The 113,184-nt window shown below is 71.3% G+C and carries 105 protein-coding genes, 1 rRNA gene and 1 pseudogene (1 of these 107 only partly in view); 44 read left to right on the top strand and 63 right to left on the bottom strand.

Annotated elements, in window-relative coordinates; genetic code table 11:
* Positions 1-232, top strand: partial view of a LysR family transcriptional regulator gene (locus tag ACIRVH_RS35170; RefSeq protein WP_403962058.1) — the end only. 650 nt of this gene lie to the left of the window's left edge; only the last 232 of its 882 coding nucleotides appear in the window; its start codon lies off the left edge, out of view; it ends in the stop codon at positions 230-232.
* Here ACIRVH_RS35170 and ACIRVH_RS35165 read toward each other — a convergent pair.
* The 5 genes from ACIRVH_RS35165 to ACIRVH_RS35145 all read right to left on the bottom strand — a co-directional run bounded on the left by ACIRVH_RS35165 (position 129) and on the right by ACIRVH_RS35145 (position 5,250).
* Positions 129-1,076, bottom strand: coding sequence for a DMT family transporter (locus ACIRVH_RS35165; RefSeq protein ID WP_403962055.1), 948 nt, complete (start codon positions 1,074-1,076; stop codon positions 129-131). The genes ACIRVH_RS35170 and ACIRVH_RS35165 overlap by 104 nt on opposite strands.
* 102 nt (positions 1,077-1,178) lie before the next feature.
* A complete protein-coding gene (locus tag ACIRVH_RS35160; RefSeq protein ID WP_403962052.1) occupies positions 1,179-1,934 on the bottom strand; it encodes a hypothetical protein in 756 nt (251 codons plus the stop codon).
* A complete protein-coding gene (locus tag ACIRVH_RS35155; RefSeq protein WP_403962049.1) occupies positions 1,921-3,522 on the bottom strand; it encodes a substrate-binding domain-containing protein in 1,602 nt (533 codons plus the stop codon). Before ACIRVH_RS35155 ends, ACIRVH_RS35160 begins: the two co-directional genes overlap by 14 nt.
* Positions 3,519-4,793, bottom strand: a complete 1,275-nt coding sequence (locus ACIRVH_RS35150; protein ID WP_403962046.1) for a hypothetical protein — start codon at positions 4,791-4,793, stop codon at positions 3,519-3,521. Before ACIRVH_RS35150 ends, ACIRVH_RS35155 begins: the two co-directional genes overlap by 4 nt.
* Positions 4,794-4,905: 112 nt before the next feature.
* Entirely contained in the window at positions 4,906-5,250 is a 345-nt protein-coding gene (locus tag ACIRVH_RS35145) for an ArsR/SmtB family transcription factor (RefSeq protein ID WP_403962043.1), read from the bottom strand.
* Between the two features lie 129 nt (positions 5,251-5,379).
* Here ACIRVH_RS35145 and ACIRVH_RS35140 point away from each other — a divergent pair, with 129 nt between their 5' ends.
* Complete coding sequence (locus tag ACIRVH_RS35140; protein WP_403962040.1) at positions 5,380-6,354, top strand: zinc-binding alcohol dehydrogenase family protein; 975 nt, start codon at positions 5,380-5,382, stop codon at positions 6,352-6,354.
* Positions 6,355-6,364: 10 nt separating this feature from the next.
* Here ACIRVH_RS35140 and ACIRVH_RS35135 read toward each other — a convergent pair whose 3' ends face one another.
* Complete coding sequence (locus ACIRVH_RS35135; protein WP_403962038.1) at positions 6,365-8,257, bottom strand: protein kinase; 1,893 nt, start codon at positions 8,255-8,257, stop codon at positions 6,365-6,367.
* A gap of 104 nt (positions 8,258-8,361) precedes the next feature.
* Between ACIRVH_RS35135 and ACIRVH_RS35130 the strand changes: the two genes are divergently transcribed.
* Entirely contained in the window at positions 8,362-8,964 is a 603-nt protein-coding gene (locus ACIRVH_RS35130) for a TetR/AcrR family transcriptional regulator (RefSeq protein ID WP_403962035.1), read from the top strand.
* A gap of 95 nt (positions 8,965-9,059) precedes the next feature.
* Here ACIRVH_RS35130 and ACIRVH_RS35125 read toward each other — a convergent pair whose 3' ends face one another.
* Entirely contained in the window at positions 9,060-9,506 is a 447-nt protein-coding gene (locus ACIRVH_RS35125; RefSeq protein ID WP_403962032.1) for an RICIN domain-containing protein, read from the bottom strand.
* Positions 9,507-9,689: 183 nt separating this feature from the next.
* Positions 9,690-10,457 (bottom strand): CDP-alcohol phosphatidyltransferase family protein, encoded by a 768-nt coding sequence (locus ACIRVH_RS35120; RefSeq protein ID WP_403962030.1) that lies wholly within the window; start codon positions 10,455-10,457, stop codon positions 9,690-9,692.
* Positions 10,458-10,569: 112 nt separating this feature from the next.
* Between ACIRVH_RS35120 and ACIRVH_RS35115 the strand changes: the two genes are divergently transcribed.
* From ACIRVH_RS35115 to ACIRVH_RS35095, 5 genes are all read left to right on the top strand, one after another.
* Entirely contained in the window at positions 10,570-11,019 is a 450-nt protein-coding gene (locus ACIRVH_RS35115; protein WP_403962027.1) for a nucleoside deaminase, read from the top strand.
* Positions 11,012-11,977 (top strand): isopenicillin N synthase family dioxygenase, encoded by a 966-nt coding sequence (locus ACIRVH_RS35110; protein ID WP_403962024.1) that lies wholly within the window; start codon positions 11,012-11,014, stop codon positions 11,975-11,977. Before ACIRVH_RS35115 ends, ACIRVH_RS35110 begins: the two co-directional genes overlap by 8 nt.
* 153 nt (positions 11,978-12,130) lie before the next feature.
* Complete coding sequence (locus ACIRVH_RS35105) at positions 12,131-13,534, top strand: condensation domain-containing protein (RefSeq protein WP_403962021.1); 1,404 nt, start codon at positions 12,131-12,133, stop codon at positions 13,532-13,534.
* A 71-nt stretch (positions 13,535-13,605) separates the two neighbouring features.
* Positions 13,606-15,702, top strand: coding sequence for a hypothetical protein (locus ACIRVH_RS35100; protein WP_403962018.1), 2,097 nt, complete (start codon positions 13,606-13,608; stop codon positions 15,700-15,702).
* Positions 15,702-17,249 (top strand): hypothetical protein, encoded by a 1,548-nt coding sequence (locus tag ACIRVH_RS35095; RefSeq protein WP_403962015.1) that lies wholly within the window; start codon positions 15,702-15,704, stop codon positions 17,247-17,249. The genes ACIRVH_RS35100 and ACIRVH_RS35095 overlap by 1 nt, the downstream gene beginning before the upstream one ends.
* Here ACIRVH_RS35095 and ACIRVH_RS35090 read toward each other — a convergent pair.
* From ACIRVH_RS35090 to hemL, 8 genes are all read right to left on the bottom strand, one after another.
* On the bottom strand, positions 17,246-17,653 hold the full coding sequence (locus tag ACIRVH_RS35090; RefSeq protein ID WP_403962013.1) for a hypothetical protein: 408 nt from the start codon (positions 17,651-17,653) through the stop codon (positions 17,246-17,248). The genes ACIRVH_RS35095 and ACIRVH_RS35090 overlap by 4 nt on opposite strands.
* A gap of 25 nt (positions 17,654-17,678) precedes the next feature.
* Positions 17,679-18,761, bottom strand: coding sequence for a c-type cytochrome biogenesis protein CcsB (gene ccsB / locus ACIRVH_RS35085; protein WP_403962011.1), 1,083 nt, complete (start codon positions 18,759-18,761; stop codon positions 17,679-17,681).
* Positions 18,758-20,446: a cytochrome c biogenesis protein ResB gene (locus ACIRVH_RS35080; protein WP_403962008.1), complete on the bottom strand. Its 1,689-nt coding sequence runs from the start codon at positions 20,444-20,446 to the stop codon at positions 18,758-18,760. The genes ccsB and ACIRVH_RS35080 overlap by 4 nt, the downstream gene beginning before the upstream one ends.
* Positions 20,447-20,449: 3 nt before the next feature.
* The gene (locus tag ACIRVH_RS35075) at positions 20,450-21,214 is read right to left on the bottom strand and encodes a cytochrome c biogenesis CcdA family protein (protein ID WP_403962005.1); all 765 of its coding nucleotides are present in this window, start codon (positions 21,212-21,214) and stop codon (positions 20,450-20,452) included.
* A gap of 1 nt (position 21,215) precedes the next feature.
* A complete protein-coding gene (locus ACIRVH_RS35070; protein ID WP_403962002.1) occupies positions 21,216-21,806 on the bottom strand; it encodes a TlpA family protein disulfide reductase in 591 nt (196 codons plus the stop codon).
* Positions 21,807-21,920: 114 nt separating this feature from the next.
* Positions 21,921-23,222 carry a hypothetical protein gene (locus ACIRVH_RS35065; protein WP_403962000.1) on the bottom strand — a complete coding sequence of 434 codons (1,302 nt, stop codon included), beginning with the start codon at positions 23,220-23,222 and terminating at the stop codon, positions 21,921-21,923.
* 171 nt (positions 23,223-23,393) lie between these two features.
* Positions 23,394-24,086 carry a histidine phosphatase family protein gene (locus tag ACIRVH_RS35060; protein WP_403961997.1) on the bottom strand — a complete coding sequence of 231 codons (693 nt, stop codon included), beginning with the start codon at positions 24,084-24,086 and terminating at the stop codon, positions 23,394-23,396.
* The gene (gene hemL / locus ACIRVH_RS35055) at positions 24,083-25,402 is read right to left on the bottom strand and encodes a glutamate-1-semialdehyde 2,1-aminomutase (protein WP_403962241.1); all 1,320 of its coding nucleotides are present in this window, start codon (positions 25,400-25,402) and stop codon (positions 24,083-24,085) included. The genes ACIRVH_RS35060 and hemL overlap by 4 nt, the downstream gene beginning before the upstream one ends.
* Before the next feature lie 540 nt (positions 25,403-25,942).
* Here hemL and ACIRVH_RS35050 point away from each other — a divergent pair.
* The gene (locus ACIRVH_RS35050; protein WP_003974483.1) at positions 25,943-26,380 is read left to right on the top strand and encodes a hypothetical protein; all 438 of its coding nucleotides are present in this window, start codon (positions 25,943-25,945) and stop codon (positions 26,378-26,380) included.
* Positions 26,381-26,441: 61 nt separating this feature from the next.
* Here ACIRVH_RS35050 and ACIRVH_RS35045 read toward each other — a convergent pair whose 3' ends face one another.
* Positions 26,442-30,521, bottom strand: coding sequence for a molybdopterin-dependent oxidoreductase (locus tag ACIRVH_RS35045; RefSeq protein ID WP_403962238.1), 4,080 nt, complete (start codon positions 30,519-30,521; stop codon positions 26,442-26,444).
* 304 nt (positions 30,522-30,825) lie between these two features.
* Between ACIRVH_RS35045 and ACIRVH_RS35040 the strand changes: the two genes are divergently transcribed.
* Entirely contained in the window at positions 30,826-31,263 is a 438-nt protein-coding gene (locus ACIRVH_RS35040; protein ID WP_403961995.1) for a copper-binding protein, read from the top strand.
* Positions 31,264-31,314: 51 nt separating this feature from the next.
* Here ACIRVH_RS35040 and ACIRVH_RS35035 read toward each other — a convergent pair whose 3' ends face one another.
* Both ACIRVH_RS35035 and ACIRVH_RS35030 read right to left on the bottom strand, forming a co-directional pair.
* Positions 31,315-32,352, bottom strand: coding sequence for a zinc-binding dehydrogenase (locus ACIRVH_RS35035; protein WP_403961992.1), 1,038 nt, complete (start codon positions 32,350-32,352; stop codon positions 31,315-31,317).
* Entirely contained in the window at positions 32,345-32,776 is a 432-nt protein-coding gene (locus ACIRVH_RS35030; protein WP_403961990.1) for a 4-oxalocrotonate tautomerase family protein, read from the bottom strand. Before ACIRVH_RS35030 ends, ACIRVH_RS35035 begins: the two co-directional genes overlap by 8 nt.
* 82 nt (positions 32,777-32,858) lie before the next feature.
* Between ACIRVH_RS35030 and ACIRVH_RS35025 the strand changes: the two genes are divergently transcribed.
* Positions 32,859-33,452, top strand: a complete 594-nt coding sequence (locus ACIRVH_RS35025; RefSeq protein ID WP_403961987.1) for a TetR/AcrR family transcriptional regulator — start codon at positions 32,859-32,861, stop codon at positions 33,450-33,452.
* An 18-nt stretch (positions 33,453-33,470) separates the two neighbouring features.
* On the opposite strand, the gene ACIRVH_RS35020 is transcribed toward ACIRVH_RS35025, so the two are convergent.
* Both ACIRVH_RS35020 and ACIRVH_RS35015 read right to left on the bottom strand, forming a co-directional pair.
* Entirely contained in the window at positions 33,471-33,947 is a 477-nt protein-coding gene (locus ACIRVH_RS35020; RefSeq protein ID WP_403961984.1) for a 4-oxalocrotonate tautomerase family protein, read from the bottom strand.
* A 97-nt stretch (positions 33,948-34,044) separates the two neighbouring features.
* Positions 34,045-34,380 (bottom strand): hypothetical protein, encoded by a 336-nt coding sequence (locus tag ACIRVH_RS35015; RefSeq protein WP_403961982.1) that lies wholly within the window; start codon positions 34,378-34,380, stop codon positions 34,045-34,047.
* Between the two features lie 246 nt (positions 34,381-34,626).
* Here ACIRVH_RS35015 and ACIRVH_RS35010 point away from each other — a divergent pair, with 246 nt between their 5' ends.
* Complete coding sequence (locus ACIRVH_RS35010) at positions 34,627-35,133, top strand: hypothetical protein (protein ID WP_403961979.1); 507 nt, start codon at positions 34,627-34,629, stop codon at positions 35,131-35,133.
* Here ACIRVH_RS35010 and ACIRVH_RS35005 read toward each other — a convergent pair.
* From ACIRVH_RS35005 to ACIRVH_RS34985, 5 genes are all read right to left on the bottom strand, one after another.
* Entirely contained in the window at positions 35,127-35,801 is a 675-nt protein-coding gene (locus tag ACIRVH_RS35005) for a response regulator (RefSeq protein ID WP_403961976.1), read from the bottom strand. The two genes, ACIRVH_RS35010 and ACIRVH_RS35005, sit on opposite strands and share 7 nt — an antisense overlap.
* Entirely contained in the window at positions 35,798-37,051 is a 1,254-nt protein-coding gene (locus ACIRVH_RS35000) for a sensor histidine kinase (protein WP_403962235.1), read from the bottom strand. The genes ACIRVH_RS35005 and ACIRVH_RS35000 overlap by 4 nt, the downstream gene beginning before the upstream one ends.
* A gap of 173 nt (positions 37,052-37,224) precedes the next feature.
* Positions 37,225-38,064 carry an ABC transporter permease gene (locus ACIRVH_RS34995; RefSeq protein ID WP_403961973.1) on the bottom strand — a complete coding sequence of 280 codons (840 nt, stop codon included), beginning with the start codon at positions 38,062-38,064 and terminating at the stop codon, positions 37,225-37,227.
* A complete protein-coding gene (locus tag ACIRVH_RS34990; protein WP_403961970.1) occupies positions 38,061-39,008 on the bottom strand; it encodes an ATP-binding cassette domain-containing protein in 948 nt (315 codons plus the stop codon). The genes ACIRVH_RS34995 and ACIRVH_RS34990 overlap by 4 nt, the downstream gene beginning before the upstream one ends.
* 156 nt (positions 39,009-39,164) lie before the next feature.
* Positions 39,165-39,947, bottom strand: a complete 783-nt coding sequence (locus ACIRVH_RS34985) for an MBL fold metallo-hydrolase (RefSeq protein ID WP_403961968.1) — start codon at positions 39,945-39,947, stop codon at positions 39,165-39,167.
* Between the two features lie 107 nt (positions 39,948-40,054).
* Between ACIRVH_RS34985 and ACIRVH_RS34980 the strand changes: the two genes are divergently transcribed.
* The 8 genes from ACIRVH_RS34980 (at position 40,055) to pstB (ending at position 51,567) form a co-directional block, all read left to right on the top strand.
* On the top strand, positions 40,055-40,666 hold the full coding sequence (locus tag ACIRVH_RS34980) for a CGNR zinc finger domain-containing protein (protein ID WP_403961965.1): 612 nt from the start codon (positions 40,055-40,057) through the stop codon (positions 40,664-40,666).
* 150 nt (positions 40,667-40,816) lie between these two features.
* Positions 40,817-41,884: a phosphate ABC transporter permease subunit PstC gene (gene pstC, locus ACIRVH_RS34975; RefSeq protein WP_403961962.1), complete on the top strand. Its 1,068-nt coding sequence runs from the start codon at positions 40,817-40,819 to the stop codon at positions 41,882-41,884.
* Position 41,885: 1 nt separating this feature from the next.
* A complete protein-coding gene (gene pstA / locus ACIRVH_RS34970) occupies positions 41,886-43,271 on the top strand; it encodes a phosphate ABC transporter permease PstA (protein ID WP_403961959.1) in 1,386 nt (461 codons plus the stop codon).
* Complete coding sequence (locus ACIRVH_RS34965) at positions 43,271-44,938, top strand: phosphate ABC transporter substrate-binding protein PstS (RefSeq protein ID WP_403961957.1); 1,668 nt, start codon at positions 43,271-43,273, stop codon at positions 44,936-44,938. Before pstA ends, ACIRVH_RS34965 begins: the two co-directional genes overlap by 1 nt.
* Positions 44,935-47,568 (top strand): hypothetical protein, encoded by a 2,634-nt coding sequence (locus tag ACIRVH_RS34960; RefSeq protein ID WP_403961955.1) that lies wholly within the window; start codon positions 44,935-44,937, stop codon positions 47,566-47,568. The genes ACIRVH_RS34965 and ACIRVH_RS34960 overlap by 4 nt, the downstream gene beginning before the upstream one ends.
* 139 nt (positions 47,569-47,707) lie before the next feature.
* Positions 47,708-49,705, top strand: a complete 1,998-nt coding sequence (locus ACIRVH_RS34955; protein WP_403961952.1) for an Ig-like domain repeat protein — start codon at positions 47,708-47,710, stop codon at positions 49,703-49,705.
* A gap of 73 nt (positions 49,706-49,778) precedes the next feature.
* The gene (locus tag ACIRVH_RS34950) at positions 49,779-50,687 is read left to right on the top strand and encodes a sortase (RefSeq protein WP_403961949.1); all 909 of its coding nucleotides are present in this window, start codon (positions 49,779-49,781) and stop codon (positions 50,685-50,687) included.
* A gap of 25 nt (positions 50,688-50,712) precedes the next feature.
* Complete coding sequence (pstB, locus tag ACIRVH_RS34945; RefSeq protein WP_403961947.1) at positions 50,713-51,567, top strand: phosphate ABC transporter ATP-binding protein PstB; 855 nt, start codon at positions 50,713-50,715, stop codon at positions 51,565-51,567.
* 198 nt (positions 51,568-51,765) lie between these two features.
* Here the strand turns inward: pstB and ACIRVH_RS34940 are convergent.
* Positions 51,766-52,208, bottom strand: a pseudogene (locus ACIRVH_RS34940) (M55 family metallopeptidase); the annotation flags it as partial.
* 76 nt (positions 52,209-52,284) lie between these two features.
* Between ACIRVH_RS34940 and ACIRVH_RS34935 the strand changes: the two are divergent.
* Together ACIRVH_RS34935 and ACIRVH_RS34930 are read left to right on the top strand one after the other, a co-directional pair.
* Positions 52,285-52,521 (top strand): hypothetical protein, encoded by a 237-nt coding sequence (locus ACIRVH_RS34935; RefSeq protein ID WP_403961944.1) that lies wholly within the window; start codon positions 52,285-52,287, stop codon positions 52,519-52,521.
* Between the two features lie 102 nt (positions 52,522-52,623).
* Positions 52,624-54,444 (top strand): phosphatidylglycerol lysyltransferase domain-containing protein, encoded by a 1,821-nt coding sequence (locus ACIRVH_RS34930; protein ID WP_403961941.1) that lies wholly within the window; start codon positions 52,624-52,626, stop codon positions 54,442-54,444.
* On the opposite strand, the gene ACIRVH_RS34925 is transcribed toward ACIRVH_RS34930, so the two are convergent.
* From ACIRVH_RS34925 to ACIRVH_RS34895, 7 genes are all read right to left on the bottom strand, one after another.
* Entirely contained in the window at positions 54,428-55,696 is a 1,269-nt protein-coding gene (locus ACIRVH_RS34925; protein WP_403961938.1) for an ArgE/DapE family deacylase, read from the bottom strand. The genes ACIRVH_RS34930 and ACIRVH_RS34925 overlap by 17 nt on opposite strands.
* Positions 55,697-56,098: 402 nt before the next feature.
* Positions 56,099-57,532, bottom strand: a complete 1,434-nt coding sequence (locus ACIRVH_RS34920; RefSeq protein ID WP_403961935.1) for an ATP-binding protein — start codon at positions 57,530-57,532, stop codon at positions 56,099-56,101.
* Positions 57,532-58,269: a response regulator transcription factor gene (locus ACIRVH_RS34915; protein WP_403961932.1), complete on the bottom strand. Its 738-nt coding sequence runs from the start codon at positions 58,267-58,269 to the stop codon at positions 57,532-57,534. Before ACIRVH_RS34915 ends, ACIRVH_RS34920 begins: the two co-directional genes overlap by 1 nt.
* Positions 58,270-58,392: 123 nt before the next feature.
* Entirely contained in the window at positions 58,393-59,013 is a 621-nt protein-coding gene (locus ACIRVH_RS34910) for an FMN reductase (RefSeq protein WP_403961929.1), read from the bottom strand.
* Entirely contained in the window at positions 59,010-60,125 is a 1,116-nt protein-coding gene (locus ACIRVH_RS34905) for an LLM class flavin-dependent oxidoreductase (protein ID WP_403961926.1), read from the bottom strand. The genes ACIRVH_RS34910 and ACIRVH_RS34905 overlap by 4 nt, the downstream gene beginning before the upstream one ends.
* Positions 60,126-60,206: 81 nt before the next feature.
* Positions 60,207-60,635 (bottom strand): GNAT family N-acetyltransferase, encoded by a 429-nt coding sequence (locus tag ACIRVH_RS34900; RefSeq protein WP_403961923.1) that lies wholly within the window; start codon positions 60,633-60,635, stop codon positions 60,207-60,209.
* Positions 60,636-60,668: 33 nt separating this feature from the next.
* The gene (locus tag ACIRVH_RS34895; protein ID WP_403961920.1) at positions 60,669-61,559 is read right to left on the bottom strand and encodes an NADP-dependent oxidoreductase; all 891 of its coding nucleotides are present in this window, start codon (positions 61,557-61,559) and stop codon (positions 60,669-60,671) included.
* Between the two features lie 133 nt (positions 61,560-61,692).
* Here ACIRVH_RS34895 and ACIRVH_RS34890 point away from each other — a divergent pair, with 133 nt between their 5' ends.
* Positions 61,693-62,097, top strand: coding sequence for a winged helix-turn-helix transcriptional regulator (locus ACIRVH_RS34890; protein ID WP_393467149.1), 405 nt, complete (start codon positions 61,693-61,695; stop codon positions 62,095-62,097).
* A 103-nt stretch (positions 62,098-62,200) separates the two neighbouring features.
* Positions 62,201-63,607 (top strand): MFS transporter, encoded by a 1,407-nt coding sequence (locus tag ACIRVH_RS34885; protein ID WP_403961917.1) that lies wholly within the window; start codon positions 62,201-62,203, stop codon positions 63,605-63,607.
* On the opposite strand, the gene ACIRVH_RS34880 is transcribed toward ACIRVH_RS34885, so the two are convergent.
* Positions 63,604-64,083 carry a MarR family winged helix-turn-helix transcriptional regulator gene (locus ACIRVH_RS34880; RefSeq protein ID WP_403961914.1) on the bottom strand — a complete coding sequence of 160 codons (480 nt, stop codon included), beginning with the start codon at positions 64,081-64,083 and terminating at the stop codon, positions 63,604-63,606. The genes ACIRVH_RS34885 and ACIRVH_RS34880 overlap by 4 nt on opposite strands.
* Before the next feature lie 54 nt (positions 64,084-64,137).
* Positions 64,138-64,602: a hypothetical protein gene (locus tag ACIRVH_RS34875; protein ID WP_403961911.1), complete on the bottom strand. Its 465-nt coding sequence runs from the start codon at positions 64,600-64,602 to the stop codon at positions 64,138-64,140.
* 117 nt (positions 64,603-64,719) lie between these two features.
* Here ACIRVH_RS34875 and ACIRVH_RS34870 point away from each other — a divergent pair, with 117 nt between their 5' ends.
* From ACIRVH_RS34870 to ACIRVH_RS34860, 3 genes are read left to right on the top strand one after another with little or no spacing between them, the layout of a single operon-like run.
* On the top strand, positions 64,720-65,058 hold the full coding sequence (locus tag ACIRVH_RS34870; protein ID WP_390771789.1) for a YnfA family protein: 339 nt from the start codon (positions 64,720-64,722) through the stop codon (positions 65,056-65,058).
* Between the two features lie 53 nt (positions 65,059-65,111).
* Entirely contained in the window at positions 65,112-65,885 is a 774-nt protein-coding gene (locus ACIRVH_RS34865) for an SDR family NAD(P)-dependent oxidoreductase (protein ID WP_403961906.1), read from the top strand.
* Entirely contained in the window at positions 65,885-66,031 is a 147-nt protein-coding gene (locus ACIRVH_RS34860) for a hypothetical protein (RefSeq protein WP_403961904.1), read from the top strand. Before ACIRVH_RS34865 ends, ACIRVH_RS34860 begins: the two co-directional genes overlap by 1 nt.
* 16 nt (positions 66,032-66,047) lie before the next feature.
* On the opposite strand, the gene ACIRVH_RS34855 is transcribed toward ACIRVH_RS34860, so the two are convergent.
* Positions 66,048-67,241 (bottom strand): RtcB family protein, encoded by a 1,194-nt coding sequence (locus ACIRVH_RS34855; RefSeq protein WP_403961901.1) that lies wholly within the window; start codon positions 67,239-67,241, stop codon positions 66,048-66,050.
* Positions 67,242-67,457: 216 nt separating this feature from the next.
* On the opposite strand from ACIRVH_RS34855, the gene ACIRVH_RS34850 reads away from it, so the two are divergent.
* From ACIRVH_RS34850 to ACIRVH_RS34840, 3 genes are all read left to right on the top strand, one after another.
* Positions 67,458-68,297, top strand: a complete 840-nt coding sequence (locus ACIRVH_RS34850; protein ID WP_403961898.1) for a DUF3558 domain-containing protein — start codon at positions 67,458-67,460, stop codon at positions 68,295-68,297.
* A 126-nt stretch (positions 68,298-68,423) separates the two neighbouring features.
* Positions 68,424-69,305, top strand: a complete 882-nt coding sequence (locus ACIRVH_RS34845; protein WP_403961895.1) for a DUF3558 family protein — start codon at positions 68,424-68,426, stop codon at positions 69,303-69,305.
* A gap of 99 nt (positions 69,306-69,404) precedes the next feature.
* Positions 69,405-70,700 carry a DUF2637 domain-containing protein gene (locus tag ACIRVH_RS34840; RefSeq protein ID WP_403961892.1) on the top strand — a complete coding sequence of 432 codons (1,296 nt, stop codon included), beginning with the start codon at positions 69,405-69,407 and terminating at the stop codon, positions 70,698-70,700.
* Between the two features lie 49 nt (positions 70,701-70,749).
* Here ACIRVH_RS34840 and ACIRVH_RS34835 read toward each other — a convergent pair whose 3' ends face one another.
* Positions 70,750-71,760: a trypsin-like serine peptidase gene (locus tag ACIRVH_RS34835; protein ID WP_403961889.1), complete on the bottom strand. Its 1,011-nt coding sequence runs from the start codon at positions 71,758-71,760 to the stop codon at positions 70,750-70,752.
* A 429-nt stretch (positions 71,761-72,189) separates the two neighbouring features.
* Here ACIRVH_RS34835 and ACIRVH_RS34830 point away from each other — a divergent pair, with 429 nt between their 5' ends.
* The 4 genes from ACIRVH_RS34830 to ACIRVH_RS34815 all read left to right on the top strand — a co-directional run bounded on the left by ACIRVH_RS34830 (position 72,190) and on the right by ACIRVH_RS34815 (position 75,514).
* Positions 72,190-73,467: a hypothetical protein gene (locus ACIRVH_RS34830; RefSeq protein WP_403961886.1), complete on the top strand. Its 1,278-nt coding sequence runs from the start codon at positions 72,190-72,192 to the stop codon at positions 73,465-73,467.
* A gap of 179 nt (positions 73,468-73,646) precedes the next feature.
* Positions 73,647-74,168, top strand: coding sequence for a SigE family RNA polymerase sigma factor (locus ACIRVH_RS34825; protein ID WP_403961883.1), 522 nt, complete (start codon positions 73,647-73,649; stop codon positions 74,166-74,168).
* On the top strand, positions 74,165-74,857 hold the full coding sequence (locus ACIRVH_RS34820; protein ID WP_403961880.1) for a hypothetical protein: 693 nt from the start codon (positions 74,165-74,167) through the stop codon (positions 74,855-74,857). Before ACIRVH_RS34825 ends, ACIRVH_RS34820 begins: the two co-directional genes overlap by 4 nt.
* 30 nt (positions 74,858-74,887) lie before the next feature.
* On the top strand, positions 74,888-75,514 hold the full coding sequence (locus ACIRVH_RS34815) for a hypothetical protein (protein ID WP_403961877.1): 627 nt from the start codon (positions 74,888-74,890) through the stop codon (positions 75,512-75,514).
* A 56-nt stretch (positions 75,515-75,570) separates the two neighbouring features.
* Here the strand turns inward: ACIRVH_RS34815 and lysS are convergent, their stop codons facing one another.
* Positions 75,571-77,313, bottom strand: a complete 1,743-nt coding sequence (gene lysS / locus ACIRVH_RS34810) for a lysine--tRNA ligase (RefSeq protein WP_403961874.1) — start codon at positions 77,311-77,313, stop codon at positions 75,571-75,573.
* A gap of 128 nt (positions 77,314-77,441) precedes the next feature.
* On the opposite strand from lysS, the gene argS reads away from it, so the two are divergent.
* Positions 77,442-79,205: an arginine--tRNA ligase gene (gene argS / locus ACIRVH_RS34805; RefSeq protein WP_403961871.1), complete on the top strand. Its 1,764-nt coding sequence runs from the start codon at positions 77,442-77,444 to the stop codon at positions 79,203-79,205.
* A 69-nt stretch (positions 79,206-79,274) separates the two neighbouring features.
* On the opposite strand, the gene ACIRVH_RS34800 is transcribed toward argS, so the two are convergent.
* From ACIRVH_RS34800 to ACIRVH_RS34790, 3 genes are all read right to left on the bottom strand, one after another.
* Complete coding sequence (locus tag ACIRVH_RS34800) at positions 79,275-81,212, bottom strand: protein kinase (protein WP_403961868.1); 1,938 nt, start codon at positions 81,210-81,212, stop codon at positions 79,275-79,277.
* Positions 81,213-81,268: 56 nt separating this feature from the next.
* Positions 81,269-83,191 carry a P-loop ATPase, Sll1717 family gene (locus ACIRVH_RS34795; protein ID WP_403961865.1) on the bottom strand — a complete coding sequence of 641 codons (1,923 nt, stop codon included), beginning with the start codon at positions 83,189-83,191 and terminating at the stop codon, positions 81,269-81,271.
* Between the two features lie 103 nt (positions 83,192-83,294).
* On the bottom strand, positions 83,295-84,614 hold the full coding sequence (locus ACIRVH_RS34790) for a helix-turn-helix domain-containing protein (RefSeq protein ID WP_403961862.1): 1,320 nt from the start codon (positions 84,612-84,614) through the stop codon (positions 83,295-83,297).
* Positions 84,615-84,808: 194 nt separating this feature from the next.
* Between ACIRVH_RS34790 and ACIRVH_RS34785 the strand changes: the two genes are divergently transcribed.
* Entirely contained in the window at positions 84,809-85,492 is a 684-nt protein-coding gene (locus ACIRVH_RS34785; protein WP_403961859.1) for a hypothetical protein, read from the top strand.
* Here the strand turns inward: ACIRVH_RS34785 and ACIRVH_RS34780 are convergent.
* Positions 85,432-85,941, bottom strand: a complete 510-nt coding sequence (locus ACIRVH_RS34780) for an ATP-binding protein (protein ID WP_403961856.1) — start codon at positions 85,939-85,941, stop codon at positions 85,432-85,434. The two genes, ACIRVH_RS34785 and ACIRVH_RS34780, sit on opposite strands and share 61 nt — an antisense overlap.
* Positions 85,942-86,083: 142 nt before the next feature.
* On the opposite strand from ACIRVH_RS34780, the gene ACIRVH_RS34775 reads away from it, so the two are divergent.
* From ACIRVH_RS34775 to ACIRVH_RS34765, 3 genes are read left to right on the top strand one after another with little or no spacing between them, the layout of a single operon-like run.
* The gene (locus ACIRVH_RS34775; protein ID WP_403962232.1) at positions 86,084-86,869 is read left to right on the top strand and encodes a Scr1 family TA system antitoxin-like transcriptional regulator; all 786 of its coding nucleotides are present in this window, start codon (positions 86,084-86,086) and stop codon (positions 86,867-86,869) included.
* Entirely contained in the window at positions 86,866-87,048 is a 183-nt protein-coding gene (locus ACIRVH_RS34770; protein WP_403961853.1) for a DUF397 domain-containing protein, read from the top strand. Before ACIRVH_RS34775 ends, ACIRVH_RS34770 begins: the two co-directional genes overlap by 4 nt.
* Before the next feature lie 33 nt (positions 87,049-87,081).
* The gene (locus tag ACIRVH_RS34765) at positions 87,082-87,897 is read left to right on the top strand and encodes a DUF4253 domain-containing protein (RefSeq protein WP_403961850.1); all 816 of its coding nucleotides are present in this window, start codon (positions 87,082-87,084) and stop codon (positions 87,895-87,897) included.
* Positions 87,898-87,913: 16 nt separating this feature from the next.
* On the opposite strand, the gene ACIRVH_RS34760 is transcribed toward ACIRVH_RS34765, so the two are convergent.
* Positions 87,914-89,116 (bottom strand): PLP-dependent aminotransferase family protein, encoded by a 1,203-nt coding sequence (locus tag ACIRVH_RS34760; RefSeq protein WP_403961847.1) that lies wholly within the window; start codon positions 89,114-89,116, stop codon positions 87,914-87,916.
* A gap of 175 nt (positions 89,117-89,291) precedes the next feature.
* On the bottom strand, positions 89,292-90,656 hold the full coding sequence (locus ACIRVH_RS34755; protein WP_403961844.1) for a helix-turn-helix domain-containing protein: 1,365 nt from the start codon (positions 90,654-90,656) through the stop codon (positions 89,292-89,294).
* A gap of 183 nt (positions 90,657-90,839) precedes the next feature.
* Between ACIRVH_RS34755 and ACIRVH_RS34750 the strand changes: the two genes are divergently transcribed.
* Positions 90,840-91,595 carry a DUF4232 domain-containing protein gene (locus ACIRVH_RS34750; RefSeq protein ID WP_403961841.1) on the top strand — a complete coding sequence of 252 codons (756 nt, stop codon included), beginning with the start codon at positions 90,840-90,842 and terminating at the stop codon, positions 91,593-91,595.
* A 79-nt stretch (positions 91,596-91,674) separates the two neighbouring features.
* On the opposite strand, the gene ACIRVH_RS34745 is transcribed toward ACIRVH_RS34750, so the two are convergent.
* The 3 genes from ACIRVH_RS34745 to ACIRVH_RS34735 all read right to left on the bottom strand — a co-directional run bounded on the left by ACIRVH_RS34745 (position 91,675) and on the right by ACIRVH_RS34735 (position 94,472).
* Positions 91,675-92,028 (bottom strand): DUF805 domain-containing protein, encoded by a 354-nt coding sequence (locus ACIRVH_RS34745; protein ID WP_403961838.1) that lies wholly within the window; start codon positions 92,026-92,028, stop codon positions 91,675-91,677.
* A gap of 264 nt (positions 92,029-92,292) precedes the next feature.
* Positions 92,293-93,285, bottom strand: a complete 993-nt coding sequence (gene hemB, locus ACIRVH_RS34740) for a porphobilinogen synthase (protein ID WP_403961835.1) — start codon at positions 93,283-93,285, stop codon at positions 92,293-92,295.
* Positions 93,286-93,350: 65 nt separating this feature from the next.
* Positions 93,351-94,472: an endonuclease/exonuclease/phosphatase family protein gene (locus ACIRVH_RS34735; protein ID WP_403961830.1), complete on the bottom strand. Its 1,122-nt coding sequence runs from the start codon at positions 94,470-94,472 to the stop codon at positions 93,351-93,353.
* A gap of 291 nt (positions 94,473-94,763) precedes the next feature.
* On the opposite strand from ACIRVH_RS34735, the gene ACIRVH_RS34730 reads away from it, so the two are divergent.
* Positions 94,764-95,753 (top strand): phospholipase D-like domain-containing protein, encoded by a 990-nt coding sequence (locus ACIRVH_RS34730; protein ID WP_403961827.1) that lies wholly within the window; start codon positions 94,764-94,766, stop codon positions 95,751-95,753.
* 49 nt (positions 95,754-95,802) lie between these two features.
* On the opposite strand, the gene ACIRVH_RS34725 is transcribed toward ACIRVH_RS34730, so the two are convergent.
* The 5 genes from ACIRVH_RS34725 to ACIRVH_RS34705 all read right to left on the bottom strand — a co-directional run bounded on the left by ACIRVH_RS34725 (position 95,803) and on the right by ACIRVH_RS34705 (position 101,493).
* The gene (locus ACIRVH_RS34725; protein ID WP_403961823.1) at positions 95,803-97,512 is read right to left on the bottom strand and encodes a uroporphyrinogen-III synthase; all 1,710 of its coding nucleotides are present in this window, start codon (positions 97,510-97,512) and stop codon (positions 95,803-95,805) included.
* Complete coding sequence (hemC, locus tag ACIRVH_RS34720; RefSeq protein ID WP_403961820.1) at positions 97,509-98,504, bottom strand: hydroxymethylbilane synthase; 996 nt, start codon at positions 98,502-98,504, stop codon at positions 97,509-97,511. Before hemC ends, ACIRVH_RS34725 begins: the two co-directional genes overlap by 4 nt.
* A complete protein-coding gene (locus tag ACIRVH_RS34715) occupies positions 98,501-100,201 on the bottom strand; it encodes a glutamyl-tRNA reductase (RefSeq protein WP_403961815.1) in 1,701 nt (566 codons plus the stop codon). The genes hemC and ACIRVH_RS34715 overlap by 4 nt, the downstream gene beginning before the upstream one ends.
* A complete protein-coding gene (locus ACIRVH_RS34710; RefSeq protein ID WP_403961812.1) occupies positions 100,198-100,965 on the bottom strand; it encodes a redox-sensing transcriptional repressor Rex in 768 nt (255 codons plus the stop codon). The genes ACIRVH_RS34715 and ACIRVH_RS34710 overlap by 4 nt, the downstream gene beginning before the upstream one ends.
* Before the next feature lie 246 nt (positions 100,966-101,211).
* A complete protein-coding gene (locus tag ACIRVH_RS34705; RefSeq protein WP_336113976.1) occupies positions 101,212-101,493 on the bottom strand; it encodes a glutaredoxin family protein in 282 nt (93 codons plus the stop codon).
* A 94-nt stretch (positions 101,494-101,587) separates the two neighbouring features.
* On the opposite strand from ACIRVH_RS34705, the gene ACIRVH_RS34700 reads away from it, so the two are divergent.
* The 3 genes from ACIRVH_RS34700 (at position 101,588) to ACIRVH_RS34690 (ending at position 105,200) form a co-directional block, all read left to right on the top strand.
* Positions 101,588-102,526, top strand: coding sequence for an HAD family hydrolase (locus ACIRVH_RS34700; RefSeq protein ID WP_403961808.1), 939 nt, complete (start codon positions 101,588-101,590; stop codon positions 102,524-102,526).
* 415 nt (positions 102,527-102,941) lie between these two features.
* Entirely contained in the window at positions 102,942-103,724 is a 783-nt protein-coding gene (locus ACIRVH_RS34695) for an ECF subfamily RNA polymerase sigma factor, BldN family (RefSeq protein ID WP_403961803.1), read from the top strand.
* 246 nt (positions 103,725-103,970) lie between these two features.
* Positions 103,971-105,200: a DUF5667 domain-containing protein gene (locus tag ACIRVH_RS34690; RefSeq protein ID WP_403961800.1), complete on the top strand. Its 1,230-nt coding sequence runs from the start codon at positions 103,971-103,973 to the stop codon at positions 105,198-105,200.
* 67 nt (positions 105,201-105,267) lie between these two features.
* On the opposite strand, the gene ACIRVH_RS34685 is transcribed toward ACIRVH_RS34690, so the two are convergent.
* The 10 genes from ACIRVH_RS34685 to rrf form a co-directional block, all read right to left on the bottom strand.
* Complete coding sequence (locus ACIRVH_RS34685; protein WP_403961797.1) at positions 105,268-106,323, bottom strand: lysophospholipid acyltransferase family protein; 1,056 nt, start codon at positions 106,321-106,323, stop codon at positions 105,268-105,270.
* 14 nt (positions 106,324-106,337) lie between these two features.
* On the bottom strand, positions 106,338-107,399 hold the full coding sequence (locus ACIRVH_RS34680; RefSeq protein ID WP_403961794.1) for an NAD-dependent epimerase/dehydratase family protein: 1,062 nt from the start codon (positions 107,397-107,399) through the stop codon (positions 106,338-106,340).
* Between the two features lie 209 nt (positions 107,400-107,608).
* Positions 107,609-107,707, bottom strand: coding sequence for a 30S ribosomal protein bS22 (locus ACIRVH_RS34675; RefSeq protein WP_003948845.1), 99 nt, complete (start codon positions 107,705-107,707; stop codon positions 107,609-107,611).
* Positions 107,708-107,840: 133 nt separating this feature from the next.
* Positions 107,841-108,053 (bottom strand): helix-turn-helix domain-containing protein, encoded by a 213-nt coding sequence (locus ACIRVH_RS34670; protein ID WP_004984898.1) that lies wholly within the window; start codon positions 108,051-108,053, stop codon positions 107,841-107,843.
* Positions 108,054-108,182: 129 nt separating this feature from the next.
* On the bottom strand, positions 108,183-108,998 hold the full coding sequence (locus tag ACIRVH_RS34665) for a phosphatase (protein WP_403961789.1): 816 nt from the start codon (positions 108,996-108,998) through the stop codon (positions 108,183-108,185).
* A 155-nt stretch (positions 108,999-109,153) separates the two neighbouring features.
* The gene (locus tag ACIRVH_RS34660; protein ID WP_403962229.1) at positions 109,154-110,326 is read right to left on the bottom strand and encodes an acetoin utilization protein AcuC; all 1,173 of its coding nucleotides are present in this window, start codon (positions 110,324-110,326) and stop codon (positions 109,154-109,156) included.
* Complete coding sequence (locus ACIRVH_RS34655; protein ID WP_403961785.1) at positions 110,277-111,485, bottom strand: MFS transporter; 1,209 nt, start codon at positions 111,483-111,485, stop codon at positions 110,277-110,279. The genes ACIRVH_RS34660 and ACIRVH_RS34655 overlap by 50 nt, the downstream gene beginning before the upstream one ends.
* A gap of 80 nt (positions 111,486-111,565) precedes the next feature.
* Positions 111,566-112,291 carry a VC0807 family protein gene (locus ACIRVH_RS34650; RefSeq protein WP_403961782.1) on the bottom strand — a complete coding sequence of 242 codons (726 nt, stop codon included), beginning with the start codon at positions 112,289-112,291 and terminating at the stop codon, positions 111,566-111,568.
* Between the two features lie 93 nt (positions 112,292-112,384).
* Positions 112,385-113,029 (bottom strand): HAD family hydrolase, encoded by a 645-nt coding sequence (locus tag ACIRVH_RS34645; protein ID WP_403961779.1) that lies wholly within the window; start codon positions 113,027-113,029, stop codon positions 112,385-112,387.
* Between the two features lie 71 nt (positions 113,030-113,100).
* Positions 113,101-113,184, bottom strand: a 5S ribosomal RNA gene (gene rrf / locus ACIRVH_RS34640); the annotation flags it as partial.

The following is a 113,184-nucleotide window of genomic DNA, read 5'->3' as shown; positions in this document are numbered from 1 at the left end:
GTTCGGCACGATCGAGGCCACCAAACGCGCGGCGGCGGCCGGCCTCGGGACGGCACTGCTGCCCGAGGTGACGGTCGCCGCCGAACTCGCGGAGGGCTCCCTGGTACGGCTCGACTGGAAGCCGCCGTTCACGCTTCGCACGCAGCTGGCGTGGCGGTCCGGGAAGCGGCTTCCCGCTCATGCGCGGCTGTTCCTGGAGCAGGCGCGGCGGCTCGTGGCCGAGCAAGGCTGACCTTCAGGCTCGCCGTCACGATCAGCGGGACGCCCAGCGCCTGGACGAGGCCGATGTGGTGGCCGTACACCGCCCAGTCCATCACCATCGCCACGGCCGGGTAGACGAAGGCGAGTACGGCGATCTTCGCGGTGGGCAGCTGGGCGTAGGCGGCGTACATGAGGACGTACATCACGCCGGTGTGGATGAAGCCGAGCCCGAGCAGCCAGCCCCAGTCCCAGCCCGTCCCGCCCATCGCGCCGAAGTCGGCGAACGGGAGCAGCAGCGGGATGCCGACCAGGACCTGGACGAGGGCGATCAGATGCGGGCGTACGCCGGTGATCCGCTTGGTGACCAGGGTGGACAGACCGTAGAGGAGAGCGGCGAGCAACGCCTGGCCGATGCCGGTGAGATAGGCGCCGCCGCCGGTGAAGTCGGCGGGGGTCACCCCGGAGACCAGGATCAGGCCCGCGAAGGCGACGGCGATCCAGCCGACGCGCGCGGCGGTGAGCCGTTCCCGGAAGAGGAGGGCGCCGAGGAGGACCACGTAGAAGGGCTGCGTGTGGTAGACCACGGTGGCCACGGAGATGGACGTGTTCTCGTACGACTGGAACAGCAGCACCCAGTTGAAGACGATGAACACCCCGCCCAGGACGGCGAGTCCGAGGGTGCGCGGGGTGAAGCCGTGGTCGCGCAGCCAGCCGCGTGCGACGACGTAGCCGCCGAGGGCGAGGGCGCCGAACAGGACGCGGCAGAAGACGACGTTGAAGGGCGAGGCGCCCGATTCGACGACGAAGACGCCGAGGGTGCCGGACAGCATCATCGCGGTGGTCAGCTGGGCCGTGCCCTTGTGCTCTGAGGTCATGCCGTCGAAGCTACGAGCGGCCGCCGGTGCCGGTCCACGCGCTGGTGGGGCGTCCTGCCGATGGGGGCATCGGGGGTGCCGATGGGCGCAGGTCGGACGCCCTCACTGGAAGACGGCCACCGGGTACTGGAGCACGACCTCGCGCGTGCCGGAGCGCCAGCTCGTCACCTTCCCCAGGCAGTGGGCCTGGAACTCGCCCTCGGGCAGCTGCCGGTCCGGGGTGCGCAGCCCCTCGACGCGCAGGACGACCCGCAGATGCGCGGCCTGCTCGCCGTCTCCGTAGGGAGCCCGCATCACCAGCGTCTCTCCCTGGGTGCCCTGCGCCTCGAACCGGCCGGTGATCATGACGAACTCGCCGATCTCGCTGAGCACCACCTCGTCGGCGGCCCCCTCCGCGAGCAGGGCCCGGTTCGGCGTGACCGTTCCGGAGTCCCGCCGCAGCCGCACCCGGACGAGCGCGTCCCCCCGCTGCAGGACGGACAGCAGCAGGCCGATCACCGAGATCGGCTCGCTGTTCTCGACGTACTTGGCGACGACCTCGGTGGTTCTGCCCCCGGTCAGCTGGAACAGCAGGGACACCAGCGGAATCACCGCCAGACAGCCGGTGTTGCGGACCCGCCGCTCCTCGACCTCCCGGCGCAGCGCCGATCGGTAGTTGCCCATCTTGAACAGGCCCATGACGGCGTCGTTGTCCAGGTACAGCGGAAGGTAGTTGGGGTCCTCGGGTGCCTTCCTGGCCCGCCTGAGGGCCTGCCGCACGACGAGCACGGCCAGCACGAGCAGGCCGGCGAAGGCCGCCAGCCACCATGTCATCGCGCCCCACCAGGCGCTCCACCAGGTGCCGTCAAGAACAGCCACGGATCTCCTCGAACGCGGTGGACAGGGACGAGCCGTCGGCGTCGACCATGCGGCCGCCGGTCACCGAGGCGACCTGCCGCAGTTCCGCCGCGTCGGCGTCCCCGAAGTGGACGGGATAGGTGTGCACCGCGCGGGCCTCGGCGGGGCGGGCCCTGTAGCGGCTGACGAACGTGCTGCGGTCGATGCCCGCGTTGTTCTCGCCGTCGGTCATCAGCACGATGGACACCGCCCGCCCGGGGTCCTCGCGCACGGCCCGTTCGGCGGTGGCGTAGCCGTGGTCCAGGGCGGACCAGATCGCCGTGGAACCGTCGTAGCCGCCGTCGGCGACGAAGTCCTCCAGCCGGGTGAGATCGGCCGCGCCGTGGACGGTGACCGTGCGCTCGTCCAGGGGCCGGCCGCCGAAGCGGACCGCGGTCAGCCGCTCGCCCTGGTAGAAGCGGACGAACTTGGCCACGGCCGAGGAGTCCGCCCCGCTCAGACCCGCGAACGCGGCGCGCAGCGCGGTCGTACGGGCACCGCGCATGGAGTCGGAGAAGTCGAGCAGGAAGATCACCTGGTCGGCGACGCGCCGCCGGGGGTCTCCGTAGTCGTCCAGGAGCCGGTCGAGGACGGCCGGGTCGTCGGGGAAGTACAGCGCGTTGTCCAGGGGCGCCCGGAGCCGTTCGTCGCGGTGGACGGCGGTGTTGACCGGGCGGCGCAGCGTGCGTCGCATGATGTCCCGCTGGTGGCCGGCGTCCGTCAGCCACTCCACCACCCGGTCGTAGGCGTCCCGGCGGGCGGGGTCGAGCAGGAGCAGCGGGTAGTCGGACAGGACCATGCCGTCGGCGGGCTGCACGATGTCGAGCGGCTGCCCCAGCCGCCCGGAGGCGTTCAGGGTCAGCAGCTCGGACTCGTAGGTGATCAGGGCGTTGGTGCGGCCGGGACGGCCGGCGAAGGCGTCGAGCAGGTCGTGGGAGGTCTCCGCGGTGAGGGTCTGACCGGAGCGGAAGCCGCGCAGCCGGTCGCAGCTGACGTCCTCGGGGCGCAGCGCGCCGCCGGTGCCGGCCGCGGCGGTGGCGACGCCGACGAGGGCGGCGAGACCGCTGTTGCTGTGCCGGGGGTCGGCCATGCCGAAGCGGACGGTGCCGGTGGCGGCGGCGTCGGCGATGTCCGCCCAGGACACGCGTCCGCCGGGCGCCTTGGGGCGCAGTCGCCGTGCCACGTCCCGGGTGAGGCCGACGACGACCGGCGAGCGCATGATCGAGGTGCGCTGCACGCCGGTGGCCGGGGTGGCCCCGGCGGGGGCCTGCTTCGCCCGGAGCCGGAGGTAGCGGTCGGAGGAGAGCCAGGCCAGGTCGTAGGAGTGGCGGCCGGTCAGCAGCGTGTCGCCGGCGTCGTTGGTCGGCTTGTAGTCCATGTCGAGGCGGACCCCGGTGTCCTCGCGCAACTGGTCCAACAAGGGTTTCATGTCGGCGAGTTCGTCGCTGGCCAGCACGCGCAGGGTGGTGTCGGGGCCGCTGCCGCCGCCGGAGCAGGAGACCAGGGCCGCGAGGAGGATCAGACAGAGGGCGAGGGTGAGGGGCCGGGCGCCCGCGGCGCGTGTGGTCACGGCGCCTCCCCGCCGGCCGCCGACTGCGCGATCGGGGCGCAGTCCCCGACCACCTCGATCATCCGCTCCAGCAGTTCGAGGCGGGGCAGTACGGCCTTGGTGTCGTCGGCCGAGAGGACGGGTGCCTGGATGTGGCGGGCACGCAGGAACCGGCTCAGCGCGTCGCTGGTGGAGGCGGCACCGGCGGCGTCGCGGACCCGGAAGCCCAGTTCCATCGCGCGCTTCTGCAGGGCCGGGTCCGTGGTGATCAGGTCGCCGAGCCGACTGCCCTCGGGGGTCAGCGCGATGAGCTGCGGTTCGGTGACGGTCTGCGCCGACGGGTAGAGCAGGACACGCTCGCTGTCGACGTGGCCGGAGTCCGCCCGGGCGGCGAGCTGGTGGGCCAGGAACTGGTGCTCGTAGATGACCGCGATCGGGGAGATGCTCTTGCCCTCGGCGGAGACGTAGGTCTCGTTCTTCTCCGAGGACGGCATGCCCTGGTCGTTGAGCAGCAGCCGGATCCGCTCGGCGAAGCGGGTCGCCTCGGTCGCGTTCTGCGGGATGTTGTCGTGGTTCCACACGTAGGAGACCAACCCCAGGTAGGTGCCTGCGGAGTTGGCCTCGCAGATGTCGGAGGTCTGGGCGAGCACCTTGTTGCCGTTGTGGATGCCGTGCCGCTCGACGCCGAGGCTGTCCCAGCGCCGTCCGTCGGCGGTCGTCCGCAGGAACTTCTCCATGTCGAGGGAGTAGTAGAGCGGCTTCGCCCCGGCGGGCACGCCCGGCAGCGGGGTGGCGATCCCGGCCTCCTGCAGCGTCTCGGCGTACTCGCGGTAGGTGCCGAGCACGATCGGGCTGACGAACGGGCGGTACGTCGTCGCCGGGCGGCCCTCGGTCGCGCGGCGCTTGGTGATCAGGTCGGCGGCGGGCTGCCCGGAGGGGAAGACCACGTCGTAGCTGTCGTAGTTCTGGACGGCGATGCCGCGCGAGCCCATGCGAGTGATGTGCACCCGGAAGCCGTGCCGCACGAGCAGCCGCTGGACCTCGGGATCCTCGAAGTAGTCCGCCTTCGAGGCCATCTTGGCCTCGATCGTGACGATGCGCGTGAACGGCAGGGTGACATGCTCCTGGACGAACACCACGAGTGCGCAGAGCGCCGTGGCGGCCGCGACGGCGCGGGGAGCCAGCCGGCGCACCCGGGAGCGCCGGCTGGGCAGGACCGTGGGAGCGCCGACCTTCAGGCGGGGCTCACCGGTCTGACGAGGTCTGTCGGTCTCTGTTCTCTGAGTGGCCACCCGGTACTCCTGCGTGAGCGGGGGCAGGATCGTCCGCAGCCGGGGAGGCTCCGGCCCGAACGCTCAACGAACGGGCGCCAAAGGGAATGTGAAGGTCTGTCAGGTACTCGGATCAGCCCTGTCGGGAGCTCGGGTCAGGGGTGTGCAGGACGAGGTCGAGCAGCCCCGGGAAGCGTGCGTCGAACTCCGCCCGGCGCAGCCGGTTGACCCGCTTGGGCCCCTCGTCCCGCTGCTCGACGAGACCCGCCCCGCGCAGCACCGCGAAGTGGTGACTGAGGGCCGCCTTGCCGACCGGCACGTCGAAGCTGCCGCAGCTGCGGGACCACTCGGCGGAGCCGGCCAACTCCCTGACCAGGGTGAGGCGTACGGGGTCCGCGAGGGCGGCGAGCGCGGCGAGGACGGGCACGTCGTCCGGGTGGATGTGCTCCGGGGCGGCCCGGTGACTGCTCGCGGCCATGCCGTCCTCCCCGCTGCCGTGTCCCGCTCGCACACCTGTCGGGTGTGCACTTGCCGAGTGTTCGATGAAAATCATACACTCGCGAGTGTTCGCTTTTCATTGAACACTCTCCCGAGCCGGAGGTACGGCATGCGCGCGGTCGAGTTCCAGGAGTACGGCGGTCCCGAGGTGCTGAGGGCGGTGACGGCCGAGGTACCCGAGCCCGGCCCCGGCCAGGTGAGCATCGACGTGGCCTACACGGGCGTGAACTTCGCCGACCTGAAGGCCCGCGCGGAGGGCTACCGGGTGCCGCGGCTGCCGTACGTCCCCGGCCTCGAGGTATCCGGCCGGATCCGCGCACTCGGCGCGGGCGTCACCGCACTGGCCGTCGGCCAGGAGGTGGCGGCGCTGACCGAGGGCGGGGCGTATGCGGAGGTGGCCGTGGCCGACACGACCACCGTCTTCCCGCTCCCCGCGGGCATGGACCTGCGCACGGCGGCCACGCTCCCGACGGTCCTGCCGACGGCCTACGCCCTGATCCACACGGTCGGCCGGCTCCAGCCCGGCGAGACGGTCCTCGTCCAGGGAGCGGCGGGCGGAGTCGGCACGGTGGCCGGCCGGCTGGCCCGGGCGGCGGGCGCCGGGACGGTGTACGGCGTGGTGTCCTCGGCCGCGAAGGCGGCCTACGCCAAGGAGCACGGCTACGACGAGGTGTTCGTCGGCGCCTTCCAGGACCCGGTCCGGCAGGCCACCGACGGCCGGGGCGTCGACCTGGTCCTGGACCCCGTCGGCGGCGACACCCTGCGCGCGGGCCTCGCCTCCCTCGCCCCCTTCGGCCGCCTGGTCTCCTTCGGCAACGCCGGCTCCGCCGAGCCGTGGACCGTGGGCCAGCCCGAGCTGTACCCGCTCGGCATCTCGGTCTCCGGCTTCTCCATCCTGACCCTCGCGAGGACGGCCCCGGCCGAGCTGCGCCGTCTGTGCGAACAGGCCTTCGCCAAGGCGGTCGACGGCACGGTGTCCCTGCCGGTCACGGCCGAGTTCCCGCTGGCGGACGCGGCCGAGGCACACCGGCTGATGGGCGCCCGGACGAGCACGGGGAAGCTGCTGCTCCACGTGCAGGCCTAGGCGCCCCGCCTCACGTCCTTGCCCAGCTCTGGGAGGCGGCCCCCGACTGGCAGGTCGCCTCGGCCACCCCGCCGCCGAAGGCGAGGTCGAGGCAGCCGCCGTCGTAGACGGTGCGCAGGGAGTTGCCGGAGCCCGTCTTCCACAGACGGAGGCTGCTGCTCTGGGAGCAGTCGCCGACGAAGACGGCCTGGCCGTTGCCGTTCGCGCTCAGGCACGCGCCGGTCGACACGTTGATGACCTTGACGCTGCCGCCGGAGGCGCTGCGGAAGGTCCACCTGGCGGACGAGTCAGAGCAGTCACCGAGGCCCGTGGAGCCGTAGACCTGGATCAGGCACTTGCCGTTCTCGCCGTTCTTGAGCCGGAAGGAGCCCGTGCCGGGGCTGGTCGTGGAGGTCCCTCCGGAGGAGGAGCCGCCGGACGAGGAGCCGCCCGAAGAACCACCCGAAGAACCGCCGGAGGAGCCGCCGGAGCTGCTGGAACCGCCGGACGAGCCACCCGAGCCGGATCCCGAGGTACCGCCGGTGGTGCCGCTGCCGCCGCCCGCCGAACCCGAGCCACCGGAATCGCCCGAGGCACCTGAGGCACCCGAGCCCTCCTTGCCGCCGCCCGAACCTCCCTTGTCCCGCTTCTTCTTGCCCGCGGGAGAGGCCGACCCCTTCCCGCCCGGCGTCCCGCTGCCCGACGGGCTCGCGGAGGACCGGCCGGGCGCCGGATCGGCCGACGCGGAGACGGACGCCTCGGGGGTGCCCGCCGTGTCCTTCCGGCCGGAGCCGGTGGCGTACGGCAGGAGCTGGAAGGCGAGGGTCGCCGTACCCACGACGACCACGGCCGGTACGACGGCCAACAGGATGCGCGTGCGCCGCCGTTCGCGGGACCGCTCGGCCGGCCGCTGTTTCTCGCCGGGCCGTACGACCACCTCGGGCTCCGACTCGGCCTCCGGTGCCGACTCGGGTTCCGGTTCCGGTTCCGGTTCCGCCACCGTCACCTCCGGCACCTGCGCCGCGAACGCCGCCCGGGCGGTCAGTCGTTCGGTGATGGACCCGGGCCACAGCGGGGGCTCCGACGCCCCCCGGCCGGCGGCCAGTTCGACGAGTTCGGCGGCGGTGGGCCGGCCCTCGGGATCCTTGTCCAGGCAGGATGCGACGACGGCGGCCAACTCCGTGTCGGCCTCCCGCAGTTCCGCCAGGTCGGGCTGCTCGTGCACGATCCGGTACAGCACGCCGTGCCCGGACTCGTCGCCGAAGGGCGGCCGGCCGCTGCCCGCGAACGCGATCACCGAACCCAGCGCGAACACGTCCACCGCGCCGGTCAACCGCCGTGCCCCCGAAGCCTGTTCGGGAGACATGTAGGCGGGAGTGCCCACCACCATGCCGGTCCGGGTCAGCTGGCTCTGCTCGGCGGCCCGGGCCACACCGAAGTCGATGAGGGTGACACCCTCCAGGGTCAGCATGACGTTCGACGGCTTGACGTCCCGGTGCACCATGTCCAGCTCGTGCACCGCCGTCAGCCCCGCCGCGGCCTTCCGCAGCAGCAGCCACAGCGCCCCGGGCGGCAGCGCTCCGCCGTGCACCTCGACGGCCTCGCGCAGGGTCAGCCCGGGCACGTACGCGGTGGCGAACCACGGCGGCCGGGCGGCCCGGTCACCCGCGAGCAGCGGCGCGGTGGCCCCGGCGGGCAGCCGGGCGAGGTTGTCCAGCTCGTGCCCGAAGCGCCGTACGAAGTCCTGGTCCTCGCCCACCACCGAGGGCAGCACCTGTTTGACGGCCGCGTACCGGCCCTCGTGCACGCCCAGGTAGACCCGCCCCATGCCGCCGGCCCCGAGCCGGCCGAGCAGCGGGATCGGTCCGATCCGCCGAGGATCGTCGTCCTCCAGCGGCTCGACCCCGTTCTGTTCCCCGTTCACGTCTCTCCCCCTGAGTCCAGCGTGCCTGCGAGCCGAGGCCTACCAGGCATTACCTACCGGGCAGTACACTGTTCTGAAATAAGTTTCTAGAAAAGTATTCCAGAATGAGCCGCAAACAACAGCGCGGGGAAGCCACCGCCGAGCAACTCCTCGACGCCGCGCTGCGCGTATACGCCGAGGCGGGCGACCAGGGCCTGACGGTCGGTGCCGTCACCAAGGCGAGCGGGGTCAGCCTGGGCAGCCTGTACCACCACTTCGGCAGCATCGACGGCCTGATGAACGCGCTGCTGCTGCGCTGGCTGGGGCGGCTGCTGGGCGAGCTGGTCAAGGCCCTGGAGGGCACCCGCACCGCCCACACCGGCATCCGGGCGCTGGTCACGGCCTACCTGGGGTTCGTCCAGGAGCACCGGGAGGCCGCCCTGCTCCTGCACTCCTCCTACGCCGACCGTGCGGGCATGGCCGACGGCCGGCGCCTGCGCGACGCCCAGGAGGCCCGTCTCTCCCCCCTCGCCGCCTGGGCCCAGACGTACATCGAATCCGGCGAACTCGCCCCGCTGCCACCGGCGTTGCTCGAATCGCTGATCCTCGGCCCGGTGATCGGCGTCTCCCGCCGCTGGCTCTCCGGCATCGACGACGTCGACCTCGACGAGGCGGCGGTGATCCTGCCCGACAGGATCTGGCGGTCGGTCGGCGCGGAGCCGAAGTGAGCGCCGTCCAGGCGCACATGAAAAGCCGGGCTGGTCCGCACCCGCCTCGAACGGATGCGAACCGGCCCGGCCTGCTCGACCGATCTACCCTTCGATCAGCTCCAGCGCTGGCGCGAGGAGCCCGTGTCGGAAGACGTGACGATGGTCCCCCTGGACGACAGCCCGAGCGTGCGCCCGGTGGCCTTGTTCTTCAGCCGCCAGCCCGAGGAGTCCTTGCTCTCGTACCACTTCTGGTAGTTGCCGCCGTTGCACGCACCCACGTAGACGGCGCCGTTGCGGTTGCTGTCGAGGCACTTCCCGGTGAGGTGGTGCTTCATGGTGTAGGAGCCGTCGGACTGCTTGTTCTCGTCCCACTTCATGCTCGCCCCGGTGGCAGAGGTCGTACGGACCCTGCCGTTGAAGTAGGCCAGGTACTCGCCGTTGTTCTTGTTCTTCCAGGTGACGGCGTGGCTGGCCGCGAACGCCTCCCCCGTACCTGCAAAGGCCAACGCCGGGGCGAGGAATGCCGCCGCGACGAACTTGGCCACCAAACGCTTCTTCATGGAGTTCCCCGTTCACAGGTCGAATGTCGTGTCCGGCGACAACGGCGGCCTCACCTGCGGGCATACGATCATTGAGCGGCGGGTGCGCAGCGTCCACCCGAGGGTGACGGCGGCCTTGACGTGCCGAATCGATCATTGCGGTCGGTGTCACGCTACTCCGGCACGATCATCCCGGGCAACGCGTTAGCGCAGCCGCGACGACGCCAGGATCGACAGCAGGTGGGCCGGGACCATCAGCCAGGTGATCGCGGCCAGCGCGACCAGCGCCCAACGAGTCACCTCGACGCCGCCCGTGGCCAGATCCCCGAGTGCCGCCGCCAGCAGCACCAGGGACGCCTCGATGCCGTTCGTCACTCGGTGGATCTTGAAGGCCGCCGCCAGCCGCCGCACCGTGGCCACGCCCTGCGACCGCGGCCGGGTCGACTCGTCGTCGGCCACCCCGAGCCCGCGCCGGGCCCGGGCCACGTCCACCAGGTCGGTCGAGGCCTTCAGCAGGACCACCCCGAGCGCGGTGGCGATGCCGAGCGAGAGCCAGCCACCGAGGCCGTTCTCCGCCGCCCGGAACCCGATCCCCACCATCAGCGCCGCGTCCGCGAGGTAGGCCCCGAGCCGGTCCACATAGATACCGGTCGCGCTGTTCTGCCCCTTCCAGCGGGCGACCTCGCCGTCCACGCAGTCGAAGAGGAGGAACAGTTGCATGAGGACGACGGCCAGGACCGCACCGGTCGGGCCGGGGATCAGGAGGGCCGCACCGGAGGCGATGCCGCAGACCACCATGGTCCAGGTCAGCTGGTCCGGGGTGACCGGGGTGCGCACCAGCTGCCGGGTGAACCGCAGCGAGATCCTGCGCATGTACAGGCGGCCCGCCCAGTGCTCCCCGTTGCGGCTCGCCAGCTTGGCGTACGGCTGGCAGACCTCCCGCAGCTCCTCCAGAACCGGGGCAGCGACCATGGGCGTTCCCTCCCGCGCGAAGTGATCGGGCCAGGGTACAGAGGCGGTTCGGGCCACCCGAACGCGGGCGCCGCGCGTTGCCCGGGCACCCGCAGCGGGGAACAGTGAGGACATGGATCAGCAACAGGCCCGCGCCTGGCTCGCCACCGCCGTCGCCGAGGCCCGCGCGGGACTCGCCGAGGGCGGCATCCCGATCGGCGCCGCCCTCTACGGACCCGACGGCACGCTGCTGGGCCGCGGCCACAACCGCCGCGTCCAGGACGACGATCCCTCGATGCACGCGGAGACGGCTGCGTTCCGGGCGGCGGGACGGCAGCGCACGTACCGCGGCACGACCATGGTGACCACCCTCTCCCCCTGCTGGTACTGCAGCGGCCTGGTCCGTCAGTTCGGAATCTCGCGGGTGGTGATCGGCGAGGCGACCACCTTCCAGGGCGGCCACGACTGGCTCGCCGAACACGGTGTGGAGATCGTGCTGCTGGACGACCCCGAGTGCGTCGCCCTGATGCGCGCCTTCGTCAAGGACAACCCGGCTCTGTGGAACGAGGACATCGGTGACTGAACCGCGGATTCCGACCATCGACCTCCGCCCCTGGCTGGACGGCGACGCCGAGGCCCGGGCGGCCCTCGCCCGTACCGTCGACCAGGCCCTCAGGACCGCCGGGTTCCTGCTGGTCACCGGGCACGGCGTGGAGCCGGAGCTGCGCGCCCGGATCCGTGCGGCCGCCCGGGACTTCTTCCTGCTGCCGGAAGCGGCCAAGCGGCGGTACGAGGCCAGGGTCGGCGGGCGTGGCTGGCTGGGTCCGGGCGCCGAGGCCAACGCGTACGCCGAGGGCACCGAGACCCCGCCCGACCTGAAGGAGTCGCTGACCTTCGCCACGCACGAGCCCTTCGAGGACCCGGTCGTCAACGCCGAGTGGTACGCGCCGAACGTGTGGCCGGCGGAGATCCCCGGGCTTCGCCCGCTGTGCGAGGAGTACCTCGCCGAGATGGCCGGACTGGAGAAGGAACTGCTGTCGCTTCTGGGGTACGCCCTCGGACTCGAACCCGACTTCTTCTCCCGGCACATGGACCATCCGACGTACGGCTTCAACATCAACTGGTACCCGGGGACCGAGGTCGTCGGCGAGCCCGAGCCCGGCCAGTTCCGGATCGGGCCGCACACCGACTTCGGGACCGTCACCGTCCTGGACCGGCAGGCGGGGAAAGGTGGCCTGCAGGTCTACACGGACGAGGGCGGCTGGGAGGACGCGCCCTACGATCCGGCGGCCTTCACCATCAACATCGGTGACCTGATGGCCCGGTGGACCGGCGACCGGTGGCGGTCGGGGCGGCACCGGGTGCTGCCGCCGCCCGCCGACGCGCCCGGCGAGGAGCTGATGTCGCTGGTGTACTTCGGCGAGTGCACCCCCGGCACGCTGGTGGAGTCCGTGCCGGCGCCGGTGGGCCGGGTGGCGTACCCGCCCGTCGACTCGCACGTGTACCTGCGGGAGAAGCTGAACTCGATCACCGTCGAATGACCCCTGCCCGATCACCGTGGGTTAATCAGTTCCGCGTTCGGCCCGCCATCCGTTCCGTTGAAATGCCCCGGTCGGGCATGTCCCGGCCGCGTCCGACGGCATTCCCTTGAAGGGGGCCCACATCACAGGGCCCCCTTCTGCGATCGGAGACGCGTGCGAATCACTGACATCCAGCGCTGCGAGGTCCGGCCGGGACGGCTCGTCGAGTGGACGCTGAGTCCGGCCACCGTCGCCACGGCGGAGGGGCTGCCGGAGGACTCCCGGCCGCCGGCCTACATCCAGGAGTCGCACATCAGAACCGCCAAGTCCGTGCGGGACGGCGGGCTGTTCGTGCCGACCTGGATCGGTACGGCCTTCGACCTGCCGGGCCGGGCAGACCTCGACGTGCTCCAGGAGTCCCTGCGGGCCTGGACCCTGCGGCACGAGACGCTGCGCAGCGGCTTCCGCTGGGCGGACGACCGGCTGCGCCGGTTCACCCTCGACGCCGCCGATGTGTCCCTGCGGCGCGAGACGGTCGGCGACTTCGGCGACGCGGACGCCCTGGCCCGGCACCTCCAGGACCGCTTCGACACCGCCGCGGACGCCCTGCGCTGGCCGAACCTCCTCTACACGGCGGTCGTCCGGGACGACTCGACCAGCGTGTACATGGCCTTCGACCACAGCAACGTGGACGCCTACTCCCTGCACGGCATCCCCGCCGAGATCCACGAGCTGTACGCGGCGGGCCTGCGGGGGCGCGGACCCGTGGTGCGGACGCCGGCCGCGAGTTACGTCGACTTCTGCGAGCTGGAGCGGGCGGACGCCGACCGAATCGACGGCGACCACGAGATCGTGGCGCGCTGGCGGGAGTTCGTCCGGCGGTGCGACGGAACGCTGCCGAGCTTCCCCGTCGACCTCGGCCTGGAACCCGGCGGTCCGCTGCCGCCGCAGAAGATGATCTGCGAGCCGCTCGCGGACGCGGCCGCGGCCGCCGCGTTCGAGGCGTACTGCCGGTCCCACGGCGGCAGCCTGGTCGGTCTGCTGGCGGCCACCGGTCTGATCGTCCACGAACTCGGCGGGCAGTCCGTGTACCGGACGGTGGTGCCGTTCCACACCCGGGTGAAGTCCCGCTGGAGTGGCTCGGTGGGCTGGTTCGTGGGCGGCGCCCCGATCGAGGTGCCCGTGGCCGGCACTCCCGATCTGCCCGGCACGCTGCGGGCCGTGCGGGCCGAGCTGCAGGCCAACCGGCCGCTCGCGCGCATGCCGCTCGCCCGGGTGCTGAAGCTGCTCGGCGCGGACTTCCGGCCGACCTCCCCCGATCTGTACTCGATCGTCTCGTTCCTGGACGCCCGTGGCATCCCGGGCGCCGCACGGTGGGCCGAGCAGAAGGCGTACGGGCTGCTGCGGGTGTCGTACGGCGACCAGGTGTGCGTGTGGGTCTCCCGGCTGCACGACGGCCTGTGGGTGGCGAGCCGCTACCCGGACACCGACGTGGCGGCCAAGAACATGCGGCTGTACGTCGAGCGGCTGCGGGATCTGGTCACGGCGACGGCGTCGCGACCCGGGCAAATTTCGTAACCCAACGGACATCACTGACCCTGGTCAGTGACAACTACCCCTTTCTACACTGCTGTTGAGGGGGGAATGCGGTGCACAGACGGTTGCACGGGCGCGGAGCGCTGTTCGACGTCGATCCGGCCGGTCTCGCGCCCCGGCTCGTGGGCCTGCGCCCCCACCAGCACCGTGGTCATCCGTTCGAGCACCCGGGCGAGCTGCCCTTCGTGGTGCTCACGGGCGCCCGCGGGCTGGGCAAGAGCGCGGTGCTGGCCGAGTTACGGGACGCCTACAAGGGCCACACGCCGGTCGCGTTGATCGACTGCGCGGAGGAGCAGTTCGCGAGGCCGCCCGCGGAGCGGCCCGCCGAGTCGTGGTCGCCGGTGGCGCAGGCGCTGCTGGTGATCGCCGAGCAGCTGGCGGCGCCGGTGACGGGCGCCGGGCGGATCACCTTTCCGCGGCTGATGTCGGGCCTGGTGGCAGTGGCCGCGAGCGGCTGGGGCGACGCCGACTCGGAGCGGATCCGCCGGGAGGTCGAGCGGATCCTGCTGCTGAACGAGAGCGGCTCGTGGATCAGCGGTCTGGCCGGCCGCTGGGCCGGGAAGGTGGCGGCCAAGGTGGTCGCCGCTGCCACCGGCACCGGGCCGCTGCTGTCCGGGGCGATCGAGGCGACCCTGGAGTCCGTCGCCGAGGGCTTCACCAGCCGGCGGCACCAGAAGGCGTCGGTCTGGTACCGGACGTACCCGAACGCGGGCGGGCACGCCCAGCGCGGGCTCATGCTGCTGTCGGGGCACTTCCGGGCGGGCGGCACCTCCCGGGAGCACGCCGAGCGGTATCTGGTGCGGGCGCTGCTGGCCGACCTGACGGAGGCGTACGCGGGGGTGCTGCCGCGCATGCAGCGGCTCGGGCGGCCGCTGGTGCTGATCGACGACGCGCAGACCGCGCCGGGGCCCGGGCTCGTGGAGGCCGTGCTGCGCGACCGTGCCGAGGGCATCGCGGACCAGGTGGCGTTCGTCGCGGCCCGGCGCGGCGAGGGACGCGAGGAGCTGCGCAGCGCGGTCCGGCGGGAGCTGCCCGAGATGGCCCGGCGCAGCGGCTGGACCCCGGACGCGGCCCCCTCCTCGCGGGCGCTGCTCGTCGCACTTCCCCCGCTGAGCCCGGACGACACCCTGCACATCGTGGGCGCCGTCTGCGACGACGTCCCGGTCCCACCCCAACTGCCGCACGCTACACACCGGTTGACCGGCGGCAATCCGCTGGGCATCGTCCTGCTCGCCGAGTCCGCCGCGCAGCACCGGGCCGCCTCGCTCGGCGAGCTGCTCACCGCCGGCGTACGGCTGGACGAGGACCAGGAGGCCGCCCCCGCCTACCAGGCGCTGCTGGACCGGCTGGTGCCCGCCGAGCACCTGGACGAGCTGACCGTACTGGCCGCCGCCCACGACCACGACTCGGCCTGCGCACTGGCCACGGCCCTGCTGCCGGACACCTTCGGCCCGGCGGACGTACGGGCCCTGCGGACCCGGCTGGCCGAGGAGGGGCTGCCGGCCGAGCCGGGCCGGTTCGTCGGCGACCCCTTCGTGCGCACCCTGCTGCTGCTGAGGCTGCATCTACGGGACGCCGACCACGCGTCGTGGCGTACGGCGCACGAGACGCTGACCGCGCACTACCCGGACCCGGAGCAGGCCCGCTACCGGCTCCATCACGAACTCGCCCTGGGCAGCTCGGAGTCGGCGGTCGCCCAGCTGCGCGACACCTTCCACACCGCGGACATCCGGAGCTGGCTGCGCACCCTGCGCTTCGTGGCGTCGGCGCCCTACTTCCACGCGCATGACGCCGACGGCCGCGACTTCACCGGCCACGGCGACCGGCGGGCCGCGATCGCGCTCGGCCGCACGGACGCCGGGCAGGAGCCGCCCGAGGGCGCGGACGCCGTACTGCACCTGCGGATACGGCGGTTGCTGCACGCGGTGTGGCAGCTGAGCGATCCGCTGGTACTGCCCGATCCGAAGGTGTGCGACCGGCTCCGCTTCGAGCTGGAGCAGCTGTCCAACCTGCGCCCGGCGGCCAACGCGCTGCTGTGGCGGGCGTCCCGGGACTGGCCGGCGGCGGCGCTCGCCGGGCACCCGATGGCCGACCCCGACGACCCCGACGACACGGACGATGGCCCGGACGACCGCAGCGGGGAGGCGTGATGGCGCGCAGAGGCGTGGGCACGTGGGTGCGCGAGAGCGTGTGGGAGATCCCGCTGCGCCGCTATCTGGCGCTGCTGGTGACGGCGGCCCTGGTGACGGGGCTGGTGTTCGCGGGCCGGGCGCTCATGCACGAGGACCGGTCCTGTGCGCCCGGGGTGTCCCGGCCGCAGGACAGCGACGAGTGCGTGGGCGTGGCGACGGGCTCGTACGACTTCGGGCACGCGCAGCTGAAGGACGTCGTGCGGGCGGTCGCACGGGAGAACGACCGCCTCAAGCCCGGCAGTTACGTGACGGTGGCGCTGATGCTCCCGTACAGCTCCACCTCCGCGACCAACCTGAACGACATCCAGCACCAGCTGCAGGGCGCCTATCTGGCGCAGTACCAGGCCAACCACGAGTCCAACGGGGAGGCGCCCGCGATCCGGCTGGTGCTGGCCAACCCGGGTGCGACCGGGGACCACTGGCAGCCGACGGTGGACCGGCTGAAGCGGATGACGACGAGCGCGGACCGGCTGCGGGCCGTGGCGGGGATCGGGCAGAGCACCGACAACAACAAGAAGGCCGTCCAGGCGCTGACCCGGCTCGGGATCCCGGTGGTCGGCTCCTCGATCACCGCCGACGACCTGGCCAACGGGCAGGGCGGCACGGACCCCTACCCCGGCCTTGCCCGGGTGTCGCCGACCAACACCGACGAGGCCCGTGCGCTGGCGTCGTTCGCCAAGGTGAGCGCGGGCAAGGCGCTGCTGGTGTACGACAAGCCGGGCGACCCGTACACCCGGACGCTGCAGGAGTCGTTCGCGGCGCTGCTCAAGGGCTCGCCGTACGAGCCGCAGCCGTTCACGCCGCCCGCCGACCGCAGCAAGGAGGGGACGACGGCGAACACCTTCCGGCAGATCACGCACCTGGTGTGCGACACCTCCCGGGAGACCGACACCATCCTGTTCGCGGGGCGCCACACCCAGCTGCGGCAGTTCATCAACGCGCTCGGCGGACGCGGCTGCCAGGACCGCAAGTTCACGGTCCTGACCGGCGACGAGGCGTCGTACCTGACCCACGAGAGCAACCTGGACCGCGACGCCCTGCGCCACAACCTCTCCGTCCGCTACACCTCCCTCGCCCACCCGGACGCCTGGACGAGGGACCCGGCGAAGACCGGCGGCTCGGCGGCGGACTTCGGGGTGCTGCAGCGGCTGCTGACCGCCGCCGAGCGGGGGCCGTCCGGACCCATCGGTTCGGTCGCCCTGGACGACGGCCAGCTGATCATCGGCTACGACGCCCTGCAGCTGGCGGTCCACGGCATCCGCGAGGCGGTGCCGGACGGCAGGAACGTCCCGGCCCTCACGGACGTCGGCCTCCAGTGGCCGCAGGTCAAGGGCTCACTCCGGGTGAGCGGTGCGAGCGGCTGGATCTGCCTGGACGTACACGGCAACCCGTACGACAAGGCCGTCCCGATCGTGGAACTGACCCCCGAGGGCGGCTCCCGCTTCGTCAGGATCGCCTGGCCGGAGGGCAGGCCACCGACGAAGGAGTGCCTGCCGCCGTCCTAGGCCTGCGAGGACCCCAGGATCTCGATCAGCCGTTCGAATCTGGCGCGCCAGCTCGCCTCCGACTCCCCCTCGCCCCGGAACTCGTGGGTGAAGCGCAACACGCTCGCCGTCTCCCCGTCCCGCTCCAGATGGAACCGGACGCGGCCACCGCCCTCCACGGTGTACTCCGCGACCCGGTCCACGTCCCAGGCGGTGACCCGGCCGGTGCCCAGCCCACGCAGGGTGACCAGGCCGTCGAGCCGGGGTTCGAGGACGTCGACGGCGGTGAACCACTCCTCGATCCCCGCCCGCGTGGCCACCGCCGGCCAGACCTCCCCCATGGGCCTCGGGAGCCGCACCAGGAGATGGATTATGTGCGTGTTCCCGTGCCTCCGACTGGTGCCCTGTGCGATGGAACCGCTCATGACACCAGTGTGGGCGACCGGTGGCTCAGACGCCCGCGTAGGAGTGCTTGCCGCTCACGAAGATGTTGACGCCGTAGTAGTTGAACAGCCAGCAGCCGAAGGCGATCATCGCCAGGTAGGCGGCCTTGCGGCCCTTCCAGCCGGCCGTGGCCCGGGCGTGCAGGTAGCAGGCGTAGGCGATCCAGGTGATGAAGGACCAGGTCTCCTTGGGGTCCCAGTTCCAGTAGCGGCCCCAGGCGTCGCCCGCCCAGATCGCGCCCGCGATGATCGTGAAGGTCCAGAGCGGGAAGACCGCCGCGTTGACCCGGTAGGCGAACTTGTCGAGCGAGGCGGAGGCGGGCAGCCGCTCCAGCACCGAGGTCGCGAACGTGCCGGGCTTGCCGCCGGTCTGCAGCTTGTTCTCGTACGAGTCCTTGAACAGGTACAGGATCGTGGCGACCGCGCCGACGTAGAAGACCGCGCCGCAGAAGATCGCGGTGGAGACGTGGATGTACAGCCAGTACGAGTGCAGGGCGGGGACGAGCTGGTCGCTCGCGGTGTACAGGACCGTGACGGCCAGACCGAGGTCGAGCAGGACCGTGGTGATCAGGAACAGGCCGAGCCAGCGCACGTTCTTCTTCAGCGCGAGCAGCCCGAGGTACACCGCGACCGCGACCGTGGAGAAGGTGATGTTGAACTCGTACATGTTGCCCCACGGCGCCCGCCCCACGGAGGCCGCGCGGGCGACGACCCCGGCCAGCTCCACCAGGAACGCGAGCACGGTGAGGGAGATGGCGATCCGCCCGTAGAGGTCGCCCTGCTCGTCCCCGCCGTGCGCACCGGGGCCGTCCGGCACGTCCCGGGCGCCGGACGCGGAGCGCACGACGACCTTGGGCCGCTCCAGTACGGCGGTGCCCCCGGCCTGCTTGACGGTGACGGCGGGCCCGCTCGCCTTCTGCTCGCCGGGGGCGGTCAGCGCCGCGGCCGTACGGGCCACCTTGCTGCGGCTGCCCAGGAGCCACTCCGCGATGTACGCGAAGAAGGCCAGGGTGTAGACGGCCATGGACGAGTAGATCAGCGTGTTGCTGATGCTGGCCAGATGTTCGTTGGTCGCGGCGGCGAGAGTCACTTCTCAGCCCCTTCGGCAGGTACGACGTCGGATTCGGTGGAGTCGCGGTCGGGTGCCCCCGGCGCCTGGTCGTAGAGGGTTCCGGCGAGGTCGCCCAGCTCCTCGGGCACCTTGGCCGACTCGCTGCGGCCGAGCCCGGCCATCTCGACGACCGTCACGCCGTCGGCGCCACGCACCGCCCGCACCCACACGCGGCGGCGCTGGATGAACAGGGACGCGGCCAGACCGAAGATCGCGGCGAGGGCACCGCCGAGCGCCCAGCCGCTGCCGGGCTCCTGGACGATCTCGAAGCCGGCCCACTCCTTGATGTCCTTCTCGAGGGTGATCGAGCCGGCGCCGTTCGGCAGCTGCAGGGTCTGCCCGGGCTTGAGGTTCCCGCGCAGCTGCAGGCCCTTGGCGTCCTTGAACGCCTTCATGTGGGTCTTGTCGAGCTGGTACACGCTCTGCGGAAAACCGTCGACACCGAGGTCACCGTGGTACGGCTCCAGGTTCAACACCGGGTTCAGCAGCGCCGGGAACTGCGAGAGCACCGAGGTGCCGCCGCCGTAGGTCGGCAGGAAGAAGGCCCGGACGCCGAGCTGCTCCTTCTGCCCCTGGGCGTTGCGGTAGCCGTCCAGGACCTTGATGACGCCCTGCGAGGTGACGTTCCCGTCGAGCGGCAGCAGCGGTACGGCGTCCTGGTAGACGACCTTGCCCTTACCGTCGCGGACGGTGATCACGGGCGCGTAGCCGTGGCTGACCAGGTAGACCTTGGAGTCGCCGATCTCCAGCGGCTGGTTGACCTTGACGGTGGCCGGCTTCTCCTTGCCGTACGCGCCCTCGCTGTAGGTGATCTTCGCCTGGAAGGTGCGCGGGGTGCCGCGGTTGGGGCCGGTCAGCTCGTAGGTGCCCTCGAAGTCCTTCAGGCCGAAGCTGAACGGCACCAGGTCGTCGGTGCTGAACATGCTGCCGGACTTGAAGTCGTCGTACTGCGGCAGCGCGTTGGAGAAGCCGCCGCCCTCCACCATCAGCTTGGTGCCGTCCGACTTGAACATCTGGCCCGAGGCGAAGGCCGTCAGCAGCACGATCAGCGCGACGTGGAAGACCAGGTTGCCCAGCTCCCGGACGTACCCCTTCTCCGCGGCGACGGCGTCACCGGCGACGTGGGCGCGGAAGCGGCGCTTCTTCAGCAGCGCGAGCGCGGCCTCGCGGACCTGCTCCGGCTCGGCGGTGGTGCGCCAGGTGGTGTAGGCGGGCAGCCGGTCCAGCCGCTTGGGGGCGCCCGGCGGGCGGCCGCGCAGCTGGCCGACGAACTGCCAGGTGCGCGGGACGATGCAGCCGATGAGGGAGACGAACAGCAGGATGTAGATCGCGGAGAACCACACCGAGCTGTAGACGTGGAACAGGCCGAGCTTGTCGTAGATCGGCGCGAGCGTCCGGTGCGCCTGGCGGAAGTCGTCGACCTTGGAGGCGTCGGCGGCGGTCTGCGGGATCAGCGAGCCGGGGATCGCGCCGAGCGACAGCAGCAGGAGCAACAGCAGCGCGACCCGCATCGAGGTCAGCTGCCGCCAGAACCAGCGGGCCCAGCCGATGACGCCGAGGCCCGGTACGACGGTGGTCTCCTCCTGCGGGGCGGTGGACAGCTGGGAGCCGGCCGCCCCCAGGTCCTCCTGCTCCTGGCCGTTGTCGGTTTCGGTCTTGCTCATCGATCAGATCCCCACAGTGAAGCCGTCGGACCAGGTCTGCATCTCCTGCACCAGGCGGTCCCAGGCCCCGGTCAGCAGCAGCACACCGGTCACGATCATCATCGTGCCGCCGATGCGCATCACCCAGACATAGTGGCGCTTGACCCAGCCGAAGGCACCGAGCGCCTTGCGGAAGCCGACCGCCGCGAGCACGAAGGGCACGCCGAGGCCCAGGCAGTAGGCGACCATCAGCAGCGCTCCGCGCCCGGCGCTCGACTGTTCCATGGCGAGGAGGTTCACGGACGACAGGGTCGGCCCCAGGCAGGGGGTCCAGCCGATGCCGAAGAGGGCGCCGAGCAGCGGTGCGCCCACCAGTCCGGTCGTGGGCCGGCGGTGGAAGCGGAACTCGCGCTGGGTGAGCCAGGGCATCAGCCCCATGAAGAACACGCCCATGAGGATCATGAGCACGCCGAGCACCTTGGCCAGGACGGCCTTGTGCTCCTGCAGGGTCCAGCCGAACGAGCCGAACAGCGCACCGCCGGAGACGAACACGGCGCTGAACCCGAGCACGAACAGGGAGGCTCCGGCGACCATGCGCCCGCGTCTGGCCTCGGCCAGGTCGGTGCCGGCGACCCCGGTGACGTAGGAGAGGTAGCCGGGCACCAGCGGCAGGACGCACGGCGAGAAGAAGGAGACGAGGCCGCCGAGCAGCGCGATCGGCAGGGAGACCAGCAGCGCCCCGTGGAGGACGGTCTGGTTCTGCGCGGCCAGTGTGACGAGTGCGCTCACGTCACTTCTCCGCGAGGACCGGCTCGACCATCTTCAGCAGGGTGGTGTCGTCGAGCGCCTCCAGCGCCCGCGCGGCGACCTTCCCGTCCTTGTCGATGACGAGCGTGGACGGGATCAGCTGCGGGTTGAGCGTGCCCTTCTTGAAGCGGAGCATCAGCTTGCCCGTGGGGTCGTACAGGCTCGGGTAGCTGATCCCGTGCTCCTTCTCGAAGGCGACCGCGGGGGTGGTGCTGGTGTCCCGGGTGTTGATGCCGACGAACTGGAGGCCCTTGCCCTCGTACGCCTGGGAGACCTTGGAGAAGTACTTGGCCTCCTCCCGGCACGGTCCGCACCAGGAGCCCCAGACGTTGATCACGACGACCTTGCCCTTGTAGTCGGCGACGTCCAGGGTCTTGCCGTCGATGGTCTTGCCGGACAGGTCGGGCGCCGTGGCCCGCTTGCCCTGCGAGACGGTGTCGATGCCGTTGTTGCCGGTGACGAAGCCGGTGTTGCCGCCCCCGCCGGAGGTGCCGCCGTTGCCGCACGCGGACAGGGTCAGGGCCGCCGCGGCGGCCATGGCGCCAAGCAGGACGGCGCGGCTACGGGTACTCATGTGAAAAGTTTCGCATGCCTGTTCCGGGGATTTCGCGCACCCCCCTGGCGGGCGGAAAACCGCATTTCAGGAGGTATTTACTCCGGACATTTCAGACGCATGCCGGGCGGCCCCTCAGGCGGCGTCCGAGGAGGCCGACTTGGCGCCCCCGGCGTCCCGCAGGAAGCCCTTCCAGCCCCCGGCCGGCTGCTGCCCGACCTCCAGCGTGCGCAGTTTGGCGAGCACCTCGGGCTTCTGGACGTCCATCCAGTCCACGAACTGCCGGAAGGAGACCAGGCGCACGTCCGCACCCTTCTCCTTCTCGCGCGCGATGTGCTTGAAGGCCTCCTCGACGGAGTCCATGTAGATGCCGCCGTTCCACTGCTCGAAGTGGTTGCCGATGAAGAACGGTGCCCGGTTTGTCTTGTATGCCCGCTCGAATCCCGCGATGTACGCCTGCGCGGACTGCTTGCGCCAGCCCGGGTAGTTGTAGGCGGGCGCCTTGGTCGTGTTGACCGACTGGTTGGCGAGCATGTTGTAGTCCATGGACAGGACCTCGAAGGAACGTCCCGGGAAAGGTATCTGCTGCAACGGCAGGTCCCAGATCCCCAGCTTCTTCTCCGGCCACACCTGACGGCCGCCCGGCGAGGAGGCGTCGTAGCGCCAGCCCAGCTTCTGCGCGGTGGGAAGCAGGTTGTTCTGGCCGAGCAGACAAGGCGTACGGCCGCCGGCCAGCTCCTTGTCGTAGTCGAACGGCAGCGAGGGCAGATCGGTCCAGCCGGTGTTGGTCCGCCACTCCTTGACGAACGCCTTGGCCTGCCTGATCTCGCTCGACCACTGCTGCGGGGTCCAGTTGCCGACCGTGCCGGTCCCGGAGCAGAAGTGCCCGTTGAAGTGGGTGCCGATCTCGTGCCCCTCCAGCCAGGCCCGGCGGACGTTGGTGAGCGTCGACTTGACGTGCTCGTCGGTGAGGTAGCCGATGTCGGAGGCGCCGCGCGGGTTGTTCGGCGGCTCGTACAGCCGCTTCTTCGACTCGGGCAGCAGATACAGCCCCGAGAGGAAGAAGGTCATGCTCGCGCCGTGCTCCTTGGCCAGGTCCAGGAAGCGCGGGAAGAGTCCGTTGCCGACCTCGCCGGCACCGTCCCAGGAGAAGATCACGAACTGCGGCGGGGTCTGGCCCGGCTGCAGCGGCTCGGGCTTGGCCGGCTGGTGCGGCTGCTTGCCGGTGAAGGAGGTGGAGCCGTCACCGATGGGCCGCGCCTTGGTCCCGCCGTTCTTGCCTGCGTCTCCCCCGGCCGAGCCCCCGGAACCGGATCCGTGCCCACCGCCGTCCGAGGACGTGAGAGACCCACAGCCAGCGAGTGTGGCGGCAGCCGCCGCGCCCGCGCCGAGGCCGAGTATTCCCCTCCGGGAAAGGGTCCGGGAGTTGGTGCGCATGGAAATCCCCGATTCGTCGCGCCTGCTGGTGGTCACCCAGTCAGAGGGCGTGACGATCGGGGAGGTTCCGATGATATTTATGTTTTTCGCAACGGATCCGGCAAAGAGACCTTAAGCCATTCCAAACGGACCGTCAGAAGCGGCCGTCGGCCAGGGCCTTCAGCTGGAGCGTCACGCCCCGAAGGCCTTGCTCTTCCCCTTCACCGGCTTGGCGCCGGCCCGGAGATGAACCGGCACGAGGTCGATGGCGGGCTCGGCGTAACCGACCGAGACGATCCTGTCGCCCAGATATGTGAAAGTCGTCAGGGAAGCGAGGGTGCACTGCCGCTTGCGCGGGTCGTGCCACAGCCGCCGCTTCTCGACGTACGACCGCACGATCCAGATCGGCAGCTGGTGGCTGACCAGCACCGCCTCGTGCCCGCGGGCCTGGTCCTTGGCCGCGTTCAGCGCGCCCATCATCCGCACGACCTGGTCGATGTAGGGCTCGCCCCAGGACGGCTTGAACGGGTTGACGAGGTGCTTCCAGTTGTCGGGCTTGCGCAGCGCGCCGTCCCCGACCCCGAAGGTCTTGCCCTGGAAGACGTTGCCGGCCTCGATCAGCCGCTCGTCGGTGGCGAGGTCGAGCCCGTGCGCCTTGGCGATCGGGGTGGCGGTCTCCTGCGCGCGCTCCAGCGGCGAGGCGACGACGTGGGTGACGTCGCGCGAGGAGAGGTGCTCGGCGACCCGGTCGGCCATCTGCCGGCCCAGCTCGGACAGGTGGTAGCCGGGCAGCCGCCCGTACAGGATCCCGTCCGGGTTGGCGACCTCGCCGTGCCGCATGAGGTGGACGACGGTGATGTCCTTGTCGCTGGCTTCGATGCTCATGCTGCCGTGGCCTCCGCGGCCGCTCGGGCCGCCGCCGGAAGGGCGTCGGCGATCTTCTGGATGGCCCGCTCGTCGTGGGCCGTGGACACGAACCAGGACTCGAAGGACGACGGCGGCAGGTACACGCCGTTCGACAGCAGCGAGTGGAAGAAGGCGGTGAAGCGGTACGACTCCTGCCGCTTGGCGTCCTCGTAGTTCCGCACCTGCCGGTCGGTGAAGAACACGGAGAACATGTTGGAGGCGGTCTGCAGCCGGTGCGCCACGCCCTCCTTGCCGAGCGCCTCGGTCACGAGCGACCGGATCTGCTCGGAGACGGCGTCGACCTTGTCGTACGCGGCGTCGTCGAGCAGTCGCAGCTGGGCGAGCCCGGCGGCGGTGGCGACGGGGTTCCCGGAGAGGGTGCCGGCCTGGTAGACGGGCCCGGCGGGAGCGAGGTGGGCCATGACGTCGGCGCGACCGCCGAAGGCCGCGGCGGGGAACCCACCGCCCATGACCTTCCCGAAGGTCATGAGGTCGGGCTTGACCCCGTCGATCCCGTACCAGCCGGCGCGGCTGGTACGGAACCCGGTCATGACCTCGTCGGAGATGAAGAGGGCGCCGTTCTTCCGGCAGGCGTCCTTGAGCCCCTGGTTGAACCCGGGGTCCGGCGGGACGACGCCCATGTTGCCCGGCGAGGCCTCGGTGATGACACAGGCGATCTCGCCCGGGTGCCGGTGGAAGGCCTCGTGCACGGCTTCGAGGTCGTTGTACGGCAGCACGATCGTGTCGCCGGCCTGGGCGCCGGTGACACCGGGCGTGTCGGGCAGCGCGAACGTCGCGACCCCGCTCCCCGCCGCGGCGAGCAGGGAGTCCACATGCCCGTGGTAGCACCCGGCGAACTTGATCACCTTGGAGCGCCGGGTGAACCCGCGGGCGAGCCGGATCGCCGACATGGTCGCCTCGGTGCCGCTGCTGACGAGCCGCACCTGCTCGACGGGCTCGACCCGGGCGACGATCTCCTCGGCGAGCGCGACCTCGCCCTCACCGGGCGTACCGAAGGACGTACCGCGCGCGACGGCCTCCTGGACGGCGGCGATGACCTCGGGGTGGGAGTGCCCCAGAATCATCGGCCCCCAGGAGCACACCAGGTCGACGTACTCCCGCCCGTCGGCGTCGGTCAGGTACGGCCCCGTGCCGGAAACCATGAACCGCGGCGTGCCGCCCACGGCACGAAAGGCGCGCACCGGCGAGTTCACACCGCCCGGTGTGACGACGGACGCACGGTCGAAGAGCGCCTGTGAGACGGGCGCATCATAGGGATAGGGCAGTTCGCTCATGGCGCTCATGACGTGCGAATTCTCCGACTTCTCGGACTCCGGTTGCGTGGTGACCTCCTCAGGGTAGGCCGCGGCTCGCCCCGGCAGCGGCCGACCTCAAGATCGGAACCGTGATCGCGGTTGTGCCGTCTGCGAGACTGAGACCTGATACACACAGCTCATACGGCACGTAGTAGTAAGGGGCTGTTGAAGATCCTGCGGACTGGTGTTTCACCGCACGTTTCGGCGGGCGGCCGTGGGGGAGGTCACTGACACGATGATCGGGTTGCGCGGCGGGGGCCACGCGTCCTAGAAAAGCAGTCGGGTGGAGATATGCATCGCGGTGGCGGACTGGGCGAGGGGACTGATGACCTGGGTCCTCGACGTGCCCGGCGGGGAAGGCACCGGCGCGACGCGGAGGAAGCTACCGAAGCACGACAGACTGACGCACGTCAGGCACAGGGTGTACCGAGTGAGCCCGAGCGGCACGACCGGCAGTTCGACAGCCGGCTCGAGCACCGGGTGGACCGCCTCCGGGCGGGGAGCAGGAATGGTGGTCGGGTGGGGGTGACGTACAAATACTTCGGCGCGCCGGACGGCGCGACCGCGGCCCGCGTCCCCATCTCGATGCGCCCCGAGGAACTCGGCGGCGACGAGCTGGGCATGAACGGCATGTTCACCAAGATCAAGCCGGAGACGATGGCCGCGATGGTGCTGACCGGCATCGAGGGCGTGCCCCTGCACAAGGTGCCGCCCCTGGAGCTGGTCGTCCTGCACCCCGACTACGCCGTCGTCAAGCTCCCCATGACGGTCGTCGACCCCCTGCGCGGCATCGGTGAGGAAGCGGTGGGCGCGGCGGCGTTCATCTGGTCGACGGTCCCTGACCGAGGCGGCCCCCGGGACGCGTTCAACGTGTACCAGCTGCTCCACGAGTGGCAGGACTTCAGCCATCGCCTGCACGAGGCGGGGCATCAGCCTTATTGCCTGGTGTGGCCCTGAGTAGGGGCTTCTCCCGCATCCTCCGGTCGCACCGCCCCGCCACGGTCACTGCACGTCGCCGTCAGTACACGTCCCGCACGTAGCGCTTGTCGGTGGTGAGCTGTTTGACGTATGCCGCCGCCTCCGCCTCGTCCAGGCCGCCGTGGACGGTGGCGATCTCCCGTAGGGCCTGGTCGACGTCCTTGGCCATGCGGGAGGCGTCGCCGCAGACGTAGAAGTGGGCGCCGTCGCGGAGCCAGGACCACAGCAGCGGACCGTGTTCGCGCATCCGGTCCTGGACGTAGACCTTGGCGCGCTGGTCGCGGGAGAAGGCGGTGTCCAGGCGGGTGAGCGTGCCCTCGGCGAGGTGGGCGGCCAGCTCGTCCTCGTAGTAGAAGTCGGTCGCCCGGTGCTGTTCGCCGAAGAACAGCCAGTTCGGGGCGCGGTGGCTGCGGGCCCGGCGTTCCTCCAGGAAGCCGATGAAGGGGGCGATGCCCGTGCCGGGGCCGATCATCACCGCCGGTGTGGCGGGGTCGGCGGGCGGGCGGAAGTGCGGTGCCCGCTGGACGCGGACCGGCACCGGGGTGCCGGGCTCGGCGTCGGCGAGGAAGGGGGAGCAGACGCCCTGGCGGGGGCGGCCGTGCAGGTTCTCGTAGCGGACGACGGAGACCGTCAGGGACACCAGGTGCGGGTCGGTCAGCGGGCTGGACGAGATGGAGTACAGGCGGGGCTGCAGGCGGCCCAGCACGTCGGCCCACTCCTGCGCCCCGGCCCGGACGCCGAACTCGGCGACCACGTCGACGGCCTGGCGGCCCCAGGACCAGCGCGCCAACTCGCCCTTGTTGTCCGGGCGCAGCAGCTTGCGCAGCTCGCGGGGGTCGCGGGTCCGGTCGGCGGCGAAGCGCAGCAGGTCGCCGGTGACGCGGCTGATGTCCAGGTGGCGCCGCAGGGCCTCGGCGAAGGGCACCTCTCCGACGCTCTTGACCTGCACGGCCGCGTCCGCGTCCAGGCCGGTGACGGCCAGCCACTCCGTCACGAGGTCCGGCTGGTTGACCGGGTGCACCGCGAGGGCGTCCCCCGCCTCGTAGACCAGCGGGGTGTCGCTGTCCCGGGAGTCGAAGGTGAAGCGCCGGACCTCCTTGCCCGCACCGGGCAGACTCAGCAGGCGGTTGCCGGTGAGCCGGGCGGTGGCGGGGGCGGGACGGCTCGGCCGGGGAGCCGCCGACGACGCGGGAACCAGGGCCGGTTCCGGTCGCTCGGAGCCCTTCAGCGCGGTGCGCACCTGGTCGAGCCAGGCCTCGGCCTCGGTCTCGTAGTCCGGTTCGCAGTCGGTGCGCGGGGCCAGCCGTACCGCGTCCAGCTCCTCCATGCGCCGGTCGAGGCGCCGGCCGTGGCCGCAGAAGTCGTCGTACGAGGAGTCGCCGAAGGCCAGGACGGCGTAGCGCCGGCCCTTCAGGCGCGGGGCTTCGGGTGCGGCGAGGGCGTCCCAGAAGCCGGCGCCGTTGTCCGGGGCGTCGCCGTCGCCGAAGGTGCTCGTGATCAGCAGCAGATCGGCGTCGGACGGCAGCGCGGCGAGGTCCGCCGCCTCCATGGGCAGGAGGGATGCGGGGTGGCCGTCCACGGTGAGCCGTTCGGCCGCGGCGGTCGCGAACTCCTCGGCGTTCCCGGTCTGCGACGCCCAGAGGATCACGACCTGGCGGCGCGGGGCGCCCACGGACAGGGCGGACGCCCCCGGGGAGCCGCCTACGCCGTACGTGGTGGCAGTTGTCTCCGCTCCGCCTGAGGTCCTGGAGTACATCCCGGCCAGTACGCCGTTCACCCACAGGGCGTGCTCCGGGCTGAACGGGGCGTCCGGCGGCAGCACCGGTACACCCGGGGCACCCGACGGGATGCCGGCCAGGAAGCCGGTCAGATACCGGCGTTCGTGTTCGGCCAGCACCGGCGGCGGCGCCGGCTCCAGCCCGAAGGGGGCGGGAACGGACGCGGCGGGAAGAGCGGCGAGCGGCGGGACCGAGGGTTCGGTGGGCGCCTGGGCCGTGGCCGCACCACCCACCAGGGCCGGGGTCCGCACCGTCACCGGGGTCGCCGCCTTCGTCAGCGACACCGCGCACACCTTGAACTCGGGCTGGAACGACAGCGGGTCGACCGCGTCGCTGGTGACCGCGTTGACGCTCAGGTACTCCCCGAACAGGTCGTTCCAGTGGAACGGCGCGAAACAGCAGCCCGGCCGCACCCGGTCGGTGACGACCGCGGGCAGCACGGCCCGCCCGCGCCGCGAGGCGACCTCCACCGAATCCCCCTCGGCGAGGCCCAGCTCGGTCGCGTCCTGCGGATGCACCTCCACGAAGGGCCCGGGGTTGAGCTTGTTCAGCTTGGCGACCTTGGCCGTCTTCGTCAGCGTGTGCCACTGGTGCTGGAGGCGGCCCGTGTTGAGCACGTACGGGTAGTCGTCGTCGGGCATCTCCGCCGCCGGGATGTGTGGGCGGGCGTAAAACACCGCTCGGCCGCTCGCGGTCGGGAAGGTCGGCGAGCCGTCCTCACCGACGTACCGGATCGGGTTGCGGTCGGGACCGTCGGCGCTCGCCGCCGGCCACTGCACGGGCGTCTCGCGCAGCCGCTCGTAGCTCACACCGCGCAGGTCCCAGCCGGTCGCCGGGTTCCAGGCGCGCTTGATCTCCTCGAAGATCTCCTCCGCGCTGTCGTACGCGAAGCCCTTCTCGTAGCCCATCGCGCGGGCCACGGCGACGATGATCCGCCAGTCGGCCGTCGCCTCGCCGGGCGGATCGGCGGCCGGCCGGGCGAGGGTCAGGTTGCGCTCGCTGTTGATCAGGACGCCCTCGGTCTCGGTCCACAGCGCGCCGGGCAGGACGATGTCGGCGTACGCGTTCGTCTCCGTCTCGGCGAACACGTCCTGCGCGACGACGAACTCGGCGGCCTCCAGGCCCTCGATGACCGTCTTGCGGTTCGCGACGGAGGCGACCGGGTTGGTGCAGATGATCCAGCAGGCCTTGATGTCCCCGTCGGCCATCTTCCGGAACATCTCGACCGTGCCCTGGCCGACGCCGTCGGCGCGCAGGGCGCCCGGCTCCAGCTCCCACAGCTCCTCGACGAACGCCCGGTCGGCGTCGGCGAGCACGGAGCGCTGCCCGGGCAGCCCCGGCCCCATGTAGCCCATCTCCCGGCCGCCCATGGCGTTGGGCTGGCCGGTGAGGGAGAAGGGGCCGGAGCCCGGGCGGCAGATCGCGCCGGTGGCGAGGTGCAGGTTGACCAGGGCGTTGGTGTTCCAGGTGCCGTGCGTGGACTGGTTCAGGCCCATCGTCCAGCAGCTCGTCCACTCCCCCGCCTCACCGATCAGCCGGGCGGCCTCGCGGATGTCGTCCTCCGGGATGCCGGTGATCTCCGCGACGGTGGCGGGCGGGTAGTCGGCGAGGAAGGCGGGCATCGCCTCCCAGCCCTCGGTGTGCGCGGCGACGAAGTCGGCGTCGGTGTGGCCGTTCGCGTGCAGCAGGTGCAGCAGCCCGTTGAGCAGCGCGAGGTCCGTGCCCGGCTTGATCTGCAGGAACAGGTCGGCCTTGTCGGCGGTGGCGGTGCGCCGCGGGTCGACGACGATCAGCCTGGCGCCCGCCGACTTCACCCGGTCCATCATCCGCAGGAAGAGGATCGGATGGCAGTCGGCCATGTTGGAGCCGATGACGAAGAAGACGTCGGCCCGGTCGAGGTCCTGGTACGAGCCGGGCGGCCCGTCCGCGCCCAGCGACAGCTTGTAGCCGGTACCGGCGCTGGCCATGCACAGCCGGGAGTTCGACTCGATCTGGTTGGTCCGGACGAAGCCCTTGGCCAGCTTGTTCGCCAGGTACTGCGCCTCCAGGCTCATCTGCCCGGAGACGTAGAGGGCGACCGCGTCGGGGCCGTGCTCGTCGACGATCGCGCGCAGCCGGCGGCCGGTCTCGACCACGGCGGCCGCCACGGTCGTGGGCTGCGGCTCCTCGCCGCGATCCGCCCGGACGAGGGCGGTGGTCAGCCGGCCCGGTGCGGCGAGCATGTCCGCGGTGGTGGCGCCCTTGGTGCACAGCCGGCCGAAGTTCGCCGGGTGCTCCTTGTCCCCGGTCGCCTTCAGGACCGTACGCCGCCCGTCCGGTCCCCTGCCGATGTCGAGGACCATGCCGCAGCCCACTCCGCAGTAGGAGCAGACCGTCCGCACCGTCGTCGTGCCCTCACTCCGCGAGCCCGGCGCGGCCACGGGCGCCTCCCTTGCTGTGCTCGGTCCGATCTCACCCCTCGTGACGGTACGAACCGCTCATTACGTGGGTGTCTCTGCGCCGGATCGCCCGGGGTTAAGCGCACCGCACAGGGGCCGGAAGCAGGGTGTGAGCACCGGGTCCCGCCGCCGAGCCGCAGGTGGCCGCCGGCACGAACCATCTGGCCCGTTCGAACGTATCCGTCATAGGGGAAAGGGGATGAGCCTCATGGCGATCTCGGCACATACACCCCGTACGGCACCCCGTACGGCACTTCGTACGACCGCGGGGGCCTTCTGCGCCGCTCTCCTCCTGGCCGCCTGTTCGAGCGGAGGCGGCGGTCAGACGAGCGGTTCGACCAGTACCGGCACGCCTCAGGCGGGCTCGGGGACCCGGGTGACGGTCACCGAGACCGAGTACACGCTGAAGCCGTCCCGGACGTCGTTCACACCAGGCACCTACAGCTTCGTCGCCGACAACGCCGGCAAGATCACCCACGCCCTGTCCGTCGACGGACCCGGTGTGGAGGACGCCCGGACCAAGGACGTCCCGCCGGGCCACGACGCAACGGTGACGGTGACCCTCAAGAAGGGCACGTACGACCTGTACTGCCCGATCGACGGTCACAAGCAGGCCGGCATGGACCAGCACATCCAGGTCGGCTGAGCCACCCCGCGTCCGTCGGGCAGCAACCCGTCCCTGCCCGACGGACCGCCGCTACGCGTCGCCGCGGACGAAGACCGGCTTGAGGTGCTTCTCGGGCAGCGCGTCGGGGAGGTGTTCCCAGTCGAGGACGTGCGAGACGACGCGTGCCGGGTTCACCTGGCCGGAGCGGGCGAGGTCGAGGGCGTCCGGGATGTGGGCGCGGACGTTGTCGCGGGCGATGCGCAGGGTGACGCCGGTGAGGTACATGTCGAGCAGGGGCAGCTCGCCGGGGCGGAAGTGGTTGCCCGCCGACTCGCACATGCCCTCGGGGGCGAGGGACCCGACCGCCAGGGCGAGCTGGTCGACGCGGCCCGTGGCCTCCACCGCCAGGTCGAAGCCGTGCCGGACGGGTTCGAGCGTCTCGGCGGTGCGGGCGCCGTAGCCCTCGGCCAGCTTGCGGTGCTCCGGGTCGGGATCGACGTACAGGACGTCCGAGGCGCCGAGGGCGCGGGCGATGTCGCAGACGTAGAGGCCGATGCTGCCGCGGGCGACGACCAGGACGCGGGCCCCGGGCTTGTTCCTCAGGTGGGGGGCGACCAGGCGCCAGGACAGGGACCAGTTGTCACTGGCCGACGCCATGGCGACCGGGTCGAGGCCGGCGGGCAGGGGGACGAGCATCGCGTCCGCCCACGGCACACGGACCAGGTCGGAGAAGAGGCCGCCCCAGCTGCCGCCGATCGGGGCGCCGTACATGGCCATGTGGGGCACGGACGTGCAGTGCGCGGTCAGCCCGGCACGGCAGTCGGCGCACGTGCCGCAGTTGATGGACCAGGGGACGACCACCAGGTCGCCGGGGGAGACGGTCGTGACGGCGTCGCCGGTCTCCACGACCCGGGCCACGCACTCGTGGCCGAGGGCGAACGGCGGCTCGATGCCGTGTTCCCTGTGCGGCTGCCGCCGCGTGGCGTGTCCGGCCAGGATCGCCGAGTCCACGTCACAGGAGGTGGCGGCCACCGGGGCGACGATCGCCTGCCGGTCCGACTCGATCCTGGGGTCGGGTGCCTCGCGCCATTCGACGGTGTGGCGGGCGATGTAGGTCAGTTCACGCATCGGCCTGCCGTCCCTTCGCCAGGGCCACCAGGTCGGCGTAGCGGATGACCGCGCCGCCGGCGCCCCAGGTGCCGTCGGGCTGCTCGTGCACCAGCACCCACACGCGCAGGGCCTGGTCCGCCGGGAGTCCGGCGGCTTCGAGCACGGTCCTGGTGGCGTCCTCGACCAGGCCGGCCTTGCGGCGCTCGGACAGGGCGCCCTGCGGGACGGTCACGTCCACTAGGAAGCGGGGCGCGTCGTCCTCGGCGGTGGTCTGCGCACCCTCCGGCAGCTCGATCAGGTAGCTCCACGCCTGGGCCCGGAAGAACGCCGTGTCGGGCGCTCCCTCCCAGCGCAGGAGTACGGCGGCCAGGTCGCCCCGGACGCTCTTGCGGCCCTCTTCGGTCAGGGCGCCGGAGGGGACGGTGAGCCTGATCATCGGCATGGTGAAGCCTCCTATAACAGTCGTTATAAACGGAGGTCACGCTAGACTATGACGAGCGTTATAGCCAGAGGGGAGCACGATCGTGGCCAGAGCCGAGACACCGTCGCGCGAGCGCATCGTGGCCGGAGCGGCCGACATGATCAGCAGGCGCGGCCTGAACGGCACCAGCATCCGGGACCTGGCCAAACACGCCAGGGCGCCGCTCGGCTCGACCTACCACTACTTCCCGGAGGGCAAGCAGCAGCTGGCCACCGAGGCGGTGCGGTACGCGGACACGATGGTCACCCGCATCCTGCGGAAGGAGCTGGACGCGGGTCCGGTCGCCGGACTGCACGCCTTCCTCGCACTGTGGCGGGAGATCGTCGTCGCGAGCGACTTCCGCGCGGGCTGCCCGGTGCTGGCCGTCTCCGTGGAGGAGCCGCCGGCCGAGGACGCCGCACCGCCCGCTCTCCTCGCCGCCGCCGAGGCGTTCGACCACTGGGAGCAGCTGCTCACGGACGCACTGCGCGCCCATGGCGCCGCCCCCGACCGGGCATCCGGGCTCGCGACCCTCGTCGTGGCGTCGGTCGAGGGCGCGATCGCCATGTGCCGCGCCAAGCGCGACACGGAGCCCCTGGACCGGGTCGCCCAGCAGCTCGAAGCCCTGATCGTCGGCGCGCTCGACCGGTCGGCCTGACGGCTGAGGGTTCCGGGTTCAGGCGCCGATCGCCGCGCGGATCGCCCGGGCCCTCTCCTCGGTGAACACGCCGCTGTCGAGGAGCGAGAGGACGGAGAGCACACCGCCGCCGGCGCCCCAGCCGCCCTCCTCGATGACCCGGAAGTTGACCCACCAGGCCGACGACGGCTCGGGCAGACCGCACGCCCGCGCCAGCGCGGCCAGGATGCGCTCGACGACCTCGGCCCGGACCTCCCGGCGCCACTCGCCGTCCATGACCGCCACGTCGATCACCATGACGTCGAGCCCGTGACCGGCGTCCGCCAGCAGCCGGCCGCCGATGGCCATCATGTCCGGCTCACGCTCCACGAAGTGCACCTGGAACCCGGCCCGCGCGGCCGGCGCGAACCGGCCGACCTCCGGCACGAGCACCGCGTCCGTCAGCGTCTCGGCCAGCGTGCGGCGCTGCTCCGGACTCAGCCGCCCCGCGGGGGTGTTCACGGTGACCACGGTCACGACTACCTCCTATGACGATCGTTATAACGCGACTCTACACCGCGCTATAACGGTCGTCATAGAGGGATGGGTGCGCCGCTCGGGCACCACCCGCGCGTCACTGGGGGGTGAAGGAGAAGCTGCGCCACAGGCCGTAGGACGGGACCACCTGGTCCGAGGACTGCATGTCCACGTAGATGCTCGACCCGCCCGGCGGCACGGTGCAGTTGGGTGTCGTGTACAGGAGCATGCTGCTCAGCGTGTAGTTCTTGACGTTGGTCACACCCTCACGGAAAGGGTGGCACCCGCGGATCGACGGGTTCGTGAAGGTCTCCACATATCGGGCACCGGTGTGCGCCACGACCGTGCCGGCCGCCTGATCCTGGCAGGCGGTCAGTGCGATGCCGAGCGACGCGACACCTATGAGTGCGGCCAGCGACCGTGAAGCACGCATGGAGCCTCCTGTACCGGGGAGCCGTCGGGACGTCGTTCCCCGGGCACCACTATCCGTCCGTACTCCGATCGGCGCCCCCGGCGCGTACGGCCACTGCTGCATTCGGGTGAATTTCGCGACGGAAGCGACGGAAGCGACGGCACGGGGGAGGGCACCCGGACACCTCACCCGACGTGCAGGGCACGGCGGCGGCCCCTTCACTGAGGTGAGAGGAACAGACCTTTCGGGAGTCAGTGGAGGCGCGGTATGGCAGTGCGAAAGACATGGACGAGGGGCACGGCGGGCGCGGTGCTGGCCCTGGCCGTCGCGGTCGCGGCGGCCGGATGTTCCGACAACAACTCCGGAAACACGTCCGGCGCCGCCAGCAAGGCGGCCTCGGCGGCCTCCTCCGCCGCCGCCTCCCTCGCCTCCAAGGCGGGCGAGTCACTGGCCTCGGCCTCGGCGCAGGCCAGGAACAAGCTCGAATCGGTGAAGAACGGGGTGATGGCCAAGGACGACGTGACGCTCGGCGCCCCCACCCCCGACAGTGCGGGCAAGGCCACGGTCAAGGTGACCGCCAAGAACACCGCCGACTCCGCCAAGTCCTTCGCCGTCCAGGTCAACTTCACGGACAAGAGCGGCAACCTGCTGGACGTGACCGTGACGACGCTCAAGGACGTGGGCGCGGGCGCCTCCGGCGAGGCCACGGCCACCAGCAACCGCAAGCTGACCGGCGAGATCCACGCGGTGGTCGGCTCGGCACTGCGCTACTGACCTTCGCTGCCCGGCCGGGCGAGCCCGCGGTCGTACGCGAAGATCACCGCCTGTACGCGGTCCCGCGCGCCGATCTTGGCGAGGACGCGGCCCACGTGGGTCTTGACCGTGGACTCGGACAGGACGAAGCGGGCGGCGATCTCGCCGTTGGTCCAGCCCCTGCCGATGGCGACGAGGATCTCGCGTTCCCGCTCGGTGAGGGCGTTCAGGCGGGCGTCCTCGGCCGGGTCACCGGCGGGCCGCGGGAGGAGCTGGGCGAACTCGTCCAGCAGGCGCCGGGTGAGCGCGGGCGCGATCACTGCGTCGCCGACCGCGACCGCGCGGATGCCGGCCAGGAGTTCCTCGGGGCGCGCGTCCTTGAGGAGGAAGCCGCTGGCTCCGGCGCGCAGGGCCGCGTGGACGTACTCGTCCAGGTCGAAGGTGGTCAGGACGAGGACCCGGGACCGGCCCCCGGACTCGGCGATGCGGCGGGTGGCCTCGATGCCGTCCATGCCGGGCATCCGTACGTCCATCAGCACGACGTCGGGGCGCAGTTCGGCGGCCCTGCGGACCGCCTCGGCGCCGTGCGCGGCCTCGCCGACCACCTCGGTCCCGGGGACGGACTCCAGCAGGAGGCGGAAGCCGTAGCGCTGGAGCGGCTGGTCGTCGACGATCAGTACGGTGGTCACGCGGCACCGCCCGCGGAGGCCAGGTCCAGGGAGACCGCCACCCGCCAGCCGCCGCCCGCCGGGCCCGCGCTGACCGTTCCGCCGTAGAGCGCCGCTCGTTCCCGCATGCCCACCAGGCCGTGCCCTTCCTCGTACGGCGGTCCGGGCCGGGCGGCCGGGCCGGTGTCCTGGACCCGGATGGTCAGCCGGGTGTCCTCGACGGCGATCGACAGGCGGGCCCGGGTGCCGGCGCCCGCGTGCTTGAGCGTGTTCGTCAGGGCTTCCTGGGCGATCCGGTAGGCCGTCAGCTGCACCCCGTCGTCCAGGGCGTCGACGTCTCCGGCGGACCGGTAGACGACGTCGAGACCCGCGGCGCGCACGCCCTCGCAGAGCGCGGCGATGTCCGCGATGCCGGGCTGCGGGCTGAGTTCGGGCGCACCCGGCGGGCCGTCCGCCGCCTCGCGCAGGACGCCGAGGACGCGCCGGAGTTCACCGAGCGCCTGGCGGCCGGTGTCGCCGATGAGGTGCAGGGCCTCCTTGCCGCGTTCGGGAGCGGTGTCGGTGGCGTAGGCCCCGGCGTCGGCGAGCGTGATGATGACGGACAGGTTGTGGCCGACGATGTCGTGCATCTCGCGGGCCACCCGGGCCCGTTCGGTGGCGGCGGCCAGTCTGCTGCGCTGGTCGCGCTCGATCTCCAGGCGGGCCGCCCGGTCCCGCAGTCCGGCGAGCTGGGCCCGGCGGATGCGCACCACCAGGCCGAGCGTGAGGGCCGCGGTCGCCGTGCTCAGCAGGAAGAACAGCGCGTCCCAGACGGAGACGGCCGGCGACACGCGCACCGCGACCAGTGCCATCCCGGCCGCCATGGCCCCGCAGGCCCAGGGCAGCTGCCGCAGCCGCCCGTGCAGGGCCAGGCTGTACAGCGCTATGAAGAGGGCCACGTCCGCGCGCAGCGCCACATCGAGGGACCACTGCAGGACGAAGACGGCCCAGACGGCACCGAAGGCGGCCAGGGGCCGGCGCCTGCGCCACAGCAGCGGCAGCAGCAGACCCGCCTGCAGGACGAACACGGCAGCCACGGGCGGCCGGGTGAAGGTGAGCCGCACGTGGCGCGGTCCGTCGCCGTCCCCGGCGCCCGCGTGCAGCAGGTCGGGCAGGCAGAACATCAGGAGGACCAGCACCACCACCGCGGCGTCCAGCACCCACGGCCGGGCCCGGTCGGCCTGCCGGAGCCGCTGGCCCACCCGGCCGAGCCGGGCGACCAGCGGCCCCATCCCACTGATGTCGTAGGCGGTCACGGCAGTCACCAGCCCATGGTGCACACGGCCGGACGCCGCCGTGCCGTCGCCCACGCCGTCGGACGTCGCCGCGTCATGCCCCACACCGTCGGGCGCCGCCGTTCCGTTCCCCACGCCGTCGGACGTCGCCGCGTCCATCGCGTCCACGCTCAGGCGTCGCTGCGCACCAGCCGGTACGCCGCCCCCGCCAGCGCGAGTGCCGTCCACCCGAGGAGGACCAGCAGCCCGGGCAGGGGCGACAGGGTGGTGGAGTCCTGGGTCACGGCGAACATCGCCTGGCCGGCGTGGCTCGGCAGGTAGGGGCTGATGTCGTCCTGCCAGGAGCTGGGCAGGAGGGAGGTCAGTCCGGGGATGAGCATGAGCGTGCCGACCAGCACCGAGATGCCACCGGCCACCGACCGCAGCAGCGCGCCCAGGGCGATGCCGATGACAGCGACCAGGCCGAGGTAGAGGCCGGCGCCCAGCAGGCTGCGTACGACCCCCGCGTGGGTCAGGTCCATCGCGGCGGGTGTGCCGGAGACGATGCCGCTGCCGAGCAGGAAGGCGACGAACGCGCCGACGGTGCCGACCACCAGCGCGACCAGCCCGAACACGGCCGCCTTGGACCACAGGACGGGCAGCCGGCGGGGCACGGCCGCCAGGGTCGAGCGGATCAGGCCGGTGGAGTACTCCCCCGCCATGACCAGCACGCCGAGGACACCGAGGGCCAGTTGGGCGAAGTTGGTGCCGAAGAGGGACAGGCTCACGGCCGTCGCGCGGGCGAAGTCCGGGGCCATGCGGGGGGTGCCGACCATCGACCGGTAGCGGGCCGCGGCGATGAGTCCGAAGACGACGAGGAAGAGCAGGCCGAGGCCCAGGGTGATCCAGGTCGAGCGCAGCGACCAGAGTTTGGCCCACTCGGAGGACAGCACGCGCCGTCCGGTCACGCGGTAGGCGGGGCGGGTGGGCGCGGTGCGGGGTTCCTCGGCGGTGGCGGTGAGGGTGCTCATGCCGTCCTCCCGGCGGTCTCGGGGGTCTCGGTGCCGGTCGTGGAGCCGTGGTACTCCACGGCGTCCCGGGTCAGGTCCATGAACGCCTCCTCCAGGGAGACGGTCCGCGCGGTCAGTTCGAACAGCGGGATGCCGTGTGCGGCGGCCTTCAGCCCGATCTCACGGGCGGTCAGACCGGTGACCTGCAGTTCCTCGGAGCCGGCGCGGCCGGTGATGTCGACGCCGGGCCCGGCCAGCACGTCCCGCAGCCGCGCCGGGTCCTCGGTCGCGACCCGCACCGTGTCGCCGCCCGCCTCGCGGACCAGGTCGCTCACGGTGGTGTCGGCCAGCAGCCGGCCCCGGCCCACGACGATCAGATGGTCCGCCACCAGCGCCACCTCGCTCATCAGGTGGGAGGAGACGAACACGGTCCGGCCCTCGGCCGCGAGCGAGGTCAGCAGGGTGCGGATCCAGCGCACGCCCTCCGGGTCGAGGCCGTTGACCGGCTCGTCCAGCATCACGGTCTGCGGATCGCCGAGCAGCGCCGCCGCGATGCCGAGCCGCTGGCCCATGCCGAGGGAGAAAGCACCGGCCCGCTTGCGGGCCACGCCGGCGAGGCCGGCCAGCTCGATGACCTCGTCGACCCGGCGGCGCGGGATGCCGTGGGTCAGGGCGAGCGCCCTGAGGTGCTGGTGGGCGGTGCGGCCCGGGTGGACGGACTTCGCCTCCAGGAGCGCCCCGACCTCCTGCAGCGGTGCCCGGTGGTGGGCGTAGTGGTGGCCGTTCACGGTGACGGCGCCGCTCGTCGGGGCGTCGAGCCCGACGATCATCCGCATGGTGGTGGACTTCCCCGCGCCGTTGGGCCCCAGGAAGCCGGTCACGGTGCCCGGCTTCACGACGAAGTCCAGCCCGTCGACGGCCGTCTTCTCCCCGTACCTCTTGGTCAGTTGCCGTGCGTCGATCATGCGCGTCGCTCTCTCTCGGACTCGGGCGTCCGTCGCGTCTGACGCCTCACCCGCAACGCTAAAGTCCGGATCGCCCCGATTCCGTGGTACCGGGGGCTGAACGGGGCCCGGCCGGGTGGTACCGCGGTACTACGGTCCTGCGACGCCGCCGGCCGCTCAGTCCAGCTGCAGCCGCTCCACCAGCCCCGCCTCGACGAACGCGGCCACCACGTCCTCCCTGGTCTCGGTGAAGTGGGCCCAGCTGTCGCAGTGGGCCGGGACCACGCGGCGGGCGTCGAGGAGGCGGGCGGCGGTCGCGGTTCCGGCGCCGTCGAGGACGAGGAGGGCGTCGTCGAGGACGGGCAGGCGGGGCGCGCCGGCGAAGAGGACGGCGGTGTCGACGGGGGCGTACCGGTCGGCGATCTCCTGGACCAGTTCGAGCGAGGCGTTGTCGCCGCTGACGTAGACGGTGGGCAGGTCGGCGGAGGTCAGGACGAAGCCGGTGACCTCGCCCACGATCGGCTCGGAGCCCTTGGGGCCGTGCAGACCGGGCGCCGCGGTGACGGTGACGGTGCCGCCGTCGGGGCGGGGCAGTTCGACGGACTCCCAGGGGGCGAGCGCGCGGGCGGTGCCGCCGAGGCGGTCGGCGGCGCTCGGCGTGGTGAGGGTGCGGGGCACGTCGGCGAGCAGGGCGCGGCCGGAGTGGTCGAGGTTGTCCGCGTGCTGGTCGTGGGAGAGCAGGACGACGTCCACGGGGCCGAGTTCGGCCGGGGTGAGGCGGGGCGGGGCGGTCTTGGTCAGGACCCGGCCGCTGGGCGCGGGGTAGTCGCCGGGGGCGTCGAAGGTGGGGTCGGTGAGGAGACGGAGGCCGCCGTACTCGATGAGGACGGTCGGGCCGCCGAGGACGCGGACGGGGACCCGCTCGCTCGTGGGGTCGGGGTTCGGGCCGGCTGCAGCCATGGGGCACCTCGCGGAGGGTCGTCTCAGGGACATCTGTCTCACGGATAGAGAATTTCTATCCGTGAGGAAACGCTAGCCGCCTCTCACGGATGGGCGCAAGCCGTACCATGAGACTCATGAAGGGGACCGTGACCGACGAGCCGACCGTGCCGCCCGCGCCGGGCGCGGAGCAGTACGCCGCCCTCGACCTCGCCAACAGCGCCGTCGCCCTGCCCGGCGGCCAGTTCGCCGACCTGCTCGGGACGCCCGCCGCGGCCAACCGCTGGCTCGTGGAGCACGGCCTGGCCCCGGCCGACGCGGAACTCCGGGAGACCTGCGCGGCCCAGCTGCGCTCCCTGCGCGAACAGATCCGCTCCCTGCTCGCCTCCCGGGTCGACGGGCACGCCGCCCCCGCCGGCGCACTGCACGCGCTCAACGACGCGCTCACCCGCGCCCCCGCGGCCGCCCTGCTGTACTGGCACCCCGAGCGCGGCCTGTACCGGGCGGCCTCCCACCCCACGACCCAGATCGTCGAGCACGCCCTGGCGGCCCTCGCCTCCGACGCCGCCGAACTGCTCACCGGCCCCGACGCCGACCGCCTCACCGCCTGCGGCTCCAGCCCGTGCAACCGCTACCTCCTCCGGCACGGCCGCCGTCACTGGTGCTCCACCCGCTGCGGCGACCGCGCCCGCGCGGCCCGCGCCTACGCCCGCCGCACCACGCCCGCGCAGCCGGACTGAACCGGCCGACGCATGGCCGCTACACACACAGCCCCCACACCGAGATGACATGAACCATTCATCTACGGGCCGTCTGCGGCGCCCGGAAGCGACAGCATCCAGCCATTGACTCTCCCCGCGCGGGGACGCCGTTCCCGTACATGTCGCTTCATGTCGCATGGGGGGCCACACGTGGTGTCCGCCGTAGAGGGGCCCGGCAGATCCGGGCCCAACAGATCCGTAGAGCCCGGGAAACCTGAACGGCCGTTGCCCCGAAGGGCGTTCGCCGCGCGGAGTCTCGGGGACAGGATCTTCCGGTACCAGCTGACCGCCACCGGCGTCGCCGTCCTGGCAGTCATGGCAGGCGTTGGCCTGTTTCTGCTGCTGAGGGCCGGACAGGCGCTGAGGGTCAGGGGGTTCGCCTTCCTCACCACCGCCGAATGGCAGCCGGACGTCCACAGGTTCGGCATCGCCGCAGTCCTCACCGGGACGCTGCTCATCGCCCTCGTCGCCGTCGCCATCTCCGTGCCGCTGGCCGTGGGCACCGCGTTGTTCATCTCCGACGTGGCACCGCGCCCGCTGCGGCGCACGCTCGTGACCATGGTCGACCTGATGGCGGCCGTACCGTCGGTGGTGTACGGGCTGTGGGGACTGTTCTTCCTGCAGGGGCACGTGATCGGGCTGTCGCGCTGGCTGTCCGACTGGTTCGGGTGGTTCCCGCTCTTCACGGTGGACGGCACCCAGCCGGGCGAACCGCTGGCCACCGAGAGCGTCTACACCGCCTCGACCTTCATCGCGGGGCTCGTCGTGGCCCTGATGGTGGCGCCGATCCAGTGCTCGGTGATGCGCGAGGTGTTCGCCCAGGCCCCGGCCGGGGAGCGGGAGGGCGCCTACGCGCTCGGCGCGACCCGCTGGGGGATGATCCGCTCCGTCGTGCTGCCGTACGGCAAGGGCGGGATCATCGGCGGCACCATGCTGGGGCTCGGCCGGGCGCTCGGCGAGACCATCGCCGTCTACCTGATCATCTCGCCCGTCTTCACCATCCAGCCGCACATCCTGCAGACCGGCGCGAACTCCGTCTCCTCCCTGATCGCCCTGCACTACGGCGACGCCTCCACCTTCGGCATGTCGGCACTGATGGCCGCGGGCCTGGCGCTGTTCCTGCTCACCCTGGCGGTCAACTTCACGGCGTCGACAGTCGTGGCCCGCTCCCGGTCCGGCGCACAGAGCGAGGCCTGACATGACAGTCGTGGAAGAGAACGCCGTTCGCGACAACGGCGTCGGGGAGAGCGCGGCCGCCGCACAGCCGGCCGACGAACTCCCGGACGTCCCCCGCCGGATCGGCGGCCCCACCCGCTCGGGGGTGCTGTCCCTGACCGGCGCCGCCGCCTCCGGACTCTGCACGGCCGTGCTGCTGTTCGGCCGGCTCGCCCCCTTCTCCGGCGGGCTGGGCTTCACCGTCACGGCCTACCTCGCCTTCCTCCTCATCTACGCCGTGCTCACCGGCCTGGAGGAGAACGGGCAGGCGGTACGGGACCGGGTGATGACCGTCGTGCTGTGGAGCGCGGCCACCCTGCTGTTCGTCGCGCTCGCCCTGGTCGTCGGCTTCACCGCCTGGCGCGGCCGCGAGGCCCTGCCGCACGCCAACTTCTTCACCCAGGACATGCAGGCCGCGGGCCCCCTCGACCCGCTCACCAACGGCGGCATCGCACACGCCATGCTCGGCACCCTCACCATGATCACCATCGCCCTGGTGATCACGGTCCCGCTGGGCCTGGCCTGCGCCGTGTACCTGAACCAGATCCCCGGGCGCTTCTCCCGCTTCGTCCGCACCATCGTCGAGGCGATGACCGCGCTGCCCTCGATCGTGGCCGGCCTGATGGTGTACGCCACCTGGATCCTCGGGCTCGGCATGCAGAAGTCGGGACTCGCGGCGGGCTTCGCGATCAGCGTGATGATGCTGCCGATCGTGATCCGGGCGGCGGACGTGGTGCTGCGGCTGGTGCCGGGCACCCTGACCGAGGCGGCGGAGGCCCTGGGCGCCCCGCGCTGGCGCACGGTGTGGCACGTGGTCCTGCCCACCGCCCGCTCGGGTCTCGCCACGGCCGTCATCCTCGGCACCGCGCGCGGCATCGGCGAGACCTCGCCGGTGCTGCTCACCGCCGGGTTCACGGCGGCGCTGAACGCCGACCCGACGAACGGCCCGATGGTCTCCCTGCCCCTCGCCGTCTTCAACTTCGTCAAGTCGCCCCAGCCGACGATGATCGCCCGCGGTTTCGGCGCGGCGGCGGTGCTGATGGCCCTGGTCCTGGTGCTGTTCGCGATCGCCCGCTTCATCGGCGGCCGCGGCCCCGGCCACCAGAGCAAGCGCCAGGCACGACGGGCGGCACGGGCGTCGCGGCGCGATGCGGATCGCTTCGCGGACCTGCACGCCCCGGGCCTGACGCTGTTCGACGAGACGCCGCAGGACGGACTCCCCGCAGCCGCCGACGGCGACTCGGCCCCACAGGAGCCACCCGCACCCGACCACGAAAGCCGCACGGGTGGTGCGGGAGGGAGCCCGGACCCGGCCGGAGGCCGGGGGCCCGCCCACGAACCCGCACCCGACAACGAAGGCAGCCTCTGATGCTCAGGCAACTCACCACCGCCCTACGACGGCTGGGCATCCTGGCCGCACTGCTCGGCATCCTCGCGACAGCCACCCCCGCGTCGGCAGACACCTACACCCCCGTCTCCGGCGCAGGCTCCACCTGGGCGGAGAACGCCGTGGACGAGTGGCGCCGCGCGGTGAACCAGTACGGCATGCGCATCAGCTACGCCGGCACCGGTTCCTCCGACGGCCGCCGCCAGTTCCTCAGCGGCACCGTCGACTTCGCGGTCTCCGACATCCCGTTCCAGACCCACCCGACGGACGGCTCCGCGGCCGAACGCCCGGCGGCGGGCTCGTACGCCTACATGCCCATCGTCGCCGGCGGCACCGTCTTCATGTACCACCTGACCGTCAACGGCAAGCGGGTCACCAACCTGCGCCTGTCCGGCGACGTCGTCACGAAGATCTTCACCGGGGTCATCAAGACCTGGGACGACCCGGTGATCCGGGCCGACAACCCCGGCCTGCAGCTGCCCCACCGCACGATCGTCCCGGTCGTCCGCTCCGACGGCTCCGGCTCCACCGCCCAGTTCACGCTGTGGATGACCAACCAGCACAAGGCGCTGTGGCAGGCCTACTGCCGCAAGGTGGGCCGCTCCGGCTCCTGCGGGCAGACCTCGAACTACCCCACCAGCCCCGGGATGATCGCCCAGTCCGGCGACCTCGGCGTGGCCGGCTACATCGCCCAGAACTACGGCGAGGGCGCGATCGGGTACGTCAACTACTCCTACGCGCTCAACGCGCACTACCCGGTCGCCAAGATCCTGAACCACTCGGGCTACTACACCGAGCCGACCCCGCAGAACGTCGCGGTCTCGCTGCTCAAGGCCCGGATCAACACGAACAAGAGCTCCCCGGACTACCTCACCCAGCAGCTCGACGGCGTCTACAACGACTCCGACAAGCGCAACTACCCGCTGTCCAGCTACTCGTACATGATCCTGCCGCTCAAGGTGCGGGGCACCTTCAGTACGGTCAAGGGCCGGACGCTGGGCGCGTTCTCGTACTACTTCATGTGCCAGGGCCAGCAGCAGGCGCCCAAGCTCGGCTACTCGCCGCTGCCGATCAACCTGGTCAAGGCCGGCTTCGACCAGATCCGCCGGATCCCGGGCGTGCAGGCGCAGAACATCAACATCAAGCGCTGCAACAACCCGACGTTCACTCCCGACGGCCACAACCGGCTCGCCGACACCGCGCCCTACCCGAAGCCCTGCGACAAGAAGGGCGCCCCGCCCTGCACCACGGGCAGCGGCGGCGCCAAGTCCGGTGACGGCAACGGCGGTTCCGGCGGCGGATCCGCGGCGGGCGGCACGGCGAACGGCGGGTCCTCCGCGGCCGGCGGAAACGGTACTTCAGGCACCGGCGGCAGCGGCGGCCCGTCCGTCGACCCGGACACCGGGCAGACCATCGCGCCGGGTGCGAGCGCGGGCGGCGGCTCGGGCGGCACCGGTACGGGCGCCGACAACACCGTCGCCCTCGCCCAGCCGGTCGCCGTCGCCGCAGGCCACGGCTGGACCGCCACCCAGACGCTGATGCTGCTGGCCGCGTTCCTGGTGCTCGGCCTGGTCCTGCTGCCCTCGGTCGTCTCCCGCCTGGTCGGCGCCCGGTCGCAGGACAGCGCCAAGGACGGTGACCGACGATGATCCGCAGACGGCCCGGCCGCGTCCGCGGCGCCCTGATCCGCCTCCTCGCCGGTGCCACCGTGGGCGCCCTCGCGGGCCTCGCGGTCGCCCAGGCGGCGCCCACCGCGACCGCCGCCCCGGCCGGCTCGGCGGTCACCGTCTCCGGGCGGGGCGAGTTCAAGGACATGAAGTTCACCGTCGACCGGACGAGCCACCTCACCAGCCAGGCGATCAAGGTCTCCTGGAGCGGCGGCACCCCGACCACCTTCGCGGGCACCTGGTTCAACACCGACTTCGTGCAGATCATGCAGTGCTGGGGCGACGACGACGGCAGCGTCCCGGGCAACCCCGGCCCGCCCCGCACCCAGTGCCAGTACGGCGCCTCCCCGACCACCGACCGCGGCAACTGGCCCGGCAACCAGCTGGACGACACCCGCCAGATCTTCTACAGCGCCGACCCCACCAACTACGGCCAGGACAACCGCTACGGCGCCGCCCAGCCGCCGGGCGTCCCGGGCGAGGTGCCGTTCAAGGCGGTCACCGGCGAGACGGTCCTCACCAACACCCAGAACAACCGGTTCTTCAACCACAACACCACCAACGAGGTCGACTTCGCCCGCACCGGCGCCGCCGGCACCGGCGTGGAGTACTTCGAGGTGCAGACCGCCAACGAGGCCCCGCACCTGGGCTGCGGCTCCCCGGTCACCCAGAACGGCGTCACCAAGCCCCGCTCCTGCTGGCTGGTCATCGTCCCGCAGGGCCACCTCGACCTCGACGGAAAGCCGTACGCGGACCACAGCCAGGTCAACGCGGGCTCCCCGGTCTCCTCGACCAACTGGCAGAACCGCATCGCGATCCCGCTGCACTTCAACCAGGTGGGCAGCAACTGCCCGCTGGGCAGCGACGAGCGCCCCACCACCGGCAGCGAGCTGGTCGCCGACGCGGTGACCAGCTGGCAGGCGGCCCTGTGCCCGTCCGGCAAGGTGTACGGCTACACGGAACTCGGCGAGCCCGACACCCGCTCCCGGCTGGGCACCGACAAGACGTTCGGCCTCGGCTTCACCACCCGCGCCCTGGGTGCCGACGACGGCACGTCGGCACCGGGCGGTACGACGACGTACGCGCCCGTGGCGCTGTCCGGAGCGGTCATCGGGTTCACGATCGAACGCAGACCCAAGGCCGGGGCGCCCGAGAACATCAGGAGACAGGCGGGCACCAAGGTCGAGTCGGTCAGGCTGACGCCCCGGCTGGTCGCCAAGCTGCTCACCGAGTCGTACCGCAACTCCACCTGGGGTTCGGTGCTCGGCGACAAGGCGGCCCACGGGTACGGCTGGGCGAAGAACAACCCGGCGGGCCTGGCGAGCGACCCCGAGTTCATCGCCCTCAACCCCGAGTTCGCGTACCTCTCGGTCGCCGAGACCCCGGCCACCGACACCGACCTGCTCACCTCGCTCGGCCACAGCGACAGCGCCCGCGCGGTGTGGCAGTGGATCCTCTCGGACAAGGAGGCCCGGCAGTTCCTCTCCGGCGTCTCCGACGACTGGGGCATGCGGGTCAACCCGTACTACAGCACCAACGCGGACCTGAACCCCTCCGGTCTCGCCTTCGATCCCGGGCACGTCGACGAGTATCCGAAGAGCGACCCCTGGTGCACGGTGCCGCCCGGCACCGACGCTCCCAAGGACGCCCGGCAGTGCATGACCGACTTCCACCCGTACGTCGACGACATGCACGCCGGCGCCCTGCACACCCGGCGCGCCGACACCCTGTGGAAGTCGACCTGGGACCCGCTGTCCAACCCGCCCGCGTACCGCAGCCCCGGCCCGCAGACGGTCGGCTCGCGGTTCGTCATCACGGTCACCGACGCGGCCTCCGCCGACCGGTACGGCCTGCAGACGGCCGAGCTGCGCAACACGGCGGGCAAGTTCGTCGCCCCGACCGCCACGGCCCTGACCGAGGCGGCCAGGAGCGCCTCCGGCAAGGACGTCGCCGAGATCACCCCGGCGAACGCGAAGGCGAAGGGCGCCTACCCGCTGGCCCAGCTGGTCTACGCGGCCGCACGGCCGGGCTGGCTGAAGCCGGACGCCCGCGCGGACTACGCGGCGCTGCTGCGCTACGCGGCGGGCGCCGGTCAGGTCAGCGGCGCCGACCCGGGCCGGCTGCCCGACGGGTACGCCCCGCTCTCCCGCACGCTGCGCGACCGCGCGCTGAAGGCGGCCGACGCGCTCCTGCGCTACAAGGGGTCGCCGTCCACCGGCGGTGACTCGGGCTCGGGCGGCACCAGCGGCGGCCAGAGCTCCGGCGGCACCGGCGACGGGTCGGGCGGCACCACCTCCGGCGGTGCCTCCGGTGACGGCGGTACGGGAGCGGACGGCGGCGCGAGCGCCACGCCCAGCGCCCAGGCCTCGTACGACGGCGGAAAGGCCGTGGAGACCACCGCAGCCGGAAACACCCCGGCCGACCCCGCGAATCCGCTCCGCTATGCCGTACCGGTCGGGGCCGCGCTCGGCGCCTTCGCCGGACTCGGCGCGCCCTTCGCGGGCGGCAGCCGGCTGCGGCTGCCCCTGCGGGTGCCGCTGCCCGGCGGCCGCACGGTGACCGTCGTGCCGGCCTTCTCCCTGCCCGAGCGGCTGCGCAGGCGGCTGCCCTGAGGCTCTGAGACCGGGGCGCCCCCACCGGGCGCCCCCACAGACGGCCGCCCGCCCCGAAAGGCAGTCGGGGCGGACGGCCCGTACCACCCTGCCAGATCCCCTTCTCCCGCACCGACGCACTATCGTCAGGAGACTCTCGATGCGCAGAACGCGCTCTACGGCGGCGCTCGTCGCCGCCGCCGTGGTGGCCGGCGGCCTGGCTCTGGCCAGCCCCGCGTACGCCGACCCCACCCCCGCCGGAACCTTCCGCCAGCTGGTCGGCGTGGGCTCCGACACCACCCAGGACGTGCTCAACGCCCTGGCCGGTGACACCGTCAACGGCACGAGCTACGCCGGTACGGCCGTGAAGTCGGCAGGCGGCGCGGGCATCGCCTCCTACGACGCGATCGAGCCCGGCACCGGCTCCACCACCTCGAACATCACCACCCGCTCGGGCGGCCCGTCCTTCCTGCGCCCCAACGGCTCCGGCAAGGGCCGCCTGGCCCTGAGCCAGTCGCTGACCGGTGACAAGTACCCGGACTCCTCCGGCGTCGCCATCAAGGGCCAGGTCGACTTCGCCCGCTCCTCCAGCGGCCCGTCCACCTCCGGCACCGCGCTCACCTACATCCCGTTCGCCCGGGACGCGGTCGGCGTCGCGGTGAAGGGCTCGGCGCTGAACAGCCTGACGCAGGACCAGCTGCACGACATCTACTCCGGTGCGCTCACCCAGGTGAACGGCCAGACCGTGCACCCGAAGATCCCGCAGAGCGGCTCGGGCACCCGCAAGTTCTTCCTGTCCGCGATCGGCCTGACCGACGCCACGCTCTCCCCGAACATCCCGACGGTCCAGGAGAACCAGGGCGACGCGGCCCTCACCGAGGACGGCGCGCTGGTGCCCTTCTCGGTCGGTTCCTGGATCGCCCAGAACAACGGCGTCTCCCCCGACTTCACCAAGACCTCGGCGGCCGCGGGCGGTCACCTGGCCGCGGTGCAGCTGCCCGGTGACACCGGTGCCACCAGCCCGGTGACGACGGTCAACGGCAAGCTCGCCCCGGTCAACGCGTACTACGAGAACTCCACCTTCGGCCGTGACGTCTACGACGTCGTGCCGTCCCGGGCGATCGACCCGACCAGTATCTTCTTCGACAAGGACCTCTACGACGTCTTCGTGACGGCCGGCAGCCACGAGGCCGCGATGGCCTCGGACGCCGCCGAGGGCGTCATCTCCGCCTTCGGCTTCGTGAACGAGTCGTACAACGGCTCGGTCAGCGTGGCCAAGCACGCCAAGCTGGGCGGCCTGGAGGAGTCGGGCATCGACACCTCGACGCCCTCCGCGCCGACCGGGGTGAAGGGCACGCCGGGTGACGCGTCCCTGAAGCTGTCCTGGACCGCGCCGGCGCCCACCGGTCTGCCGCTCACCGACTACCGGGTCACGCTGACCGACGCGGACGGCGCCGTCGTGGCCGTCAAGGACGTGCCGGCGAGCTCCACCTCGTACACCTTCACGGGCCTGGCCACCGGCAGCTACACCGCCACGGTCGCCGGCGCCAACCTCAACGGCACCGGCGCCACGGCCACCTGGTCCGGCTCGGTGAAGTTCAAGAGCACCACCACGGCGACCGCCGCGACCACCGCGTACGGCAAGACCCCGAAGGTCGTCGTCACCGTGGCCGGCTCGCACGGCGTGGCCCCCACCGGCAAGGTCACGGTGAAGGAGGGCTCCACGGTCCTCGGCACCGGCACCCTGGACGCGTCCGGCAAGGTCACCGTCGGTCTGTCGAACCACCTCAAGGTCACCACGCACACGCTGTCCGTCTCCTACGCGGGCAACAGCAAGCTCAACGCGTCCTCGACCACGACCAGCCTGAAGATCACCAAGGCGACGCCGTCGGTCAGCTCCACCGCGCCCGCCTCCATCAGCCACACCGCCCAGGCCAAGGTGACCGTGAAGGTCACCGCGACCGGCACCACCCCGGGCGGCACCGTGCGCATCTACGAGGGCACCAAGGTGCTCGCCACCGGCAAGCTGAGCGGCGGCAAGGTGACCATCACCCTGCCGAAGCTGAGCCGCGGCAAGCACACGCTGCACGCCTTCTACGCGGGCTCGGCCACGGTCGCGTCCAAGGCCGGCGCCAACTTCACCGTCAAGTCCACCTGACCCACCCGGCTGCCGGGGAGACCAGCCCCGTCTCCCCGGCAGCCCCCATCCCCAGCGAAGGAGGCGGGCCGACGTGACCGTCGCCGTACCGACCACGCTCGCACCGGCCGCGCCGCGCACCCGCGTCCGCGGTGTCACCGCCGTCCGCCACCTGGCCCGCGGCGGTCTGCTCAGCCTCGCCGCCCTGCTGCTCGGCATCACCGCCCAGCTGCTGCTCGTCAGCGGCATCCAGCAGCACAGCGCGCAGCACGCCGCGTTCGACGAGCTGCGCGAGCAGCTCGCCCTGGGCACGGCTCCCGTGTCCCAGACCGACCAGCAGGGCAAGCTGCTCGCGCCGGGCACACCGGTCGCGCTCGTCGACGTACCGCGACTCGGCCTGAACCAGGTCGTGTTCGAGGGCACCGACTCCGCCGTCACGACCGACGGCCCCGGTCACCGCCGGGACACCCCGATGCCCGGGCAGGCCGGGACCAGCGTGCTGATGGGCCGGGCGGCCGCGTACGGCGCCCCGTTCGGGCACCTGGCCGACCTCACCGCGGGCAACACCTTCACCGTGACCACCGGCCAGGGCAAGGCCACGTACCAGGTCATCGACGTACGGCGGGCCGGCGACCCGGCACCCGTCCCCGCGGCCACGGGCAAGGGCCGCCTGGTGCTGGTCACCGCGACCGGCCCCGGCTTCATGCCCGGCGGCATCCTGCGCGTAGACGCCGACCTGATCTCCGCGCCCTTCCAGACCCCGGCTGCCGTGATCCGCTCCGGCACCCTGCCGGACTCCGAGCAGCCGCTGGCCCGCCCCTCCGGGGTGCCCTGGCCGCTCGTGCTGTGGCTGCAGGCCCTGCTCCTCGCCTCCATCGCCGCGGTGTGGACGTGGCACCGCTGGGGCCGGCACCAGACGTGGATCGTCTTCGCGCCGGTCGTCGCCGTGCTGGGCCTCCAGGTCGCCACACGCACCACCGAGCTGCTCCCGAACCTGTTGTAACCCTGCCCGACCAGAGGTGGCCACCATGACCGAGACCGCAGTGACCGACACCGCCGTGACCGACACCGCCGTACTGCCCGTCGCAGCCCCCGTCCCCGGCGCCGCGCCCGCCACCCTGGAGGCCCGCGCGGTCTCGGCCTGGTTCGGCAGCCACCAGGTGCTCAGCCGGGTCTCGCTGACCATGCCCGCAGGCCGGGTGACGGCGCTGATCGGCCCCTCCGGCTGCGGCAAGTCGACCTTCCTGCGCACCCTGAACCGCATGCACGAGCTGATCCCCGGTGCGGCCTTCGGCGGCGAGGTGCTCTTCGAGGGCGAGGACATCTACGCCCCCGAGCGCCGCCTGACCGACGCCCGCCGCCGGATCGGCATGGTCTTCCAGAAGCCCAACCCGTTCCCCGCGATGTCGATCTACGACAACGTGGTGGCCGGCCTCAAGCTCACCGGCACCCGCGCGGGTCGCCGTGAGAGGGACGAGCTGGTGGAGGAGTCCCTGACCCGCGCGGGTCTGTGGAAGGAGGTCCGCGACCGGCTCCGCCAGCCCGGCGGCGCGCTGTCGGGCGGCCAGCAGCAGCGCCTGTGCATCGCCCGCGCACTGGCCGTACGGCCCCGGGTCCTGCTCATGGACGAGCCGTGCTCGGCGCTCGACCCGACCTCCACCCGCCGGGTCGAGGAGACCATCCACGAACTCGCGGGCCAGGTCACGATCGTGATCGTCACGCACAACATGCAGCAGGCGGCCCGCGTCTCCGACCAGTGCGCCTTCTTCCTCGCCGAACAGGGCACCCCCGGCGGGATCGTCGAGCACGGCCTGACCGAGCAGATGTTCAACGCCCCGGCGGACCAGCGCACGGCTGACTACGTGGCGGGCCGCTTCGGCTGATGCGCGCTTCGCGCGCCCTGAAGGGGCGCGGGGCTGTGTCGATCTGCGGCTCCGCCGCGGTGCGCGACCAGCCACGACGGTGCCGCGGACGACCGACGGCACATCGCGGCACATCCGGCGGAGCGCTTGGCGGACCGCGGGGGGCGGCTCGGCGGCGGAGGCCCGGGGCGCACCGGCCCGGGGGTCAGCGCCCGCCCCTTCCTCGATGGCCGCGCGTGCCTCGTCCGCCGGGCGCAGCCCGGCCGCGAACCGGTCGTGGGCGTCCTTCACGGGGACGGTGACGACCGACGCGTCCCCCTCCGTCATCTCCGCGCACGCGGCGTCGTCACCCGTGCGGGCCACCACCGGGACGCCCGGGGCCGCCGCGGTGGTATGGGCGAGGCCGATCTCCCGACGGGGCGGCCGGCCGACCAGACGTCCTCGATCGCATGACCCACGAAGCTGTGGCTGAGCACGCCGAGGGCACCGGCCCTGGAGTGGTATCCGACACAGAGCGCGACGTCGTACTCGGGCCCGAGCCCCTCCGGCATCAGTATCTGCTGGGGCTGCGCCGCCGGCGCGCCGCGCACCGCGGCGTTCACGTCCTCGGCCACGCCTCCGGCCCCAACCGACCCTACGTAATGTAGGTTCCCAACCGCCATCGGCCACACGTCTGTTCATCGGGGGAGCACCATGCAGGACACGGAAGCGAAACCGAGCCCGGCGGAGGAGGTCTGCATGCGCGCTCTCGCCCCCACACTGACCCTGCTGATCGTCAGCCTGTTCGTCGCCGCCGTCGGCGTGTACGAGCTGTGCGGCTTCGGGCTGCACAGCCTCGACCGGCGCCCGCACCTGTTCAGTGACGGCCTGGCGACCGGCGGGGTGATCGTGGCCGCGGTGGCGGCCGGGGCGGCGGTGGGCAATCTCGCGTGGACCCTTGCGGCGGCCCGGCGGGGCGGCCAAGGTCCGGGATGAGATCCTGTGAAGCAGGTATGTGTACACCTGTACACATACACGCTACCCTACGGGCTGTAGGGTCAGCGTAGCCCCGTCCTCCTCCCCAAGGTGCCCGCCACCATGCCCGCACAACAGTCGAGCCTGACCACCCCACAGGTCCCCGCTCAGCGCAACCGCCGTGCCCGCATCCCCTTCCCGTCCACCGGCGACGGCCGACTGCGGAAGCGGGCGGCGACGGCCACCGTCTGGTACCTGCGTCTGCAGGTGGTGCTCAACATCGCGGCGGTCGTCTCGCTGCCGTTCCGCGAGGAGGTGCACGAGCACAACGGAGGCGCGTTCTTCACGCCCTACCTGGCCACCGCCGGCCTGGGCTCGGCGGCCCTCGCCCTCTTCCTCGCGATCGTGATGCGCCGCCGCAAGCGAGCGGCCTGGGTCTTCAACCTCCTCCTCGCCGGTCCGCTCTTCTCCCTCTACGTCCTCGCCCTCACCCGCGACCCCTACCGCGAGCACCTCTTCAACTGGCTCTCCGCCGTCCTGACCGGCCTGTTCGTGGCCGCCCTGCTGATCGGCCGGCGTGAGTTCGACGCGATCGGCGACCGCTCCAACCCGCGCCTGGCGCTCGCCGTCGGCGCCGGCGGCGCGCTGCTCAGCGCCGCCCTCGGCACCCTGCTCGTGCACGCGACCAACAAGCTGCCCGGGGCCACCCTCGAGGACGAGATCGCCTACACCCTGCTGCGCGGCATCAGCGTCGGCCCGCTCGCCGACCGCGTCGCCGCCGTCGACGCGCCCCGCTGGACGGACGTGATCGTCAACGTCCTGGTCGCGGCAACCTTCCTCCTGGTCCTCTACGCCTGCTTCCGCGCCCCGCGCGGCGAGTGCCTGCTGGCGGAGGAGGACGAGCGGAAGCTGCGTGCGCTGCTGGACCGGCACGGCGAACGCGACTCCCTCGGCTACTTCGCCCTGCGCCGCGACAAGGCCGTCATCTTCTCCCCCAGCGGCAAGGCGGCCGTCACCTACCGCGTCGTCGGCGGCGTCAGCCTGGCCTCCGGAGACCCCATCGGCGACCCCGAGGCCTGGCCCGGCGCCATCGACGCCTGGCTGGCCGAGGCCCGCCTCCACGCCTGGACCCCGGCCGTCATGGGCGCGAGCGAGGAGGCGGGCACCATCTACTCCCGCCACGGCCTGGACGCCCTCGAACTGGGTGACGAGGCGATCGTCGACCTGGCCGACTTCACCCTCGAAGGCCGGGCCATGCGCGTGGTCCGGCAGGCCCACAACCGCGTCCGCCGGGCCGGCTACACGGTCCGCATCCGCCGCCACGAGGAGATCCCCGACGAGGAGATGGCCCACCTCGTCGACAGCGCCGACCACTGGCGCGACGGCGCCACCGAACGCGGCTTCTCCATGGCCCTGGGCCGCCTCGGCGACCCCGGCGACGGCCGCTGCGTCATGCTGGAGTGCCGGGACGCGAACGACGTGCCGCGGGCCCTGCTCAGCTTCGTCCCTTGGGGCGAGGCCGGTCTCTCCCTCGACCTGATGCGCCGCGACCGCGACTGCGAGAACGGCCTGATGGAGTACATGGTCGTGGAACTCCTGCTGCGGGCCGAGGAGCTGGGCGTAGGCCGGGTGTCCCTGAACTTCGCGATGTTCCGCTCGGTCTTCGAACGCGGCTCCCGTCTCGGCGCCGGGCCCGTGCTCCGCCTCTGGCGCTCGATCCTCACCTTCTTCTCCCGCTGGTGGCAGATCGAGTCCCTGTACCGCGCGAACGCCAAGTACCGCCCGGTCTGGGAACCCCGCTTCCTCCTCTTCGCGAAGAGCAGCGACATCCCCCGCATCGGCCTGGCCAGCGCCCGGGCGGAGGGCTTCCTCGCCCCACCCACCCTGCCGGCCTTCACCCGCCGCAGGCAGCCGGGCTGCCCGGAGCTCACTTCACGCCGGTAGTCCGCAGCACGGTGAGCACGAGCGTCCGCGCCACCTCCACCACCTCACGGAGGGAGACGGACTCCCGGGGACTGTGCGCGACCCGGACGTCCCCGGGCCCGTACTGCAGCGTCGGGATCCCGGCCCCCGCGTACAGCCGCAGGTCGCTCCCGTACGGCGCCCCGCGCTCCCGGGGCCGGGTGGCCCAGCCGTTGGCGTCGGCGCAGGCGTCGCGCACCTCGTCCCGCAGCGGATGCCCCTCCGGAAGCCGCCCGCTCGCGAACTGCCCGCCCGGCCAGCTCACCGTCGCCGGATGCTCCCGCAGCCAGGGATGACCGGCGCACACCTCGGCCACACACCGCTCGAACTCCGCCCGCGCCTCGCCCGGCTCCTCCCCCAGCCGCACCCCGAGCCGCCCCTCCGCGACCAGCAGATCGGGCACGCTGCTCGCCCAGTCCCCGGAGCGCAGGGTCCCGACGGAGAGGGCGTACGGGATCGGATACTCGGCCATCAGCGGCGAGGGACCGGCGTTGCGGGCGGCCTCCAACCGGGCCAGCGCCTCATGGAGCGGCACATAGGCGTCGATCGCACTGACCCCGGCGTCCCGCGAACTGGCATGAGCGGCCCGACCGGGCACGGACAGGCGGAAGGTCAGCGCCCCGGCGTTGGCGGTGATGAGGGTCCCACCGGTCGGCTCGGTGATGACGCAGGCATCGCCGCCGTACCCCCGCTTCAGAGTCCCGAAGGCCCCGATCCCCCCGTCCTCCTCGCCCACGACGAAGTGCACGGCGACACGCCCCCGCAACCGCACCCCGGCAGCCCGGATCGCAGCCAGCGCAGCGAGATGAGCGACAACCCCCGCCTTCATGTCACAGGCCCCCCGCCCGTGCACGACATCCCCGGTCACCCTCGGCACGAACGGATCCCCGTCCCAGGCGGCGAGGTCCCCGGGCGGCACGACATCCACATGCCCCTGCAGGACCAGCGTCGGCCCGTCCCCGCCCCCCTCGCTGACCCCCACCAGACCCCACGCCTCCTCGCGCGGCACCTCCATGCCGGGAAACGCCGGGTCGGCCAGCAGCGCGGGCAGATCCATGGACCACAGATCGACCTCGAGCCCGAGCCGCTCCAGCCACCCCGCCAGCCGATGCTGGATCTCCGACTCGGCGGCACTCCCCGTCACGCTCGGAATCGCGATCAACTCCAGCAGCATCCGCCCGACGGCCGCCTCGTCGACACAGGCGAGAACGGCAGCCTCCTGATCACTGAGCACGACGACTCCCCTCCCGAGGTCAACTCCCACCCCGATCATGACCCCGCCGACCCACCGGGAACAGCCCTCGTCCACAGAGCAGACCACTGACGACGATCAGGCCCCACCGCCCACACCCACGCCCGCCGCGACGGCAATTCCGCCCCACAAGGCCCACCCGCACCCGACCACGAAAGCCGCACGCCCCACCCGACCCCCGCACCCGCCAACGCCGAACCCACCCCGCACGGTCCACCCACACCCGACCACGAAAGCCGCACACCCCACCGACCCCCGCACCCGCCGACGGCGAACCCGCCCCACAAGGGCCACCCGCACCCGACGACGAAAGTTGCACGGGTGGTGCGGGTGGGAACGAAATCCCGCCGAAGGCGAAACCGAGGCGTCCCGCCCCGGATGCCCTCAGTTCCCCCCGCTGCCCACGATCCCCCCGCCCACCGTGAACCCGATGACCGCCCCGCCGCCTTCCCGCCGGAAGGCGAACGGTGCGCCGCCGTGGGCCATGGCGACCTCGCGGACGATGGAGAGGCCGAGCCCCGACCCCGGCAGGGACCGCGCGTCGGCGGCGCGGTAGAAGCGGTCGAAGATGCGGATCAGGTCGCCCTCGGCGATACCGGGACCCCGGTCCAGGACCTCGACCCGGACGGTCCCCAGCCGCGCGGGCCCGGTGATGTTGATCTCGATGGGCGCCTTGCCGTCGCGGTCGAACTTCGCCGCGTTCTCGACCAGGTTGGACAGGGCCCGCTGCAGCATCCCGGACCGCCCGTCGGTGCGCGTGTCGCCACTGGTGCGCAGCACGATCTCCCGGCCGGTGCGCCGCTTGGCCAGCCCCATCACGTCCTCGGCGATGTCGGCGAGGTCCACCCGCTGCGGCGGCTCGGCGTCGGACTGCCCGGCCGCGAGATCGACCAGCTCGTTGACCAGGTCGGTCAGCTCCCGGGCCTCCTGGGTGAGGTCGGCGACGAGTTCCTCCCGGGTCGCCGGGGGAAGCTCGTCGATCCTGCGCAGCAGCGAGATGTTCGTACGCAGCGAGGTCAGCGGTGTCCGCAGCTCGTGACCGGCGTCCTGGACCAGCCTGCGCTGGTCCTCCTCCGACTGGGCGAGCCGGCCGAGCATCCGGTCGAAGGCACGGCCGAGCCGGCCCACCTCGTCCAGACCCGCGACGGGCACCTCGATGCCCAGCTGACGGGTGCGGGCCACGTCCTCCGCGGCGGAGGTCAGTATCACCAGCCGCATGGTGATCCGGCGGGCCAGCCACCAGCCGAACAGCCCCGCGGCGACCACGACAGCGGCCATCAGGATCAGCGTCCGCTGCTGCAGCGCCCGCAGCAGATCCTCGGTGTCGCTGAACTCCTGCGCGACCTGCACCGCGCCCTTCCCGTCCCCGAGGGAGACGGTGGCGATGCGGAACAGGTCCTCACCGACCCGGACGTCCTTGTGCTGGACCACCCTGCCGGCCCCCTGCGCGGTGGCCACGCCCTTGTCCCGGACGGTGACGGGCAGCACCGGACTGCCGTGGTCGACGATCTGCCCCTGCGCGCCGAGCACCTGTACGTCGGTCCGGGCCGGCCGGACCAGATCATGGCCGGGACGGGAGGAGGAGAAGTCCTCGGGGACCATCTCGTGCTGCCGCACCTCGTCCTGCACGTCCTGGACGACCTGCGTGAACACCGACTGCTGGTCGACCCGGACCAGGCGCGCGGCGGAGCCGTAGGACAGGATGCCGACGAGGATGGTCACGGCGGCGGTGACGGCCGCGAAGGACACCGCGAAGGTGGTGCGCAGGGACACGAGCTTGGGCCGGGGCCCGGCCGGCAGCCGCCAGCGGCGGCTCACTAGTCCTCCCGCAGCACGTAACCCACGCCCCGGACGGTGTGGATCAGCTGGGGAGCGCCGGGCTCGTCCAGCTTGCGGCGCAGATAGCCGACGTACACGGCGAGGTTCTTCGAGCCGGGACCGAAGTCGTAGCCCCAGATGCGGTCGTAGATCGTGGAGTGGTCGAGGACGATGCCCGCGTTGCGGACCAGCAGCTCCAGCAGCTCGAACTCGGTGCGGGTCAGCTCCAGCTCGCGCCGGCCGCGCCAGGCCCGGCGGGCCTGGAGGTCCATCCGGATCCCGGCGGCCTCCACCTGCCGGTCGGAGACCTGCGCCTCCCGCCCGCCGTCACCGCCGGGGCCCGCGGTGCCGCCACCGCCCGCGGGTACCGGGCTGGTACGGCGCAGCAGAGCCCGCAGCCGTGCGAAGACCTCTTCCACGTCGAACGGCTTGACCACGTAGTCGTCGGCCCCGGCGTCCAGGCCCGCGATGCGGTCGGCGGTCTCCACCAGGGCGGTGAGCATGAGGATCGGGGTGCGGTCGCCCTCGGCCCGCAGCACCCGGCAGACCTGGAGCCCGTCGATGCCCGGCATCATCACGTCGAGCACGAGGACGTCCGGCGGGGTCCGGTGGGCCTGTGCCAGCGCTTCCACGCCGTCGGCCACCGCCGTCACCTCGTACCCCTCCAGGGTCAGGGCACGCTCCAGGGCATGACGGATGGCACGGTCGTCTTCGGCGAGCAGCACATTCTGGGGCACGTCCCCAGTCTGCCAAGGCCTCCGCCGGTTCGGCCGGGACGAGCGGGTCTACGATCACCCTTTTTACCCGCCTCTCACCGTCACAGGAGCAACCCGGAGCGGAGGCCTACCGTCTTTTCACCGTCACGCGCCGAGCCGGGCCAGCTGCTCCTCGAACGGCACGACCACGAGGTCGTCCTCGGCCGGGAGCTCGTCCTCGGCCGGGAGGCCGTCCCCGGCCCGCCGGGGCGCCGACAGCCCCTGCATCAGGGCCGCCAGCTCCCCCGCCGCCCGCTCGGTCCGCTCGGGCAGGCCCTCCGCGCCCCAGTCCTCCGAGGCGGCGTACACGGCGGTGGGTACGACCACGGCCCGGAGGTAGGCGAACAGCGGACGGAGCGCGTGCTCCAGCACCAGGGAGTGGCGGGCGGTACCGCCGGTCGCCGCGATCAGCACCGGCTTGCCCGCCAGTGCGTCCTTGTCCAGCACGTCGAAGAACGACTTGAACAGCCCGCTGTACGACGCGCTGAACACGGGCGTGACCGCGATCAGCCCGTCCGCCTCGGTCACCGCGTCCTGCGCGGCGGCCAGGGCGCGGCCCGCGAACCCGTTGGTGAAGTTGTGCGCGATCTCGACCGCGAGGTCGCGCAGCTCGATCACCTGGAGGTCGACGGGCGTGCGACGGTCCACGGCGGCGGCCAGCCGGTCGCCCAGCAGCCGGGTGGAGGACGGGACGCTCAGCCCCGCCGAGACGACGACGAGCTTCATTCGGCGGTCACTCCTTCGGATGCGGAAGAGGCAGCGGAGTCAGTGGCGGCGGCCAGCAGGGAAGCGTGCGTGGGAGCATCCGGCACGTTCGCCGGGCGCCCGTTCGCGAACTCCTTGCGCAGCACCGGTACGACCTCCTCGCCCAGCATGTCGAGCTGTTCGAGCACGGTCTTCAGCGGCAGACCCGCGTGGTCCATCAGGAACAGCTGGCGCTGGTAGTCGCCGGCGTACTCGCGGAAGCCCAGCGTCTTCTCGATCACCTGCTGCGGGGAGCCCACCGTGAGCGGGGTCTGCTCGGTGAAGTCCTCCAGCGACGGCCCGTGCCCGTACACCGGCGCGTTGTCGAAGTACGGCCGGAACTCACGCACCGCGTCCTGCGAGTTGCGGCGCATGAACACCTGACCGCCCAGCCCGACGATCGCCTGCTCCGGCGTTCCGTGCCCGTAGTGGGCGAACCGCTTCCGGTAGAACTCGACCATCCGCTTGGTGTGGTCGGCGGGCCAGAAGATGTGGTTGTGGAAGAAGCCGTCGCCGTAGTAAGCGGCCTGCTCGGCGATCTCCGGGGAGCGGATGGAGCCGTGCCAGACGAACGGCGGCACGTCGTCCAGCGGCCGCGGCGTGGACGTGAAGCCCTGCAGCGGCGTGCGGAACTTGCCCTCCCAGTCGACGACGTCCTCGCGCCACAGCCGGCGCAGCAGGGCGTAGTTCTCGATGGCGAGGTTGATGCCCTCACGGATGTCCTGGCCGAACCACGGATAGACCGGCCCGGTGTTGCCGCGGCCCATCATCAGGTCGACCCGCCCGTCGGCCAGGTGCTGGAGCATCGCGTAGTCCTCCGCGATCTTCACCGGGTCGTTGGTGGTGATCAGCGTGGTGGAGGTGGAGAGGATCAGGTTCTCCGTCCGCGCCGCTATGTGGCCGAGCATCGTCGTCGGCGAGGACGGCACGAAGGGCGGGTTGTGGTGCTCGCCGGTGGCGAAGACGTCGAGGCCGACCTCCTCGGCCTTGAGCGCGATGGCGACCATGGCCTTGATCCGCTCGCGCTCGGTCGGCGTGCGCCCCGTGGTGGGGTCCGGCGTGACGTCGCCGACCGTGAAGATCCCGAACTGCATGGTCGCTCACCCTCCAGGTTGTTGACGGTTCAACTATACCCCTGGAACGGTGGCCCGGTCCGAGCTATTCCCGGCGTCCCCCTACAGCGTCTTCGCGAAGTGGAAGGCCCCGATCTCCATGCGTTCCCGCAGGTAGAAGCGGTGAGCGTCGGTGCGCTGGGTACCCGAGTCGAGGTTCAGCTCATGACAGCCGAGCGCCCGGCCGCGCTCCTCCAGGTGCGCGAGGAGTGCGCGGCCGACCCCGCCGGACCGGGCGGCCGCGGCGGTCACCAGGTCGTCGACGTACAGCTGACGCAGCGAGACGGTGTTGACCAGCACCCGCCAGCCGGCCACTCCCACGCAGGCCCCGTCCTCGTCGTAGGCGGCGGAGAAGCGCAGCCCCTGCGCGCTCCCCTCCTCGTACACCCGGGCGAACAGCTCCTCGGTCAGATGCGGACGCAGCTCCCGCAGCACGGGCAGCACCTCGGTCCCGAGCCGCGGGTCCCCCGGCTCCAGCTCCATGATCTTCATGTCCGCACCCTAGGGGGCACACCCCCAGCCGGACTACGGGACCAGCACCAGGCGGCCCCGGACCCCGCCCTCGGCCAGCCGTGCGTGCGCCTTCGCGGCCTCCTCCAGGCCGTAGGTCTCGGCCACCCGGAGGCTGAGCACCCCCTCGTCCACGAGCCGGGCCAGCTCCGCCAGCCGGGCCCCGTCGGCGCTCACCATCACGGCCGTGGTGCGCACTCCGCGGACGGAGTCGGGCTGCCCGCCGGGCCGGGCACTGACGAAGACGCCGCCGTCGCGCACCGACTCCAGCGCGGACTCCCCGAGCATGGCGGCGTCCAGCACCGCGTCCACGCTCGCCGGGGCGGCGCCCTCGGTCGTGAAGTCCGTGGCGCCGAAGGACCGCACCAGCTCCTCGTCGGCCGCCCGGGCCTGCCCGGTCACCGCGATCCCCCGGTGCGCGGCCAGCTGCACGGCGAACCCGCCCAGCGCGCCCGCCGCACCGGTCACCAGCAGCGACGCACCCGGCGCCAGTTCCATCAGGTCGAGGGCCTGGATCGCCGTCAGCGCGTTCAGCGGCAGGGTGCCGGCGTGCACCGCGTCGACCGTGGCCGGGGCCTTGGCCACCGCGTCCGCCGGTACGACGACGTACTCGGCGTGCGTGCCCAGCGGATCGGTCACGCCCGCCGCGAGGGCCACCACCTCGTCGCCGACCTGCCAGGCCGCGGCCTCGCCCACGGCGTCCACCGTCCCGGCCACGTCCCAGCCGAGCCCCAGCGTCCCGCCCGCGCCGCCGAAGGCACCGGCCCGCAGGGCCAGGTCCACGGGGTTCACCGCGCCGGCCGCCACCTTGATCCGCACCTGCCGCGCCCCCGGCTCGGGCACCGCCACGTCCACGATCTCCACGGCCTCCGGACCGCCGAACGTCGTCACCACAGCAGCACGCATGTCAACTCTCCCCGATTTCAAGGTATTTGATGTACTTCGCGGCAATTTCCCGGCCGCAGCACCAACCATAGGAGAGCTACTATCCATCGGTAAGTAGTTACCTGAGAGTGCGTAGGGGACCCGGAGGAGAGCCATGGCGACCATGAGCGCAGCCCAGCGGCGTGAGCAGGCCCGTATCGACTACGACGCCTTCCTGGCGGCCTGCCCCACCAACAACCTCCTCGGCAGGCTCAGCGACAAGTGGGTGGGCCTCGTCGTCGCCGCTCTGTCCCCCGGCCCCATGCGCTACAGCGACATCGGCCGCAAGGTCGCCGGCGTCAGCCCCAAGATGCTCACCCAGACCCTGCGCACCCTGGAGCGCGACGGCATCGTCTCCCGCACGGTCACCCCGTCCGTCCCGGTCCGGGTCGACTACGAACTCACCCCGCTCGGCCGCAGCCTCGCCGGCCTGCTGACCGCGGTGAAGACGTGGGCCGAGACCCACTTCGAGGAGGTCCAGGAAGCCCGCGAGCGGTACGACGCGGAGAACCCCGCCTAGCCGGGGGACGGGCCTTTTGCCGCCTCGGCAAAACGGCTGGGGCGCGGCCGGTGTCCGGCCACAGCATGGCCGGACAGACGCTTCCCCGACCGCGAGGTAGGCCGTGACCGCAATCGCCGCGCCGCCCCCTGTCCAGCCGCCCCTCCTCAGCGCACGCAGACGCTGGACGGTGCTGGCCGTCTGCTGTCTGAGCATGTTCCTGGTGGGTCTCGACACCACCATCGTCAACGTGGCCCTGCCCGCCATGGGCGACGGTCTGGGCATCGGGACACGCAGCCTCGAATGGGCCGTGGACGCGTACACGCTCGTCCTGGCCAGTCTCCTGATCTCCTCCGGCGCGCTGGCGGACCGGCTGGGCCGCCGCCGGGTGTTCCGAACGGGCCTGGCCGTCTTCGGCGCCGCCTCGCTGCTGTGCGCACTCGCACCGTCGGTGGGCGTGCTCGTCGGGGCCCGCGCGCTGCAGGGAGTGGGCGCCTCGATGCTGAGTCCCGTGGCGCTGGCCATCGTGGTGAACGCCATGCCGGATCCGAGGGAGCGCGCGCAGGCGATCGGCGTCTGGGCGTCGGTCTTCGGGCTCAGCATGGCCGCGGGCCCGGTCACGGGCGGCGCACTCATCGCGGCGTTCGGCTGGCGGTCGGTGTTCTGGATCAACGCGCCGGTCATCGTGGCCGCCCTCGTCCTCAGCGCGGTGTTCGTGCCGGAGTCCCGGGCCGCGCGCGGCGGGCGGCGGCTCGACGTCCCCGGTCAGATCCTGCTGACCGCGGTCGTCGGGGTCACCGTCGCCGTCCTCATCGAAGGGCCGCGCATCGGCTGGACCTCGCCCGCGGCACTGGCCGGGTACGCGGTCGCGGCGCTGGCGACAGCCGGTTTCGTGCGGGTCGAGAGCCGTCGGCGCGAGCCCCTCATGGACCTGCGGCTCTTCCGGCGGCCGGCCTTCAGCGGCGCCGTCCTCGGCGCCGTGGCGGTCTTCGTCGCCCTGAACGTGACCCTGCTGCTCAACACCCTCTACCTGCAGCACACCCGGGGATGGACCCCCTTGGCCGCCGGTACCGCGACCCTGCCCATGGCCCTCGGGGCAACCGTCTGCGCACCCCTGTCCGGCCACCTGGTCGGCCGTACCGGACCCCGGCTGCCACTCCTCCTGGCCGGCGGCCTCATCACCGCGGGCGGTCTCGGCCTGCTCGGGCTCGACCCGCACACGGGCCTGCCGCTGCTCCTTGCGGCCTACGCGCTCATCGGCGCGGGATTCGGCTTCGCCAACGCCCCGATCACCAACACCGCGGTGAGCGGGCTGCCTCCCGCCCGGGCCGGTGTGGCCGGAGCCATCACCTCCACCGCACGCCAGCTCGGCTCGGCACTCGGCATCGCGATCGCCGGCGGCCTGGCCGCGGGCACCAGCGCCGCGGGGCTCGCCCACGCGTCCCGGCCGGGCTGGATCACGGTCGCCGCCTGCGGCCTGCTGCTCCTCCTCGTGGCCCAGACGGCACACCGGCCGAAGGACACCGCCTAGCCGCGCCCCTCCCGCAGCCGGGCGATCTGCTCCCCGCTGAACTCCACCGTCCGCTCCATGTGCCGGACGATCACGGCCAGCTCGGCGTCGTCCAGCTCGTCGAAGATCCGCGACCAGTCGCCGGCCAGCGAGTCCCACATCCGCCCGAACTCGGCGATCTTCTCCGGCACGGTCGCCACCAGCACCCGGCGCCGGTCCGTGTCGTCCCGCTGCCGTCCGACGTACCCGGCCCGCTCCAGCCGGTCCACCAGCCGGGTCGCCGACCCGGTCGTCAGCCCGGTCAGCTCCGCGACCCGACCCGTGGTGACCGGCTCCGCCTCCAGCGTGAGCAGGTTCAGGCACTGCAGATCGGTGGGGTGCAGCCCGATCCGGTCGGCGACGGCCTGGTTGAACAGGGCGTACGACGCCATGTACCGCCGGGACACCACGGACAGCTCCGCCAGCAGCCCGGACCGCCCGGTCCCGTTCCCGGCCATGCCGCACTCCCCTTCGTCTGCGTGGTGCAGAGATCGTACGACGGTCCGGACACCTCAGAAGACGTACGCGTCCCCGGTGTCGAGGACGAGGACCTTCAGCTGGTCGTTCGAGCGGTCCCGGTCGACGACACCGCCGTTCCAGGCGGTGTCCACCTCCAGCGTGAACTCCGACGGCACCTGCGCGAGCCGCACGGCCAGCCTGAGCTGCTCCCCGGTCTCGCCCTCGGCCAGCGCCCCGGTGTCGCACACCAGCGTCCGCTCGTCCGTCCGCGCGCACCCGTCCGGCAGCTGCTGCCGCTCGGCGAGCGGCACCGACCAGCGCAGCTGCACACTCGCACCCGCCACGGCCGAGGGCCCGTCGTTGTGCGGACTGACCCGGACCTCCACCTGGTCCCCGTTCATGACGGCGCTCCCGTGGAAGGACAGATCCGCCTCCGTGTCGGTCGCGGCCCCGGCGGGCCCGGCCACACCCGCGGCCACCATCACGGCACCGCACGCACCCAGCACCCATGCCCTCATCCGCATGCCACCTCGCCTCCGACCTCGTCCGGTATGCCGTACGGATGTATGCCACGCGAGCCGGTCGTCAGGCGCCCTCCAACAGGTGACACCGCACCCGCGTGCGAAGCTGCCGCCATGTCGATCCTCCGCTCCGCCGCCCTCTTCGTCGTCGCCGCGCTGTTCGAGATCGGCGGCGCCTGGCTGGTCTGGCAGGGCGTGCGCGAGCACCGCGGCTGGCTGTGGATGACCGGCGGGGTCCTCGCGCTGGGCGCCTACGGTTTCGTCGCCACCTTCCAGCCGGACGCGCATTTCGGCCGCATCCTGGCCGCGTACGGCGGGATCTTCGTGGCCGGCTCGATCCTGTGGGGCGTGGTCGCCGACGGCTTCCGGCCCGACCGCTGGGACATCACCGGTGCCCTCATCTGCCTCGCCGGCATGGCCGTGATCATGTGGGCCCCGAGAGGCGGCGCCTGAGCCTCGAATACGCTGGACGGAGCGCCGACCCTTCTCTCCTCCAGGAGCAGCCCATGGCCCCCGCCCCGTCCGCAGCCTCCCGCATCGCCGTCGTCACGGGTGCGAGCAGCGGCATCGGCGCCGCCACGGCCCGGCAGCTCGCCGAGGCCGGCTACCGCGTCGTCCTCACGGCCCGCCGCGTGGACCGCATCGAGGCGCTGGCGAAGGAGATCAACGGGGCCGGCCACGCGGCGACGGCGTACCAGCTGGACGTGACGGACCGCGCGGCCGTCGACGAGTTCGCCACCGCCTTCCAGACGATCGGTGTGCTGGTCAACAACGCCGGCGGGGCGCTGGGCGCGGACCCGGTGGCCACCGGCGACCCGGCCGACTGGCGCACGATGTACGAGACGAACGTCCTCGGCACCCTGAACCTCACGCAGGCCCTGCTCCCCAAGCTGGAGGCGAGCGGCGACGGCGTGGTGGTCGTGGTGTCCTCCACGGCGGGCCACGGCACCTACGAGGGCGGCGGTGGCTACGTGGCCGCCAAGCACGGCGCGCACGTCCTCGCCGAGACCCTGCGTCTGGAGATCGTCGGCATGCCGGTCCGGGTGATCGAGATCGCCCCCGGCATGGTCAGGACGGACGAGTTCGCGCTGACCCGCTTCGGCGGCGACGCGGAGAAGGCGGCCAAGGTCTACCAGGGCGTGGCCGAGCCCCTCAGCGCCGACGACGTCGCCGAGACGATCACCTGGGCGGTCACCCGCCCCAGCCACGTCAACGTGGACCTCCTGGTCCTGCGCCCCCGCGCCCAGGCCTCCAACACCAAGGTGCACCGGGAGCTGTGATGGCGGACGAGGACTCGCTCGAGAAGCGCCGTCTGGCCCAGGAGACGAAGAACGAACGGCAGGTCTGGTACTTCCTGGCCTACTTCCTCTTCGGCATCCACTTCGTGGCGTTCGTGATGATCTACGCCGTGCGCCACGCGAAGTGACGCACGGCGGCCGTCCTCAGCCCTTCACGCACACGACCTGCTTGAGCTTGGCCACGACCTCCACCAGGTCCCGCTGCTGGTCGATGACCTGGTCGATGGACTTGTAGGCGCCCGGGATCTCGTCCACGACACCGGAGTCCTTACGGCACTCCACGCCCCGGGTCTGGTCCTCCAGGTCCTTGGTCGAGAAGCGCCGCTTGGCCGCGTTGCGGCTCATCCGCCGACCCGCGCCGTGCGAGGCCGAGTTGAAGGCCTTGTCGTTCCCGAGGCCCTTGACGATGTACGAGCCCGTGCCCATCGAGCCCGGGATGATCCCGTAGTCGCCGGAGCCGGCCCGGATCGCGCCCTTGCGGGTGACCAGCAGGTCCATGCCCTCGTACCGCTCCTCCGCCACGTAGTTGTGGTGGCAGGAGATCTCCTGCTCGAAGGTCGGCTTGGCCTTCTTGAACTCCTTGCGGATCACGTCCTTCAGGAGCGCCATCATGAGCATGCGGTTGTACTTGGCGTACTCCTGCGCCCAGAACAGGTCGTGCCGGTAGGCCGCCATCTGCGGGGTGTCCGCGACGAAGACGGCGAGGTCGCGGTCGACCAGGCCCTGGTTGTGCGGGAGCTTCTGGGCCACGCCGATGTGGTGCTCGGCGAGTTCCTTGCCGATGTTCCGGGAACCGGAGTGCAGCATCAGCCAGACGGCGCCGGTGGTGTCCGTGCAGACCTCGATGAAGTGGTTGCCCGAACCCAGGGTGCCCATCTGCTTGGTGGCGCGCTCCTCACGGAAGTGCACCGCCTCGGCGACGCCGTAGAAGCGCTTCCAGAAGTCGTCCCACCCGGCCGTCGCCAGCCCGTGGAACTGGCCCGGGTCCGCCGGGTCGTCGTGCATCCCGCGCCCGACCGGAATCGCCTGCTCGATCTTCGACCGCAGCCGCGACAGATCCCCCGGCAGGTCGTTGGCGGTCAGCGACGTCTTCACCGCCGACATCCCGCAGCCGATGTCCACCCCCACCGCGGCGGGGCACACCGCGCCCTGCATGGCGATGACCGACCCGACCGTCGCACCCTTTCCGAAGTGCACGTCCGGCATCACGGCCAGGCCCTTGATCCAGGGCAGGGTGGCGACGTTCTGGAGCTGGCGCAGGGCCACGTCCTCCACCGTCGCGGGGTCCGTCCACATCCGGATCGGTACCTTCGCGCCCGGCATCTCCACGTACGACATGACGTTCCTCAATTCCCCCGGCAACACAACAAATGGCTTAAAAGCATCAAAACGCAAAATCGGCGCCAAGGTCTATGAAAAGGGACAAGGGACCGGCGTCCACGGCAGTGCGTGCGATACACATTGTGTCCAGGGAGCGCCCCGCCGCGGCAAGCCAATAACCAGCGGGGACACTGGACCACCGAGCGAGTGGACACCGTCGAGAGGAGACCGACCGTGCAGCGGAAGGCGTACGTAACCGGCACCGCCGCCCTCCTCGCGGCGCTGCTGGCCGGCTGCACGAGCGGCTCCGGCGGCGACAGCCCGACGGACAACGCCAACCCCGGCGACGCCGGTACGGCGACCGTCGCGGCCCAGCCCGGCAAGTACCGCACCCTCCCCGAGCCGTGCGGTGTGATCGACCACGACACCCTCGACTCGCTGCTGCCCGGCATCAAGCAGCTCACCGACCCCGAGCAGCGGGACCGGGCGTACCAGGGCGACGCCGCGCTCACCTACAACACCGACCGCAAGGTCGGCTGCCGCTGGAAGGTGGAGTCCGCCGACGCCACCGACCGTCTCGCCGTCGACTTCGAGCGCGTGGTGTCGTACGACAACGCGGTCAGCGACGACGACCAGGCGCAGAAGCTGTTCCAGGAGAAGGAGACGGCCGCCGACCTGCCCGAGCCGAGCTCCGCCACCCCCGCCACCCCCGCCACCCCCGCCTCCTCTGCCGGGACGGCCACGGCGACGCCCACGCCCACCCCCACGGCCACCGCGAGCGACGACGCGTCCCCCTCCACCACCGAGACCTCCCCGGACGCCACTCCGACCGATCTGCAGCCCCGCGAGCTGACCGACCTCGGCGACGAGGCCTATCTGGACGATCAGCTGGGCAGCTCCGGTTCGACCGCCGAACCGCGGACGGTGACTGTGGTGTTCCGCACGTCCAACGTCGTCGTCACCATCGAGTACGAGGAGCAGCCGACGGCCACCGGAACGGTCCCGGACAGCAAGGAAATGCAGGACAGGGCCCGTGATCTGGCCTCCCAACTGGCCGACGCGCTCAACAGCTGACCCCCGCCGAGGCCCCTTCCACCGCCACCGGCAAAGCGCGCGAACGGAAACCGCACAGCTCCTTCACCGCGTACGGTGGCCCGGCAGGAACCCGCACGAACACCGAGCGTCACGAGTGAAGGAACCATGCAGCGAGCAGCCCAGCGAGACGACCGTGCCCGAGACCAGCGAGCCAAGCGCCTGCGCCGCGTGCTTGTCTGCGCGGCAGCCGTTCCCGCGGTCCTGATCACCGCCGCCTGCTCCTCGGACAGCGGCGACTCCAAGGACAAGGGCGGCGCCGACGCCCAGCAGTCCGCGAGCGGCGGCTCCACCCGGCAGCCCTCGGCGAGCGCCTCCCCGACCGTGCAGGCGGCCGCGTACAAGAAGCTTCCCGAGCCGTGCGCGGTGCTGTCGAAGGACACCCTGGGCAATCTGGTACCGAAGGGCGCCAAGTCGGGCAAGGAGGGCACCTCCGACGACACCGCCGCCCGCTCCTCCTGCTCCTGGAGCAGCCTGGACAGCAACGGCACCAAGGGCTCCCAGTTCCGCTGGCTCAACGTCTCCCTGCTGCGCTTCGACTCGGACGCGAGCCGCGGCTCCGCCGACAAGCAGGCGCACACGTACTACGCCCAGCAGGTCAGCGACGCGCAGAGCGTCGCCGGCGCGAAGAACGCCAAGGCGTCGCCGGTCGCCGGAGCGGGCACCGAGGCGACGGCGGTGCGCTACGACCTGAAGAAGAAGGAGGGCGCCTTCAAGCAGCAGACGGTGGTCGCCCGGGTCGAGAACGTGGTCATCACGCTCGACTACAACGGCGCCGGTCTCGCGGGCGAGAACACGCCGGACCCGAACGAGCTGACCAAGGCGGCGGAGAAGGCCGTCAAGGAGGCGATCGCGGCGGTCACGGCCGCCAACGGTGAAGGTTCCAAGGGAAGTTCCTCCACGAAGCCCTCTTCCTCGCCCTCGAAGTCGGGGTCCAAGTCCTCCGCCTCCAGCGCATCTCCGTCCAAGTCGGCCGCCGCTAAGAACTGACCGGCCTCACGTTCGTCGCACGCGTATGCCACTCTGTTGCGCGCAACAACACGCAAGGGGAGGGGAGTACGAGTGGCCGCGCCAATGCAGCTGACTCGGATGCACCGCATACTCATCGGCGTGGTCGTTTCCGGTGCGTTGATCATCGCCGGCATCGGCTTCGCCGGTTCGTACGCGGCCGTCCGTGAGCTGGCCATCAAAAAGGGCTTCGGGAACTTCTCCTACGTCTTCCCGATCGGTATCGACGCGGGCATCTGTGTCCTCCTCGCCCTTGACCTGCTGCTGACCTGGATCCGCATCCCGTTCCCGCTGCTGCGCCAGACGGCCTGGCTCCTGACGGCGGCGACCATCGCCTTCAACGGCGCCGCCGCCTGGCCGGACCCGCTGGGCGTGGGCATGCACGCGGTGATCCCGATCCTGTTCGTGGTCGCCGTCGAGGCGGCCCGGCACGCGATCGGCCGCATCGCCGACATCACGGCCGACAAGCACATGGAGGGCGTCCGCCTCACCCGCTGGCTCCTCTCCCCGGTCCCGACCTTCCTCCTCTGGCGCCGCATGAAGCTGTGGGAGCTGCGCTCCTACGACCAGGTCATCAGGCTGGAGCAGGAACGTCTCGTCTACCAGGCGAGGCTGCACGCCCGCTTCGGCCGGGCATGGCGCCGCAAGGCTCCGGTGGAGTCGCTGATGCCCCTGCGCCTGGCCCGCTACGGCGTACCCCTGGCGGAGACGGCCCCGGCGGGCCTGGCCGCGGCCGGCATCGAGCCGGCGCTGCTGCCGCCGTCCCCGCAGCCCCAGCTGGCCGCGGCCGGTGCGCAGCCGATGGGCACCCCGCAGCCCGCGCCCGACGCCGTGGCTGCGGGCAGTCGTGCCGCTGGGGCGGCGCAGGTGGGCGCGGCCGCACCTCCCGGCGAGCAGCGCCCTCTGCTCCCCCACCAGCGCACCGCGGAACCGGAGAACGTCCCGGACGAAGAGAGCCCCTGGTTCCAGACCCCGCGCGAGGTCGACTACCACGGCGGCTACGACCCCGCCTACCACCTGCCCCCGGACCCCCAGTACGTTCCCGAGGAACAGTACGAGGAGTGGTACGAGGAGCAGCCCGCGGAGCAGTTCCAGCAGCCCAACCCGTCGGAGGAGACGGGCAGCTTCCCGATCCCGGTGGGCCCGAACCGCACCCGCGAACTGGGCGAGGGCGGCGGCCCGCCGGAACCCGACGAGGAGGCCTTCTACCAGGTCTTCCGCCAGTCGATAGACGGCAGCTACCCCACCGCCGGCCAGTTCCGCGGCGACGTGGAGGCGACGTTCGGCATCGCCATGCCGCAGCGCGACGCCGAACGGATGGTCAACCGCTTCACCAACCGCCACACGGCGCAACTGCAGGACGACCACATCGCATAACGCCTACGCCCCCCGGGCGGGGGACGGACGGCGGCCTGTCACCCGTCCGTCATCGCGACAGGACTCCGGGCCGGGCGGGCGGGGTGCCGGCCACGGCCGCGTTGTACAGACGCCGGACGTCGGAGCCGAAGTACGGGCTGTAGGAGACGTCGGCGGTCGGCCCCCCTGTCTTCCAACCGCCTATGCTCCCGACCACGTCGCCCCTCCCGGTGTGCGTGTCGAAGTTCGCCAGGAACGGGCCGCCACTGGTGCCCGACCGGTAGTCGTCGCAGGCGATCCGCAGGTACGAGCCGGGCGTGCCGTCGGTCGGCGTGAACTTCCTCGTGGAGTTGGTGCAGGTCAGAGGTTGCCGGTCCGCGCCCGGATAGCCGATCAGCCTGACTCGGGGAAACGCGTAACCGCGCCCGGTGACAAGGGCATTGCCGCCCACGACCTCCTGCACCTGTTTGCCGTCGCTGCGCGCCCCGAGCCGTGCGAACGCCACGTCCCAGGGCGCACCCTTCGTGTGGCCGCGGTCGTAGTAGCGCTGATCGATCCAGACCTTGCTGCGCCCCCTGGAGTCGGTGTCGACCGGGAAGATCCCATGCGGACGCGGCCTGGCCGCAGTCCACTGCGGCACGAACGCCAGGGAACCGGCCCCGGCCCTGGAGTCCAGGCAGTGGCCCGCGGTCAGCACGATGTTGTGGTGCGCACTGTTGATCACACTCGCGGTGCAGAAGTAGGAGCCGCCGCCCCTCTGCACATACATCCGCCCGATCATCGGCAGCCCGCCGAAGTGCGAACTCCCCGGGCCGACCCCGGCACGCTGCGACAGGGACCTCCCCGTGTTCCCAGACGGGGCATCGGCCGGCGCCCGGCGCCGGTGGTCCGGAAGCGGCTTCGCCTCGGCCATGCGCCGCTCGGTCCAGAACCGGTGCGCCGCCGCGGCGGTCCAGCGGGGCGCCGCCACGTGCGCGGAAGGCGACGGGTCCGCGGCACTGGCCGTGCCTACGACACCCGACGTCGAGACCAGGAAGGCGATCGCTCCGGCGGCTCCGCGTAAAACTATATGGCTCTTCATTCAGTGCACTCCCCCAGTGGGCTGTCGGACAGGACGAGCCGACAATAGGGGGCCATCACCCGAGAGTCGAACTATTTACTTTTACCTTTTATTTGCCTTGAGTATGCAAGGTCTAGATTGGCGCTCCGGGCACCCAACGCACCCCCGCCCTAGAAGGTTTCGATATAAATCATTTCACGACAAGGGAGCTTGGGCTCAGATTTCGGCGACTTCGAATTGACACCTCATCATGCGTCTGACCTGCAAAGAAGGAGATCACCTGGAGCGGCTCACCGAAATTCCCTGAATCGCCTCTTCCGCTTTTCCATCCCCCTCCCGGACGCAAGATTGGCTCGAAATAATTCCCTTGACGAAGATCAGGCTCTGAGTTTCGATGACGATCGACCGTATGGTCACACGGGGAAATTCATATCTTTCAGGGGGATTCGCATGCCTGGTTCCCGTACCAAGCTGCTCGCGCTCACTACCGCCTCGGCATTAGCTGCGTTGCTCGCCGTCACCGCGACGCCGGCGGCCGAGGCCAACGACGGACAGCGAGCCACCACCACCGACGCGGCGCTCCTCGCGCACGCCAAGAAGGTCGCACCGCTGAACGCCGTCGCCAACGCCGTCGGCGACCAGGGCCGTGGCGCGTTCGCCGACACCTACAGCGACCAGCACGTCGACGAGGACGGCGGCTTCGTCACCCTCTACGCCACCGACAGCGCCCGGGCCGCGAAGCTGATCGCCGCCGCCAAGCACGCCCACCCGACGATCAACACCGCGCTGATACGCGTTCAGCACGCCGATTTCAGCAGGAAGGCGCTGGACCGGGAGATCGACAAGATCTTCCCGCTGGGCGCCGTCAAGGACGCCTCGAAGGAGGTGTACTTGGGCGCCTCGCCCAAGGCCGACGGCTCCGGCATCACCGTCGAGGTCAAGCCGAGCGCACTGCGCCGGGTCAAGGCACAGCGCAACCGGCTGGACGGCATCCCCGTCACCTACGTATCCGGCAAGATTAAGACGGCGGCCTCCTGGCGCTGGAACGACTCCCGTCCGCAGATCGGCGGCGACGCCCTCATCGGCAACGCCCGCACGCCCGGCTATGCCCATCACTGCACCTCCGGCATCGCCGCCGAGAACTCGCACGGACGCGACTACCTCATCACCGCTGCCCACTGCTACCCCAACGGCGCGGGCGTCTACGGTGAGGGCGCGCGCACCGGCGACTGGGACACCGGCACCAAGGGCCACTACCTCGGCAAGATCAGCAGCACCAAGGACGGGTGGGACGCCCAGCTCATCGACAGCGGCCTGTACAACGGCAAGGGCTTCAACTCGGACGAGGCAGACAAGCCCTCCGGCAAGTGGTACGCCGTCAACAACTACGCCTATTCCTACAACGGACAGACGGTCTGCCAGGACGGCGCCCGCTCGTACTACGACAGCAGGGGTGTCCCCTGCGGCATCAAGACCACCAGCGACGACTACAGGTACACCATCCAGTGGGATGACGGCTCAACCCACCGCATACGGGGTGTCCAGGGCCGCGGGTCCTACACCTGCACCCAGGGCGACTCCGGTGGCCTCGTCTTCACGGTCAACGACAGGACCCACCGCCAGGCGCGCGGAATCGTCTCCGCCAACCGCGGTACGCGGGAGATGTACTGGACGGAGGCCTCTGACATCCTCCGCAACTTCCACCTGAAGCTGAACCCTCACCAGTAATCCGGCGCCGCCGCAAGGGGCACCACGGAGCTACCACCCGGAGCCCGTGGTGCCCCTCACGCGTGCGTGCGGCTCCCGTGCGGAACCGCCCACGACCGCCCGGTCGAACTCATCGGCCGGAAGGCCCCAACCGGACGGGCGAGTTGTTCGTGATACCGGGTGAGGGGATCGGAGGGAACGTGGCCGAATGGTCAAGGCTGCTGTCCGAGCTCGCGCAGGAGCGCGGCGCGGAGCTGAACCGGTACGGCTTCCTGCTGTGCGGCGACCGCGCGGAGGCGGCCGACCTGGTTCAGGAGGCACTGGTACGGGTCTTCTCCCGACCCCGCCGTGCGTGGGAACTGGGGGAGGCGGAGGCATACGTGCGTCGCACGATGCTCAACCGCTACCTGGACCTGCACCGGCGCCGAACCCGTTGGATCCGCGCGCTTCCACGGCTCGTGTCGTCGGAGCCGGTCGCCGACCACAGCACGGACGTCCTGCACCGGATCGACCTCATGGACGCCATGCGCGGGCTGTCGCCGAGGCAGCGGGCCTGCGTGGTGCTCCGTTACTACGAGGACATGTCCACCGCGGACGTCGCGGCGCGGCTCGGCTGCGGTGAGGGGACGGTCAAGCGTCATCTGAGCGACGCGCTGGCACGGCTGGGCGCCCAACTGCGGCCACCACAGCATCACGTCGCAGAGGAAAGGCTGGAGACATGAAGCCCGAGGACCTGCGCGAACAGTTGCTGGCTGCCGCGCACCGCACACCGCCACCGGAGATCGACACCGAGCTCGTCCGGACCCGGGTGCGCCGGCGCAGGCGCGCCCGCTACGCCGCCGTGGCCGGGGCAGGCCTGGCCGTGGCCGCCGCGGTGGTGCTGAACACGCTGCCGTCCGCCTCCACACCGGAGACCAAGACACCGGCGGACTCCTCGATCAGGCAGCCCTCGGCGGCGAGCAGCGCGGCTCCGGGACTCCCTGACCACACCTGCGGCGCGAGAATCCCGGCGAGTACCGGCCGCGGAGCCGTGACCGTACGCATCTCCGATGTGCGCGCGGCCCCGGACGGAGCCCCGCAGGTCACCTACGCGGTGAACTCGACTGCCCCGGCGGTCCTTTCCGGCGGGCCCCTGGTTCTCGTCCTGAAGGACGGCCGGGTCGTGGCCGGTCAGGATCCCTCCGGACCGGGATCCGAGAACACCGCGCGCCAGGTGACCATCGCCCCCGCCCGTCCACACCGCGTCCGGCTCGCGCCCGTGCCGGGCCGTCCCTGCGCGGGAACCACCTGGAGCTCGGTGTGGAGGGGCGGCTACGAAGTGGCCGTCGTCCTCGCCGCCCAGCAGACCGTGTCCTCCGGTACCCGGCCCCCTGATTCATTGATCGTCGCCCGTGCCCCGCTGTCCGAATGAACGGCCTCTCGACATCTCACGGAGGAACCCATGCGCCGCACCCTGCTGCCCGCCGTCCCCGTCCTGCTGCTCGCCCTCGCCGGATGCGGGGGAAATTCCGATGCGGCGACCGGTGATCCGGCCCACCCCGCCCCGACCACCACCTCCCCGCCGGTGAAGCTCCAGGACCGCTCCCTGCCCTGCGGCAGCACCATCGCAGCTCCAGTCCGCGTCAGCGGCCCCGATGAATCACTGCAGCTGACCGTCACGTCCCTGCGGCGCCAAGGCTCCACGCTGCGAACCACCTACAAGATCAGCTCCCACGACCGGACAGAGGCACTCCTCCTGCCGATCGTCGATGTCCCGCCCACGGCTCTCCTACTCAAGCACGGCGTCATCGTCGGCCGCCAGAAGCCCGCCGCCGACACCGGTCCGGTCAACGGGGCGGCCCTCGCGTACCCCGTCGGCAAGCGCCCCTACACCAAGACCCTGACGGTCGACCGCCTCTGCGGCGGCACCACGTGGTCCGACGTGGACAAGCACCCCGGCGACTACCAGATCGTCATCGTCATGTCGGTCCAGCCGGATGGACCGCCCTCCGACAAGCAGCCCGCAGACGGTGTCCACAAGCTGCCCCTGCTCGAAGCCACCCGCGACATCTCCGCGAAGAGCCGGTGAACGCAGAGGAGGGGGCGCCCGGTGTCGCCGGGCGCCCCCTCCTCCTATGACGCGGTCTACTCCCCGAGCAGGGCCCGCACCCGCTCCTGCCCGACCGCCAGCAGCAGCGTGGGCAGCCGAGGGCCGGTGTCCCGTCCGACCAGCAGGTGGTACAGCAGCGCGAAGAACGACCGCTGAGCCGTCTTGATCTCCGCCGGCAGCTCCTTGGGCGTGGCATCGGCCGAGAACCCGGCCTGCACCTTGGGCACGCCGTACACCAGGTGGGTCAGGCCGTCGAGCGACCAGTGCTCGGCGAGCCCGTCGAGCAGCAGCCGGACCGACTGCTGGGACGCCTCGTCGAGGGACTTCAGCAGCTCGGCGTCCGGCTCGGCCCGGACGATCGTGCGCTGGTCGGCGGGGACGTGCGTGTTGATCCACGCCTCGGCCCTGTCGTACCGCGGCCGCGCCTCGTCCAGCGAGGACAGCGGCTGCTCCGGGTCCAGCTCGGACAGGATCCGCAGCGCCTGGTCCTCGTGCCCGGCGGTGATGTCGGCGACGGACGCGAGCGTGCGGTACGGCAGCGGACGCGGCGTCTTCACCAGCTCACCGGCGGCCGTACCCACGGCCCGCGTGTAGGCGGCGACGTCGGCCGGCAGCGCGGACTCGTCCGCGACCTTGCCCGCCAGCTTGTCCCACTCGTCGTACAGCCGCTGGATCTCCTGGTCGAAGGCGATCTTGAAGGACTGGTTGGGCCGACGGCGGGCGTACAGCCAGCGCAGGATCTGCGGCTCCATGATCTTCAGAGCGTCCGCGGGGGTGGGCACCCCACCCCGCGAGGACGACATCTTCGCCATGCCGGAGATGCCGACGAACGCGTACATCGGACCGATGGGCTGCTTGCCGCCGAAGATCCCGACGATCTGGCCGCCCACCTGGAACGAGGACCCCGGGGACGAGTGGTCGACACCGCTCGGCTCGAAGACGACGCCCTCGAAGGCCCACCGCATCGGCCAGTCGACCTTCCAGACCAGCTTGCCGCGGTTGAACTCGCTCAGCCGGACGGTCTCGGAGAACCCGCAGGCCGTGCAGGTGTACGCCAGCTCGGTGGTGTCGTCGTCGTACGAGGTGACGGTCGTCAGGTCCTTCTCGCAGTTGCCGCAGTACGGCTTGTACGGGAAGTACCCGGCGGAGCCGGAGCTGCCGTCGTCCTCGGACGCGGCGCCCGAGCCCTCCTCGGCCTCCACCTCGGCCTCGTCCACGGCCTTCTGCTGCTGCTTCTTGCCGGCCTTCGGCTTGGTCCGGTACTGGGCGAGGATCGCGTCGATGTCGCCGCGGTGCTTCATGGCGTGCAGGATCTGCTCGCGGTAGACACCGGAGGTGTACTGCGCGGTCTGGCTGATCCCGTCGAACTCGACGCCCAGCTCGGCGAGCGACTCGACCATCGCGGCCTTGAAATGCTCGGCCCAGTTCGGGTACGCGGAGCCCTTCGGCGCCGGGACGGAGGTCAGCGGCTTGCCGATGTGCTCGGCCCACGACTCGTCGATCCCCGCGATGCCCGCCGGCACCTTCCGGTACCGGTCGTAGTCGTCCCAGGAGATCAGGTGGCGGACCTGGTGACCGCGGCGGCGGACCTCGTCGGCGACCAGGTGCGGGGTCATGACCTCGCGCAGGTTGCCCAGGTGGATCGGACCGGAGGGGGAGAGGCCGGACGCGACGACCACAGGTTTGCCCGGGGCCCGACGCTCCGACTCCTCGATGACCTCATCCGCGAAACGGGAGACCCAGTCGGTCGTCTCGGTGCTCTGAGCCACGATCGGCACGTCCTTCTTTCTGAACGGTGTGACACCCCATTCTCACAGACGGACTTGCGTCGACGAAAACCGCTTTACCCACCATGGGATACTGGCTGGGTCTATCCATCCCCACGAGGAGAACGGCACCCATTCCTATGGCCTCGGTCACGTCCCTCAGCGATTCCGTCCAGCAGCAGCTCGCGTCCGCCCTCTCGGCTTCCCTGCCGGAGGCCGCCGGCGCGGACCCGCTGCTGCGACGTAGCGACCGGGCCGACTTCCAGGCCAACGGAATCCTGGCGCTCGCCAAGAAGGCGAAGGCGAACCCGCGGGAGCTGGCCACGCAGGTCGTCTCCCGGATCGTCGCCGGTGACGTGATCAAGGAGATCGAGGTCTCCGGACCCGGCTTCCTGAACATCACGATCACGGACCGGGCGATCACCGAGAACCTGGCCGCGCGGTACGCGGACGAGACGGGCCGCCTCGGCGTGCCGCTCGCCGCGGAGCCCGGCACGACGGTGATCGACTACGCGCAGCCGAACGTGGCCAAGGAGATGCACGTCGGCCACCTGCGGTCGGCGGTCATCGGCGACTCGGTCGTCCAGCTCCTGGAGTTCACCGGCGAGAACGTGGTCCGGCGGCACCACATCGGCGACTGGGGCACCCAGTTCGGCATGCTCATCCAGTACCTGGAAGAGCACCCGCACGAACTGGACCACAAGAGCGCCGAGGTGAGCGGCGAGGAGGCGATGTCGAACCTCGACCGCCTCTACAAGGCCGCGCGGAAGAAGTTCGACGCCGACGAGGAGTTCAAGACCCGTGCCCGGCGCCGGGTGGTGGACCTCCAGGCGGGCGACCCGACGACCCTCGCCATGTGGCAGAAGTTCGTGGACGAGTCGAAGATCTACTTCTTCTCCGTCTTCGAGAAGCTGGACATGGAGATCCAGGACCCCGACATCGTCGGCGAGTCCGGCTACAACGACATGCTGGCCGAGACCTGCCGCCTGCTGGAGGAGTCGGGCGTGGCGGTCCGCTCCGAGGGCGCCCTCTGCGTCTTCTTCGACGACATCAAGGGCCCGGACGGCAACCTGGTGCCGCTGATCGTCCAGAAGTCCGACGGCGGCTACGGCTACGCGGCCACCGACCTCTCGGCGATCCGCGACCGTGTCTTCAACCTCAAGGCGAGCACCATCGTGTACGTGGTGGACGCCCGCCAGGCCCTGCACTTCCGGATGGTCTTCGAGACCGCCCGCCGGGCCGGCTGGCTGAACGACGACGTCACGGCGTTCCAGCTGGCCTTCGGCACGGTCCTCGGCAAGGACGGCAAGCCGTTCAAGACGCGTGAGGGCGAGACGGTCCGCCTGGTCGACCTCCTCGACGAGGCGATCGACCGTGCCTCGGCCGTGGTCCGGGAGAAGGCCCAGGACCTGTCCGAAGCCGAGATCGCCGAGCGGGGCGCCCAGGTGGGCATCGGCGCGGTGAAGTACGCGGACCTGTCGACGTCGGCGAACCGGGACTACAAGTTCGACCTGGACCAGATGGTCTCGCTGAACGGCGACACGTCCGTCTACCTCCAGTACGCGTACGCCCGTATCCAGTCCATCCTCCGCAAGGCCGGCGAGGTTCGCCCGGCGGCCCACCCGGAGCTGGCACTGGCCGACGCCGAGCGCGCCCTGGGCCTGCACGCCGACTCCTTCGCGGAGACGGTGGCCGAGGCCGCGAAGGAGTACGCCCCGCACAAGCTGGCCGCGTACCTCTACCAGCTGGCGTCCCTGTACACGACCTTCTACGACAAGTGCCCGGTCCTGAAGGCCGAGACGCCGGAGCAGGTGGAGAACCGCCTCTTCCTGTGCGACGTCACGGCCCGCACCCTGCACCAGGGCATGGCGCTGCTGGGGATCAGGACGCCCGAGAAGCTCTGACCGGTTCGTGATCAGGTCTGGGGGAGCTCCCCGAGCAGCACTCCGGGAGCTCTCCCAGCCCTGATGCCACTATGCGATGTGGTCCGCCTCCAGTTCCGCCGCAAGACGGTTGGCGAAGCGCGTGACCATGCGTACGGCATCGTCCGGGACGAGCGCGATGCCGTACGTCGCCTCCACGTTCTGCCTGAAGCGGTCGGAACTGGGCAAGTCACCGTCTATCGACTGCTTGAAGACCCGGTAGTAGCTCTCCTCGGACCACTGGGCCGCCTCCGTGGACATCAGCGCGGTGAGCCTGTCGATCTCGGCGCTCATGTCCGCTCGCCGGCGGTCCAGGATCTCCAGTTCGCGCTTGCTCCCCTCGACGGTGCTCCGGGCCTCTCGGACCGCCTCCGCCTTGAGGTCCTCGCTTTCCCGGAGGGTCGCGACCTTCGTGTGCTCGACCTCCTTGAGCAACCCCTCCGCCTTCTTGACGGCGGCGATCCGGATCCTGCCCGCCTCGGAGCTGGCCTCCGACACCAGCTTTTTGACCTCGGAGTTGGCCTCCGACACCAGCTCCTCGGCCTTGGCCTGCGCCTTGGCCAGCTCCTCCTCGGCGGCCTTGACGAGCGCGTTGCAGCGGTCGCCGGTGGACTGCATCGTCTCGGCGGCCTCGCGGCGGGCCCGCTCGTGCAGTCCCTCGATCTCGCCCGTGATGCGGTCGCGCAGCAGCTCTGCGCGCTCCCTGATGGCGCCGGCGTCACGACGGGCCTCTGCGAGCAGTTCGTCCGCGTCCACGCGGGCCTTCTCCACCGCGGATCCGCCCTCGGCGACCGCATCGGACTGCAGCCGCTCGGCGGTGATGCCCCTAGCCTTCTCGGAAGCCTCAGCGATGATCTTCTCAGCCTCGGACTGCGCCATGCGCAGCGCCTCGGCAGCCTCGTCCTTGAGCCGTTCCGCGTGCGCGGTGGCCTCCTGGGCCTGCATGGAGGCGGCGTTCAGCAGCCGCTCGGTGTCCGTGCGGGCGCGGCGCAGCATCTGCTCGGCCCCTTCCCGCTGCGCGTTGTTGTTCCACTCCGTCCACTGGAGCAGCTCCCGCGCCCGCTTGAGAATCCGCCCGGAGACCCAATGGGTGTGTCCCAGCTGCGTGACGTCCAGGATGTCGCCGCCGGGGTCCGTCACCGCGTGGTCGGCGAGGAGGGTGCCCAGGCTCTCGTAGACGGTCGCCGCGTCCGCCGGGCGGTCGCCCGGGGCTTTGGCGAGGAGGGTGAGGATGAGGTCGTTCAAGGGAGCGGGGAGGCCTTCGACGCGGGACGCCGGCGGCTCCGGGGCGTCCTCCATCTGTTTGCGGAGTACCGCCCACTGATTGCTGCCGGTGAACGGGGGGCGGCCCGTCACGGCGTGGTACAGGAGGCATCCAAGTGAGTACAGGTCGCTGCGGTGGTCGATCGTCTTGTCGCCGTCGGCCTGTTCCGGGGACATGTACGGCGGTGAGCCGACCGGTGTACCCGTGACGGTGAGTTCGTGGGCGCCGATGGTCTCGCCCATGAACTTGGCGATGCCGAAGTCGAGGACCTTCACCGTCCCCTCCGGCGTCAGCAGCGCGTTGGCCGGCTTGATGTCCCGGTGGACCACGCCCTGGCGGTGCGCGGCGTGCAGCGCCTCCGCGATCTGCGCGGCCCACAACACGGCCAGCGGCCAGCCCGGCGTCGACGCCTTGAGCATCCCTTGCAGGGACTCGCCCTGCACCAGCTCCATGACGAGGAACAGCGTCGGACGCCCGTCGACCGACGCCTCGCCCCAGTCGTGCACGGTCACGATGTTCCGGTGGGCCAGCCGCCCGGCCAGCTGCACCTCACGCTGGAACCGGGCCTGCGTCTCCGCCTCGTCCATCCCGAACTGCGGATGCACGACCTTCACCGCGACATCCCGCCGCATCCGCTCGTCCTCGGCGGCCCACACCCGGCCCATCCCGCCGGACCCCAGCAGCCCGGTGATCCGGAACCGCCCGGCAAGCACCTCGTTCAGCACCGGTTCTCTCTCCCGACGGCGATCTGTCCCGGAACTCCCTTACGAGTATGGCGGCTTCAGTAGCCCGACAAGTTCCCCGAACTTCCGTACGACCCACCCGCGGACCTCCGGAGCCGCCGCTCCTCCTCCTCGACGCGACGGACGACGTCGCCGATGCCGGTGGTCTCCTCCAGGCCACCGGCGCGGAGTTGGGCGGCCAGCGTGGTGAAGTAGTGCGCCGTGGTGAGGAGATACTCGTCCACGTCGAGGCCCATGGACGGGGCCGCTCCCGGCGGTATGCGACTGACGTCGTCCAGGATGCGGTTGACCTGGCCCGTGATCTCGTCCCGCACGTCCGGTGTCAGCGCCACCGCCCGCCCGACCTGGGCGACGATCGAGTGGCAGGAGCGCGCCAGCTGCATGAGCAGCCGGTCGTCGCGGTTGAGGGAGGACATGCCCGACGCCCCGGGGCTGAAGTTGCCCGACGCGATCCGCGCGTCCACGCGCTGCGGCTCGAAGCACCGCAGGTCGATGGCGCGGGTCGCGCCGAGCGCCGCCCTGAAGCAAGGGTGGACCTGGAACTCCGTCTCGTGCGGCTGGACCGGCAGACCGTCGCCCCCGGCGTACACCACACCGCTGCCGCGCCGCACCCCGAGGAAGCCGACGCCGTACAGCACGTCGACGACTCCGGAGAGCGTGAGGACGTTGGCGTACGCGGGGAAGTCGTGGTGGAGCGTGGCGGCCGCGGCCTCGAAACGGTGGGCGAGGCCGGCGCGGGTGACGACGTACCCGTTGTTCTGGAAGAGCGGGAACAGGTTGCGCAGGAAGGGGTGCGCGACCAGGTACTCCGAGGTCAGGTCCTTGAGCTTCCACTCCGAGAACTGCCGGCCCGCCTGCACCACGTCCGCCTCGGTGATCCGGTCCCGCTCGTGCTCCAGCCAGGCCTTCTCCACACAGGCGTTGAGGAACTGGATGGCGTCGCGGGGGCGGGGCAGGCACCGCCCGAAGAGGTACGCCGTGATCTCCTCCCCGCCCACCGACTGCGGGAACAGCTCCTTCCACAGCTGCTCCTCGGTCAGCCCCGGCCCGACGGAGGCCTGTGCCCGGGCCAGCGCGAGATCCCGCAGCGCCTGTTCCGTCCAGGCGATCCTCAGTTCGTCGCCGTGGAACTTGTCGCCCTCCCCGAAGGAAAGGGAGTCGTAGATATCCGCACGCAGGAACAGCAGGAACCGTACGGAACGCCCGTACAGGCTCGCCGCGTACTTCGCCGCGAGCAGCAGCCCGATCACCATGGAGTTGCTGTCCGGTTCAGCCGACCACACCTGCTCCAGCTGGTCGACCATGAGCAGCAGCGGAGGGTGTACGACACCGTCGCACCCCAGGTCGGCGAAGGCTCGCGCGACCCCCTGCTCGACGACCTCCAACTGCCGTGCGGCCCGGGCCCCTTCGGACGGCGACTGGGCGAGATCCACACTCGCCTTGACCCCGAACGCCTCCAGGGACAGCGAGCCCTGCAACCCGCGCGCGCCCTGCGCCAGCCGCTCCACCAGCCGGCCTCCGCCGTCCGGCCCCTCGCCGTTCTGCTTGAGGAACCGCCCGAGCGCTTTCACCGAGTCGGGTCTCTTGCCGTGCGCGTCCTTGGCGTGGGTCACCAGGTGCCGGGCCGCGTGCACGGCGAACACGTACCGCCAGATCAGCGCTTTGGCCGAGTCCCCCGGCAGCCCCTGCAACTCGAACCGCCGGATCTCCTCGCCCGCAGCCTCGTCGGGAGTGACGAGCACCTTGCCACCGCCGTGCCCTGCGTCCGACATCAACCGCATGCAGATGGCGCTCTTCCCGGACCCCTTGCGCCCGATGATCAGCATCTTGCGCCCACTGAGCGCGGCCCGGTAGGCGGGGTTCGGCAGAAACCCGCCGCGCAGCAACAGCCCCTCGGTCACATCCCGTTCGGCGTCCTCACGCCCGAAGTGCACGCGCGCGAGTAACGGTTCGTCGTCCATCCGGTCCCCCAAGGCGTCGTCCCTCAGGGACACCGTACCGAGCCAGGCCCGGTCAGCAGGGCACGAACACCGGAGAACGGGCTCTGGTGAGACGCCCGCCCCACTAGCCCGCGTCGGGCTCGCTGTAGGGCAGCCACTTGTCGGTGCCGTCGGCGTTGTACCAGTAGGCCTTGTCGCCGCGCATGCCCACCGTGCGGAACGGTTTTCCGTGGTCGTCGATCCGGGCCGTGCCCTGCTGGTCTCCGTTGCTCCAGCTCAGTTCGAGGTACCAGCCGACGTCCTGGGCTGCGGTGCTCGCGTCGACGTTCAGTACTTCCGGGTCGTCGACGGACACCTTGTACGGGAAGTTCGTCGCACGCGTCTCGATGTTGCCCTCGTGGCCGGGTACCGGCTTCACGTTCGGCGCCGGTGCGTCGAGGTCGACGGCGAACGAGGCGGGCGCCAGGTCGCCACCACAGCCGCTGCCCATCATGTACGCGTTCCCCTTCGGTGCCGTGCGGGTGCTGGTCGTGCGGACGCGGAGCGCGTGCAGCACGACGGGCCGGCTGCTGCTGCCCTGCACGGTGACCTGGAGCCGCAGGTGCCCAGCCGGTGCGGCACCCAGGGCGGCCGCCCAGCCGTCGGTGGCCTGACCTGCCGGTGGCGGAGGCACGCTGCCCGGCGGGCGCCGGAGGAGGAACCACTGGTCGCAGGGGCTGTCCCAGTTGTTCGTCAGGACGTTCACGTGGAACGGCGGCGCGGTGCCGGCGACTGTGCCGCTGCTCTCCGAGGGCTCGCCGGCTTCCGTCGGCGTTCCGGGCGAGCGCCTGGCATCAGCTGATGAGGACGGCGAGGTGGTGGACGTCGGGGCGGACGTCCTGGCCGTTGCACGGTCGGACGCGGTCGCCGCGTCACGTGCGGCGCCGGACTGCCCGGCCGCACGCGCTGCGGTCCTCTCCCCGCTGTCAGCGGCCGACCCGAACTGCGTGGCCGCAGCGGCCACGGCAGCCGTGACGGCGACTGCACCCACGACGGCAGCGGCCACGACGGCGGACCGCCGCCTGCGTGGCCGTACGGGCGGGGCGGCGGTCGGTGACGGTTCGGCCGGCGCCTTCGACGAGGCCGGGGCGGCGGTGACTACGGCGGCATCGGGAGCATCGGGGGCATCTGCCGGTTCGCCTTCGGGGGAGGTCGCCCGACGGCGAGCGGCGTCCGCCAGGATCCAGTGGCGGTGCAGCTCCACCAACTCGTCCCGAGTGGCCCCGCACACCCGCGCGAGCCGCTCCAGCGGGGCGTAGTCGTTCGGCACTGTCGTGCCGTTGCAGTAGCGGTGCACCGTGGACGTGCTGATGTGGAGTCGCTTGCCGAGCGCGCCGTAGCTGCGGCCGGAACGCTCCTTCAACGCGAGCAGCAGCTTCGCCAGTTCCTGGGACTCGTCCGCCATCGTCTCTCCCCACCGTCCCAGAACGGCGTTCCAGGCCCCGACGTATCCCCAGTTCAGACGGCGTGGAACCGTTTCAGGGTTCCCAACTGCCCTTGGAATCTAGCGGGTGAGACGGATCGCACCGCACGGTTCAGGTCATCGGCCGGTTCACCCGATCCGGCCCCGACCGAACCAACCAACGGGAGAAGCACCACATGTCCGTCCAGCGCTTCCTGGTCTCCGCGGCCACCCTGGCCCTCGGCTCCTTCGCCCTCGTCGCCTGCGACCCCGGCTCCGCCACGGGTTCGGCCCCCACCGACACGGCCGCCACCGCCTCGGCTCCGGCGCACGCCACCGCCTCGCCCACCGCCGAGCCGTCCCGCACCTCCAGCGGAACCGCGGCGGAGAGCAACGGCTCGGCCACGTCCACGGCCAAGTCCACGCCCACGGCCGCCAAGCAGACCGGCGCGCACAGCTCGGGCACGGCGTCCGGGACCGGCGGCGGCACCCGAGCCGGAATGTGCCGTGCCGGCCAGCTGACGGTCACCGCCGCCCCGGTCTCACAGCCCTTGAACCACCTGCTGATCACCGCCAAGAACACCAGCGGCGCCCGCTGCGACCTCGGCATCATCGGCCTCGTCACCTTCGACGGCCGCGTCCGGGCAACCACCCCCGACGGCATCGGCGGTGGCCCCAACATCCTGCGTCCGGGCCAGTCGAACTACGAGGGCGTCGCACTCGACCAGCAGGACGCCCCGGGGCAGGGCAGCGCCACCTCATACCTGACCGTGAAGCTGGACAGCGGCGACACCCTTCGCATCCCGGTGAAGGCACACGTTCACGCCCCGCGGATCTCGGTCTGGGAGCTCTCCGCGGCCGACGCGCTCTCCGCCACGTAAGGACACGACCCCGCCCGGGTGCCGGCCGTGCCACGGTCGGCACCCATGGCGTCCCGGTACCACTCGCACCACACCAGCTTCCCGGGGCTGCGTTCCGCCACGCCCCACTTGTCACTGAGCGCGGCGACGAGCAGCAGCCCGCGCCCGCCCTCGTCCGGGTCGTCGGCGATCCCCGGCACACCGGATCCGCTGTCATGCACTTCGGCCCGCACGACCAGCCCGTCGTACCGCAGCCGCAACAGGAACCCCCGCCCCGGAGGCGCCCCGTGCAGCAACGCATTGGTGGCCAACTCGCTCACGCAGAGCGACAGATCGGCGGAGCGGTCCCATTCGGCCAGCCCCCAGTACCTCAACGACCACTCGGCGAACCGCCTGACCGCGGGCACGGATCGGCGGGCGCGGGCGTAGAACTGGTCGCGGTGGTAGAGGAGTTCGGGTTGCGTATTCACGGGGCGACTGTCGCGCAGGGTGACTAGCCTGGATCAGTACGTGATCCCGTACAAAGCGTTTGTACGGGATTGCGCGTGGATCGAGCACGGGCAGGCGTGGGAGTTCAGCAGCATGACGACTTCTCGGAAGAACCAGTCGGCCATGAAGATGCTCGGCCGCCAACTCGCCACCGCGCGCAGGGCGGCAGGGTTGAGCCAGTCGGGCCTGAGCGTCGCGCTGAACATCAACGAGGAGACCATCGCATCGATCGAGCAGGGCCGACGGTCACTGAAGCCGGACATCGCCGAGATCTTCGACGAGTTCCTGGGCACCAAGGGGATGCTGGCGGCGGGGGTGGCCAACCTTCCGGAGGTGGATCAGTTTCCTTTGTGGGCCGAGGAGTACATGGATCAGGAGCAGGAAGCCATCACGCTGGCCTGGTACGACGCCTTGGTGGTCCCGGGTCTGCTGCAGACCGAGGCCTATGCCCGCGCACTGCTCGGCGGCCGGTTCCCGCCCTACGACCGCGAAGAGTTGGAGACGAAGGTCGAAGCACGGGTGGGCCGCCGGGAGATCCTGCAACGCAAGGCTCCCCCGACGCTGAGCTTCGTCGTCTGGGAACCAGCCCTCTGCATGCCCACCGGAGGGCGCGAGACGCATCGGGAACAGCTGCGTTTCCTGCGTGAGTGCTCCGAACTGCCCTTCCTGTCTCTGCAAGTCCTGCCACTGGACCGCACGGCGCATGCAGGAGACGCGGGCCCGTTCATTCTCCTGGAGACGCCTGCCCACCAACACCTCGCCTATACGGAATCGCAGCGCGGCAGCCAGTGGGTCTCCGACCCGAACGAAGTGTCCATCCTGGAGCGCAGGTATGCGATGCTGCGAACGCAGGCCCTCACCATCGAGGACTCAAGAAGCTTGCTGAACCGTCTCCGAGGAGAGCCATGAGCACCGCACTTCAGTGGTTCAAGTCGAGTTACAGCAGCAGCGAAGGCGGCGCGTGCCTCGAAGTGGCCGTCTCCCCCCTCACCATCCACATCCGCGACTCGAAGCAGACCCCCTCCGACAGCCCCACCCTGCACCTCACCCCCACCACCTGGGCTGCCTTCACCTCTTCCCTCAAGTGACCGTTGTCAGTGCCGCCCCCTACAGTCGGCGGCATGGCGACTCTTCCCAACCCGCTGCCCAAGTTGACGACGGACCCGAGTGGTCGGTCCCTCGGGCTCCAGCTGCCGCCCGGCAGGCTGATCGACGCGACGGACGAAGGCCCCTGGCACGAGCCGCTGTTGTGGCATGCGGAGAAGGCGGCCGCGCCCGGCACCTGGAAGGCGTTGGGTGTGCCGTCCGCGCGTGCCGGGCTCCTTCCCGTGCTGGTGGATGTGCAGGACGGTCAGGGCGGGCCGGTGAACTGGGGGTTGGCGCCGGACGAGGTGTCGTACCCGGGCGATCACGACGCCGAGGACGTCCTCGCGGAGTACTGGGAGGACTGCGCGGAGGAGGAACTGGCCGAAGATGTCGAACCCTTCGGGATCGAGTGGCCCGGTCTTGCGCCCGCCCTCTCCCCCACCGCTGATCCGGACACCCGGGCCGCCCAGGTCGCGGACTCGCTGACGGACGGCACGCGGGCCTGGCTGAAGGACCCTCACCTCGCCCTCGTTCCGGCGCGGCGGTCCGCGGACATCCCGGCGGCGATCGGCTGGTCGGGGCCGCTGAACTACGAGGACGACGTGGCCCGGCTGTGCACCGTCCTTCGCTCCTGGGAGGACCGCTTCGGTATACGGGTGGTGGCGCTGACCTTCGACACGCTGACCGTGTCCGTCGCCGCGCCGCCGACCACCCTGGCCGAGGCCGAGGCGGTGGCGGCGGAGCACTTCGCGTTCTGCCCGGACAACATCACGCAGAACGGCCCGGACACCCTGCGCGCGTACGCCAAGGGGCTGATCGGCGAGCCGACCTGGTCCTTCTGGTGGGACTGACGGCCGCCGGCGGCACTCAGCCCTTCAGCCCTCTGCCCAGCCGCCGCAGGCCCTCCGCGATCTCCTCCGGTGTCTGGGTGACGAAGCACAGGCGGAGGGTGGAGGGGTCGGGGGCGGCGGCGTAGAAGGGGGCGCCGGGGACGTAGGCCACGTCCTGCTCCACCACGCCCGGGAGCAGGGCCGTGGTGTCGTACGACGCCGGGAGGCGGACCCACAGGAACATGCCGCCCTCGGGCCGGCTCCAGGTGGAGCCCTCGGGGAGGGCGGCGGGGAGGCCGGCCAGCATGGCGTCCCGGCGTTCGCCGTAGACGGCGCGGACGCGGGCCACGTGGGCGTCCAGGACGTGCAGGTAGCGGGCCGCGGCCAGCTGGTTGAGGGTCGCCGTGTGCACGTCCGCCGCCTGTTTGGCCACCGTGCACGCGCGCCGGAGTTCCGCGGGGGCGCGGAGCCAGCCGAGGCGGAGGCCGGGGGCCATGACCTTGGAGAAGGAGCCGAGCAGGACGACGCGGTCCTCGGCGCCGGGGCAGGCGGCGATCCAGGGCGGGCGGGTGCCGTCGTAGCGGAGTTCGCCGTAGGGGTCGTCCTCGATGATCCACAGTCCCTGGCGGGCGGCCACGGCGGCGACGGCCTCGCGGCGCGGGGTCGGCATCGTACGGCCGGTGGGGTTCTGGAAGGTGGGGACGAGGTAGAGCAGCTTCGGGCGCTCGCGCCGCACCACCTCCTCCAGCGCCGCCGGGTCGACGCCGTCCTCGTCCCCCGGTACGGCCACCACCCGCGCCCCCGACAGCCCGAAGACCTGAAGTGCCGCCAGATAGCAGGGGCTTTCGACCAGCACCGTGTCGCCGGGCTCGATCAGCGCCGTCGCCAGCAGGGACAGGGCCTGCTGGGAGCCGGTGGTGATGAGCAGGTCGTCGGGGGCGGTGGGCAGACCGAACGCGGTGATGCGGTCCGCCAGGCCGGACCGGAGGACCGGCTCGCCCTCCGTGGTGGCGTACTGGAGCGCCTGCGCGGGGATCTCCGCCAGCACGTCCCGGAACGCGGCCGCTATGCCTTCGTGGTCGAACATTTCGGGGGCTGGGAGGCCGCCGGCGAAGTTGATCACCTCGGGGCGTGCGGTGACCGCCAGGATGTCCCGGACGGGCGAACCGCCCACGCTGCGGGCACGGGCCGCGAGCGGCGGAACGGCGGCGCGGGGCGGTGCGGGTTCGGCGACGGACATGTCGGCTCTCCTTCGGCTCCGGGAGGTCGTCTCCGTCCGCAGCCTAGGGAGTTACATGCTGCCTACACCGGCCATTTCGCGATCCGGACGTCCGCACCGGCCGCCGCCCGCACTACAGGACCAAGGGTCCCTGGCGGCCCGTACTGGCAGGATGACGCGGGCGGGATTCTTCACCTCACTCCGGGATGGTGGTGCCCTCCTTGACCCACCCCGAGCCGCCCAGCGGGAACTCGTAGGCGGGACGCCCGCTGTTGCCGCTCGTGCGGAACAGCCGGCCGTGGTTGTCGATCTGCAGTACGCCGTGGCGGGAGCCGCTGGACCAGGCCAGCGACAGGGACCAGCTCACGTCGTACGCCGAGGCCTCGGCCGTCACGTGGAACACCTCGGGGTCCGACTCGCTGACCTTGAACGGGAAGTCGCGGTGCCCTGCCTCGGGTTGGACGATGGGGCGCGCGGAGTCGAGCGCGACGGTGAAGGAGCGGGTCGGGACGTTTCCGCCGCAGCCGACGCCCGGGTAGGCCATGACGTAGTCGTTCCATGCGAGCGGTGTGCGCTTGGTGATCGTATGGACCGTCAGGCTGTTCACGACCACGGTCTCCTTGCCGGTGCCCTGCACGGTGAGCGTGACCTCCTGCTTCCCCGAGGAGACGGCTCCGTGCGCGGCCACCCAGGCGGTCGCGGCGTCCTCGACCGGCGGCGGGGCCACCTCCGTCGGAGGCCGGTCGATCAGGTAGCGCCCGTCGCAGGGGCTGTCCCAGGTGTACGCGCTGGTCTCCACCGTCAGTGGAGCGGCGTCGGAGGCGCCGCCGCCGGACTCGGCCTCGCCCTTGCCGTCCGTCTTCGGTTCGGCGTCGGCCGACGCGGAGGGTGCCCCGGAAGGTGACGCGGAGACAGAAGAGGAAGCGGACGGCGAGGTGCTGGTGTGCGGTGCCTTCGAGGTGTGTCCGTCCGCCGTCGCGTGACCCGGCGTCGAGGCCGCCGCGAGGGGAGCTCCGTCCCCTGCGTCCGAGCCGCCCGGGGTCAGGTTCACGGCCAGCGTGACCGCACCGATCACTGCGGCGACGGCGATCCCGGCGAGGACGACGGTACGGGTACGACGTCGAGCGGTCGGCGCCGGCGCGTCCGGAGACTCGACAGCCGGCTCAGTCGGCCGCTCCTGCTCAGCCGGCGACTCCTGCTCAGCCGGCGACTCCGGCACAGCCGGCGGCTCCGGCTCAACCGGCGACTCCGGCTCGGGCTCGGGCGTGTTCCCCGCCGGCTCCGGCTCGGGTGCCTCCGCCTTGCCCCGGCCCCGCATCGCGTCCGCCACCACCCACCGCCGGTGCAGCTCGACCAGTTCGTCCGGCGAGGCCTTGCAGAGGCGGGCCAGGCGTTCCACAGGGGCGTAGTCGGTCGGTACGGCGTCCCCGTTGCAGTACCGGTGGAGCGTAGACGTACTCAGGTGGAGCCGTTTGGCCAGGACGCCGTAGCTGAGCCCCGACCGGTCCTTCAACTCCCTTAACAGCTCGGCGAAAGCGGCGCCAGCAGTGCTGTCCGGCACTGGTCCTCCATCTCCCCGTGTCCCGTCCCCGCGTTCCAGGGAAGGGACGTCTCCGCAGCTCAGAGCCTATGCGGGCATTCCAGCGTCCCTGATCCTCCGCCGGGTGTGGCAGGCGGGACGGACCGCCCCACAAGCTGTGGCCATCCAAGCACGCCACCACTCGGACGAGAGAAGAGACCAGCCATGCGCACCCGCCGTACCCACCTGCTCGCGGTCACCGGAGTCGCCCTCGCCGCGCTCGCCCTCACGGCGTGCAGCGACGGCACGGGGACGAAGGACGAAGGTGCCTCGCAGCCCTCCTCGACGGAGACCGCGGCCACGGGCGGCAAGGGCACCGCGATCCCGGCCTCCGGCAAGTCGAAGGGTTCGGGCTCCACTTCGGGCTCGTCCGGCTCCGCCAAGGGCTCCTCGACGTCGTCGGGCTCGGGATCCTCCGGTTCCTCGGGCTCCGGTTCCTCCGGCTCGTCGTCCTCCGGCTCGGGCGGCTCCTCGGACCCGACGGACCCGAAGAACCGCGTCCTGTGCAACGGTTCCACCACCAAGGTCACCGCGCAGCCGGTGTCCCGACCGCTCAACCACATGCTCATCACGGTCAAGAACACCGGCTCGAAGTACTGCGACCTGACCTACTTCCCCGTCCTGCGCTTCGACGAGATGCAGTGGGTGCCGCAGGCCGACGAGCAGACCCACCCGCAGGCCGTGACGACCCTCGCGCCCGGCGAGTCCGGGTACGCGGCCGTCCTGCTCTCCGCCGCCGACGGAAGCGGCGAGGGCGGCATGACGGGCCACAAGCTGACCGTCGGTTTCCAGGGGAAGACCCCCAACAGCAGCGGCGGCGCCTCCGCGACCCCGGTGCTGCCGGCGAAGGGCGTGTACTACGACAGCTCGCTGAAGGTCACCTACTGGCAGCAGAACCTGGACGACATCGCGGGCTGGTGAAGCGTCGAGGCCGCCCGGGCAACGGCCCGGGCGGCCTCGGTGTGCGGACGCCGGACGACGGACGGCGACTCGCGGGGCGTTACGCGAACGCCGGGACTTCCTTCGGGTTCGGGCCGTACTTGTTCGCGCCCGTCTGGCTGTCCGAGCAGTAGAAGACCAGCAGGACGATGGAGCCGATCAGCGGCACGATCCCGAAGAGGATCCACCAGCCGGAGCGGCCCGTGTCGTGCAGTCGGCGCACCGTGACACCCAGGGCCGGCAGCAGGAAGACCACGGCGATGGCCACGATGTAGGGCGCGTGGGCCACGGCGGCGACGACGGCCAGCGCGACGTAGATGATCCACGCGAACAGCATGAACAGCCAGTACTCCTTGCGGCGCGCGCGCCCGCTGAATACCGCGTACTTCTTCAGCGCCTCGACGAACCAGCTCATGGCAACCCCCCAGGGATCGACGTTCAGACCCTCCGGAACGGATCAGGCCAGGGGCCGAGATTAGGGGGTTGACGCGGGCGCGTCATTCGCGTCGGGGCACGTCCGGAACACCGCATTCGGGACAGGTCAGCCCATGATCGCGGGCCGTTCCCGGTACGGCCGCCGGTTGTTACCGAAACCGAGTTCGTTCCGTTTCCGAACCGCAGCCACACCGAGGCTGGTCCGCCGCCCTTTCGGAACCGGAACGATCTCGAACCGTGTCCGTCAGCGCAGCTTCTGCGCCGCTTCGGTCGCCCAGTAGGTGAGGATGTTCCGCGCACCGGCCCGCTTGATGCCGGTCAGGGTCTCGAAGATGGCCCGGTCGCGGTCCACCCAGCCCTTCTCGGCCGCGGCCTCGACCATCGAGTACTCGCCGGAGATCTGGTAGGCGACGACCGGGACGTCCACGCTGTCGGCGACCCGGGCCAGGATGTCGAGGTAGGGACCGGCCGGCTTGACCATCACCATGTCGGCACCCTCGGCCAGGTCCAGCTCCAGCTCCCGCTGGGACTCGCGCCAGTTGGCGGGGTCCTGCTGGTACGTCTTGCGGTCGCCCTGCAGCGAGGAGGCGACGGCCTCGCGGAAGGGGCCGTAGAAGGCGGAGGAGTACTTGGCGGTGTAGGCGAGGATCGCGACGTCCTCGCGGCCGATCTGGTCCAGGGCGTCGCGGACGACCCCGATCTGACCGTCCATCATCCCGCTGGGGCCGACCACATGGGCGCCGGCGTCGGCCTGCACCTGGGCCATCTCGGCGTACCGCTCCAGGGTGGCGTCGTTGTCGACCCGCCCCTGCGCGTCGAGGACACCGCAGTGCCCGTGGTCGGTGGTCTCGTCCAGGCACAGGTCGGACATCACGAGCAGGTCGTCGCCGACCTCGGCGCGCACGTCGCGGAGGGCGACCTGGAGGATCCCGTCCGGATCGGTCCCCGGAGTGCCGAGCGCGTCCTTCTTGCTCTCCTCCGGCACGCCGAACAGCATGATCCCGGAGATCCCGGCCTCCACCGCCTCGACGGCCGCCTTCTTCAGGCTGTCGCGGGTGTGCTGGACGACGCCGGGCATGGCCGCGATCGGCACGGGCTCGCTGACACCCTCGCGGACGAAGGCGGGGAGGATGAAGTCGGCCGGGTGCAGCCGGGTCTCGGCGACCATACGGCGCATGACGGGGGTGGTGCGCAGCCGCCGGGGACGCGTACCGGGGAAGGATCCGTACTTCGTCATGGCCCTACGCTACGCCCGCCCCGGGTGGGCCTTTGCCGACGCGGCGTCGGCGGCGGCGCCCGCCCTCAGCGCAGCTGCAGCACGCCCCGGACGCCTGCGTGGTCGGACGGCCACAGCCCCGAAGGGGTGCGGTCGGCCGCCGCCTCACCGGACCGGTCCGCCGCGAGCGCCGTGAACGGGCCGCGGAAGAAAACGTAGTCGAGGCGCAGGGTCAGCTCACCGGACCGCAGGTCGGGGGTCCGGCAGCAGGTGGGACCGGGGGCGCCGGGGTGCCGGGCGTTCCACACGTCGGTGAAGGCGGCGCCGCCGCCGGCGACCGGGTCGGTGAGGCGGTGATAAGTGGCGCTGTCGGGAGTCGTGTTGAGGTCACCCAGCAGCACGCTCGGCCGCGCGCGGTCCGCCAGCGGGCCGGCGAGGAGTTCTTCGGCCTGCGCCTGCCGGACGGCCGGGTCGAGGTTCTCCAGGTGCGTGCTGACCACGCGGAAGGTCCGGCCTAGCAGAGTGACGTCGGCGTCCACCCAGCCGCGCAGGAGAGGCACGGAGCCGAGCACCTGGCTGTTGAGCACCAGGTTCCGCTGGAACCGCTCGCCTCGCGTGCCACCGACGGAGAAGACGTTCGCGGGCAGATCGGTGCGGACCAGCAACGCGTCACGGTCCGTGAGACGGATGTCGCGCACCGGGCCGTCGACGGTCCCGGGCGCCTCGTAGTCGCCGTCGCTCACCACGACCGCGGCCCGGTAGTGCAGGCCCCGGTCGGCCAGCTTGCCGAGCAGGGTCGCGAGGAAGTCGTACTCGACGTGCGTGGCGGGAGCGGATTCGTGGGGCCCGCTGCGCCACAGAGCCGCCTCCTGCAGGCCCACCACGTGGGGATCGAGGCCCGCGATCTCGTCGGCCAGGGCCTCGGCCCGCTCGGGGAAGTCGGTGCGCCGCACGTTCTCGAACGCCGCGCCGACCGCGCCGAGAAGGTGGGCCTGGTCCGCCTGGAACACCGGCGCGAGGTCCGCTCCCCAGTAGAGATTGCGGGTCATGGCCCTGAGCGTGGCGGGCGGTTGGGCGGCGGAGACCGCGTTCGGTGCCGCCGGTCCCGCGAGGGCGAACACGGACAGGACGCCTGCGAGGGCGGCGAACAGGGGCCGGTGCCAGAACCGGCGGGGCGGCAGCGCGCCACCCGAGAAGGTGCGGAGCATGACGAGCGGGCCCTTCGGACGGCGCGGCCCGGGACGGTGCCAGGGCGCAGGAGCATCACAACCTGTCCTCAGGTGATCACGGCGCACCGTCCACGACCACCGGGGATGGCCCGTCCGGTACGGCGGGCGCGCAGGCGCCGTGACCGCGTCCGCCGACGGCGGCATACAGATTCTTTGCGGTCTCCTGGCCGTCTCTGGAGCCGCAGGCCTCCCCGGCGTTCTACGCGCGTGGTGTCATGCTCGCGCCACTCCCCCCACCGTGAGTTCCCTCTCCCCAACCAGGAGTCACGCATGCTGTGGAAGGTCCTCGGCCGTACGGGCGTCGCCCTCGCGGCCGCCGCCGCCGTCGCCACCGCTGTCCCCGCGAATGCCGCCGGCTACTCCGCGTTCGCCTTCTCCCGGAGCGGCAGCCAGCCCACCATCTACGACTTCGTCAACTCGGCCACCAGCACGCTCGACATGACCATGTACGAGCTGGAGGACACGACGGCAGTCAACGACCTCATAGCCCTGAAGAACAAGGGCGTCACGGTCCGGGTCGTCCTGGACCGCCAGCACCAGAGCGCCAACAACGCGGCGTACACGTCCCTGAAGAACGCGGGCATAGGGGTCGTCTGGTCCCCCTCCGCCTTCGTCTACACCCACCAGAAGACGATCACGGTGGACGGCACCAAGTCCCTGATCATGACCGGGAACCTGACGTCCCAGTACTACACGACCAGCCGTGACTACGGCGTCTTCGACGACGACACGAGGGACGTGGCGTCGATGGAGAAGGTCTTCAACGCGGACTACGCGGGAACGTCGATCACCCCCACGGACGGCGACCACCTGCTCTGGTCCCCCACCGACTCCCGCAGCCGCCTGGTGGCGCTGATCAACGCCGCCACCAAGACCCTCGACGTCGAGGAACTCGAACTGAGCGACAGCACGGTGGTCAACGCCATCGTCGCCCGGGCCAAGGCGGGCGTGGCGGTGCGCGTGGTCCTGGAGAACCCCTCCAGCTATGCCGGCCAGGTCTCCGCCATCAAGTCGGCGGGCGGCAAGGTCGTCGGCTACTCCGACCCCAACGGCTTCTACATCCACGCCAAGGCGATGGTCGTCGACTACGGCCTCTCCACCCAGGAAGTGGAAGCAGGCTCCATGAACATCAGCAGCAACTCCCTGAGCAACAACAGGGAGCTCGGCATCATCCTCACCGGCACAGGCGTGGCCCAGCCGGTGGCCTCCACGATCGAGACCACGTTCAACAGCGACTACGCGGGAGGCACGGCGGCGTAACAACCGGGAAGCGCGCGGCCTGCGACAGGCCGCGCGCTTCTCAGGTACCTCAGGTCGTCGTACGGCGCCTACGCGCCCCGGGCCGCCGTTCGCTCGGCCGGGTCACCGGATCCCCCGCCTCCAGGGCGGCAGCCCTCCGCTTCAGACCGAAGTCGGCCAGCGCTTCCGCCAGCTTCAGCGCGGACGGCTCCGGGGCCATGACATCGACCCGCAGCCCGTGCTCCTCAGCCGTCTTCGCCGTGGCCGGACCGATGCACGCGATCACGGTCACGTTGTGCGGCTTGCCCGCGATACCCACCAGGTTCCGGACAGTCGAGGACGACGTGAAGAGAACGGCGTCGAAGCCACCCCCCTTGATCGCCTCCCGCGTCTCCGCCGGCGGCGGCGAGGCCCGCACGGTCCGGTAGGCCGTGACGTCGTCGACCTCCCAGCCCAGCTCGATGAGCCCGGCGACCAGGGTCTCGGTGGCGATGTCGGCACGCGGCAGGAAGACGCGGTCGATCGGGTCGAAGACCGGGTCGTACGGCGGCCAGTCCTCCAGCAGACCCGCGGCCGACTGCTCACCCGAAGGCACCAGATCCGGCTTCACACCGAAGTCGACCAGCGCCTTGGCCGTCTGCTCACCCACCGCGGCCACCTTGATGCCCGCGAAGGCCCGAGCGTCGAGCCCGTACTCCTCGAACTTCTCCCGCACGGCCTTGACCGCGTTCACCGAGGTGAAGGCGATCCACTCGTACCGCCCGGTGACGAGCCCCTTCACGGCCCGCTCCATCTGCTGGGGCGTCCGTGGCGGCTCGACGGCGATGGTCGGCACCTCGTGCGGCACGGCGCCGTAGGACCGCAGCTGGTCGGAGAGCGACGCCGCCTGCTCCTTCGTACGCGGCACGAGCACCTTCCAGCCGAACAGCGGCTTGGACTCGAACCACGACAGCTGGTCGCGCCGGGCGGCGGCGGAACGCTCGCCGACCACGGCTATCACCGGCCGGCCACCGTCCGGCGACGGCAGCACCTTCGCCTGCTTCAGCGTCTGCGCGATGGTGCCGAGCGTCGCCGTCCAGGTCCGCTGACGGGTCGTCGTACCCGCGATCGTGACCGACATCGGGGTGTCCGGCTTGCGGCCCGCCGACACCAGCTCGCCGGCGGCCGCGGCCACGGCGTCCAGCGTCACCGACACGACCACCGTGCCGTCGGAGGCACCCACCTCCGTCCAGCACCGGTCGGAGGCGGTACGGGCGTCCACGAACCGGACGTCCGCGCCCTGCGCGTCCCGCAACGGCACACCGGCGTACGCGGGCACGCCGACCGCGGCCGCCACACCCGGTACGACCTCGAAGGGCACACCGGCGGCGGCGCAGGCGAGCATTTCCTCGGCCGCGTACGTATCTAGTCCCGGGTCCCCGGACACCGCACGGACGACCCGCCTGCCGCCCCGTGCGGCCTCCATGACAAGATGAGCGGCATCCCGGGCAGGGGACGGGACCGCAGCGGTTGTTGACGCGCCGTCAACGACCGTGAGCTGCGGCGTGCCCGTGCCCGGCGGCGACACCGAGGAGGAATCCCCGTCCGTTCGCACCACGGAGACGCCCTGCCGGGCGTGCGTCCGGATCACGTCGAGCACCTCGTGCTCGGCGATCAGGACGTCCGCGTTCGACAGTGCCTCCACTGCGCGCAGGGTCAGCAGTCCCGGATCCCCGGGTCCGGCACCGAGGAAGGTGACGTGCCCGTGTTCCGGACCGGCGGGAAGGGTGGTGGGGCTCAATGTGCTCGCTCCCCCATCAGACCGGCCGCGCCCTGGGCGAGCATCTCGGTGGCGAGTTCGCGACCGAGTGCCATCGCCTGGTCATCCGTCTGGGGCACGGGACCGGTGGTGGACAGCTGCACCATGCGGGTGCCGTCGGTCGTGCCGACGACGCCGCGCAGGCGCATTTCCTTGACAATCTGCCCGTCGGCCTGGGGGTCCCCCCGCTCGAGCGGAGCCGAGAGTGGGGGCAAGTCGGCCAGCGCGCCCACGGGGGCGCTGCAGCCGGCCTCCAGGGCGGCGAGCAGTGACCGTTCGGCGGTCACTGCGACCCGTGTGAACGGGTCGTCGAGTTCGCCGAGCGCCGCGATCAGGTCCGCGTTGTCCGCGGCACACTCGATCGCCAGGGCCCCCTGGCCGGGGGCGGGCAAAACCGTGTCGACCGACAGGAAGTCGGTGACCTCGTCGATCCGGCCGATCCGGTGCAGTCCGGCGGCGGCCAGTACGACGGCGTCCAGCTCGCCGTCGCGGACGTATCCGATCCGCGTGTCGACGTTGCCGCGGATCGCGACCGTCTCGATGTCCATGCCGTGGGCGCGTGCGTACGCGTTCAGCTGCGCCATGCGGCGGAGGGAGCCGGTACCGATGCGGGCGCCCCGCGGGAGGTCCGTGAACTTCAGCGCGTCCCGGGCGACGATCACGTCGCGCGGGTCCTCGCGCTCGGGGATCGCGGCCAGGACCAGCTCGTCGGGCTGTGTGGTCGGGAGGTCCTTGAGCGAATGAACCGCGAAGTCCACCTCGCCCTTCAGCAGCGCGTCGCGCAGCGCCGTGACGAACACGCCGGTGCCGCCGATCTGCGCGAGCGCCTCGCGGGAGACGTCGCCGTACGTGGTGATCTCGACCAGCTCGACGGGCCGGCCGGTCACCCGGCTCACGGCTTCCGCCACCTGCCCGGACTGGGCCATGGCGAGCTTGCTCCGCCTCGTCCCCAGTCTCAGTGCCTTCTCTGTCATGCCGGTCGGTCCTTCTTGTCTGTGCTGTCCTCGGCCCGGGAGACGGCGGCCACCGTCTCGGGGTCGAGGTCGAAGAGGGTACGCAGCGCGTCCGCGTACCCGGCGCCGCCGGGCTCGGCCGCGAGTTGCTTGACCCGTACGGTCGGCGCGTGCAGCAGCTTGTCGACGACCCGGTGCACGGCCTGCCGGATCTCGCCGCGCTGGCGTTCGTCCAGGTCGGGCAGGCGGCCGTCGAGCCGCGCGATCTCACCGGCGACGACGTCGGCGGCCATGGTGCGCAGCGCGACGACGGTCGGCGTGATGTGCGCCGCCCGCTGGGCCGCACCGAAGGCCGCGACCTCGGCGGAGACGATACGCCGGACCTGGTCCACGTCGGCCGCCATCGGTGCGTCCGCGGAGGCCTCGGCCAGGGACTCGATGTCCACCAGCCGCACCCCGGCCAGCCGGTGCACGGCCGCGTCGATGTCGCGGGGCATGGCGAGGTCGAGGAGGAACACGGCCGGGGCCGGGCGCGGGATCACGGCGGCCGGTTCCGGCTTGCGGCGCTCGGGGATACGGCCGACGGTCGCGGCCGTCGCGGCGAGCGCGGTGATCAGCTCGGCGTCGGCCTCGGGGCTGCGCCTGGCGGCCTCACGCCGGTCCACGGTGCCGTTGTCGACCCAGGCCGCGTGCTGCTCCAGGGTGGCCGCGTTCATGCCCGCCACGGCGGCCTCGCCGAGCACGGAGAAGCCGGTGGCGCCCTGTACGGCGGCCAGGTCCAGCGGGCAGTTCTCCTCGGTGCCGACGCCGGTGGCCGGCAGCGCGGCCTTCACGGTCGTACGAGCGCCGTCGGCGAGGTCGGCCACGGGCTGCCCGGTGCGGCCCTCGACCGACCGCGCGACCGCCTCGGCCGTCAGGACCAGCCCGGTGGCGCCGGTGCAGGAGACGACGACGTCGGCACGTGTCAGCTCGTCCGGCACGGCGTCCATCCGTACCGCGCGGGCTGTCACCGCCGTGTCGTCGGCCTCGGTCAGGATCTGGGCGAGGCGCTCGGCGCGGTCGACGGTGCGGTTGGCGACGACGACCTCGGCCACTCCGGCACGCGCGAGCGTGGCGGCGGCCAGGGACGACATCGACCCGGCACCGATGACCAGGGCCCGGCGGCCCGCGGCCCATTCCTCGACGTCCCCGCCCGCGGCCAGCTGCTCCAGGCCGAAGGTGACCAGGGACTGGCCGGCCCGGTCGATGTCGGTCTCGGAGTGGGCCCGCTTGCCGACCCGCAGGGACTGCTGGAACAGGTCGTTCAGCAGCTTGCCGGCGGTGTGCAGCTCCTGGGCGCGGGCCAGGGAGTCCTTGATCTGCCCGAGGATCTGCCCCTCGCCGACGACCATCGAGTCCAGACCGCAGGCCACGGAGAACTGGTGGTGGACGGCCCGGTCCTCGTAGTGCACGTAGAGATACGGCGTCAGCTCCTCGAGGCCGACCCCGCTGTGCTGGGCGAGCAGCGTGGACAGCTCGGCGACACCGGCGTGGAACTTGTCCACGTCGGCGTACAGCTCGATGCGGTTGCAGGTGGCGAGCACCGCGGCCTCGGTGGCCGGCTCGGCGGCGACCGTGTCCTGGAGCAGCTTGACCTGGGCGTCCGTGCTCAGCGCGGCCCGCTCCAGCACGCTGACCGGGGCGCTGCGGTGGCTCAGACCCACGACGAGGAGACTCATGCCGGCATCACGGCGGGTACGTCCCCGTCGGGCCCCTGGTCGGCGGAGTCGTCGGTGGCAGCGGGAGCGGCCGCGGGCAGCGGGCCGCCCTCGGCGGTCTCCTCGCCGGCCTTGCGCTGCTCGTGGAAGGCGAGGATCTGCAGCTCGATGGAGAGGTCGACCTTGCGCACGTCGACGCCGTCCGGGACGGACAGCACGGTCGGCGCGAAGTTCAGGATGGAGGTCACCCCGGCGGCCACGAGCCGGTCGCAGACCGGCTGGGCGGCACCGGCCGGGGTGGCGATGACACCGATGGAGACCCCGTTGTCCTTGATGATCTTCTCGAGGTCGTCGGTGTGCTGGACGGGGATGCCCGCTACCGGCTTTCCGGCCATCGCCGGGTCGGCGTCGATCAGCGCGGCGACCCGGAAGCCACGGGAGGCGAAGCCGCCGTAGTTGGCCAGGGCGGCGCCGAGGTTACCGATACCGACGATGACAACCGGCCAGTCCTGGGTCAGGCCGAGTTCACGGGAGATCTGGTAGACGAGATACTCCACGTCGTAGCCGACACCGCGCGTTCCGTAGGAGCCCAGGTACGAGAAGTCCTTGCGCAGCTTGGCGGAGTTGACCCCCGCCGCCGCGGCCAGTTCCTCGGAGGAGACCGTGGGTACCGAGCGCTCCGACAGTGCGGTCAGGGCTCGGAGGTACAGCGGAAGCCGAGCGACGGTGGCCTCGGGAATCCCTCGGCTACGGGTCGCCGGTCGGTGTGTTCGGCCAGTTGCCACGGTGCTCCTGCGGGTTGAGCGGGGCTGCAGGCGGTCATACGTCCCCAGACCGCCCCGTCGACAGCAGGCTATGTCTTTGTGAACGCGTGCACAAAGATGGTGTCCGATTTGCCCGGCCAACGTGACCGGGGTCACGCGCGTCATCCCTCGGCCCTTCCTGGGGGCAAAACCGACACACTCCTCGTGAATCCCGCCCCCGAGACCAAACCGCCGTCGATCCTAAGGGACGTTCCGCGCAGTCTTGTACTACTCGGTCAGTTCCTTGCGGAGCCGACCTTCGTCCACCCGCCAGAAGGTGTGCTGCCTGCCGTCGACGAGGACGACGGGGATCTGCTCCCAGTACTGGTCGTGGAGCTGCCGGTCCTGGGTGATGTCCTTCTGTTCCCAGGGGACGCCGAGTTCGCCGCAGACCTTCTCGATCACCGCCTGCGCGTCGTCGCACAGGTGACAGCCGGGCTTGCGGATGAGCGTGACCAGTCGCTCCTGCGGGGCGGCCTTACGCCGGAAGAGGGGACTCATGTCGGCCATTCTCGCGCTTCTTTAACGACGCGGACGCGGAGAGTTCACACCCTTCCAACCTCTCGACTCCGGAACCACCGAACAAACTGGCTATGCTCACGCCATGGCCGCTCTCGGATGGCTCACTCCCCGTAGGCGCTCCGCCACGGCGCGGAGCGTGTTGGCAGGCGAGGCCTCGGCAGAGGCCGCCCGCAAGTCCTCGCTGGAAGCGCAGGAAGCACAGGAGGCCGCGCAGGCCGCCGAGCAGGAACCGGAGTTCCCGGTGATCGGCGACGACCTGGCCGCCGCCTTCTTCGACCTCGACAACACCGTGATGCAGGGCGCCGCGCTGTTCCACTTCGGACGCGGCCTGTACAAGCGGAAGTTCTTCGAGACCCGCGACCTGGCCAGGTTCGCCTGGCAGCAGGCCTGGTTCCGGCTGGCCGGCGTCGAGGACCCCGAGCACATGCAGGACGCCCGCGACTCCGCTCTCTCCATCGTCAAGGGCCACCGCGTCGCCGAACTGGAGACGATCGGCGAGGAGATCTACGACGAGTACATGGCCGACCGCATCTGGCCGGGCACCCGGGCGCTCGCCCAGGCCCACCTGGACGCGGGCCAGAAGGTGTGGCTGGTCACGGCCGCCCCCGTCGAGATCGCCCAGGTCATCGCCCGCCGCCTCGGCCTGACGGGCGCGCTCGGCACGGTGGCGGAGTCGGTCGACGGCGTCTACACGGGCAAGCTGGTGGGCGAACCGCTGCACGGCCCGGCCAAGGCGGAAGCGGTACGGGCGCTGGCCACGGCGGAGGGCCTCGACCTCTCCCGCTGCGCCGCCTACAGCGACAGTCACAACGACATCCCCATGCTGTCCCTGGTCGGCCACCCCTACGCGATCAACCCCGACACCAAACTGCGCAGACACGCCCGTGAAAAGGACTGGCGCCTGCGCGACTACCGCACGGGCCGCAAGGCGGCGAAGGTCGGCATTCCGGCGGCGGCGGGCGTCGGAGCGGTCGCCGGTGGCACCGCGGCAGCGATCGCACTGAGCCGACGCCGCCGGTAGTCCCGCACGTGATCAGCGGGTAATCGCCTGGGCCTGCGGGCCGTCCTTTCACTGCGGACCGGCGGGGGCTGGTCGCGCGCCCCACGCCTGCCCGGCCGCAACGCCGGGCCATTTGTCATGTGCCCATGGATGCCGAATCGTGTCGTCTGCCGCCGGATTATGCCCTCCTTTCCCCAACACGCCCCCCACTTCGCCGAAAACCACCCTTTTCCGATCAACAACCGATCACTCTGCGACACTTGAAGGGGCGTCAATCGGTTACAGAAGCGACGCAATCGATGATTTGAGCAACTCGGTGTAGCAGTGCCTGCACGAAGCGTTATTCTCCTCAGACGCAAACCGGTACCCCTCCGTCGCTACGACGGGTGAACGGTCCCGTACTGCACGTGATGGAAGCTCTGCCTCTGGGAGTCCCGTGTACCCACACGTCGGGGTTGACGCCTCGGGCCTGGCTACGCTGCGCGCAACAGTCGCGGCCGTCAAAGAGACGCTGCGCGGCGTCGTCCCCACCGCGTACGCCGTCCCCGCCCTCGCCACCGCCGGAGCGCCCGTAGGCCCGTGCTACGCACTGGCCGAGGGCAGCGCGGCGGTCGGCAGACGCGGCCGCACGTCCGGCGCCACGACCGCCCGCCGGCCGGCCGCCGACAGCGACAGCGCCCGGATGATGGACCTCGTGGAGCGCGCCCAGTCCGGCGAGGCCGAGGCCTTCGGACGGCTCTACGACCAGTACAGCGACACCGTGTACCGGTACATCTACTACCGGGTGGGCGGCAAGGCGACCGCCGAGGACCTCACCAGTGAGACCTTTCTGCGGGCGCTCCGCAGGATCGGCACCTTCACCTGGCAGGGCCGCGACTTCGGCGCCTGGCTGGTGACGATCGCCCGGAACCTGGTGGCGGACCACTTCAAGTCCAGCCGGTTCCGCCTGGAGGTCACCACCGGCGAGATGCTCGACGCCAACGAGGTCGAGCGCTCCCCGGAGGACTCCGTCCTGGAGTCCCTCTCCAACGCCGCGCTCCTCGACGCCGTACGCCGGCTCAACCCCCAGCAGCAGGAGTGCGTGACGCTCCGCTTCCTCCAGGGCCTCTCGGTCGCGGAGACCGCCCGGGTGATGGGCAAGAACGAGGGCGCCATCAAGACCCTCCAGTACCGAGCCGTGCGCACCCTCGCCCGGCTCCTGCCGGACGACGCCCGCTGACGTCCGCCACTCAGGGCAACGGTGGGCGAGGTTCAACTCACGTTCCGTGAAACCCCGTTGCCAATCCGACCCGATCATCCGCCGTCCGTAACCCAAGTGCCGAGCCGCTCGTTGTGCGGGATACAGGCTCCCTGTGGTCACGTCCTGGCCGACCCTGATCGCTCGATCGTGTGGAACTCGTCTTGGGCGTGCAACCCTCAGGACCCCCTGGGGAGTCGACGGTGATGACGAGAGGAGGTGCCGCCTGTGATCGCGAACGTATCGGCCCACCGGCGGGCGAACGCCTTCGCCCAGTCCCTGGAGGAGCAGTCCGACCGGGACACGGCGGCCGAGCAGTCCGCAGCGGCGGCGGATCCGCCGCCGACCGCCGAGGAAGGGACCGGGCAGGGCGAGTTGTTGGCCCTCGCGGCGGGCCTCGGCGCGCTGCCCAGGCCGCAGCTCGATCCCGAGGTCAAGGTCGTCCAGCGCGCCCAGCTGGTGGCCGCGATGGAGGCCATGCTCCAGGAGGGGACCGGGGCGGTGGGTGCGGCAGTGCCCGAGCAGCGCAGCCGCAGCCGGGGGGCGCACCGGGCGAGCCCACTGGGCAAGCTGCGCCCGCGTTCGAGGCTGACGAAGGGGCTCGCCGCGGGCGGGCTCAGCGTCGGTGTGGCCGCCGGAGCCTTCGGCGGGGTCGCCGCCGCGAGTTCCGACGCACTGCCCGGCGACTCGCTGTACGGCCTCAAGCGCGGCATCGAGGACATCAAACTCAACTACATGAGCGACGGGGACGACGAGCGCGGCCAGACCTACCTCGACCAGGCCTCCACCCGGCTGAGCGAGGCCCGTCGGCTCATGGAGCGTGGCCGCGGCGGTCACCTCGACCACGAGTCCATCGGCGAGATCCGCCGCACCCTGTCCGGCATGCAGCAGGACGTGACCGAAGGCCACCGCCTGCTGCACGCGGCCTATGAGCGCGACCCCGGTTCCCTGGGCCCCATCCAGGCCCTGGACTCGTTCTCCCGGTCGCACCGCGAGGCCTGGAGCCTGCTCAGCGACAAGCTGCCCGTACAGCTGGGAGACGTCAAACAGCAGGTGTCGTCGGTGTTCGACGCCATAGACCAAGAGGTCGCCCCGCTGCAGTCCCTGCTCCCGGAGCCGCCCGCCCAGACCGGCGGGGGCACGCGACAGGGCTCCGGCTCGGCGTCCACCGGCACCTCCGGCAGCCACCGCGCGACCGCGCCCAGCTCCGGCGGCACCCCCTCCTCCGGCAAGCACACGGGCGGCTCCGGCAGCCCCAGCGGCTCCGCCACGGGCGACAGCGGAGGCGGCCTGATCGGGGGCGACACGGGCGGTCTGCTCGACCCGCCGAAGATCGGCAACGACGGCGGCACCCCGTCCACCACCAAACCGCCGCTGACCGAGCCGGACGTCACCCTCCCGCCGCTCCTCCCGGGCCTGCTGCCCGGCCTGGGCATCGACGGCGAGGACGCGAGCTAGCCGCACCGGAACACAGCAGCGGGGGCGCCCCTTTCCGAGCAGGGGCGCCCCCGCTGCCGTACACCTCTCAGAAGAACACCGACCGCCGCTGCACCAGCAACTTGTAGAGCGTGTGCTGGATCTGCTCCCTGACCTGGTCGGTCAGGTTGAACATCAGCATCGGGTCCTCGGCCGCCTCCGGCGGATAGCCGTCCGTCGCGATCGGCTCGCCGAACTGGATCGTCCACTTGGTCGGCAGCGGGATCGCCCCGAGCGGCCCCAGCCACGGGAACGTCGGCGTCAGCGGGAAGTACGGGAAGCCCAGCACCCGGGCGAGCGTCTTGGAGTTGCCGATCATCGGGTAGATCTCCTCGGCCCCGACGATCGAGCACGGGATGATCGGCGCGCCCTGCCGCAGCGCCGTGGAGACGAAACCGCCCCGGCCGAACCGCTGCAGCTTGTACCGCTCGCCGAACGGCTTCCCGATGCCCTTGAAGCCCTCCGGCATCACCCCGACCAGCTCCCCCTGCCCCAGCAGCCGTTCGGCGTCCTCGGCGCAGGCGAGGGTGTGCCCCAGCTTGCGGGCGAGTTCGTTGACCACCGGGAGGACGAAGACCAGGTCCGCCGCCAGGAGCCGTAGATGGCGGTCCGCCGGGTGGTTGTCGTGCACGGCGACCTGCATCATCAGGCCGTCGAGCGGCAGCGTCCCGGAGTGGTTGGCGACGATCAGCGCCCCGCCCTCGGCCGGGATGTTCTCGATGCCCTTCACCTCGACCCGGAAGTACTTCTCGTACACCGGCCGCAGCAGCGACATCAGGACCTGGTCGGTCAGCTCCTCGTCGTAACCGAAGTCGTCGACCTCGTAGTCCCCGGTGAGCCGGCGGCGCAGGAAGGCCAGGCCGCTCGCGATACGGCGTTCGAGCCCACCGTCGTGCCGCGGCCCGGCAGGCGGCTGTTCCTCCCCGGTCACAGAGACATCATCCTGCTCAGCGGCCCTGGTGGGCAGGGGCTGGACCTCCCGGACCTGCCCGGGCTCACCGACCGCGCCGCGCCTGCTGCCCGCGCTCCGGCGCCGCGAGGGCCGCTGGGCGGCGCTCCCACGGGACCGGTCGTCGTCGAACGGAATGACCTTGGCGTCCGCCATCGTTGCTGCGCTCCTCAGTTCGCGCTCTGCGTCGGAAGGTGCCCGCTGCCCTTCGCGGCAAGCGTGGCGATCCGGTCGACGGCCCCCGCGAGGGCCTCCGGCGGCAGCAGCCCGGGTCCCTGGCTGCGCGCGAAGTCCGCGAACGTCTCCGCCGTCGTGTACTTGGGCCGGAAGCCCAGCGTCTCGCGCATCTGGTCCGTGGCCACCACCCGGCCGTGGGTGAGCAACCGGATCTGCTCCGGCGAGAAGTCCGTCATGCCCAGCGTACGCACCAGGGAACCGGCCCAGGTGACCGCGGGCAGCAGCAGCGGCACGATGGGCCGCCCGAGCCGCCGCGAGCACTGCGAGAGCAGCAGCACGCCGTCGCCGGCGATGTTGAACGTGCCGCTGTTCAGCGTGCCCCGACGCGGCGCGTGGGAGGCGATCCGCAGCACCTCGATGACGTCGTCCTCGTGCGCGAACTGCAGCCGGGGGTCGTAGCCGAACACGGTCGGCAGGACCGGCAGCGCGAAGTACGAGGCGAGCGGGGTGTCCGCGGTCGGCCCGAGGATGTTGGCGAAGCGCAGCACGCACACGGCGACGTCCGGCCGCCGCCGCGCGAACCCGCGCACATACCCTTCGACCTCCACCGCGTCCTTCGCGAACCCGCCGCTCGGCAGCGACTTGGGCGGCATCGTCTCGGTGAACACGGCCGGATCCCGCGGCGCGGACCCGTACACGTTGGTACTGGACTTCACCACCAGCCGCTGCACGGTGGGCGACTTCTGACAGGCGCCCAGCAGCTGCATGGTGCCGATGACGTTGGTCTCCTTGACCGTGGCCCGGCTGCCGCCGCCCAGCGCGGTGCCGGTCACGTCCATGTGGACGACCGTGTCGGCGCCCGTCTCGGCGAGCACCCGGGCGATGGTGGGCTGTCTGATGTCAGCCTGAATGAAGTCGGCGCCACCCAGATGGTGCGCCGGTGGCACCGCGTCCACGGCGATCACCCGATCCACCTCGGGGTCCCGCTGGATCCGCCGCACGAACCGGCCGCCCAGCTGTCGGGCCACTCCGGTGACGAGCACGACCTTTCCCAAGATCAGCGCCTTCCTTCCCGCGTTACCCCGTGTGCGGCCAACCTAGCGGGTCGATGTTGCGCTGTGATGACCGCCCGATGCATGAGGTGACGGAAATTCCCTAATCGGAATATGCCGAGCACCCCTCTGCACCGAGTACCCCCGGACATGACTGTGGCCCCCTGCCCTTACGGACGGGGGGCCACAGGGACACGCTCTCGCGGCGCCGCTTACTTCTTGTTGCGGCGCTGAACGCGCGTGCGCTTGAGCAGCTTGCGGTGCTTCTTCTTGGCCATCCGCTTGCGCCGCTTCTTGATAACAGAGCCCACGACTACCCTCGCTCACTTCTCATCACTCGGTTGTTTGGGCGCCATGGGCCCACACGACCTACGAGGGGCTAGCCTACCCGCCCGAGCGCCGAGGTCGTAATCGAGGGGTCTTCCGGGGTTACCGGAAGCGCCGTCAGGCCGTCTCCACCCCCACATAACTCTCGCGAAGGTACTCGTGTACCGCTTGCTCCGGGACGCGGAAGGACCGCCCCACCCGGATCGCGGGCAGATGACCGCTGTGCACCAGCCGGTACACGGTCATCTTCGACACTCGCATCACCGAGGCGACCTCCGCCACGGTAAGGAACTGAACCTCGTTCAGAGGCCTCTCGCCAGCTGCAGCCATGACACACCTGAACCTTCCGCACTCGACGGCCACCGGCTTCCCCTTCCGGTGACTCTTCGTCGTTGCGTGCTCACTCCCCAATGTAGGGGCGGGTGATGCGAGTGGGGAAGAGGTGCACCCATCGGCGGCCTACTGTGACAGACACGCTCGATTGAGTACGTAGCGGGTAAGCGGCGAGTAGTAACCGGACCGCACAGCGTCATCAACCGGAACGGCCACGGACACGACCCCCTCCGCCTCCCCCACGAAGAGCGCAGGGTCATCCGTATCCGCAAGACCAATAGCCTCAAACCCCAGCTGACCTGCCCCGCAGACCCAGCCGTGGTCGCCGATCACCAGCTCGGGCAGCGGGCCGCCGGCGTCGGCCGCGGCCGCCAGGGCGACCCGAATCGGCAGCGGTGAATGACAATGGACGCCCGGCTCACAACCGGGGCGCTCGCCCTCCGGTTCTCGCACCAAGGCAACACCTCGTACGTAGTCCAGGCGGTATGTACGTAGACCGAACCGGGTCAATATGTCGACACAGCGACCCTGCGCCGGGGTGAGCACCTCACACCCCGCCGCCGACAGAGCGTCCGCCAAGCCGCCGTAGAACCCGAGCAGCCGATGCGGATGCCCGGTTCCGAGCAGCACCGGCGCACCCCGCTCCGCCACATTCCGGATCCGCTCGGCGAAGGCGTCCAACGCGGCGAGAGTCCGTTCCGGATCGATCACATCCGGCCCGGACGTATGCCGGGGATCGGCCGAGACCCCACACTTCTCGGCCATCAGAGCCAGCAATTCCCCCGGCCCCCAGACCCATTCGGGATCGATCCCGATCAACACCCGTGGGTCCCGGGCGGCGAAGAGCCGATAACTACGAAGACTGTCCTCCCGAGGGGTGCCCACCTCCCCGGCCATCCGGACAGCCAGCAGATGCGCGCGGAGGGCATCGGCGGTCAACACGGGTGCGATGGTGACTCATTGGGGGGTACAACGGCGCTGGGAACGGGGAAAGACCGCACGGTTGGCGTAACGGGTTCCTTCTTGGGCGCCTTCTCAGCCGACCGAGACGGGTGGGCTGGGAAACGGGGGTCCAGGGGGCGGAGCCCCCTGGGCGCTCACGGCAGCAGACCCCGCAGCGGAAACACGGCCCGCCGAGCAGTCAGCACAGCCTGATCGACCCGATCAGCAGGGTCGTACCCTGAAGACCACTCAGCGAACGACACCGGCCACCGCCCATCAGTCATCCGCTGCGGAGCCAACTGCCGAGTCCGGGCGAACACTTCCTGTCGCCACCCCTCAGGAATCACCGCCTCAGGAGCGACCTCCCGCCCCGCGGCGATCCCCACCAGATGCGTCCAGGAGCGCGGCACCACCTCCACCACCGCGTACCCGCCACCCCCCAGGGCGACCCACTTCCCGTCCGCGTACTCATGCGCCAGCTCATGACAGGCCATCTGCACGGCCCGCTGCGCATCCAACGACACGGCAAGATGCGCCAGCGGATCCTCGAAGTGCGTGTCGGCCCCGTGCTGCGAAACGATCACCTGCGGCCGGAACTCCGCGAGCAGCTCCGGCACCACCGCGTGAAACGCCCGCACCCACCCCGCGTCCCCGGTCCCCGCCGGCAGCGCCACGTTCACGGCGGCACCCTCGCCCGCCCCGGCCCCGGTCTCCTCCGGCCACCCGGTCTGCGGGAACAACGTACGGGGATGCTCGTGCAGCGAGATCGTCAGAACCCGCGGATCCTCCCAGAACGCGGCCTGCACCCCGTCCCCGTGATGCACGTCGACATCGACATAGGCGACCCGCTCGGCCCCCAGCTCCAGCAACCGCGCGATCGCGAGTGACGCGTCGTTGTAGATACAGAACCCCGACGCACCGCCGGGCATCGCATGATGCAGCCCACCCGCGAAGTTCACGGCGTGCAGCGCGTCCCCCCGCCACACCGCCTCCGCAGCCCCCACCGACTGCCCCGCGATCAGCGCGGACACCTCGTGCATACCGGCGAAGGCGGGATCGTCCATCGTCCCCAGCCCGTACGCCCCCTGCGCCGACCCCGGATCCGCCGACGCGGCCTTCACGGCCCGGATGTAGTCCTCCCGGTGGACCAGCCGCAGCGTCGACTCCCCGGCCGGCTTCGCCGCGACGACCTCCAGCTCCCGGTCGAGCCCGAAGGCACCCACCAGTTTCCGGGTCAGCTCCAGCCGGACCGGATCCATCGGATGGTCCGGGCCGAAGTCATAGCCCGTTACTGCCTCGTCCCACATCAGCTGTGCGCGGCCGCTCATGCCCGCCACCGTATCGGTCCGGTTGAGCCGCGAACGACCTGGCGTACACCAACGTCACCAGCACCAACACCATCGGGATCAGCATGGCGCCCCGGTAGCTCCAGGCGTCCCCGAGCGCCCCCACGAGCGGCGAACCGATCAGGAACCCGACGTAGTTGAAGATGTTGAGCCGGGCGATCGCCGCGTCCGAAGCCCCCGGGAACAACCGCCCCGCCGCCGCGAACGTCTGTGGCACCAGCACACACAGCCCCAGCCCCAGCAGGGTGAACCCGAGCATCCCGAGCCACGCGTCCGGCGCCACCGACACCACCGCGAACCCCCCGGCCGCCACCAGCGCCCCGAGCCGTACGACCGCGGCCGCTCCGAACCGCCGTACCCCGAGGTCCCCGATGGCCCGCCCCACCAGCGTGGTCACCATGTACACGTTGTACGGCACCGTCGCCAGCTGCTCCGAGCTCCCGAGCACGTCCTTCAGATACTTCGCGCTCCAGTTGGAGACCGTCGAGTCCCCGATGTAGGCGAAGGTCATCACCAGACACAGCGGCAGCAGCAGCTTGAAGACGACCGTGCCACCGCCCTGTTCCTCCGCCACCGGCGCCGCATCCCCGTCGACGTACCACCGGCTCCCCACCAGCGTCGCCGGCAGCAGCACGGCCACCACCGGCAGATACGACACCCACAGCGCGAGATGCCAGTGCGCCCCGGCCCAGGCGAGCGAGGCCCCGACGATCCCGCCCAGGCTGTAGGCGGCATGGAAACTCAGCATGATGCTGCGCCCGTACGTGCGCTGCAGGCTCACCCCGAGCATGTTCATGGAGGCGTCCAGCGCCCCCACGGCCAGCCCGAACGCGGCCAGGGCGAGCCCCACCTCGGCCAGCACATCGCCCGCCCCGACCCCGAGCAGCGCCAGCAGCACCACCGGCTGGGACCAGCGCAGCAGCCGGCTGGGCCGTATGCGCTTGACCAGCTGCTCGGTCGTCACGCTGCCGACCCCGGCGAGGATCGGTACGGCGGCCAGGAAGACCGGCAGCAGCGCGTCGGAGATGCCGTACCGGTCCTGGATCGCCGGGATGCGCGTCACCAGCAGCGCGAAGGTGGCGCCCTGCGCGAAGAAGCTGAACGCCAGCGAGGCCCTGCCGCGCCGCAGCACATCAGTCATGGCGGCGAGCGTAGGGCCCCGGGCTACCTGTGGGTAGATCCGGCCAAAGATGAATTTCCTTCAGCTTTCCCGGCAGAGAATCAGACGGCAACCGCGGGCGCCGGGGCCTTGCCGGCCTCGACCTCGGCGTCCAGCATCCGCTCCATCGGCCCGACGGCCAGGGCGCCGCTGATCACGACGGCGATCCCGATCGTCCCGACCATGATGACCGTACCGAGCCACACCATGGTGTCCACGGGGACGGTGTACGCGCCCACGACCCGCACGACGCACTCGGCCAGCAGCGCCAGGCCCCAGACGACGGAGAACGTCCGCTCCTTGCGCCGGAAGTCGGCGGACCCGGCCACCGCCCCGGCCATCAGCCGCTCCCAGGCGGCTTCCTTGGCCGGGTCCCCCTTCACCAGGAAGGGCTTCATGCCGGCCGTCATCATCGGCCTCCCTAGCCGGACGGAGACCAGGATCCCGATGGCGACCGTGCTGCTGATCCCGCTGTCCTTGGCGAGCATCAGCCGCGGGTCGCCGGAGACGAAGCTCAGCAGCAGCGAGACGACGTTGACGACCAGGATGAGTCCGGCCAGGCCGTTCACCTTCCGCTCCCGCGCCAGGGCCCAGAGGGTTCGCACCGCCGGCACCACGCTGCTCCACGCGAGCGCCGCGAAGGTGCTCATCCCGAAGCCGTCCCTGAACAGGTAGTACGAGCCGAGCGGCACCGCCACGTCCAGGAGCAACGGCTTGAAGTTGTCGAGCACGCTCGGGCTCTGCTTCCGGTCGTCGCTGCGGCCCTGGTTCCCCGTGTTCTTCGTCATGCCCTCAGCTTCGCCGCCGGGAGGGGTCCGCCAGTAGAACCGATCGTCCGGAGGTCCGCATGACAATTGTCAGCGCTGAGCCGATGGCTCGGGTCATACTAGCAGGTCAGCCAACTCCCCCATGCTGGAGAAGAGTTGGTTCGCGCCCGTGAGCCGCTCGGCCGGCGTCATGGCGGTGAACCCGTACACGTCCATCCCGGCCCCCACGGCCGCTTGTACGCCCAGCGGAGAGTCCTCCACGACCGCACACCGATCCGGGGCGACACCCATCCGCTCGGCGGCGTACAGGAAGAGATCGGGCGCCGGCTTGCCACGCCCCACATCCTGCGAACTGAAGATCCTCTCCTCCTCGAACCACCGGTCGAGTCCCGTGGCCCTGTGCCCCACCCGGATCCGCTCATGGCTCCCGGAGGAGGCGACGCAGTACGGCACCCCGTCCGCGACCAGCTTCTCCAGCACGTCATCGACGCCGGCCACGGGCTTCAACTCCCGCTCGAATGCCGCGAACACCCGCGCATGGAAGACGTCGTCGAAGTCCTCGGGCAGCCGCTGCCCGGTCCGCTCCAGGACCAGATCGTGAATCCGGTGCATCGCCGACCCCATGTAGTCCCGGATGGAGTCCTCGTACGACGTCGGGTGCCCCAACTCGGTGAGATAGGCGGCCAGGTGCCGGTTGGAGATCGGCTCGCTGTCCACGAGAACACCGTCGTTGTCGAAGATGATCAGGTCATAGCGCATACCTCGACCCTAAAGGACCCTGAACGCAGAAAACCCCCGCATCCGAAGATGCGGGGGTTCTCTCAAAATTTGTTCGGCGGCGTCCTACTCTCCCACAGGGTCCCCCCTGCAGTACCATCGGCGCTGTGAGGCTTAGCTTCCGGGTTCGGAATGTA

It is taken from the genome of Streptomyces sp. NPDC101165 (assembly GCF_044768135.1).
GTDB lineage: Bacteria > Actinomycetota > Actinomycetes > Streptomycetales > Streptomycetaceae > Streptomyces.
The sequence above is the reverse complement of the archived record's forward strand: the minus strand, read 5'-3'. Positions and strand labels throughout refer to the sequence as shown.

Coding starts and splice junctions, on each gene's coding strand:
- ACIRVH_RS35165 (WP_403962055.1), bottom strand. CDS start 1,076: ATGACCTCAGAGCACAAGGGCACGGCCCAGCTGACCACCGCGATGATG.
- ACIRVH_RS35145 (WP_403962043.1), bottom strand. CDS start 5,250: ATGGCCGCGAGCAGTCACCGGGCCGCCCCGGAGCACATCCACCCGGAC.
- ACIRVH_RS35140 (WP_403962040.1), top strand. CDS start 5,380: ATGCGCGCGGTCGAGTTCCAGGAGTACGGCGGTCCCGAGGTGCTGAGG.
- ACIRVH_RS35130 (WP_403962035.1), top strand. CDS start 8,362: ATGAGCCGCAAACAACAGCGCGGGGAAGCCACCGCCGAGCAACTCCTC.
- ACIRVH_RS35125 (WP_403962032.1), bottom strand. CDS start 9,506: ATGAAGAAGCGTTTGGTGGCCAAGTTCGTCGCGGCGGCATTCCTCGCC.
- ACIRVH_RS35120 (WP_403962030.1), bottom strand. CDS start 10,457: ATGGTCGCTGCCCCGGTTCTGGAGGAGCTGCGGGAGGTCTGCCAGCCG.
- ACIRVH_RS35115 (WP_403962027.1), top strand. CDS start 10,570: ATGGATCAGCAACAGGCCCGCGCCTGGCTCGCCACCGCCGTCGCCGAG.
- ACIRVH_RS35095 (WP_403962015.1), top strand. CDS start 15,702: ATGGCGCGCAGAGGCGTGGGCACGTGGGTGCGCGAGAGCGTGTGGGAG.
- ACIRVH_RS35090 (WP_403962013.1), bottom strand. CDS start 17,653: ATGAGCGGTTCCATCGCACAGGGCACCAGTCGGAGGCACGGGAACACG.
- ACIRVH_RS35080 (WP_403962008.1), bottom strand. CDS start 20,446: ATGAGCAAGACCGAAACCGACAACGGCCAGGAGCAGGAGGACCTGGGG.
- ACIRVH_RS35070 (WP_403962002.1), bottom strand. CDS start 21,806: ATGAGTACCCGTAGCCGCGCCGTCCTGCTTGGCGCCATGGCCGCCGCG.
- ACIRVH_RS35065 (WP_403962000.1), bottom strand. CDS start 23,222: ATGCGCACCAACTCCCGGACCCTTTCCCGGAGGGGAATACTCGGCCTC.
- ACIRVH_RS35060 (WP_403961997.1), bottom strand. CDS start 24,086: ATGAGCATCGAAGCCAGCGACAAGGACATCACCGTCGTCCACCTCATG.
- hemL (WP_403962241.1), bottom strand. CDS start 25,402: ATGAGCGAACTGCCCTATCCCTATGATGCGCCCGTCTCACAGGCGCTC.
- ACIRVH_RS35045 (WP_403962238.1), bottom strand. CDS start 30,521: ATGGTCCTCGACATCGGCAGGGGACCGGACGGGCGGCGTACGGTCCTG.
- ACIRVH_RS35040 (WP_403961995.1), top strand. CDS start 30,826: ATGGCGATCTCGGCACATACACCCCGTACGGCACCCCGTACGGCACTT.
- ACIRVH_RS35035 (WP_403961992.1), bottom strand. CDS start 32,352: ATGCGTGAACTGACCTACATCGCCCGCCACACCGTCGAATGGCGCGAG.
- ACIRVH_RS35030 (WP_403961990.1), bottom strand. CDS start 32,776: ATGCCGATGATCAGGCTCACCGTCCCCTCCGGCGCCCTGACCGAAGAG.
- ACIRVH_RS35015 (WP_403961982.1), bottom strand. CDS start 34,380: ATGCGTGCTTCACGGTCGCTGGCCGCACTCATAGGTGTCGCGTCGCTC.
- ACIRVH_RS35010 (WP_403961979.1), top strand. CDS start 34,627: ATGGCAGTGCGAAAGACATGGACGAGGGGCACGGCGGGCGCGGTGCTG.
- ACIRVH_RS35000 (WP_403962235.1), bottom strand. CDS start 37,051: ATGGGGCCGCTGGTCGCCCGGCTCGGCCGGGTGGGCCAGCGGCTCCGG.
- ACIRVH_RS34995 (WP_403961973.1), bottom strand. CDS start 38,064: ATGAGCACCCTCACCGCCACCGCCGAGGAACCCCGCACCGCGCCCACC.
- ACIRVH_RS34990 (WP_403961970.1), bottom strand. CDS start 39,008: ATGATCGACGCACGGCAACTGACCAAGAGGTACGGGGAGAAGACGGCC.
- ACIRVH_RS34985 (WP_403961968.1), bottom strand. CDS start 39,947: ATGGCTGCAGCCGGCCCGAACCCCGACCCCACGAGCGAGCGGGTCCCC.
- ACIRVH_RS34980 (WP_403961965.1), top strand. CDS start 40,055: ATGAGACTCATGAAGGGGACCGTGACCGACGAGCCGACCGTGCCGCCC.
- pstC (WP_403961962.1), top strand. CDS start 40,817: ATGTCGCATGGGGGGCCACACGTGGTGTCCGCCGTAGAGGGGCCCGGC.
- pstA (WP_403961959.1), top strand. CDS start 41,886: ATGACAGTCGTGGAAGAGAACGCCGTTCGCGACAACGGCGTCGGGGAG.
- ACIRVH_RS34965 (WP_403961957.1), top strand. CDS start 43,271: ATGCTCAGGCAACTCACCACCGCCCTACGACGGCTGGGCATCCTGGCC.
- ACIRVH_RS34960 (WP_403961955.1), top strand. CDS start 44,935: ATGATCCGCAGACGGCCCGGCCGCGTCCGCGGCGCCCTGATCCGCCTC.
- ACIRVH_RS34955 (WP_403961952.1), top strand. CDS start 47,708: ATGCGCAGAACGCGCTCTACGGCGGCGCTCGTCGCCGCCGCCGTGGTG.
- pstB (WP_403961947.1), top strand. CDS start 50,713: ATGACCGAGACCGCAGTGACCGACACCGCCGTGACCGACACCGCCGTA.
- ACIRVH_RS34935 (WP_403961944.1), top strand. CDS start 52,285: ATGCGCGCTCTCGCCCCCACACTGACCCTGCTGATCGTCAGCCTGTTC.
- ACIRVH_RS34930 (WP_403961941.1), top strand. CDS start 52,624: ATGCCCGCACAACAGTCGAGCCTGACCACCCCACAGGTCCCCGCTCAG.
- ACIRVH_RS34910 (WP_403961929.1), bottom strand. CDS start 59,013: ATGAAGCTCGTCGTCGTCTCGGCGGGGCTGAGCGTCCCGTCCTCCACC.
- ACIRVH_RS34905 (WP_403961926.1), bottom strand. CDS start 60,125: ATGCAGTTCGGGATCTTCACGGTCGGCGACGTCACGCCGGACCCCACC.
- ACIRVH_RS34900 (WP_403961923.1), bottom strand. CDS start 60,635: ATGAAGATCATGGAGCTGGAGCCGGGGGACCCGCGGCTCGGGACCGAG.
- ACIRVH_RS34895 (WP_403961920.1), bottom strand. CDS start 61,559: ATGCGTGCTGCTGTGGTGACGACGTTCGGCGGTCCGGAGGCCGTGGAG.
- ACIRVH_RS34890 (WP_393467149.1), top strand. CDS start 61,693: ATGGCGACCATGAGCGCAGCCCAGCGGCGTGAGCAGGCCCGTATCGAC.
- ACIRVH_RS34880 (WP_403961914.1), bottom strand. CDS start 64,083: ATGGCCGGGAACGGGACCGGGCGGTCCGGGCTGCTGGCGGAGCTGTCC.
- ACIRVH_RS34875 (WP_403961911.1), bottom strand. CDS start 64,602: ATGAGGGCATGGGTGCTGGGTGCGTGCGGTGCCGTGATGGTGGCCGCG.
- ACIRVH_RS34870 (WP_390771789.1), top strand. CDS start 64,720: ATGTCGATCCTCCGCTCCGCCGCCCTCTTCGTCGTCGCCGCGCTGTTC.
- ACIRVH_RS34865 (WP_403961906.1), top strand. CDS start 65,112: ATGGCCCCCGCCCCGTCCGCAGCCTCCCGCATCGCCGTCGTCACGGGT.
- ACIRVH_RS34860 (WP_403961904.1), top strand. CDS start 65,885: ATGGCGGACGAGGACTCGCTCGAGAAGCGCCGTCTGGCCCAGGAGACG.
- ACIRVH_RS34855 (WP_403961901.1), bottom strand. CDS start 67,241: ATGTCGTACGTGGAGATGCCGGGCGCGAAGGTACCGATCCGGATGTGG.
- ACIRVH_RS34845 (WP_403961895.1), top strand. CDS start 68,424: ATGCAGCGAGCAGCCCAGCGAGACGACCGTGCCCGAGACCAGCGAGCC.
- ACIRVH_RS34840 (WP_403961892.1), top strand. CDS start 69,405: ATGCACCGCATACTCATCGGCGTGGTCGTTTCCGGTGCGTTGATCATC.
- ACIRVH_RS34835 (WP_403961889.1), bottom strand. CDS start 71,760: ATGAAGAGCCATATAGTTTTACGCGGAGCCGCCGGAGCGATCGCCTTC.
- ACIRVH_RS34830 (WP_403961886.1), top strand. CDS start 72,190: ATGCCTGGTTCCCGTACCAAGCTGCTCGCGCTCACTACCGCCTCGGCA.
- ACIRVH_RS34820 (WP_403961880.1), top strand. CDS start 74,165: ATGAAGCCCGAGGACCTGCGCGAACAGTTGCTGGCTGCCGCGCACCGC.
- ACIRVH_RS34815 (WP_403961877.1), top strand. CDS start 74,888: ATGCGCCGCACCCTGCTGCCCGCCGTCCCCGTCCTGCTGCTCGCCCTC.
- argS (WP_403961871.1), top strand. CDS start 77,442: ATGGCCTCGGTCACGTCCCTCAGCGATTCCGTCCAGCAGCAGCTCGCG.
- ACIRVH_RS34795 (WP_403961865.1), bottom strand. CDS start 83,191: ATGGACGACGAACCGTTACTCGCGCGCGTGCACTTCGGGCGTGAGGAC.
- ACIRVH_RS34790 (WP_403961862.1), bottom strand. CDS start 84,614: ATGGCGGACGAGTCCCAGGAACTGGCGAAGCTGCTGCTCGCGTTGAAG.
- ACIRVH_RS34785 (WP_403961859.1), top strand. CDS start 84,809: ATGTCCGTCCAGCGCTTCCTGGTCTCCGCGGCCACCCTGGCCCTCGGC.
- ACIRVH_RS34775 (WP_403962232.1), top strand. CDS start 86,084: ATGAAGATGCTCGGCCGCCAACTCGCCACCGCGCGCAGGGCGGCAGGG.
- ACIRVH_RS34770 (WP_403961853.1), top strand. CDS start 86,866: ATGAGCACCGCACTTCAGTGGTTCAAGTCGAGTTACAGCAGCAGCGAA.
- ACIRVH_RS34765 (WP_403961850.1), top strand. CDS start 87,082: ATGGCGACTCTTCCCAACCCGCTGCCCAAGTTGACGACGGACCCGAGT.
- ACIRVH_RS34760 (WP_403961847.1), bottom strand. CDS start 89,116: ATGTCCGTCGCCGAACCCGCACCGCCCCGCGCCGCCGTTCCGCCGCTC.
- ACIRVH_RS34750 (WP_403961841.1), top strand. CDS start 90,840: ATGCGCACCCGCCGTACCCACCTGCTCGCGGTCACCGGAGTCGCCCTC.
- ACIRVH_RS34745 (WP_403961838.1), bottom strand. CDS start 92,028: ATGAGCTGGTTCGTCGAGGCGCTGAAGAAGTACGCGGTATTCAGCGGG.
- hemB (WP_403961835.1), bottom strand. CDS start 93,285: ATGACGAAGTACGGATCCTTCCCCGGTACGCGTCCCCGGCGGCTGCGC.
- ACIRVH_RS34735 (WP_403961830.1), bottom strand. CDS start 94,472: ATGCTCCGCACCTTCTCGGGTGGCGCGCTGCCGCCCCGCCGGTTCTGG.
- ACIRVH_RS34730 (WP_403961827.1), top strand. CDS start 94,764: ATGCTGTGGAAGGTCCTCGGCCGTACGGGCGTCGCCCTCGCGGCCGCC.
- hemC (WP_403961820.1), bottom strand. CDS start 98,504: ATGACAGAGAAGGCACTGAGACTGGGGACGAGGCGGAGCAAGCTCGCC.
- ACIRVH_RS34715 (WP_403961815.1), bottom strand. CDS start 100,201: ATGAGTCTCCTCGTCGTGGGTCTGAGCCACCGCAGCGCCCCGGTCAGC.
- ACIRVH_RS34705 (WP_336113976.1), bottom strand. CDS start 101,493: ATGGCCGACATGAGTCCCCTCTTCCGGCGTAAGGCCGCCCCGCAGGAG.
- ACIRVH_RS34700 (WP_403961808.1), top strand. CDS start 101,588: ATGGCCGCTCTCGGATGGCTCACTCCCCGTAGGCGCTCCGCCACGGCG.
- ACIRVH_RS34685 (WP_403961797.1), bottom strand. CDS start 106,323: ATGGCGGACGCCAAGGTCATTCCGTTCGACGACGACCGGTCCCGTGGG.
- ACIRVH_RS34670 (WP_004984898.1), bottom strand. CDS start 108,053: ATGGCTGCAGCTGGCGAGAGGCCTCTGAACGAGGTTCAGTTCCTTACC.
- ACIRVH_RS34660 (WP_403962229.1), bottom strand. CDS start 110,326: ATGAGCGGCCGCGCACAGCTGATGTGGGACGAGGCAGTAACGGGCTAT.
- ACIRVH_RS34655 (WP_403961785.1), bottom strand. CDS start 111,485: ATGACTGATGTGCTGCGGCGCGGCAGGGCCTCGCTGGCGTTCAGCTTC.
- ACIRVH_RS34650 (WP_403961782.1), bottom strand. CDS start 112,291: ATGACGAAGAACACGGGGAACCAGGGCCGCAGCGACGACCGGAAGCAG.
- ACIRVH_RS34645 (WP_403961779.1), bottom strand. CDS start 113,029: ATGCGCTATGACCTGATCATCTTCGACAACGACGGTGTTCTCGTGGAC.